This is a genomic window from Streptomyces sp. NPDC051180 (assembly GCF_040689545.1).
GTDB lineage: Bacteria > Actinomycetota > Actinomycetes > Streptomycetales > Streptomycetaceae > Streptomyces.
On sequence record NZ_JBFBBC010000015.1, the window covers coordinates 1 to 113,632 of the forward strand.

Below are 113,632 nucleotides of genomic sequence, written 5' to 3' on the forward strand. Positions count from 1 at the left end.
GAGGAGGTCGCGGCCCGCGAGCAGGTGGGAGACGGGGATCTCGCGGCTCCCGAGCGGCCCGAGGACGACGAGGTCGGTCGCGACCGGCTCGGGTCCGGGCACCGGCACCGGCCCCGTCCCCGGCGGGTCCGCCGCGGGGGCCGTCGCCGGGTCCGCTGCCGGATCTCCGGCGGGTGGCTCCGGGAGGCCCTCCGCGGCCCGGGCGCGGCCGCCCGCGCCCCTGGTGTCCGCCCCGGTGCGGATCGCCGACGCGGAGACCGTGCGGCTGCTGCGGCCCGGTGACCGGGTGGACGTGATCGCCGCCCCCGACACGGCGCTGGGCGAGGGCGGCGAGGCGCGCGTGGTCGCAACGGGCGTACGGGTGGCCGAAGTTCCGCTTCCGGGCGAGACTCGTGCGGACGGAGGGGCGCTCGTCGTCCTGTCCGTGCCGCGGCCGACGGCGACCGCGCTGGCAGGCGCCGGGGTCACCTCCCGACTGGCGGTGACCTTGTGCTGAATCGCACTGACTGCCTGTCAAGTCACCGTCCCGTGTGTACGGATTGGACGCCTCAGCGCCGTTCACGGCCTAATGACTGCGCACACAGCAGCACACGCGACGAAAGGCACCTCGGTGGCCCAGAAGAAGGAAAGCTTGCTGGGAGGCTTCAAGGCCTTCTTGATGCGGGGCAACGTGATCGACCTCGCGGTCGCCGTCGTCATCGGTGCCGCGTTCACCAACATCGTGAACTCGGTGGTCAAGGGGATCATCAACCCGGTCGTCGGCGCCTTCGGCACCAAGGACCTGGAGAGCTACTCGTCCTGCCTCAAGGACCCCTGCAAGCTCGTCGACGGCGAGATGCAGGGCATCCAGATCCAGTGGGGTCTGGTCCTGAGCGCGGTGCTCAGCTTCCTGATCACCGCGGCCGTCGTCTACTTCCTGATGGTCCTGCCGATGGCCAAGATCCTCGCCAAGCGCGCCGCGCACGAGAAGGCGAAGGAGGGCGTCGCGGAGACCATGGAGATCAGCGAGCTGGAGGTTCTCAAGGAGATCCGCGACCACCTCGTCGCCCAGCGCGGCCCCTCGGCGGGCACGGGGACCGGACCGGGCACGGGGACCGGACCGGGCACGGGGACCGGACCGGGCACGGGCGGCGGATCGGGCACGGGCGGCGGTCCGGGGACGCACCCCACCTCCTGACCCGCGTCGCGCGCGGGGCTCAGAGGTGGTGCGGCGGCTTCTCGTCCAGGAAGCGCGCGAGGTCGGCGGCGCTGTCGCCGCCGGCGGGAGGCCGCTCGCCCCACCCGCGGTCCGTGTCGTCCGCGGACTGCTGGTCCAGCGGATCGTCGAAGACGATCACCGGCTTGGGCCTGTCCGTGACGTCGGATGGGGTGCCGGGCCGCTTCGCGTCTCGCGGTCCGTGGGCGGGGGCGGTGCTCATGCCTTCAGGGTACGCCCGCTCCCCCGCCCCGATCCCGCCCGCTCCCGTCCGGTTCCGCCCTCTCCCTTCCGGTCCCGCCCGATCCGGGCCCTTCCGGCGTCAGCGGTCCTTCGGGTCGAGCGCCCACAGCCCCAGGACCACCAGGAACGACAGGACGAGGAAGCCCGCACCCCACCAGGCGGTGCCGGTGTCGCCGGTCATCCACTCGTCCACCACGATCGTCAGGCCCCAGAGCTGGCCGATGACGACCGTGAGCGCCAGCGCCAGACGCGCCGACAGCTTCGAGGAGCGCTCCGGCTCCTGCTCCGCGCCCGCGCCCGGCCCCGGCCCGGTGTGCCGGATCCGGGGATCGCCGTAGCCGCTGGTGGGACGGATCTGCGGATAGCGCTCGTGCACCGGACGGTTCAGCCGCGGCTGCGCGCTGCCCGGGGTGTACGCGGGAGGACGCGCGGGCTCGGGGTCCGGGCCCCCGGCGGGTGCGGCCGGCGGCCGCGGCGCCTCCGGGTCCTGGGGGAACGTGCCGTCGCTCATGTCCGCTCACTCCTCTCCGCCGCCTCGCGGCCCGGGGCGCCGGAGCCGAAGCCGGGGCAGCCCGGCCGGTCCTGGCCGTTCTGGCGGCAGAAGCCCTCGACGGCGCTCTCGCCCGAGCGGGCCGTCCCGACCGCCCAGACGCTGCCGTCGAGCTGCTCGACGAGCAGCACCTTGGGCAGGCCGCGCGGCGGCGGGCCCGCGGTGACCTCTCCCGTACGGGCGTCGAAGATCCCCTCGTGGCAGGGGCAGTAGAGCTCGCCCTCGCTCCCCCGGTCCTTGCGCCACAGGACGGCGCAGGCGAGATGGGTGCAGACGGCGGAGTAGCCGGCCAGGGTGCCGTCCTCCATGCGGACGGCGATCGCCCGGTCCTCGTCACCGGGGTAGCGGAAGGCGAGGGAGTCCCCCCGCTCGATCCGGTCGGCGATCCGCTTGGGCTCGGGGGCGTCCTCGCTGTCGCCGTGCCGGTGCAGGATGCCGGAGGCGACGGCGACGCCGCCGACGGCCAGGCCGCCGGAGACGGTGGCGACGATCCGCAGGTAGTCGCGGCGGGTGGTCAGCGAGTCGGCGGCGATCCGGTCGTGGAGCGCCTCCTGGGCCGCGTCGCGGGCGTCCGGTGCGGGCGGCTGCGGGTCGGTGACGCTCACCGGACGTCCTTTCCGTTGATCTCGACGACGGGAAGCCCGCCGGGCACCGGCCACTGGACCTTGTCCGCGGGAACGACCATCGCCACGCCGGTGGAGACGGTGGTGGAGCCGAAGGTGAAGGAGTCGGCCACCTGGACGCCGGGGCGTTCGGCCCGGAGCTCGTCGAGGGTGCCGTAGAAGAGGGCGCCGGTCGGGCAGACGGTGGCGCACATGGGGGCGAGGCCGTAGGCGGTGCGGTCGTAGCAGAGGTTGCACTTCATCTGGAGCTTCGCCTGGAGGTCGATCTTGGGGACGCCGAAGGGGCAGGCGTTGACGCAGTTGGCGCAGCCGATGCAGCGGGTGGTGTCGGCCTGCTGCACGACGCCGTCGGCGGTCACCAGGATCGCGTCGGCGGGGCAGACCTCGGCGCAGGGCGCGACGGGGTCCTCGCAGTGCATGCAGACGGTGGGGAGGGAGGCGACGGATCGCCCCTCGTCGGGATAGTCGAGGTGGATCATCGACTTGCCGCGGTGGGAGTCGCATTCGCGGCAGGCCGAGACGCATGCCTGGCAGCCGATGCAGCGGCCCGGGTCGATGAAGATCGTGCGGCCCATCATGTGCGGGTCAGCTCCTCTCCGCGGTGCCGCGGCCCTGGGGGGAGGTGGGGGGCAGCGGGTCGGTGCGGGAGACCTGGGTCTCCGGGTACGCCTGGTGTCCGGGGGCGGTGGGCGGCGCGGGGACCTCGTCGATCCGCTCGGCGGCCTCGATGCGGGCCGCGCAGACCTTGTACTCCGGGATCTTGGAGCGGGGGTCGAGGGCGTCGATGGTGAGGGCGTTCGCCGCGGTGGGGACGGGCCAGTGGTAGGGGACGAAGACGGTGTCGGGGCGGATGGCCTCGGTGACCAGGGCGGGGAAGACCTCGCTGCCGCGGCGGGTGACGACACGGACGGGGTCGCCGTTGCGGAAGCCGTGGGAGGGATGGACCTCGACCCAGGGCCGCGGGGTCTGTTCGACGAGGGCGCCGAGCCGGCGGGTCTGGTTGCCGGAGAGGAAGTGGGCGACGGTGCGGCCGGTGGTGAGCGAGAGGGGGTACTCCTCGCTGTACGGGTCCATCGGCGGGTGCCACTCGACGACCTGCAGGTGGATCCTGCCGTCGGGGTGGTAGGTGCGGCCGTCCTCGAAGAGGCGGGGGGTGCCGGGGTGCTCGGTGCTCGGGCAGGGCCAGGCGATGCCGCCGGTCTCCTCCAGGCGGTCGTAGGTGATGCCGTAGTAGTCGTTGACCGTTCCCGCGGAGGCGATCCTCAGCTCCTCGAAGACGGAGCGGGAGTCGGGGAAGTCGAACTTGTCCCCGGCGCCGAGCCGGCGGGCGAGTTCGCACATGACCCAGGTATCGGTGCGGACGCCGGCCGGGGGCTCCTGGGCCTTGTTGTGCTTGACGACCCGGGCCTCGGCGTTGGCCATGACGCCCTCGTCCTCGGCCCAGACGGTGACGGGGAAGACCACGTGCGCGTTGGCGGCGGTCTCGGAGAGGAAGAAGTCGAACTGGGCGTGGAACTCGAGGGTGTCGTAGCCGTCCTTGACGGTGGCGTAGTTCGGCAGGGAGACGAAGGGGTTGTTGCAGATGCCGACGAGGCCCCGGATCTCCTGGCGCTGCATCTGCCAGACCATCTCCATCATGGAGGTGCCGGCGAGCGGGAGTTCGGCCTCGTCGATGCCCCAGATCTCGCAGATCTGGCGGCGGTGCTCGGGGTTGGTGATGGAGCGGCCGCCGGGCAGGAGGTCGGACTTCTGGCCGTGCTCGCGGCCGCCCTGGCCGTTGCCCTGGCCGGTGATGGTGCCGTATCCGGCGCCGGGCCTGCCGATGTTCCCGGTGGCGACGCAGAGGTTGATGATGCTGAGGCAGTTCTCCACGCCCTGGGAGTGGTGCTCGACTCCGCGGGCGTGCCAGGCCATGGCCTTCCCCGCGCCGGCGAAGACGCGGGCGACCTGGCGGATCTGCTCCTCGGGCACGCCGCAGATCTCGGCGGAGCGGGCGGGCGGGTACGCGGCGACGGTCGTGCGCACCTCGTCCCAGCCGGTGGTGTGGGCGGCGAGGTAGGTCTCGTCGGCGAGGCCCTCGGCGACGACGACGTGCAGCACGGCGTTGAAGAAGGCCGAGTCGGTGCCGGGCTTGAGGGCGACGTGGATGTCGGCGGTGCGCGCGATGGCGGTCTCGCGCGGGTCGACGACGATGAGGCTCGCGCCCCGGTCGCGGGCGCCCCAGAGGTACTGGGTCATGACGGGGAAGCACTCGCCGACGTTGGAGCCCGCGATGAGGAGGCAGTCGGTGAGGAGGATGTCGGAGAAGGGGTTGCCGGCCCGGTCGATGCCGAAGGCGAGCTTGTTGGCGCCGGCGGCGGAGACCATGCAGAGGCGGCCGTTGTAGTCGACGTGCCGGGTCCTGAGGGCGACGCGGGCGAACTTGCCGACGAGGTAGGTCTTCTCGGAGAAGAGGCTGGCGCCGCCGAGGAGCCCGAAGGCGTCGTTGCCGTGTTCGCCCTGGATGCGGCGGATCTCGGCGACGGTGTGGTCGAGGGCCTCGTCCCAGGAGACCTCACGGAACTCCTCGTCGCGGTTGCGGCGCATGAGCGGGGCGGTGAGCCGGTCGGGGTGGTTGACCTGCTGGTAGGCGTTGATGCCCTTGGGGCAGAGCCGCATCCGGTTGATGTCGTGGTTGCGGGGTTCGACGCCGAAGACCTTGCCGCCGCGGTCGACGCGGAGGTACATGCCGCACTGGACGCCGCAGAAGCAGCAGTGGGTGGGGACGAGGGTCTCGCCGTTCTGGTCGGCGTGCCAGCGGTCGGCGGGGATGCCTCCGGCGTCGCGGAAGTTGCGGGTGCCGGGCGGGGCGAGGGAGGGGTCGAGCGGCACCGGCCGCCCGGGGGTGGTCGCGGGGTCGGACGCGGTCACTTGAAGCCCTTCTTCACGTGGTCGAGGTAGGCGTTGCCGCGAAGGACGCGCTTGCAGCGGGGGCAGTACTCGGCCCACTCGTCGAAGCCGAGGTCGAGGTCGCGCATGGTGCCCTTGAGGTTCTCCACGTACGGGGCGGTGTCGATGGGTTCGTGGCAGCGGCGGCAGGCGAGCACCTCCTCCTCGTCCTTGCGGCGGGAGGTGTACTTGAAGAGCTGCATGCCGACGGCGGCCGGCCGCTGGACGATGTGGAAGAACTTCCCGAACGGGATGTAGATGAGGGTGAAGACCACCGAGACCATGTGCAGGACGGCGAGGAACTCGTATCCGCCGCCGTGCAGGAAGATCGACGAGAAGGTCAGCAGGAGCCCGGTCACCGAGATGACGACGAGGCAGATCAGCGGCACCAGGTCGTAGGCGAAGCGCTGGCCGGTGATGGCGCCCCGGTCCTTCATGCGGCGCCAGAGGAAGTAGGCGGCGCCGGCGATGACGAGGACGGCGGCGATGTCGAGGCCGTGGAACATCAGCCAGCCGAGGACGCTGAGCGAGTCGAAGCCGATGACCTTGAAGCCCCAGATCCGCATCTCGTAGCCGGGACCCGAGCCGGTCGACGAGGTGAAGGTGAACCAGCCCCAGGTGAGGGGGAAGGTGATCGCGGCGGCGAGCAGGCAGCCCCAGAAGACGAGCTGGTGGGCGGCCCAGCGGGCGTGGGAGCGGGCGCCGAGGAACTTCTGGAAACCGAGGTAGGTGGCGATCATCCTCGGCAGGGCGGTGGGCGCCTTGCGGAAGTTCGCGGCGGAGAAGAAGGAGCGCCAGCCCTGCCGGAAGAGGCGCTTGGCGCCGGGGGCGGAGATCCAGACGGTGTAGCGGTAGGCGACGCCGAAGGCGAGGAAGACGGTGGCGACCGCGTAGGGCAGCAGGGCCGAGTCGAAGTCGCGGAGCAGCCGGCTGCCGAAGACGATCGCGATGATCAGGAGCACGGCGACGACGCCTCCCGCGAGGGAGGCGCGGCGGCGCACGGCGGCGGGGCTCTGCGGCGGAGCTCCGGCGGCCGGTGGCTCCCCCGGGGCGGCGGTGGGGGCCGGGTCGCCCGGTCCGGGGGTCGGCTCGACTGTCTGCGGTGGCTCGGTCACGCGGCCACGGTAAGACCGTATGGGCCCTTTTTCCTGTTTTGCGTGGTCGTCGGGTGAGTGCGTCGCTCAGACGGCGTGCAGGCCGTGGGCCTGGAAGACCTCGCGGGCCGCGGCGACCTGCCGGGGTGTCGGGGAAGGGGTGTCGTGCAGGGTGAACGGCATGTCGAGCGCCTGCCACTTCGCCTCGCCGAGCTTGTGGAAGGGGAGGACGTCCACCCGGGAGACGTTGCCGAGTCCGGCCGCGAAGGCGGCGACGCCCTCGACGTTCGCCGGGTCGTCGGTGAGTCCCGGGACGAGCACGAAGCGGACGTGGACCTCCTGGCCGAGGTCGGCGAGGCGCCGGGCGAAGTCCAGGGTCGGCCGCAGCGGGCGACCGGTCACCTTCCGGTAGGTGTCGGGGTCCCAGGACTTGATGTCGAGCAGGACGAGGTCGGTGTCGCGCAGCAGGGCGTCGGTGGCGCGGACCCCGAGGAAGCCCGAGGTGTCGAGGGCCGTGTGCAGGCCGAGCTCGTGCTTCATCCGGTGCAGCAGCTCGCCGGTGAAGACGGGCTGGAGCAGGGGCTCGCCGCCGGAGAGGGTGGCGCCGCCGCCGGAGGCGGCGATGAAGCGGACGTACTTGCGGGCCTCGGCGATCACGTCGTCGGCGGAGGTGCGCGTGCCGTTGCGCATCCGCCAGGTGTCGGGGTTGTGGCAGTAGAGGCAGGTGAGGGGGCAGCCGGACAGGAAGGTGACGAAGCGGGTGCCGGGCCCGTCCACACCGGTGGACAGGTCCCAGGAGTGCACCGAGCCCTCGGAGGGCCGGTGGGTCGCCGCGGCGGCCGGCGTGGCGGGGACGGCGGGCCCGAGGGCGAGGGCGGTCATGGCGGGGGCCTCCTTCGGAGGGTGTGGGGGCGCGGCCCGGGGCCGGGGGTGAGGGGCCACCGGCCCCGGGCGCTCGGGGGCTACAGCGAGCCGTGGAAGGTGCGGTTCAGGACGTCGAGCTGCTGCTCGCGGGTGAGCCGGACGAAGTTCACCGCGTACCCGGAGACCCGGATGGTCAGCTGCGGGTAGTCCTCCGGGTGCTCCATGGCGTCCAGGAGGACGTCTCGGCTGAGGACGTTGACGTTCATGTGGAAGCCGTCGCTCGCCATGTAGCCGTCGAGGACGCCCGCGAGGTTCGCGATCCGCTCCTCGGGGGTGCGGCCCAGGCCCTCGGGGGTGACGGTGTGGGTGAGCGAGATGCCGTCCTCGGCGTCCTCGTAGGGCAGCTTGGCGACCGAGAGGGCCGAGGCGACGTAGCCGTGGGTGTCGCGGCCGTTCATCGGGTTGGCGCCCGGGGAGAAGGGCTCGCCGGCCCGTCGCCCGTCGGGCGTGTTGCCGGTCTTCTTGCCGTAGACGACGTTGGAGGTGATGGTCAGGACGGACTGGGTGTGCTCGGCGTTCCGGTAGGTGGGGTGCCTGCGGATCTTCCGCATGAACTCCTCGACCAGGCCGACCGCGATCGCGTCGACGCGCTCGTCGTTGTTGCCGAAGGCGGGGTAGTCGCCCTCGATCACGTAGTCGACGGCGAGGCCGGTCTCGTCGCGGACCGGGGTGACCCGGGCGTACCTGACGGCGGCGAGGGAGTCGGCGGCGACGGAGAGGCCGGCGATGCCGCAGGCCATGGTGCGGCGCACGTCGCGGTCGTGGAGCGCCATCTCGATCCGCTCGTAGGCGTACCGGTCGTGCATGTAGTGGATGACGTTCAGGGCGTGCACGTAGACCTCGGCGAGCCACTCCATCTGCGTGTCGAACGCGGCCATGAGCTCGTCGTAGTCGAGGACCTCGGAGGTGAGGGCGCCGGTGGCCGGGCCGACCTGGGCGCCGGACTTCTCGTCGCGGCCGCCGTTGACGGCGTAGAGGAGGGTCTTGGCGAGGTTCACCCGGGCGCCGAAGAACTGCATCTGCTTGCCCACCGGCATCGCGGAGACGCAGCAGGCGATGGCGGTGTCGTCGCCGAAGCGGGGGCGCATCAGCTCGTCCGACTCGTACTGGACGGAGGAGGTGTCGATGGAGACCTTGGCGCAGAACTCCTTGAAGCCCTGCGGGAGCCGCGGCGACCAGAAGACGGTCATGTTCGGCTCGGGGGCCGGTCCGAGGTTGTAGAGGGTCTGGAGGTAGCGGAACGAGGTCCTCGTGACCAGCGGCCGGCCGTCTTCGCCGATGCCGGCGAGGGACTCGGTGACCCAGGTCGGGTCGCCGGAGAACAGCTCGTCGTAGTCGGGGGTGCGCAGGAAGCGGACGATGCGCAGTTTGACGATGAAGTCGTCGACGATCTCCTGGGCACGCTCCTCGGTGAGGACTCCGGAGTCGATGTCCCGCTGGAGGTAGACGTCGAGGAAGGTGGAGGTCCGGCCGAGGGACATCGCCGCGCCGTTCTGCTCCTTCACGGCGGCGAGGTAGGCGAAGTAGAGCCACTGGACGGCCTCGTGGCCGGTGGCGGCGGGGCCGGAGACGTCGTGGCCGTAGGAGGCGGCCATCGCCTTCAGTTCGCCGAGGGCGCGGATCTGCTCGGCGAGCTCCTCGCGGAGGCGGATGGTCTCCTCCAGCGAACGGCCGTCGGCGGGAAGGGAGTCGAGCTCCGCCTTCTCCTCCCTCTTCACCTCGACGAGGCGGTCGACGCCGTAGAGGGCGACGCGGCGGTAGTCGCCGATGATGCGGCCGCGGCCGTAGGCGTCGGGGAGGCCGGTGACGATGCCCGCCTTGCGGGCGGCGCGGATCTCGGGGGTGTACGCGTCGAAGACACCGGCGTTGTGGGTCTTGCGGTACTCGGTGAAGACCTTCTCCAGCTCGGCCGAGACCGGGTAGCCGTAGGTCTCCAGCGCGCCGGCGACCATGCGCCAGCCGCCGTACGGCATGATCGCGCGCTTGAGCGGGGCGTCGGTCTGGAGGCCGACGATCAGCTCCCGGTCGCGGTCGATGTAGCCGGGGGCGTGGGCGGTGATGGTGGAGGGCACGTCGTGGGAGACGTCGAGGACGCCCTTGGCGCGCTCCTCGGGGAAGCGGTCGGTGATCGCCTTCCACACGGCGGTGGTCCGCTCGGTGGGGCCGGCGAGGAAGGAGCCGTCGCCCTCGTACGGCGTGTAGTTCTGCTGGATGAAGTCGCGGACGTCGATGGCGTCGCGCCAGAGTCCGCCCTTGAAGCCCTTCCAGGCCGTCTCGTTCACCGTCGCCTCAGCAGGGGTAGCAGTCACTGCCCGCACCGCCTTCTTCGAGTCGTTCGATCGCGTCGTTGCTTGCCTCCATTCCACTCCTTCCGATCGATCGTTCCGGGCGGCGTTGGTCACCTCTCGGAGGTCCTAGGTCCCGCCCCGGACATGCGAAAGGGCCCCGCCGGAGCGGGGCCTTTCCGCGGGGCGCGGGATCAGCTGGGCGCCTCGGCGTTGCGGCGGGCGTAGAACCACCAGGTGACGACCGTGCAACTGGCGTAGAAGGCGACGAACCCCCACATGGCGCTGGTCACGGACACCGAGGCGAAGAGGGCGGGGATGAAGAAGAAGCCGTAGGCCGCGACGGCCGAGGTGAAGCCGGTGACGGCGCCGGACTCCATCTCCGCCTGCTTCAGCGCCCGGGCGTACTCCGGGGTGCCCTCCCGCAGGCCCTTGAGGTGGGTGCCGCGGAAGATGACCGGGATCTGGCGGAAGGTGGAGCCGTTGCCGATCCCGGAGAAGAAGAACGCGGCGAGGAAGCAGAGGAAGAAGCCCTGGAAGGAGCCGCCGGCGCCGCCCGAGGGAAGGAAGGCGATCACGCCGACGATCGAGGCGGCCATGCCCACGAAGGACAGGATGGTGACCCGGGCGCCGCCCCACCGGTCGGCGATCCAGCCGCCGCCCCAGCGGGCGAGCGCGCCCACGGCGGGGCCCATCCAGGCGTAGGTGGCGACGGAGTAGTCCGGGAACGTCGTCTTGATCAGCATCGGCAGGGCGGCGGCGAAGCCGATGAAGGAGCCGAAGGTGCCGACGTACAGCCAGGTCATCAGCCAGTTGTGCTTGCGCTTGAAGATGATCTTCTGCCGGCTGAACGGGGTGGCGGCGACCTTCAGGTCGTTCTGGCCGAACCAGGCGACGACGGCGAGCACGAGGATCACCGGGACCCAGAGGAAGGCGGCGTTCTGCAGGTGGACGGCCGTGCCGTCGGCCTTGTGCTGGGCGGAGCCGATCGCGAGGGCCGACCATGTGATGACGATCGGGGTGAGCAGCTGGACGACGGAGACGCCGAGGTTGCCGAGACCGCCGTTGATGCCGGTCGCACCGCCCTTCCTCGCCTTGGGGAAGAAGAAGCCGATGTTGGCGAGGGAGGAGGCGAAGTTCGCGCCGCCGATGCCGCAGAGGGCGGCGATGGCGACCATCACGCCGTACGGGGTCGTCGGGTCCTGGATCGCGATGCCCAGCCAGATCAGCGGCACGATCAGGACCACCGTCGACAGGGCGGTGAAGCGGCGCTGGCCGACCATCGGGCCGAGGAAGGTGTAGAGGATCCGGGCCGTGCCGCCGGTCAGACCGGGGATGGCCGTCAGCCAGAACAGCTGGGAGGTCGAGAAGCCGAAGCCGACGTCCTTCAGGTTGGTCGCGGTGACCGACCACACCTGCCAGACGACGAACGCCACGAGCAGCGCCGGTACCGCGATCCAGAGGTTGCGGCCGGCGACCTTCCTGCCGATGGACTTCCAGAACAGCTCGTTCTCGGGCTCCCAGTCGGTGATCGACCTGCCGGGGCGGTACTGCTCCGTGTCGTACGAGACGGCGGGGTCGCCGCCCGTCCTTCTGCTGTCCTGGACTACGGAACTCATGGCACTTCCCTGACTTCCCTGGCGCTCGGGGACTTCCTTGCCCTTCCAGGCTGCGCCGGGGCACGGGGGGCGGGTGAGTGCCGATGGTCTCCGGACGGGCGGGTGAAGGTCCTGTCAGCGGGGGGACGGAGGGACCGGGAGGACCGGCAGGGCGACCTCGGGGTCGTCGAGGCAGACGCCGGTCCGCAGGTCGAACTCCTGCTTGTGCAGGGGGACGCGACCACCGGCACCCCGTCCCGGCTGCCCATGATCCCGTCCGCGACGACGGCCGCGCCCGTGAAGGGGTCCCGGTTGCCCACCGCGAACTCGACGACGTGCGCGGCGAGTCCGAGGGTGCGCAGGGCTCCGGCCGCCTCCAGGCCGAGGAGCCCGCCGCCGACGACGACGCCGGTCCGGGCGTGCGCGGCGTACGCGGTGAGCGCGTCGACGTCGTGGAGCGTGCGGTACGTGAAGCAGCCGGGGGCGTCGGCGCCGGGGATCGGCGGCACGAACGGGTACGAGCCGGTGGCCAGGACCAGTGCGTCGTACCCGACGACCGCGCCGGAGGTGGTCGTGACCGTGCGGGCCGCCGTGTCGACGTGCTCCGCCGGGTCGCCGAGCCGCAGGTCGATCCCGTGCGCGGCGAGGAACCCGGGTGCCGACAGGCCGAGCCGGTCCGGATCGGTGCCGGTGAAGACGGACGAGAGGTGCACCCGGTCGTACGCGGGCACGTCCTCCTCGGCGAGGACCGTCACCCGCCAGCCGGGGCCCGCGGGGTCCGCCGGGTCCGCGAGCGCGCCGCGCTCGGCCAGCGCCTCCAGGAGCCGGTGGCCCACCATGCCGTGGCCGATGAGCACGAGGGTCTGTGTCCGTGGGGCGGCCATGGCGGTCTCCGTGGGGGTCGCGGGTCTCTTGCCTCCGACCGTAGGAGCGCGGGACGGGCGTGTCGGCGCCGTGAAGGTCCCCGAACCCCGGGACTTGCGGCCCGCCCTCCGGGGTCTTCCGGCGGCGCTCCGGGCCGCCGCCACGGGCCTAGCGTGGCCTCGTGGGGCCGCGCGGGCGTACGACACCGCCGGGCGCGGCCCCACGGACGACGCCGGCCGGCCCGCCGGCGGTGCGGCCGGCTGCGGAGGAGGCACGGATGCGGGACCTGGTGATGGCCGTCCACGGAAGCGCCCGGCCCGGGGCGGCGGTTCCGGTCGGGCGGCTCGCCGAGGCGGTGCGGCGCCTCGGCGGGGCGCCCGTCGCCGTCGGGTACCTCGACCACCGGGCCCCCTCGCTGGCCGACGTCCTCGCGGAGCGGCCCGGCGCGGTCGTGGTCCCGCTGCTGCTCGGCGACGGCTACCACCGCACGGTCGACCTCCCCGCCGTCGCCCGCCGCTTCGACTGCGCGGTCACCCGCGGGCTGAGCGGCGAACACGCGGTGGCGCTCGCGCTGTACGACCGGCTGCGCGCCGCCGAGCGGGCGGCCGGCGGCCCCGCGGACGCGGTCGTCGTCGCCGGCGCCGGCTCCTCCCGGCCGGGCGGCGACGACGGCACGCTCCGCGCGGTCGAGCAGCTCCGCCCGCTCCTTCCCGTGCCCGTGACCGCCGCGTACTGCTCCGCCGCCGCCCCCGACCCGGCCGCCGCGGTCGCCCGGCTCCGCGCGCGGGGCCTGCGGCGGGTCGTGCTCGCCGCCCACCTGCTGGCCCCCGGCCGCTTCACCCACGCCCTCGCCGCGGTCCCGGACACCTGGGCCGTCACGGAGCCGCTCGCCGACCATCCGCGCCTCGCGGGGCTGGTGGTGGCCCGGTACACCGAGGCGGCGGGCACCGGGCCACGGAGCCCGGCGGGAGGGGCGGCGGCCTCCCGGAACCGGGCGGGCCGGGCCGCGAACCGGGCCGCCTGACGCCCCCGGCCGCCGTCACACGGGGCCCAGGACCGGGCGCCCCCATGCCCCAGGTCGCCGTCGCACGGGGCACGCGAGCGGGCCGCCCGACGCCCCCCGACCGCCGTCGCACGTGGCCCGGGGCCGGGCCGCACGACGCCCCCCGACCGCCGTCGCACGTGGCCCGGGGCCGGGCCGCACGACGCCCCCCGACCGCCGTCCCGCGTGGCACTGGAGCGGGCCGGCCTCCGGCTCTGCTGTGCTGGGGCACATGACACAACCGTTTCTCCCCCTCACCGCACGCTCCCGCGAGGAGTCGCACCGGGCCGCGACCCCCCTGGAGCTCTTCTTCGACCTGTGCTTCGTCGTCGCCGTCGCCCAGGCGGGCGCCGAGCTCGTGCACGCCGTGGCCGAGGGCCACGCCGGCGAGGGGATCGCCGACTACGCGATGGTGTTCTTCGCGATCTGGTGGGCGTGGATGAACTTCACCTGGTTCGCCTCGGCCTACGACAACGACGACGTGCTGTACCGCGTCGTCACCCTCGTCCAGATCGCCGGCGTCCTCGTCCTCGCGGCCGGCGTCTCGCGCGCCGCCCAGGACCACGACTTCCTGGTCGTCTACCTCGGCTACCTCGTCATGCGGCTGGCGCTCGCCTCGCAGTGGCTGCGCGCGGCCCACCACGCCACCGACCCCGCCGAGCGGACGATGTGCCGGCGGTACGCGGGCGGGGTCCTCGCCTGCCAGGTCGGCTGGCTCGCGCTGGTCCTCGCGCCCGAGCCCGCCCGGCCCTGGGTCTTCCTCGTCATGGCGCTGGCCGAGATGACCGTGCCCGTGTACGCGGAGAAGGACGCCCCCAGCACCTGGCACCCGCACCACATCGCCGAGCGGTACGGCCTGTTCACCATCATCGTGCTCGGCGAGACCGTCGCCGCCGCCACCGTCGCCGTGAAGTCCGGCATCGTCGAGCACGACGCGCTCGGCGACCTGCTGCCGATCGCCGCCGGCGGTCTGCTGATCGTCTTCGCCGCCTGGTGGATCTACTTCGTCGTGCCCGCCCACGACCGGCTGACCTCCAGCCGCCAGGGCTTCCTGTGGGGCTACGGCCACTACGTCATCTTCACCTCGGCCGCCGCCGTCGGCGCGGGCCTGGAGATCGCCGTCGAGCAGGCCGTGGGCAAGGCGCACATCTCCACCCTCGCCGCCTCCGCGGCCGTGACGATCCCGACGGCCGTCTTCCTGCTCTCCGTATGGCTGCTGCACGCGCGCTACTTCAAGGTCGGCATCGCCCAGCAGCTCGTGCTGCCGGTGTCGGCGTTCGTCGTCCTGATGTGCTCCTTCGCGGGCCGCTGGGCGGTCCTCGCGGCCGGACTCGTCGCCGCCGCCACCGTCGCGGTCGGGGTCACGCTGACGGCACGGAACCCGGCCTCCCACCCCACCGCGGAGTGACGCCGGGCCGGCGGGGACCGGTCGGCCGGCAGGTCCCCGCCGGTATGGAAGAGGCGCCGGGCCTGCGCCACAATCCGGTCCATGATCTTCCGCCTCCTCGGACCGCTGGCGACGGCCGACGCCGCCGGGTCCCCGCAGCCCGTCGCCGGCGGACCGGGGGTCCGCGCCCTGCTCGCCCGGCTGCTGCTCGACGCGGGCCGGACCGTGCCGGTGGACCGGCTCGTCGACGGGCTGTACGGGGAGGAACCGCCGGCCGGCGCGCCGGGCGCGCTCCAGGCGCAGGTCTCGCGCCTGCGCAAGGCCCTCCCGCCGGGCGCGGCGGTGGAGTTCACGGGCGCCGGGTACCGGCTCGCCCTCGGGGACCCCACCGCGGCCGTCGACGCGCTGCGGTTCGAGGCACTCGCGCGGGAGGGTGCGCGGATCCGGGCCGCGGGCGACCCCGCCCGCGCTGCGGGACTCCTGCGGGAGGCCCTCGGACTGTGGCGGGGGCCGGCCCTCGCCGACGTGCGGGACGCGCCCTTCGCCGCCGCCCAGGCCGCCCGGCTGGACGCGCTCCGGCTCGACGCCGTGGAGGAGTGGGCGGCGGCCGCCCTCGCCGCCGGCGACGACCCCGCCCTCCTCGTACGGGAACTGGAGGCGGCGGCCGGGGAACAGCCGCTGCGGGAAAGGCTGCGCGCGCTCCAGATGCGCGCGCTGGGCGCCGCCGGGCGGCAGGCGGAGGCCCTCGCCGTCTACGAGGACGTGCGGACCGCCCTCGCCGGGGAACTGGGCGCCGACCCCTCCCCCGAGCTGTCCGCCGTCCATCTCGGCCTCCTCAGGGGCGCCCCCGACGCGCCCCGGCGGACGCCCCCGCCGCTGCCCGCGCCCCTGACCGACTTCGTCGGACGGGAGGCCGAACGCGCCTGCCTGGCCTCCCTGCTGACGGCCGCCCGGCTGGTCACCGTGGTCGGTCCGGGCGGCGCGGGAAAGACCCGGCTGGCCCTGGAGACGGCCTCGGGCCTGTCCGGCGAGGTGTGCTTCGTCGACCTGGCGGCGGTCACGGGCGCCGGGGAGGTCCCCGAGGCGTTCGCCCGGGCCCTGGGGGTGCGGGGGGAGGTCAGGCTGGAGACCGCGCTGGCCGGGCGGCCAATGGTGCTGGTCGTGGACAACTGCGAGCACGTCGTGGACGAGACGGCGGGGCTGGTACGGCGTCTGCTCGCCGCCGCTCCCGGGCTCCGGGTGCTGGCGACGGGCCGGGAGGCGCTCGGGATCACCGGGGAGTCGCTGCTGCCGCTCGGGGCGCTGGAACCGGGGACGGCCGAGGAGCTGTTCGTGCGGCGCGGCGCCGCCGTACGGCCCGGATTCGACGGCCACGCGCGCGTGGCGGAACTCTGCGCCGCGCTCGACGGGCTGCCCCTGGCCGTCGAGCTCGCGGCGGCCCGGCTGCGGACCCTGTCGGTGGACGAACTCGCGGACGGACTCGGCGAACGCTTCGAGCTGCTCTCGCGCGGGGACCGCACGGCCCCGCGGCGGCACCGCACCCTGCGGGCCGTCGTCGAGTGGAGCTGGTCCCTGCTCGCACCCGGCGAACGCCTCCTCGCCGCGCGCCTCTCGGTCTTCCGCGGCGGGGCGACGGCGGAAGCGGTCGCGGACGTCTGCGGCGCGGACACCGGCACGCTCGCCTCCCTCGTGGAGAAGTCCCTCGTGGAGCGACGGGACGGCAGGTACCGCATGCTGGAGACCATCCGCGCCTACGCCGCCGAACACCTCCCGGACGGCGACCCGGCGCCGGCCGCCCACCACGCGTACTACCGGCGGCTCGCCGAGACCGCCGACCCCGAACTGCGCGGCGCCGCCCAGCTGGAGTGGCTCGCCCGGCTCGACGCCGAGGACGCCGACCTGCGGGCCGCGCTGCGCCGCGGCACCCCGGACGAGGGTCTGCGGATGGTGGCCGCGCTCACCCCGTACTGGTGGCTGCGCGGCCTCCGGGGCCGGGTGGCCGCGCCCGTCGCCGACCTCCTGGCCCGCGTGACCCCGACCCCCGCACTCGCGGAGGAGTACGCGCTCTGCGTCCTGGCGGCCGGCCTCCGGGAAGGCGAACACATGGAACGGGCCCGGGAGTTCCTCGCCACCCGCACGACCCCGCTCCGCCAGCCCTACACGGCGTTCCTCTGGGCCACCGCCGTCGGGCGCGACGCCCGCACCGCCGAGGACCGCCCCCTCCCGGGACTGCTGCTCCCCGACGACCCCTGGTCCCGCTCCCTCGCCCTCGTGGGCCGCGCCCTGTCGGCGCTCTCCGCCCCCGCGGCGGACCCCGCGGCGGCCGGGGCGCTCCTGACGGAGGCCCTGACCGGGTTCCGGGCCGTGGGCGACCGCTGGGGGACGGCGACGGCACTGGAGGGGCTCGCCTCCCTGTCTCCCGAGCCCCTGCCGCTGCTCGCCGAGGCCCTGGCCCTCTTCGAGGAGCTGGGCGTCGCGGAGGACGTCGTCGACCTCCTCCGCCGCCGCGCCGGCGTGCACGAGGCGGCCGGCGCCCCCGCGGCGGCCGCCGCCGACCGCGCCCGCGCGGCGGCCACCGCCCGCCGGGCGGGCCTGCCCGACCTCTCCTAGGGGGTGTCCGGAAGGGCCCCGGCGAGGGGACGGGGGCAGGGGCGGCCGTCCACCGACGGCGGTGTCGGCGGCTGTCAGCCGGTGGTCAGCGGTCCGTCGGCGCCGGGCGCGAGGGTGTGCACGTGCCGGGGAGAAGCCCCGGCGGGAAGCACGCGAGGAGAGCGTCATGCAGCAGCACGTCACCGGTGGGAGCGTCCGTACGGCCCTGGTCACGGGGTCGTCGCGGGGGATCGGTCGGGCCGTCGCCCGCCGTCTGGCAGCCGACGGGATGGTCGTCGCGGTGCACTACGGCCGGGACGCGGCCGCGGCGCGGGAGACCGTCGACCTGATCGAGCGGGACGGCGGCCGGGCCTTCTCCGTGGGGGCGGACCTGGCGGAGCACGCGGGAGTGGTCGCGCTCGTGGAGGGCGTACGGGCGGGGCTCGCCGCCCACACGGGGGAGGCGGTGCTGGACGTCCTGGTGAACAACGCCGCGGCGACCGGCTCGGGCGGGCATCTGGCGGACGAGACCCCGGAGCTCTTCGACCGGCTCTTCGCGGTCAACGTCCGGGCGCCGTTCTTCCTCGTGCAGGGGCTGCTGCCGGTGCTCCGGGACGGCGGGAGGATCGTCAACATCGGCTCGGCCGTCACCCGGATCGCGCTCGCCGACGAGCTGGCGTACGCGATGTCGAAGGGGGCGATGGAGACCTTCACCCGCACCCTCGCCAACGTGGTCGGGGAGCGCCGGATCACCGTCAACACGGTCGCGCCCGGCCCGACGCAGACGGCCGGGCTGACCGCCGCGATGGCGGCGATGCCCGAGCTGGAGGGGATGCTGATCGGCGGCCAGGCGCTGCCGTGGGTCGGACAGCCGGAGGACATCGCGGACCCGGTGGCCTTCCTCGCCTCCGAGGACGGGCGGTGGGTCACGGGCACGGTGATCGACGCCTCCGGCGGCACCTACCTCGGCCCCCGGCGCTGAGCCGCCCCGTCCGTCGACGGCCCGTGGTAGTCAGGGGTCATGACAGACGCCGAGAGGAACCGTCAGGACGCCGTCACCGACGTGGCGGGTCTGCGGGTGGGCCACGCGCGCGTGGCCGGGCCCGGGGCACTGAGCGGCACGACGGTGGTCCTGGCCCCGGCGGGCGGGATGACGGCCGCGGTGGACGTGCGGGGCGGCGGTCCCGGGACGCGGGAGACGGACGCCCTGGACCCGCGGAACCTGGTCGAGCGGATCGACGCCGTGGTCCTGACCGGCGGCAGCGCGTACGGCCTGGACGCGGCGGCCGGCGTGATGGCCTGGCTGGAGGGGCGGCACCGGGGCGTGCGGGTGGGCCCCGACCCGTCCCACGTGGTGCCGGTGGTGCCCGCCGCGTGCGTCTTCGACCTGGGGCGCGGCGGTGACTTCACGGCGCGGCCGGACGCGTCGACGGGCCGGGCGGCGGTGGAGGCGGCGGACGCGAGCGGGGACCACGCGCGCGTGGAGACGGGCGCGGTCGGCGCGGGCACGGGCGCCGTGGTCGGCGGGATGCGCGGCGGGGTGGGGACGGCGAGCGCCGTCCTGGAGTCGGGGATCACGGTCGGCGCGCTGGTGGTGGTGAACGCGGTGGGTTCGGCGATCGACCCCGCGACAGGGGTGCCGTACGGCAGCCTGTTCGACGGTGGCCGGCCCGGGGTCCCGCCGCGGGAGGTGCACGAGGCGGCGCTGCGGCGGCTCGCACGCGCGCGGGAGGCGGCCGCCCCGCCGCCGCTGAACACCACGCTCGCGGTCGTCGCCACGGACGCGGCGCTGACCCGCGCGCAGGCCCGGAAGGTCGCGGGCACGGCGCACGACGGCATCGCGCGCGCGGTCCGGCCGGTGCACCTGATGAACGACGGGGACACCGTCTTCGCGCTCGCCACGGGGGCGCGGGAGCTGCCGGCGGCGCCGGGACCGCTCGCCCTGAACGAGATCCTGGCGGCGGGCGCCGACCTGGTGACGCGGGCGATCGTGCGGGCGGTCCTCGCGGCCCCGGGCGGGCTGCGGGGCCCGGGCGGGGACTTCCCCTCGTACCGCGAGCTGTACGGAGCGGACGCGGGCGCGTACTCCCGGTAAGACAAAGGGAGTTGAAAGAAACGGTCGGGAACTTCCCAGGCGGGCCCTTCGTTTTCCCGAACCCCGGACACGATGTCGGACCCAGGGACTACGTTAAGCAAGCACCAAGTGACATGCGGCGACGGCCTGGAGACCCTCTTGAACGATCCGCAGGATCCTCACGATCCCTTCGAGACGACCGAGACGCAGCTTGAGCGCCTCCTCGGCCGGGCGCTCAACTCCTTCGATCTGCCCGACTCGACCGTCGAGCGCCTCGGCACGGCGCTCGCCCACTCCAGCGCGCTGCACTCCTCGCACCACAGCGCGTCGCTGCACCGCACCACCCGCCGCCACACGTATCTGCTCGCCGACGGAAGCGCGATCAGCCTCTGGGAGCTCACGCACAACGCCGGCCGGGACGGCGCCCGCCAGCACGAGCTGTACGCCGAGGAGTCGGAGGCGCGGCTCGCCGCGTCGCGGCTGCCGTCCGGGCCGCGGCCGGGCCGGACCGCCGAGCCCTTCGACGGCCCGGGCTTCGGCGAGGACGACGACCTGGAGCTGCTGAGCTCCCTGCTCGCCCGCCCGATACCCGCCCAGCCCCGGATGTACGTGCCGGACGACTCCGCCGACCACGCGCGCCGCGTCCTGCGCCGCGCGGAGAACGCGGACCGGCCGGGCGAGCGGACGGCCCGCCGCCTCCGGCTGGCCTTCGCGCACCACATCACGCAGGCGTTCGGGCGCCACAGCGCGGTCGAGGGGGGCCGGGACGCCGGCTTCACCCTCTACGAGCACCAGTTCCTGCTGCTCGACGGCAGCGAGGCCAGCCTGTGGGAGGTCGAGCACACCGCGACCCCGGACGGCCGGCACATGTGCGAGGTGTACGAGACGGAGAGCGCCGCCCGCGACGCGATGGAGTCCCGCTCCCGGGTGCGCTGACGCCCACCGCGGCCCCCGCGCCCCTCAGACGGGCACGGGGGCCGCGGCCTCGTCGAGCCGCCGCACGGCGAACTCGCGGTTGACGCGCGTCTGCTCGCGGTACGCCTCGGGGAGGTCCGGCAGGGCGAGCAGCCGGTCGCAGGCGGCCAGCGAGGCGGCGTGGTCGCCGGTCCAGTACGCGGTGATCGAGTACTCGAAGAGCAGCCCCCAGCGGTACACCCAGGGCTGGATGAACAGCAGGTCGTCGGGGGGCTCCCGGTCCAGGACGGCGGAGACGACGGCGTGGGCGGCGTGGTGGCGGCGCATCTTCCGCAGCCGCGCGGCCAGTTCGTAGCAGGCTTCGAGCCGGTCGGGCCGCGCCTCCCAGGCCCGGGAGAGCGCGTCCATCGCGGCGGGCCACTCCCCCGCCTCCGCCCGCAGGACGCCGGACTGCAGCAGCGCGTAGTAGACCTCCTCGCCCCAGCCGCCCATCGCCGCCCGCCGCTCGTAGAGGGCGACGGCCTCCTCGGAGCGGCCCATGTCCCGCATGGTCTGCGCGAGGTAGAAGACCGTGCGGGGGTTGGCCGGGTCCCGTTCGAGCTCGGCGCCCAGCAGCCGGGCGTCGCGCTCGAACTTGTCGTGGCGCGAGCCGCCGTCGGCGTGGTCCTCGACGACGAGTGCGTCCAGATTGGCCTGGACGTGCTCGCGGTCGGCCGTCAGGTACTCGTGGGTGACCCCCTCGTACCGCCAGGGCAGGTCCCCCCTGACCAGGCGTTTGACGCGGTACTCCACCGTCCCCCCGTGACGGATCATGTACGCGTCGGCGGTCGGCGCCGGGAACGGCCCCTCCCGGCGCAGGACGTGGTCGGCGTCGAGCAGCAGGAGGTAGTCGGCCCGGCCGCGGGCGCGGGCGATGTTCAGGCTGCGGTTGTGCCCGAAGTCCACCCACGGGTCCTCCCGCAGCTCGCCCGGGATGCCCGCCAGCGCGGTACGGATCAGCTCCTGGGTGCCGTCGGTGGAACCGGTGTCGGAGATGACCCAGGTGTCCACGAGACCGCGGACGGAGGCGAGGCAGCGCTCGATCACGGCGGCCTCGTTCTTGACGATCATGCACAGGCAGATGGACGGCTGCACGGCAACACCACTTCCGGACGGGACGGGGGAGCGGTCGGGAGGCGCGACCCTACGGACGCCGGGCCCGGCCGTGCCGTCGGCACGCCGCCGAGCGGCCGTGGGTTCGCCGTCCTGCACGCATCCGTTCGGCTGTCGGCGCTGCGCCAAGGCGCTGACAGTGCCGCCACGGGGTCAAGCCCGCGGCCGAGCGATCCGATGATCCGACAAAGAAGGCATGGAGACGCCTTCCGGACATCGCTCGCGCCGGCCCGGAGGCCGGCGGAGGAAGGAGCATGCATGCGGCCTGATGCCAGGACCCGGACCCCCCTGGGCCCGCTGCCCCGACGTCGCGCCTGGCTCGGCGGCGGAGCGATCGCCTCGGTCGCCCTCGTGCTCACCGGCTTCGCGACCCCCTCGGCGGCCGCGTGGGGCAGAACGCCCGCGCCCGGGGCGCCCGGCGCGGCGAGCACCGCCCCCGCAGCCGCCGCATCCGGAGGCGGCGGCTGCGGGGTGCACGGCCACCCGCACGCCCGGCACGAGCACCCCGATGCCCTCCTGGAGCTCCTGGACCAGGACATCCGTCCCTTCGTCGCAAGCACCCGCCTCCACGCCCCCCGCACCCTCGCCGGCGGCGACGACGGCTGCGAGTCCGGCCCGCCGGGCCCTACCGGCCCCACGGGCCCCACCGGACCGAAGGGCAACACGGGTACGACGGGCGCCACCGGAGCCACAGGAGCCACCGGCGCCACGGGAGCCACAGGCGCGACGGGCACGACGGGTGCCACCGGTGCTACGGGAGCCACCGGTGCTACGGGAGCGACGGGCACGACAGGTGCCACCGGCGCCACGGGAGCCACGGGCGAGACCGGCCCGACTGGAGCGACAGGAGCCACAGGCGCCACCGGAACGACGGGCAACACCGGCGCCACGGGAGACACCGGACCCACGGGGCCGACCGGAGCCACGGGCACGACAGGTGCCACCGGAGCCACGGGCGAGACGGGCCCGACCGGAGCGACCGGAGCGACCGGGGCCACGGGAGCGACCGGGGCCACGGGAGCCACGGGCGAGACCGGTGCGACCGGAGCAACGGGGGCCACGGGAGCCACGGGAGCCACGGGAGCCACGGGCACCACCGGAACGACAGGCGCTACAGGCGGGACCGGACCCACCGGACCTACCGGAGCCACGGGAGCCACGGGCACCACGGGTGCGACAGGCACCACCGGCGCCACGGGAGCCACCGGTGCGACAGGAGCCACGGGAGCTACAGGAGCCACAGGCGCCACCGGACCCACAGGAGCCACCGGCACGACAGGCGCCACCGGACCCACAGGAGCCACCGGCGCCACCGGCGCTACAGGCGCCACCGGTGCCGCCGGGCCCTGTTCGGACATCGCCGTCTTCGCGCCGACCGGCTCCGAGGACGCACAGGCCGTGCTCACCGGGGGCAAGGTGTTCGTGGGGCGTGCGCCGTCGCTCGGCGGAACGATCGTGTGGCAGGACCTCACCAACCCGACCGCGGTCGGCACGGACCCCGGCAATCCGAACTACCCGGCCGGCGCCTGCGCCGTCGGCTACGAGGCACAGGGCAACCACGCTTACGTCAAGGTGCTGACCACGGGCGGCCAGGTGTGGCAGACGCACGGCGACACCGTGGGTGCCACGTTCGTCTGGGACGAGGCATGGGTCCAGCAGACGACGCCGACGCCCGTCACGCTGCGCGGCTTGCAGGAGGAGCGGAGGCCCGACGGCGAGGCCGACGGCGCCTGAGGCCACCGGCGGAGACGAGCCGAAGGGCCCTGCCCGGGGTGGTGTACCCGGGCAGGGCCCTTCGGTGAGCGGCGCCGCCGGTCAGTGGGAGAGCGCCGGCTCCTTGTCGATCTCGACGACGTCGTCGCCGCCGCCCTCCACGTGCTGCTTCGGCTTCGCCGGCAGCGCGAACATCACCAGGAAGATCACGGCGAGCACGCCCGCGACCCAGCCCATCGCGTTCTGGAAGGCGTCCGTGAACGCCTCCCCGGCCTCGGCCGGGGACTTCGGGGCGGGCCGGCCGTCGATCACGCCGAAGAAGACCACGGACACCAGGCCGAGCCCGAGGGCGTTGCCCATCTGGCCCGTCGTGTTGATCAGGCCCGAGGCGGAGCCCGCGTGCTCCTTCGGCACCTCCGAGAGGACCGCGTCGGTCAGCGGCGCCACGATCAGGCCCATGCCGAGGCCCATGACGACCAGCGGCGGGATCATCTGCCAGGAGGCGATGCCGTTGCCGTACCGTCCGGCCTCGAACAGGTAGAGCAGCACGCCCGCGATCATCGTCAGCGCGCCCGCCTGGAGGACCTTGCGGCCGAAGCGCGGGACCAGCTTCTGGACCGAGAGTCCGGCGGCCGTCGACACCGCGATCGAGAACGGCACCCCGGTGAGTCCCGCCCTCAGCGGGCTCCAGCCGAGCCCGATCTGCATGTACAGCGTCCAGATCAGGAAGAAGATGCCCATCACGACGCCGAAGGTCAGCTGCACCGCGATGCCGGCGGCGAAGCTCTTCACCTTGAACAGCGACAGCTCGACCAGCGGCGAACCGTCCTTCTTCGTCTTGTGCTTCTCGTAGGCGACGAGGGCTCCGAAGACGACGAGGCTGCCGGCCATCATCAGGTGGCCCCACAGCGGCCAGTCCAGCTCGCGGCCGCGGGTCAGCGGGTAGATCAGCATGAGCAGCGCGGCCGTCACCAGGAGCATGCCGACGATGTCCAGGCGGAGCGCCTTGGGGGCCTTGGACTCGGTGATGAACTTCCGGCCGAGGAGCAGACCGGCGATGCCGACCGGCAGGTTGATCAGGAAGATCGGGCGCCACTCCAGACCGGCGATGTTCCACTGGGTGAGCAGCGCGCCGAGCAGCGGGCCGGAGACCGCGCCGAGGCCGATGATGGCGCCGAACATCCCGAAGACCTTGCCGCGCTCGTGGGCGGGGAAGGTGACGTGGATGATCGACAGGACCTGCGGCACCATCATCGCGGCGGCCGCGCCCTGGAGGAGGCGGGAGCCGACCAGCATCTCCTGGTTGGCCGCGAAGCCGCAGAGGGCCGAGGCGAGGGTGAAGCCGGCCGTGCCGACGAGGAAGAGGCGCTTGCGGCCGTAGATGTCGCCGAGCCGGCCGCCGGTGATCAGCCCGGCCGCGAAGGCGAGCGCGTAACCGGCGGTGATCCACTGGATGGCCCCGAAGGAGGCGCCGAGGTCCCGCTCGATGCTGGGGATCGCGATGTTGACGATCGTGGCGTCGACCAGATCCATGAAGGCGGCGGTCATGACGATGGCGAGGGCGATCCAGCGCCGCTTGTCCGCCGTGTCCGTGGGGGCCGCATCCGTGACGGCGTCGTGTGAACTCATAAGAAGAAGATAGAACCGATCTAGGTCAAATGATGTCCTAGATAGGCCGCATCCTGGAGGACATGACGGACACCCCGGTACGACTCCTGAACCTGCTCTCGCTCCTCCAGACCCCGCGCGAGTGGCCCGGAAGCGAACTCGCCGAACGGCTCTCGGTCTCCCCGCGCACCATCCGCCGGGACATCGACCGCCTGCGGGACCTCGGCTACCCCGTCGAGGCCACGCTCGGCTCGGTGGGCGGCTACCGGCTCGTCGCCGGCACGGCCATGCCGCCGCTGCTCCTCGACGACGAGGAGGCCGTCGCGATCGCCGTCGGCCTGCGGGCCGGTGCCGGGCACGCCATCGAGGGCGTCGAGGAGGCGTCCGTACGCGCCCTGGCGAAGCTGGAACAGGTGCTGCCCGCGCGGCTCCGGCACCGGGTCTCCACCCTCCAGAACGCGACGATCCCGCTGACCCGGGGCGACGGCGCCACGGTCACGCCGGCCACGCTGACCACCCTCGCGGGCGCCGTCACCGGCCGCGAGAAGCTGCGCTTCGGCTACCGGGCGGGCGACGGCGCCGAGACGAAGCGGCTGGTCGAGCCCTACCGGCTGGTCTCCACGGGCCGCCGCTGGTACCTCGTCGCGTACGACCTCGGGCGGGAGGACTGGCGGACCTTCCGGGTCGACCGGGTGTCCGACCCGCTCGCCACCGGCGCCCGCTTCGCCCCGCGGGAGCTGCCGGCCGGGGACGCGGCGCAGCTCCTGGTCCGCTCGATGTCCCGGGCCCAGCCGGAGCTGGAGCTGGACGTCTCCTTCGAGGCGCCGGCGGAGTTCGTGACCGCCCGGCTCCCGTCGCATCTGGTGCCCGCCCCGACGGGCGGGGGCACCTGCCGGCTCCGCACCCGCTCCACCGACTCCGTGGAGTGGCTGGCGCTCCGCCTCGCCCTGGTCGACGCCCCCTTCACCGTCCACGGCCCGTCCGCGCTCCACGCGTACGTGGAGGACCTGGGGGCCCGTCTGACGGCGGCGGCCCGGGTCTGAGCCGCGGCGGCACGACGGAGGCCCCGGGGACGTCGTCCCCGGGGCCCGCGCCGTCGCCTTCCGGCCTACGCCACCGCGTCGAAGCCGGTGTCGCGGGCCATCTTCTTCAGTTCGAGGAGCGCGTGCTTCTCTATCTGGCGGATGCGCTCGCGGGTGAGGCCGTGCTGCTTGCCGACCTCGGTCAGCGTGCGCTCACGGCCGTCCTCGATGCCGTACCGCATGCGGATGATGGACGCCGTGCGGTGGTCGAGCTTGTCGATGAGGTCGTCGAGCTCCTCGCTGCGCAGCAGCGTGAGCACCGACTGCTCCGGGGAGATCGCCGACGTGTCCTCCAGGAGGTCGCCGAACTGGGTCTCCCCCGCGTCGTCCACCGACATGTTCAGCGAGACCGGGTCCCGCGCCCAGTCCAGGACGTCGGTGACCCGCTCCGGGGTCGAGCCGAGCTCGGCGGCCACTTCCGCGGGCTCGGGCTCGCGCCCGTTCTCGCGGTTGAACTCGCGCTGCACCCGCCGGATCCGGCCGAGCTCCTCGACGAGGTGGACGGGGAGCCGGATGGTCCGGGACTGGTCGGCTATGGACCGGGTGATGGCCTGGCGGATCCACCACGTGGCGTACGTGGAGAACTTGAAGCCCTTCGCGTAGTCGAACTTCTCGACCGCGCGCACCAGGCCGGCGTTCCCCTCCTGGATCAGGTCGAGCAGCGGCAGCCCGCTGCGCGGGTAGCGCCGCGCCACGGCCACCACGAGCCGCAGGTTCGACTTGATGAAGAGGTCCTTGGCACGCTCGCCCTCGGCGGCCAGCGCCTCGAGCTCCTCACGGGTCGCGCCGCCCGCCTCGCTCTCCGCGTTCCCGTCGAGGATCTCCTGGGCGTACACGCCCGCCTCGATCGTCTGGGAGAGCTCGACCTCCTTGGCAGCGTCGAGCAGGGGCGTGCGCGCGATCTCGTCGAGGTACATGCCGACCAGGTCGCGGTCGGCGATCTCCCCGCCCACGGCGCGAACGCTGCTTGCCCGTGCAGCCCCGCTCGTGGCGGAGGTCTGACGACGGGCGACGGCACGGGTTGCCATGCGTGCTCCCTTGCTGAGTAGGTCGCGACACCCTTCCGGGTGCCCTGCATCCGACGGAAACAACGACTGGAATCAGGACAGAATTCCCACCCGGCACATGGATTTTCGCGATCATGCAGTATCCTGCGCGGCCGCCGCCCGCCCGGGCATGCCTCGTCTACCCACGGAGGCGCAGGTCAGACCGGGCACGGAGGGTGATTCGGCGCCCCTCGCGGGGGTCCACGACCACTCCGTCGGTGAGACCGCGATCACATGCGGCGCCATCCCTTCAGACGCCTCGGCGCGGCCGGCGGTTGCCTCCGCCCTGCGGACTAGGTCCGCGGCCCGTTACGGACCGGGGGGCCGCGGTCCTAGCGTCGGCCGCATGACCGACAGCAGCGGCACCCTCGACGAGGCCCTCGAAAGGCTCCACACCACCGGACCCGAGCGCAACGGATGGCTCACCAACCACGCCCCGATGGCCGTCGAGGCCCTCGTCCGCCACGGCCGGGCGGAGGCCGTGCACCGCTGGCTCGACCACTACGCGCCGAAGCTGGAGGAGGCGCCGCCCGCCGTCCGGTCCGTCACGGCGGAGACCTGGCGGGAGGCGCTCGGCGACCCGGCCCGGATCACGGACTGGACCCGCTTCCTCGCCCGGGAGCTCGACGACCGCCCCTGGCGGGAGGTCCTCGCCGAGTGGTGGCCCCGGCTGCTCCCCGGCATCGCGGGCGGGGCGACCCATCCGGTGATCCGCACCGGCCACGCCGTACGGACGCTCCTGACGTCCCCCGGGACGGCCCCGCGCCGCGCGGAGCTGGCGCACGCCCTGGGGTACTGGGCGGCCCGCCACCGGCCGCTGCCGCCGATCGCCCCGCTGGCCGCGGCGCCGTCCGCGGCGGCCGCCCTGGACGCCGTACCGCGGGTTCCGGAGCAGGAGGGCGGGATACGGCCACGCCTCGCGCAGCTCACGGCGTTCCCCCGGTGGGGCGCCGCGCCGGACCCCGACACCGCGCGGGCGCTGCTGGCCGAGCTGGTGGCGGCGGCCACGCACCGGTACGCGACCCACGGTCACGGCGAGCCGGTGATGCTGGTGCACGCGGCGACCGCCCCGAACGCGGTCCTGCGGACCCTGCCCGCGCTCCCCCGGGAGCTGTGGGCGCCGAGCCTGGCGGCGGCCTGGGCGGCGGCGGCCGCGGTGACCGCCGCGTACGCGCCGGCGGAGGCCGCCCCGTACCGGGCGACCTCCCTGAACGCCGAGGAGGTCTTCGAGCGGGCGGCGGCGCACGGCGACGACCACACGATCAAGTTCACCGACACGGCGCTCGACGTGGGCGGCCCGCTCGCGCTGGCCGCCGCCGTCCGCTCGGTGGAGCTGAACCCGCCGGTGTTCTGAGCCGGCTCAGCCGAACTGCACGGACCGCTTCGCGAGCCCCATCCAGAAGCCGTCGATCACCGACCGCTCGGCGTCGAGGTCGCCCGCCTGGTCCGCCGCGCCCATGGTGACGAAGAGCGGGGCGAAGTGCTCGGTGCGCGGGTGGGCGAGGCGCCCCGCGGGGGACTTGCGCTCGAAGTCGAGGAGGGCGTCGACGTCCCGCGCCGCGAGGGCCTCGTGTCCCCAGGCGTCGAACTCGGCGGACCAGCCGGGGACTCCGCCGCCGGTGTGGCGCAGGGCGGCGAGGTTGTGGGTGAAGAAGCCGCTGCCGACGATGAGGACGCCCTCGTCGCGGAGCGGGGCGAGCCTGCGCCCGATGTCCATGAGCCGGCGCGGGTCGAGGGTCGGCATGGAGATCTGCAGGACGGGGATGTCGGCGCCGGGGAACATCTCGACGAGCGGCACGTAGGCGCCGTGGTCGAGGCCGCGGTCGGGGATGTCCTGGACGGGCGTGCCGGGTCCGCGGAGCAGCTTGCGGACGGCCTCGGCGAGCTGCGGGGCGCCGGGAGCCCCGTACCGGACGCGGTAGTAGTGCTCGGGGAAGCCCCAGAAGTCGTAGACCAGCGGCACGGTCTCGGTCGCGCCGAGGGCGAGCGGGGCCTCCTCCCAGTGGGCGGAGACCATGAGGATCGCCTGGGGGCGGGGCAGGGTGGCGGACCAGGCGGCGAGCTGGCCGGGCCAGACGGGGTCGTCGGCGAGGGGCGGGGCGCCGTGGGACAGGTAGAGCGCGGGCATCCGCGCGGGCCCGGCGTCCGTTTCCAGCGTGGCGTCCATGGCGACCACCGTCCTCATCCTTGAAGTTTCAAGCTATCTGCTCACACCGTAACGCCACATAGTTCAACTTTCAAGAACGAGTCGTACGATGGGAACCATGGGAGACATGACCGAACCCCGCTGGCTCAGCGACGAGGAGCAGCACGTCTGGCGCGCCTACCTGCACGCCACCACGCTCCTCGAGGACCACCTCGACCGCCAGTTGCAGCGCGACGCCGGGATGCCGCACATCTACTACGGACTGCTCGTCCAGCTCTCCCAGGCCCCGCGCCGGCGGCTGCGGATGACCGAACTGGCCAAGAGCGCCAAGATCACCCGCTCCCGGCTCTCCCACGCGATCGCCCGGCTGGAGAAGAACGGCTGGGTCCTGCGCGAGAACTGCCCCTCCGACAAGCGCGGCCAGTTCGCCCGGCTGACCGACGAGGGCACCGAGATCCTGCGGCGGAACGCCCCCGGCCACGTCGCCGCCGTCCGCCAGGCCCTCTTCGACCGCCTCTCGCCCGAGCAGGTGGACCAGCTCGGCGCGATCATGCGCGTCATGGCCGAGGGCCTCGAACCCGCGGACGCCGGCGCGGACCTGCCCTGGCTCCGCTGAACCGGGCCTGAGCACGGGTCTGCCCCGGCGCCGCCGCGGAGGCGGTGCCGGGGCAGACCCGTGCGGGTGGGGCGGGACCGTCAGTGGGCGATGACGGGGACCTTGATCTCGTCGTCCGCGCCCTCGGAGGAGCCGGCGACGGTGCCGCCGCCCGGCTTGCCGGTGTTGATGAGCACGAAGGCGATCGTGGCCGAGGCGGCCAGGATGCCGACCGCCCACCAGATGGCCGCGGCGTACCCCTCGACCATGCCCTGGAGCTGGACCAGCTTCTGCGCGGCCGGAGTGGTCGCGCCGGCCGCGTGGTCGACCAGGTAGGCGGTGGTCGCCGAGGCGGCGATGGTGTTCAGCAGGGCCGTGCCGATGGCGCCGCCGACCTGCTGCGAGGTGTTGACCATCGCGGAGGCCACACCGGCGTCCCGCGGGTCCACGCCGAGCGTCGCGAGCGACATGGCCGGCATGAAGGCCGTGCCCATGCCCAGACCCAGCAGCAGCTGCGCGGGCAGGATCAGACCGGCGTACGAGGTGCCGATCTCCAGCTGCGTCAGGAGCAGCATGCCGACGGCGGCGGTCAGGAAGCCGGGGGCCATCAGCAGCCGCGGCGGGACGCGGGTCATCAGCCGCGTGCCGATCTGGGTCGAGCCGATGATCATGCCCGCGATCATGGGCAGGAACGCGAAGCCCGTCTTGACCGGCGAGTACCCCTTCACGACCTGGAGGTAGTACGTCAGGAACAGGAACAGGCCGAACATCGCGATGACCGCGAGACCCAGCGAGAGGTAGACGCCACCGCGGTTGCGGTCGGTCACCACGCGCAGCGGCAGCAGCGGGGACTTCACCTTCGACTCGGTGAGCACGAAGGCGAGGAGCAGCACCGCGGAGCCGACGAACAGGCCGATCGTGCCGGCGTCGCTCCAGCCCTGGGACTCGGCGCGGGTGAAGCCGTAGACGAGCGAGACCAGACCCAGGGTCGACAGGATCACGCCGGGGATGTCGAGCGGCGAGCGGTTGCGGCCACCCGCGGGCTCGCGGACGACCAGGTAGGCGCCGACGGCGGCGACGACGGCGAACGGGATGTTGACGAAGAACGTCCAGCGCCAGTTCAGGTACTCGGTGAGGAAGCCGCCGAGGATCAGGCCCACGGCGCCGCCTCCACCGGCGATCGCGCCGTAGATGCCGAACGCCTTGGCCCGCTCCTTGGCGTCGGTGAAGGTCACGGCGAGCAGGGAGAGCGCGGCGGGCGCGAGGAGCGCGCCGAAGGCGCCCTGGAGCGCGCGGGCGCCGAGCATCATCGCCTCGCCGGTCGCGGCCCCGCCGAGGGCGGAGGCGGCGGCGAAGCCGATCAGGCCGGTGACGAAGGTCCGCTTGCGGCCCCACAGGTCGGCGATGCGGCCGCCGAAGAGGAGCAGACCGCCGAAGGCGAGGGCGTAGGCCGTGATGACCCACTGCCGGTTGCCGTCCGATATCCCGAGGTCCTGCTGGGCGGAGGGCAGCGCGATGTTCACGATGGTCGCGTCGAGCACGACCATCAGCTGGGCGAGGGCGATGAAGATCAGGGCTTTCCAGCGGCCGGGGTCGGCCTGGATCGCGGCGGTCTGGGGGATTTTCGGCATGGGTGTAGCCACCTCTTGGCGCGTACGGGTCGAAAAGGTCTCAGGAAGTGCGGGTGACGCGGGCGTGCGGGCCCGGCGCCGTCGCGCCCTCGCGGGCGGCGCCGGCGGTCACGGCGAGGTCGGTGCGGTCACGGGGTCGGCGGCGCGCAGGCGTCGCGTCTCAGGTCCTCCAGGGTCGCTGCCTTCCCGGGCAGCTCGGAGCGGGCGGGTGTCTCCAGGCCGTCGAGGAACAGCTGCAGGTGACGGTGGACGAACTGGTCGAAGGCCCCGCAGCCCGATCCGGGCAGCGGGCGGGTCAGCTGGGACAGGGCCACCATCAGGTCGCCGACACCGACGTCGGTGCGGAGCCGGCCGGCCCGCTGCGCCCGCTCGACGAGGCCCTGCACGGCCTCCTCCAGGCGGTCGCGCTCGGCGATCAGGTCGGGGTGGTCCTTGTCGAAGGCGCCGTCGAGCATCGGGCACAGGGCGCCGACGCGCTCGTCGGCGGCTCCGTGGGTGAAGCGGCGGAGCGCGGCGAAGGTGTCGCCCTCCTCCTCCGCGGCCCGCTCGGCGAGTTCGGTGACGCGTGCCATGAGCGAGAGGACGACCTCGTGGACGAGGTCGGCGCGCTCGGGGAAGTTCCGGTAGAGCGTGGCGTTCCCGACGCCGGCCCGGCGCGCGACCTCGTCGTAGGGCACCTGGGACCCGAACTCGACGAACATCTCGCGGGCCGCCGTCACGATCCGCTCGCGGTTGCGCAGCGCGTCGGCCCGCGGCCGGGGGACGCGGCGGGCGGGCGCGGTGTCGGCGGGACTGGTCACGCCACGGCCTCCTCACACTCGTTCGGGACTGTCGTCCGGGGTGCTCGTACGGAGCACTCGTCCGGACCATCCGGGGAAGGATTCCCCACTTCGTTGAACACAGGGTTAAACGGGGACCCAGTCCCCGGTTATTTCCCCGCCGCGCTGTGACCTGCGTCACATGATCGCGGCTCCGCGGAATACCCACGATCGGGCCACCCGGCGCGCGCGCCCCCACCACCCGTCACAGGCTGATCGCACAGCGCGGACCCGCCCACGGGCCCGTGCCGCAGACCTGCCCCCACCGGAGAGGCGCCCGTATGCAGCACCCCCGCCGACGGATACGCAGACCCGTCGCCCTGGCGGCGATCACGGCTCTCTCGCTCACCCTCCTCGCCTCGGCGAGCAGCACCCTGCCCGGCCCCGCCCCCGCGACGGCCGGACCGGTGGCCGCCGCGCCGGGCGGGGCCCAGCTCGGGCCGTGCCGCATCGCCACGACGATGGGCGTGCAGATGTCGGAGGGGCTGCCCACCGCCCCCGGGTACGTGCGGTCCACCGGCCAGGTGCGGGCCCTCAACCTGATGGTCGACTTCCCCGACGCCCCCGGGGAGGGCACCGCGATGAGCCGGTTCCGCGAGTTCTTCCCCCAGACCGCCGACTGGTTCCGCACCAGCTCCTACGGCCGCCTGCACTACCAGGCCGAGGCCCCGATACCCGACTGGCTGCGGATGCCCCGCGCGTTCTCCGCGTACGGGATCGAGCGCGGCTCGCCGTACGAGCCGGGCTACCGCTCCCTCGTCGAGGACATCGTCAAGGCCGCCGACCCCCGCGTGGACTTCAGCGCCTTCGACCTCGTCAACGTCCTCGTCACCCCGAACGCCGGCCCGTCCGCCCTCGACACCGTCCTGTCGGTGACCTTCTCCGGCAACGACGAGGCCCCCTACGCCGACGGCGTCCCGCTCGCCAACACGTCCTTCGTCTACAGCCGCCAGGACGACGGCTCCGGCAGCTTCTCCGAGACCGGCTACCGCGTCCTCCCCCACGAGAACGGCCACGTCTTCGGCCTGCCCGACCTCTACACCGCGGACGGCGGCGGCACCGTCGGGCACTGGGACATCATGTCCGAGGACTGGGGCGCCAACAACGACCTGCTCGGCTGGCACAAGTGGAAGCTGGGCTGGCTCGACAACGACCAGGTCAGCTGTGCGTCCGGCACCGGAACCGGCGACTACTCCCTCACCCCGCTCGCCGTCCCCGGCGGCCCCAAGCTCGCGTTCGTCCCGCTCTCCGCCACCTCCGGCTACGCCGTCGAGGTCCGCAGCAAGGACGGCAACGACGAGGCCGTCTGCGAGCAGGGCGTCCTCGTCTACCGCGTCGAGTCCGACGTCGACACCGGCCACGGCCCGGTCACCGTCTCCGACAGCGACCACGCCAGCGGCGGCTGCACCCGCCGCGCCAACGTCCACGCCGAGCTCTCCGACGCCCCCTACCGCCCCGGCGAGACCTTCACCGACCGCGCCAACGGCATCCGCATCACCGTCCTCGACGAGGACCCCGCCGGTACCTACCGCGTCCGCATCACCCGTCTCTGACGGGACGCGCGCGGGACGGCCGGGGCCCGCGGGGCAGGCCGGTCCCCGCGACGTCAGGCGCCCCCGACGTCCTCCCGCAGCTCCCGCTTGAGGATCTTCCCGGTCGGGTTCCGCGGCAGCTCCCCCTCCCGCACGTACACCCGGGCGGGCACCTTGAAGGCCGCGAGGCGCGACCCGACATGGGCGCGCAGCCGCTCCACGTCGTCGCGGTCCGCGCCGCTCCGCAGCCGCACGACGGCCACGACCTCCTCCCCGAGCAGCGGGTGCGGCACCCCGAGCACGGCGGCGTCGACGACGTCCGGGTGGTCGTGCAGCACGGCCTCCACCTCGACGCAGTACACGTTCTCCCCGCCGCGGACCACCATGTCGGTGAGCCGGTCGACGACGCTGACCCGCCCGTCCGCGTCCACGCGCGCGAGGTCCCCGGTCCTGAACCAGCCGCCGGGGGCGAACGCGGCGCGGGTGGCCTCGTCGTCCCCCCAGTACCCGCGGACCAGGCACTGCCCCCGCAGCCACAGTTCGCCCACGCCGTCGGCGTCCGGCGCCTCGATCCGCACCTCGGTCACGGGCGACGGCCGCCCGACGCTCCCCGGATGCGCGCGGTACTCCGCCCCCACGTTCGACAGGACGCCCCCGCAGGTCTCGGTCAGGCCGTACCCGTTGCGCGGCTCGATCCGCCGCCCGTACCCCTCGGTGACACCGGCGACGATCCCCGGCGGGGCGGCGGCGCCACCGGTGCTGAGGAGGGTGAGGGTCTCCAGCGGGTCGCCCGTCTCGCGGGCGAGGGCGAGCAGTTGGAGCGCGGTGGTGGGCACGCCCGCGTAGTGGGTGACGCCCTCCTTCCGGATCAGCTCCAGCGCTCCGGCGGCGTCCCACCGGTGCATCATCACCAGGGTCCCGCCCGCCGCCATCACCGCGTAGAAGGACGTGAAGGCGGCCACGTGGAAGAACGGGAACGTCGTCAGCGACACCGGCGCCGGCCCGGTGCCGGGCAGGTCCCCGCGCGCGAGGGCCGCGGCGGCGGCGAAGTACCGCGGGTTCATCGAGGCCCCGGCCTGCGCGAGGTGCGTGGCGACGGCCCCCTTGGGCCGCCCGGTGGTGCCGGACGTGTAGACGATCGTCGCGTCGTGCTCCGGGAGCACGTCGACCGGCGGGGGCCCGAGCAGCGGGTCGTCGTCGACGACGTACGCCTCGAACCCCGCCTCCGCCTCCCCCCGGAAGACGATCCCGGGCACCCCGTGCACGGCGGCCCAGGCCCGCACCCGCCCGACCCGCTCGCCGTCGACCAGCAGCACCCCCGGCGCGCAGTCGCCGAGCGCGTACGCGCACTCCTCCTCGGTCCACCAGGCGTTCAGCGGCACCGCGACCAGGCCCGCGAGCTGCGCGGCCCAGAACGCCACCTGCCACTCCGGCACGTTCCGCATCGCGATGACGGCCCGGTCGCCCGGCCGCAGCCCGTACTCCCCGGTCAGCCGCCGCGCCAGCCCACAGGCCGCGTCGAAGAACTCCCGGTACGTCATCCGCTCGCCCCCGGCCACGAGGAACACCCGGTCCCCGTACCCCCAGACGGCCTCCACGAACTCCCGCAGCGTCCGCGGCCCGTTCGCGTAGACCCCGTCCTCGACGGCGAAGGGGGCGCCGTCGGCGGTCAGCCGCTCCATTCCACCGGACACCACCGTGCGACCTCCTGAGCGCTTGCTTACCCCGGCGCGGCGACGCTATGCGCACCCCCGCAACGGGTCAACCCCGGACGCGCGCGACGCTCAGCCGGCGAGCCCCGCCCGGCTCTCCAGGACCGCGAGGAACCGGTCCACCGTGGCGACCGGCTCCTTCCAGCCGAGGGCCTGGCCGAGCCGGGTCATCTGGGGCTGCTCGAAGGCGTACTCCGCCATGTCCGCGGCGTCCTCCAGCCATCGTTCCACGGGTCCGTCCCACCGGACCCGGCCGTCGGCCAGCACGACGACCCGGTCGAAGTTCTCCGCGCAGAACTCCATGTCGTGCGTGACCGCGACGATCGTCCTGCCCTGCTCGGCGAGACCGCCGAGGATCCCCTCCAGGCGGCGCACCGCACGTCGGTCCTGGCCGGTCGTGGGCTCGTCGAGGACGAGCACGGGGGTGTCCATCGCGAGGACGGAGGCGAGCGCGACGCGCTTGCGCTCGTCGGGCGAGAGGTGGTGGGGATGGCTGCCCGCCCGTTCCGTCAGGCCGGTGACCTCCAGCGCCCACGTCACGAGCGCGGTGGCGCGCTCGGCCGGGAAGCGGAGGTTCCGCGGCCCGAACGCGACCTCCTTGGCGACCGTGGAGGCGTGCAGCTGGTCGTCCGGGTTCTGGAACACGAAGCCGACCACACGCGCCAGTTCGGCGATCGCGAGCCGGTCGGCGTTCTCGCCGTCCACCTCGATCGTCCCCGAGGTGGGCCGGAGCAGGCCGATGAGATGGCGCGCCAGCGTGGTCTTGCCGGCGCCGTTGGGGCCGACGATCGCCACCCGCTCGCCGGCCTCCACGGCGAGGGACACGCCGTCGAGCGCGGGCGTGCCGTTGGGGTAGCGGTGGATCAGAGAGTCGACGCGCAGCATCACAGGGCCTCCCCGGCACGGACGGTCGGACGCGGGGTGGCGGCGAAGCCCTCGACGGCCGCCTCCAGGGTGGTGGGCAGGGCGCGGCCCTCGGGCCACCGGCCGCTCTCCGCGGCGCGCCGCGCCGCCACGGTGTAGCGGAGCGGAGCCACCCCCCACTCCTCCAGCCGCGGATCGACGAGTACCTCCTCGGGCCTCCCGTCGGCGACGAGCCGGCCCTCCTCCAGGACCAGGACGCGCTCCGCGTGCCGGGCCAGCAGCTCCGTGCGGTGCTCGCACAGCACGATGGTGACGCCCTGCGCCCGCACCGTCTCCAGGGCGTCGAAGACCAGGCGGGAGCCGACCGCGTCCAGTTGGGAGGTGGGTTCGTCGAGGACCAGGACGGCGGGGCGCATCACCAGCACCGAGCCGATCGCGAGCAGCTGCTGCTGTCCCCCCGAGATCTCGTACGGGGAGCGCTCGGCGAGTCCGGTCAGCCGCAGGTCGGCCATGACCCGGTCGATCCTGCGGTGCATCTCGGCCCGTTCGACGCCGAGGTTCTCCAGGCCGAAGGCGAGTTCCTCCCGCACGGAGAACCGGGCACCGGAGATCTGGTGGAACGGATTCTGCATCACGAGGCCGACCTGGGCGGCGAGTTCGGCCATCCGACCATTCGTCAGCGATTTCCCGTCGACCCTCACCTCACCGTCGATCCGACCGCCCGTGAGATGGGGAACGGCTCCGCTGACGACCCCGGCCAGCGTCGTCTTTCCGGCCCCGCCGGCGCCCACGACGGCGCAGAACTGGCCGCGCGGCACCACCAGGTCGATTCCCCGGAGCGCCGGAGCGGAACCGGCGGGATAGGAGACGGAGAAGTCCCTGAACTCGATCACCGAATCACTCCGAGTACGTTCACGGCGACGGCGACGACCGCGCACAGCCCCATCGCCGTCCGGGCGACGCGCTGCGCGGTGCTGTCCGGCACCTCGGTCAGGCTGGTGGGGCGGCGTACGGCACCGAAGCCCCGGGTCTCCATGGCGGCGGCCCGCTCGCCGACGTCCGCCAGGGCCCCGAAGATGAGGGGTCCGGCCATCGGCAGCAGCGCGCGGACCCGGCCCCGCAGCCCCTTGACCGTCTGGCCGCGCGCCTGCTGGGCGTGGAGGATGACCTGCGCCCGCGCGCTGAGGGCGGGCACGATCTGCAGGGCCGCGGCGATCACGTACACGATGTTGGGCGAGGTCCCGCGCTGCGTCATCGCGCTCATCAGCGCGCTGGGCCTGGTCGTCAGGAGAAGGAGGAAGAACCCTCCCATCAGGACCATCACGCGGAACGCGGTCTGGGCCGCGAAGACGATTCCCTCGTACTTCAACTGGAGCGGCCCGAATTCCGCCACGACGCGTTCGGCGTCCGGATAGAAGAATCCCTGGACGACGAAGACGACGAGGGCGACCGGAACCCAGAGAGCGAACAGCATGACGAGGAATCTGCGCGTCACTCCGGAGACCATTACCGCGGGAAGCACCACGCCGAAGAAAAGCAGCAGGGGCCACCAGACCATGGTCAGCGAGAAAGCGCACACCGTCACCGTGACGGCGAAAGCGAGTTTCGTCAGCGGATTCAGCCGGTGGAGCGGGGAATCACCGGTGATCTGCAGCGCGAGGCTCATCTCTCACACCCTTCCCTGGGCGGCGCGGGGCGCCGGGACGACCCGGAACCTCCTGGCGAAGGGGAAGCGGTGCGTGAACCCGGGTGGCAGTCCGGCCAGGACCGCCAGGGCGAGCCCCACCGTGAGCGCCTTGTCCAGCGGATCCGCGATCAGCCCCTGGAGGCTGGCCGCCTTGAGCAGGCCGTTGCCGTACGCCTGGAACGTGGCGATGACGGCCGACTGGCCGACCGAACCGCCGGCGTTGCCGAAGACGAAGGCCGTGATGGGCGCCGAGATCACACCCGCCACGACGCCGATGACGCCGCCCGCCAGCAGTGCGGTCGGGACCCTGCGGAACCAGCCCATCCGGGCGAGCGCCCCGGCGGTGAAGCCGATCGCCGCCGCGGTCACCGCGTAGGGAAGGGCCCCCGGCGTGATGGTCATCCCCACGATGATGCTGGCCAGCGCTCCGGTCGCGGCTCCCGCGGCCGGGCCGGCGAGGACGCCGACGAGCACGGTGCCGATGGAGTCGAGCTGCAGCGGCAGGCCGCTGAAGTAGACGATCTTGCCCATGACGATGTTGATCGTGATGGCCACGGGCAGCAGCGCGACCGTCGCCGTCGGCAGTTCGGCCATGGCGCCGGAGACGATCAGCATCGCCCCGAGGGTGTAGCCGCACAGGGCGAGGAGGGCGACCGGGCCGCCGACTCCGCCGTGGACGGATTCGGGTCGCGCGGCGATGAGCCCGGCGTACGTGAGGGCCACGATCGCGGCCCCGGTACCCGTGCGCCACCGTGGTGAAAGGTGCCACGGATTCATTGGATTGAGCCCCGTCATGACGTGATTCGCCCCCCGGCCGTCAGCAACAGCAAATTTCGAGTGCCCACTATCCGAACGCCGAAGACCGCTGTCAACAACTTCGGAAAAATGTCCGTGACGCATACATTTATCGTCCGCAGACCTGACACACTCACCCACGGAGGTCCTGACACCGCCTCCTACCTGGTGTGGACTCCTTCACCTGCCGATCCGACCGCCGGCACCGCCTTGTCCGAATTGAGGCAAGTTGGCGGATCATCCCCGGATCCCTCCCAGGAAAGGGTGCAATGACCATTCATCAGTCATTCGCGGATGCGTACACGACCGGTTTGCGAGACGTCCTCGCCGAGGGCAGCGAGGTGCCCTCCGTCCGGGACCCGCTCTCCAAGGCGTCGGACTTCGGCCGCAACGACCGCCCGTACCGTGAGCTGATCGGTTACCAGAGCCGCATCGAGAGCCCCACCTCCTGTCTGGCGGTCAGCCCCCACCTGCCGATCAACCTCTCCTACTGCTTCGGCCTGCTCGCCTGGTCGCTCGACGGCCGCAACGACGTCGGCACGCCCGCGTACTACCGCCGCGGCGCCCACGAGTACTCGGACGACCAGCACACCCTGAGCGGCGCCTTCGGCCACCGCCTCATCACCGCCAACGGCAACCAGCTGGAGGAGGTCGTCGGCCGCATCGGCCGCGACCCCGCCCACCGCCGCGCCTTCGCCCTGGTCCTGGAGCCCGAGGACAACTTCCGCCAGTCGCGCGAGTACCCGTGCGCCGTCGGCGTCCACCTCTTCCTCCGGGACGGCGCCCTGACCTGGCTCACCGTGATGCGCGCCCAGCAGGCCCTCACCGTCCTGCCCTACGACGCCTTCCTGTTCATGGGCATGCAGCAGTACGCGGCCTCCCTCCTGAACGTCCCGAGCGGCCCGTACATCCACCAGTCCGGCACGTTCCACTTCTACGAGAACGAGGCCGGCGTCGCCCGGAAGATCGTCGACGAGCCCGCCGTGGCGGCCTCCCTGCCCGCCTTCCCCGGCAGCGCCGAAGGCGCCCGCGAGACCGCGCGCGAACTGATCGACTTCGAGCTCCGGCTGCGGCAGGCCGCGGAGTCGGGCGACGTCTCGGCCGTGGACCGCATCGCCGCGGACAAGGCGAACACCGACTTCGCCGACGTCGCCCGCGCCTGCCTGACCACCCACGCCTACCGCAAGCTGGGGGACCGGACCACGCTCGTCACGAGCCCCTCCTCCAGCGCCGGTGTCGCGGACCTGATCGCCGCGATCTGATCGCGCGGAAGAACGGATTCCACACGTGAGGACAACGGTTCACGCACCGCTGGAGCCGCACTGTCCGGACGCGGCGGACGCCCGACGGGAACGCGACGAGCGCGTCGCCCGACGCCGGCGGCTGTTCCGGTCGGCGCCCGGGCGACCCGCGTACCGGTACCCGGTCATGGCGGCACTGGTGCCCGTGGCGACCAGCCGCGGAGGGGAGATCGCCTACCCCGGCGACCCCATGTGCCTCTACGCGGCCCTGACCCTGACCATCCGGCGCTCGGTGACACGCCTCCACGCCGGCCTTCCCGACGCCCCCGGACTCGACGACGTCTGCCCGGACTGGGGCGACTACCCCACCGCCGAGTACCGCCGCGCGGCCGGCGCACCGCGGACCACCGCGATCGCCGACAACCCCACCACCGACGGCCACGTCTTCGACCCCCGCATCTGGGACGACCTGGCCCGTGACCGCTACGTCGCCGAACTGCGCGCCCTGCGGCCCAAGGTGGTCCTGCTCAGCGCCGTCTCCGCGGCCCACCGCTACGCGCTGGAGATGGCCGAGCTGGCCAAGACCCACGCGCCCGGCTGCGTCGTCGTCATCGGCGGCCGGCACGCCGACGAGACGGTCCGGTACCAGCAGGCCACCGGCACGGTGGACCTCTCCTGGTGCAGCACCGTCGAGGTGGTCCACGACGGCCGCGGCCCGCGGGCGGTCGACTTCGTCGTCGCGGGCGACGGAGCACCCCTGCTCGACCTGCTCCTCCAGGCGGTGTCGCTCGTCGCCGAACCCGGCTTCGGCCCCACCCCCGTCGAGGACGTCCTCGACGCGCTCACCCTCCTCGGCCGGGCCCACGAGGACCTCACCGGCTCGGGCAGCGTCGTCGGACTCACCCCCGACGAGGCGGTCGTGGTCCCCGTCCGGGGCAAGCGGCTCACCTCGACCGAACTCCCCTCGCCCTACGAGGCGTTCTCCATCCGCTCCCGCTTCGGCGTCTTCACCCTGGCCAACAGCTCGGCTCTCGGCAGCCGTACGGCGCACATGATGACGCTGGACGCCTGCCCCTTCAAATGCACGTTCTGCTCCGAGAGCATCCAGGTCTCCAACCGGCCCACCCGCTTCGCGGTGAGCGAGACCGAGCACGCGGCCCGCCGCATCCGGCAGCTGATCGACTGGGGCGCGGAGGCGTCCTTCTTCGACGACCCCGTCTTCTGGGGCGGCAACTGGAAGGCGATCACGGACTTCTGCCACGACCTGATGCGGCAGTGCGAGGACCTCCCCGGCGACGTCCCCTTCGAATGGGGCGCGCAGCTCACCGTCGACGTCGTCCTCAACCGCGCGAAGACCGACGAGGTCCACGCCGCCCTGGAGCTGATGCGCCGCAGCGGCTGCACCTACGTCTACATCGGCATCGAGAGCATGGCCCAGCAGGTCATGCGGCACGTGGGCAAGAACCTGCTGCGCCGCAACCCCGAGGCGTGGGTGAGCAAGGTGCGCGAGGCGCTCACCATGATCAGGGACCACGGCATCCGGGTCGGCAGCTCGGTCCTCTTCGGCCTCGACGGCGAGGACCGGGACACGATGGAGGAGACGATCGAGGAGATCGGCCTGCTCATCGACGACGAACTGCTCGTCATGGCGAGCCCGAACATCCTCACGTACCACCCCGGTACGGCGATCACGGCCGCCCACGGCCAGGACCGCCTCGACTACCACTCGCGGAAGGACAACCGGCCTCCCTTCACGTACTTCGAGGAGGCATACCCGGAGGTCGTCTCCAAGCTCCTCACGGAGGACGACATCTGGTTCATCCACGAGACCGCCGCCAAGCGGTGGGGCAGCGTCCGCAACAGCGCGGCCGAGTCCGTCGCCGAGGCGTCGGCGTGAACCACACCACCGAGAACCGTTCCACAGGGGGACACGTGCTGGACGTCGACCACAAGAGCTACTGGGGCAGGTACCACTCCCACTTCCCCGCCCTCTCGCGCTACATCCCGCTGGGCGAGTACGCCCACCGGGTCCGGCCGCGCGCCTGCGTACTCGGCGCGTCCGACGGGAAGTTCGCCCTGCCCCTGCTCCGCGCCGGCTGGGAGGTCGTCGGCGTCGAGACCGACGACCTCTTCCTCGACGGCGGGGAACTGGACCTGGCCGACGGCCACCACGACATCGTGGGGCTGCGCGACCGGCTCGCGGCGGAGGGCCTGGAGGATCGCTGCACCGTCGTGGAGCAGGACTACATGACCCTCCCGGCCGAGGGCGACTTCCAGCTCGTGATGGGCAGCGGCCTGTGGTCCATGGCCCCGAACCGCGCCCACTCGCTCAGGTCGCTCATCCACCACGCGATGGACATGGTCGCGCCCGGCGGCCTCTTCTTCGGCGAGTGGCTCATCGCGCTCAACGACGACGAGCGCCAGTGCGGCTACTACCCGGACACGGCCGGCATGGCGGAGATCATCGAGCGGCCCGGCTGGGAGGTCTTCGAAAACGCCGACCTGGGCATCTACGGAGAGAGCCACCTCGGGTACGAGCAGTGGCACTACCACCGGTACGCGGCCTCGATCGTCCACCGCATGCCGCCGCCGCGCGAGCCCGCCTCCCCGCACGAGGGCCCGTCCGCGAAGTGACCCGTACGCCCCACCCGCAGCCGAGCGGCCGTCCCCGCACCCCCGGGGACAGCCGCCCGGCTGTCGTCGTCACCGATCTCGACGGAACCCTGCTGCGCGCGGACGCCACGGTGGGCGAGCGCACCCTCGCCGCGCTGCGCGCGACCGCGGCGGCGGGGACCCGCATCGTCTTCGCGACCGCCCGGCCGGCCTGGTCCGCCCGCGCGGTCCTCGCCGGCGCGTCCGGTCTCGGCGCCCTGCTCGTGTCGTCCAACGGCGCGCTCGTCAGCGAGCTGGACAGCGGGCGGGTGCGGCGCGTCCGCGCGATGTCCCCGGCCACGGTCCGCGCCGCACTGGCGGAGGTCTCGGAACTCCCGGACCTCCCGGGACTCCCGCAACAGGCGGAACGCGCGGAACCTGCCGCGGCCGACGGGTCCGAGGAATCCGCCGGGTCCGACGGGTCCGACGGGTCCGAGGGATCCGCCCGGACCGACGGGTCCGACGGGTCCGCCGGGTCCGACGGGTCCGGCCTGCCCCGGCGGCCCGTCTGGGCCGTCGACCGGGAACACGACCGGCTGCTCGGCCCCGGCTGGCCCGACGTCCTGGCCAGTGGCCCCGCCGCGGCCGGGCGCGTCCACGCGGTCCCCGACGACCTTCCCGTCCTGTGCCTCATGGTCCACCTCGGCGCCGGCCGGCGGCTTCCCGCACTCGGCGTCCGCGGCGCCGTGCGGTGGACCTCGTCCGCACCCGGGCTGCTGGAGATCTCGGCACCGGAGGCGGACAAGGTGTCGGCGGTCGCGTGCCTTCTGGAGGAGACCGGCGTCGGCTGGGACCGGGTCCTCGCGTTCGGCGACGCGCCGAACGACGCGGGGCTGCTCACCGCGGCCGGAACCGGCGTGGCCGTCGCCAACGCGGCCCCCGAGGTGTCGGCGCTCGCCGACGCCGTGACCGGACACCACGACGAGGAAGGGGTGGCCCGATGGCTGGAGGCGATGTGCCCGGATCCCCGCTGAGGAGCCTCGCGAGCGCGCGCCGCGTCTGGATCGTCGGCGGCCCGGGGTGCGGCAAGTCGACGCTCGCCGCGGCCCTCGCCGACCGCGCGGGCCTCTCCCCCGTCACCCTCGACGCCCTCTACTGGGGCCCTGGTTGGGCCCCCGTGGAGACCGAGGAGTTCCGGGCGCGGATCGAGAAGGAGCTCGCCGCCGGACACTGGGTCGTGGACGGCCAATTTCCCGACGCCGTCGACGCCTTCGCCGACCGCGCGGACTGCGTCGTCTGGGTGGACCCCCCGCTCGCCGTGGCCTGGCCACGGCTGCTCCGGCGCACGCTGCGCCGCTGGATACGCCGGGAGGAACTGTGGGGCGGGGTCCGCGAGACCTTCTGGTCCGTCGTGGGCCCGCGCTCGATCCTCTGGTACGCCCTGAAGGTCCGCCGCGCCCAACAGGCCGCCAACCAGGAGCTGTTCGACCGGCTCGGGGACACCGACGTCCTGCTCGTCCGCGCGCGGGGCGGAAACGTGCGGTCCCTCCTGAAATGATCACCTGACAGGCTGGTCACGCATCGTCCACCGCCCTTGCCACCCCCTGGAGTTCACCCATGCACGTCTCCTCCTACGCCTCCCTCGGCGAGCTGCCGACCACCGACTGGGACGCCCTCACCGACGGCGCCACCATCTACTCCACCAGCGGGTTCCTCGGGGTCCGCGAGGAGGAGCTGCCCCCGGGCGCCGCGGGCCGGCACCTCATCGCGCGCGACGCCGCCGGGACGCCGGTCGCCGGAGCGGAGACGTACACCTTCCTGAGCCCGCCCCACGGCCTCTACACCCCCGCCGACCTCCTCACCGGTCTCGTCGCCGACGCCCGTCTCGCCCGCGTCGCGGAGTCGCCGCTGGCCATCGGCGCCGGCTGGTCGGAGTTCCGCGGCCAGCTGCCCGGGCGGGAAGGCGTCACCGCGCAGGAGCGGACGGACGCGGTGGACGCCCTGACCGCCCAGGCGCTGAAGGACGCCGAGGCCGCGGGCGCGAGCGTCCTCGCCTACTACTACCTGCCGCGCGAGGAGGCGCTGGAGGTGGCCCGCGCCCACGCCGGCGACGGCGCCGTGCTGCTCTACCACGACGTCGAGACCGTCCTGCCGGTCGGACTCTGGCAGGACGTCGACGCGTACCTGGCCTGGCTCCCCTCCGGCCGCCGCCCCCGGGCCCGGCGCGAGATGCGCGACTTCCGCAACAGCGGGCGGACCGTCCGCGAGGTGGCGCTCCCGGACGCCGTCGACGTGATCGCCCCGTTGAACAGCGCGCTGATGCGCAAGCACGGCCACGCCTTCGGCGAGGAACGCGCCCGGGCCGTCTACGACCGCCAGGGCCGCCACCTCGGCGCGTGCAGCACGCTGCTCCTGGTCGAGGACGAGGGCCGCCCGATCGGCTTCGCCCTGCGCTACCGCCAGCGCGACATGGTGTACGCGCGGGTCGCCGGCTTCGACTACTCGGTGCCGAACCTGGCCGACTACTTCAACCTCGTCTTCTACCACCCCATCGCCACCGGCACCGGACGCACCGCACGCGAGATCCATCTCGGACTGGGCACGTTCCAGGCCAAGTTGGCACGCGGCGCCCAGCCCCGCCCGGTGTACACGGTGCTCGTCGGCGTCGACCGGCCCCTGGACGCCGACGAGCAGGCCGTACGGGAGAGGAACCGCGCCGAGGCGACCGCCTTCGGCGAGGAGTACGGCCGGTTCGTCACCGGCGGCCTGGACACCGAAGCCTGGCTGGTCTGACCCCCGGCCCCACCGCCCCAGAACGAGGAAGGAACGGAACCGAGCATGGCAGATGTGACACACCTGGACTCGATCGCCGACATCGGCCGGGACGTCTGGGACGGCCTGGTACCGGGCAGCTGCTTCTACCAGAGCCACGCGTGGCTGCGCGGCCAGGAGCGGCCCGACTTCGCCACGGCCGGCTACGTCACCGTGGAGGACGGCGGCACCCTCGTCGCCGCCACCCCGTACTACGACTTCCCGGACCGGAACGCCCCCGCGCTGCCCGCCGTCGCCGAGGGCCACCGGGTGCTGCGGGTGGGCACCCGTACCGGCTACCACAACGAGTTCCTGCTGTCCCCGGACCCGGAGTCGGCGCGGGGCGCCCTCGCCGACCTGGTCGCGGGGGCCGGGGAGAAGGCGGCCGAACTGGGCTGCGACGCGCTGCTCTTCGACTGTCTCACCACCGACAGCCTCCGGCTCCTGGCCGGAATCCACCCGGTCCGGGCCCAGTTGCGCGCCGCCGAGGCCGTCCTCCGCAACGAGGGGGGCACCTTCGAGTCCTACCGCGGCAAGCTCGGCCGCGTCGTGGTCAAGCGCGACTACGAGATGCGCCGCTTCGAACGCTCCGGGCTCCGCCTGGAGACGGCACCCCTGTCGGCCTGCGTCGACGAGTTCGCGCCGCTGGTCGGCCAGACGATGGACCGGTACAACGCCTCGCTCGACCCGGCGGAGATCCACGCCTTCCTCAGCATCCAGGCCCGGTGCCTGGACGAGCTCAGCACCGTCTTCCGCTGCGTCGACGAGGAGGGGACGCTGGTCGGCGCCAACCTCTGCTTCGCCTGGCGTGACACCTTCTACGCACGGGTCGCCGGCTTCGACTACACCCGGACCCGCAACGCCTTCGAGTACTTCAACGCCGTGTACTACGAGCCGCTGCGGCACATGGAGCGCACCGGGATGACCTCCCTGCACCTGGGGCTCTCCGCGCTGGAGGCGAAGGTGCGCCGCGGCGCCTCCCTCTACCCGGTCTGGGCCGCCGTCGTACCGCTTCCGCTCGCCGCGGCGCCCGGCCTCCGGCGCGACGAGGCGGCCGACCGGAAGCTCGCGGACACCCTGCTGGCCGAGGGCGGCGGCGGTGCGGACGCGGCGGACTGGGACTTCGCCTCGCTCGGCCCGGAGTAGCCGGCCGGGGTCGGTCCGGCCGGTGCGGCCGGCCGGGGTCAGCCCGTCGCGGGGGTCGCCCCGCCGGGCACCGGCCAGAGCACCGGGCAGATCTCGGGGTCGGTGTAGTCGGGCAGGCCCGCGGCGGTGGTGCGCACCAGGGAGTCGTGCTTGTACGGCTGCTGCCGGCCGGTCGACAGCGTGTGGTGGCGGTACTCGTTCGTCTCGTCCTGGAGGTGGAGCGAGACGGCCCGCCGCGGGTGGGCGCTCCGGTTGAGGCCGCTGCCGTGGTACAGGTGGCAGTGGTGGAAGGTCATGTGGCCCCGGGGGATGTGGACCGGGACCTTCTCCACCACGGCGCCGTTCCGGTCCGCGTCACCGTTCAGCAGGTACTCGCGCGCCCGGTCCGCCGGGTCGCCGGCCGGCCTCTCCGCCCCGTGGCGCTTCGGCCAGAGGTGGCTTCCGTTCACCATCTCGATCGTGCCGGATTCCTCCGTGCACTCATGGAAGGGAATGAAGGCGGTCAACATCCGGTCCGAAGAACAGGTCGGCCAGAAGAATTTGTCGAAATGCCAGGAGACGATATTCGAAGCCTCCTCCACGATCGGCGGCTTGTAAATCAGCGTCGCCTGGAAAACCCGTATTTCCGAAGCCTTCGCAAGGCGGGCCGCGACGGCCCCGACAATGGGCTTGCGAAGAATTCTCGCGATGACCTCGTCCTGATAATGGATGTAGTCGCTATTACGCTGGACCTCGCCGTCCGCAGGGGTCCAGTCGGCCAGCCTGTCCGGCCGCACCGGCAACACCCGATCGCGCTGACCTGCATAAAAGCGCTCGCTGGCCTGCGTGAGCGCCTCGGTCTCCTCATCGGTCAGCAGCTTTTCCGAGAGGTACCAGCCGCGCTCGGCGTACAGCTTCACATCCTCTTCCGAGGGAAGCATCCCGACTTCTTCGGCCGTAAGTCCAGAATATTCAGTCACACGCTATCCCTATCATTCCGAGAGAGGTCACCGAGGGGCGCCCGGCACATGCTAGCGGGCATTCGTACGGCATGCTAGGGTCACATTTATTCCATCCACAAGAGATCACCGGGGGCGGGCGTGCCAGCATTCAACGGAGAAGTCCGGTCCCTACTGAAAGGCAACGCGAACTTTCGCACCGTCTGGATCGGGGAGACGTCGGCGCACTTCGGCGCCCAGCTGGCGAACTTCCTCCTGCCGCTGATCGCCGTCAGCCACCTCCACGCGGACGGCACCGCCGTGGGACTCCTCTCCGCCGTCCAGTTCGTCCCCGTCGTCCTCCTCTCCCTCGTCGCCGGCGTGATGGTCGACCGCCACCCGCCGCGCCGCACGCTGGTCGTCAGCAGCCTCGCCCGGGGCGGCGCGCTCGCCCTGCTGGGCGTCTTCCAGGCCACCGGCGGACTGGACTTCACCCAACTCCTGGTGGCGGCCGCCGTCATCGGCACCGCGACGGTCTTCTACGAGGTGGCCTACCAGTCCACCCTCCCGAAGATCGTCCCCATCGGCTCCATCACCACGGCGAACGGCCTGCACCAGGCGACGTACTCGATCAGCACCCTGGCCGGCCCCTCGGCCGCCGGCTTCCTCATCGGCAGCTTCGGCCTCTCGCCCGCCCTCGCGGTCACCGTCGCGTTCTTCGTCGGCGCCGTCGTCAGCGGAGCGCTGCTCCGCGGCGTCGAAGCGCCCCCGCAGCCCCGCGAGTCCACGCTGCGGACCATCGGCTCCGGGCTCCGCTACACCTGGTCCATCCGCCCGATCCGCGACCTCTGCGTCCAGGCCGGCCTGTCCAACCTGCACGAACAGGCTTTCCTCACCGTCTTCCTGGTGTTCGCGGTCCGCGAGCTGGACATGAGCGGCGCCACCATCGGCCTGATCATCGGCATCGGCAGCGTCGGCGCCCTCGTCGGCTCCCTCACCGCCACCCGGCTGGCCGCCCGGTCCACCGTCGGCTTCATGCTGACCCTGGGCGTCGTCCTCGCCGCCGTCGGCCTGCTCCTCGTCCCCGCCGTCGCCGAGCTCGGCGTGTACGTCGCCGTCCTCGCCTCCGTCGCCACCATGGTGAACGGCTTCGGCGTGGCGCTCTTCAACGTCTTCGCGGTGAGTCTGCGCCAGGCCATCCCCCAGGAGAACCAGCTCGGCGCGGTCACCGCCAGCTACCGCCTGATCGCCCTCGGGACCCTGCCGCTGGGCGCCTTCGTCGGCGGCGCGCTCTCCGACGCGCTGTCGCCGCGCGGCGCGATCTGGGCCGTCGGCCTGTCGTACCTCGTCGTCTCCTCCTGGCTCATGTTCTCCCCCCTCCGCACGGCGCGGACGCTGGAGGAGGCCCAGGAACTCGGCCGCCCGGACGGGACCGGCGCCGCGTCGCCCGAGACGACCTCCTCCCCCTCCTGACCACCCCGCCCCCCTCTCCGCCCCACCCTGAACGAAGGAACGACCGATGGCCCTGTCGACGGATGTGCTGATCTTCTCGAAACGGTTCGCGGGCGGGGTCCGTGTCGTGGCGCAGATGCTGGAGGAGTCCGGCCGGCGCCCCGTCCTGGTGTCGAGCGAGCCGGAGGACGTCAACCGCTCCGCCTGCGCCGCCCATGTCGTCGTGGACTGGGACCGGGACGGCCTCGACGACCTCGTGAAGGCGGTCGACGCGGCGGGCGTCGTCCCGACCGCGGTCGTCAACTTCGTCGAACCGCTGCTGTCCTGGCAGCTCCGGGTGGCCCGCCACTACGGACTGCCCGGCGACGAGCCCGGCAGGGAGATCCTCCTCAGCAAGGCCAGGGTGCGCGAGGAGATGCGCCGCCTCGGCCTCTCCGACGTGCGCTTCACCGCCGGTCCGGCCGGCGCCCTCGACCCGGCGGCCGTCACCGTCTTCCCCGTCATCGTCAAGCCGGCCGAGGACTCGGGCTCGTCCCGGCTCGTGCGCCGCGCGGACGACGCCGGCCGGCTCGCCGCCGCCCTGCGGGAGATCTCCGACGCCGCCGGCGAGGACCTCCGGGTGATCGTCGAGCAGTACGTGCCGGGGACGGAGTTCTCCGTCGACGGCCCGGTGGTCGACGGCCGCTTCCACGCCCTCTTCACCGTGGAGAAGACCCAGCACGACGAGGACCGCCACCACGACGCCGGCCTGCGGATCTCCCCGCCGCCCTCGGACCACGTCCGCCGCGGCGCCCTCGACCTGGCCGAGCGCGTCTCCACCCTGTGCGGGAAGTCGGGCATCACCACGGGCTGGCTCCACGTCGAGGGCCGCGCCGCCCTCGACGGCCGCGCCGAGCTCATCGAGATCAACCCCCGCCCGGGCGGCGGACTCCACCGCGCCGCCACCCTCCGCACCTGCGGCGTCGACCCCATCCACGCCTCGGTCCTGATGGCTCTCGGCACGGACGACGCGGCCGCCCTCGCCGACAGCACCCGCAACGACGAACTCCTCGCCCTCCTCCCCTTCGAGGCCGACCGCGTCGGCGTCCTCGTCGAAGCCACCCCCGTCGACGACCTCAAGCGCATCCCCGGCGTCGTCGACGGCTACCAGTTCGAGAACTTCCGCGTCACCTCCATGGACCAGGAGAACTTCTTCACCGAGGCCCTCATCACCGCCGACGACGTCGACGGCCTCGCCGAAGTCGCCCGCCGCGTCCAGGCCGCCTTCACCTTCACCTTCGAGTAGCCCCCCTCCCCCACCACCCCTCCCCCCGCACCTCCACCCGCTACACTGGCGGCGGCGAGCCCACCCTCACCGGTCCTCACCACCCACGCCTTCGTAGCTCAGGGGATAGAGCACCGCTCTCCTAAAGCGGGTGTCGCAGGTTCGAATCCTGCCGGGGGCACAGAAAGTCGAAGGGCACCCAGTGATGTCACTGGGTGCCCTTCGGCGTGTCCGGGGTCGGTGGGGGGCGCGGGGGATGGGGGTGTAAATCGGGACAAAGGGGTGGGGGTGGATTAGATTCCGGGGGGAGGGTGGGGGTGGTAGCGGGACTTGGCGGAGTACGAGGTGGCGTATGGCCGACGTGGACGCTGGTGTCGAGACGAGGGCGGGTGGGGCGCCGCCGGCGGCGAAGCTGACGCTGCTGACGCTGACCGCGATGGTGGTCGGGTCGATGGTGGGGGCGGGGGTGTTCTCGCTGCCGCGCAGGTTCGCGCAGGAGACGGGCGTCGCGGGGGCGCTGATCGCGTGGGCGGTCGCGGGGGTGGGCATGCTGATGCTCGCGTTCGTGTTCCAGACGCTGGCGGTGCGCAGGCCGGACCTGGACGCGGGGGTCTACGCGTACGCGAAGGCGGGGTTCGGGGAGTACCTGGGCTTCTTCTCGGCCTTCGGGTACTGGGCGAGCGCCTGTGTGGGGAACGTGACCTACTGGGTGCTGATCATGTCGACGATCGGGGCGATCGCCCCGGCGCTGGGGGACGGGGACACGGCGCTCGCCATCGTGCTGTCGTCGGTGGGGCTGTGGGCGTTCTTCCTGCTGATCCGGCGGGGGGTGAAGGAGGCCGCGGCGATCAACCGGATCGTGACGGTCGCCAAGCTCGTGCCCATCCTGGTCTTCGTCATCCTGACGCTGTTCTACTTCGAGCCGTCGGTGTTCGCGGACAACTTCGGCGGCGCCGACTACGCGGGCTCCCTCTTCGACCAGGTGCGCGGAACGATGCTGGCCACCGTGTTCGTCTTCCTGGGGGTGGAGGGCGCGAGCGTGTACTCGCGGCACGCGAAGCGGCGGGAGGACGTCGGGCGGGCGACGGTGCTGGGCTTCCTGAGCGTCTTCGCGATCTTCGCGTCGGTGACGATCGTGTCGTACGGGATCCTGCCGATGAGCGAGATCGCCGAGCTGCGGCAGCCGTCGATGGCGGGTGTCCTGGAGGCGGCCGTGGGCACCTGGGGCCAGGTGTTCGTCAGCGTCGGCCTGATCATCTCCGTCCTGGGCGCCTACCTGGCCTGGACGTTGATGGCGGCCGAGGTGCTGTTCGTCGCCGCCAAGGACAAGGACATGCCCCGGTTCCTGGGGCGGTCGAGCGGCGACGACGTGCCCGTACCGGCGCTGCTGATGACGACCTCGCTCAGCCAGGTCGTCCTGGTCGTCACGGCCTTCTCCGACGACGCGTTCAACTTCGCGCTCGACCTGACGAGCGCGCTGAGCCTCATCCCGTTCCTGCTGGCCGCCGGCTTCGCGCTGAAGATCGCGCTGCGGCCGCGGCAGGAGGGCGCGGTGGGGCGGAGCACCCGGCGCGAGCTGGTCGTCGCCGCCGTCGCCACCCTCTACACGGCGTTCCTGCTCTACGCGGCCGGACTGAAGTTCGTCCTCGTCTCCTTCATCCTCTACGCCCCCGCCACCTTCCTGTTCGTCAAGGCCAGGCGCGAGCAGGACCGGCGGCTCTTCTCGCCGGGCGAGGCCGTCCTCTGCGCGGTCTCCGTCGCCGGGGCGGCGGTCGGTGTCGTCGCGCTCGCGCTCGGCTGGATCGAGCTGTGACCGCGCCCCGCCGGCCCGGCCGGTGCCCGGCCGCCCGCCCACCCGTCCCCCGCCAGGAAAGGCAGCAGCACCATGACTTCTGACACCTCGACGGGCGCGTCCGTGCTCGGCGTCCACTCCGAGGTCGGACGCCTGCGGAAGGTCCTGGTCTGCGCACCCGGTCTCGCGCACCGGCGGCTGACCCCGACCAACTCCGACGACCTGCTGTTCGACGACGTGATGTGGGTGGAGAACGCGCAGCGGGACCACGCGGACTTCGTCGTCGAGCTGACGCGGCGCGGGGTCGAGGTGGTCGAGCTGCACCGGCTGCTCGCGGACACGATGGCGATCCCCGAGGCCCGGACGTGGCTCCTGGACCGGAAGATCGTCCCCAACGAGGTCGGCCTCGGACTCGTCGACGACACGCGGGCGTTCCTGGAGTCGCTGCCGCCGCGCGAGCTGGCGGAGTTCCTGATCGGGGGGCTGTCCACGGCGGACCTGCCGGACGCGTTCCGCTCCGGGTACGTGGCGCTGGCCCGCGAGGGCGTGGGCGCGCGCGAGTACCTCATGCCGCCGCTGCCGAACACGCTGTACACCCGTGACACGACCTGCTGGCTGTACGGCGGCGTGACCCTGAACCCGCTGTACTGGCCCGCCCGGCACGGCGAGACCCTCCTCATGAAGGCCGTCTACACCTTCCACCCCGACTTCAGGGACGCGACGGTCTGGTGGGGCGACCCGGAACAGGACTGGGGCCAGGCGACGTTCGAGGGCGGCGACATCATGCCCGTCGGCAACGGCGTCGTCCTGATGGGGATGAGCGAGCGGACGTCGCGCCAGGCCATCACGCAGGTCGCCGCCTCGCTGTTCCGCGGGGGCGCGGCCCGGCACGTGATCGTGGCCGGGATGCCGAAGCTGCGTTCGGCCATGCACCTCGACACCGTCTTCACCTTCGCCGACCGCGACATCGTCACGCTCTACCCGGCGATCATGGACGCCGTCCACACCTTCTCGCTGCGGCCCGCCGACAAGGCCCCGGGGGTCGAGATCACCGACGAGGGCACCACGCCGTTCGTCGACGTCGTCGCCAGGGGGCTCGGCCTGCCCGAGCTGCGGGTGATCGAGACCGGCGGGGACGTGTACGCCTCCGAGCGCCAGCAGTGGGACAGCGGCAACAACGCCGTCGCCGTCGAGCCCGGCGTGGTCTTCACGTACGACCGCAACACCCAGACCAACGCCCTGCTGCGCAAGGCGGGGGTGGAGGTCGTCACCATCGTCGGCGCGGAACTCGGCCGGGGGCGCGGCGGCGGCCACTGCATGACGTGCCCGCTGGTCCGGGACGCGGTCGACTTCTGAAGGCCCGGTCCCCCGGGTCGCGAACGGGCCGCTGCCCCTCCGCAGGGACGGAGGGGCAGCGGCCCGATCGCGGGGCGGGGGGAGTACGGCTCCGGTGTCAGGCGGCCGTCTCGGGGCCCGCGAGCTGCTCGGCGAGCTCGCGCTCGCCGGCCTCCGGGAGGGAGGTCTTGAGGACGGTGCCGCCGAAGGGCTCCATGGCCGCGGCGAACCGGGACTCGGTGATCTTGGAGGCCATGATCACGACGGCGGCGGAGCCGGGCTCCAGGAGGTCGCTGACCTTCTTGCGGAAGTCCTTGTCGACGCCCATCTGGTTGAGCTTGCCGATGAGGCCGCCGATGGCCGCGCCCACCACGCCCATGACCGGGGTGAGGATGACCATCCCGAAGACCAGGCCCCAGAGGGCGCCGGCCGTGGCAGAGAGGGCGATCTCCTCGCTCTTCGCGGGGGTGTCCACATGGGTCTCGCCGTCCTCGTCGACCCGGACGACGGCGAGACCGGTGAGGGTGACGACATGGTCGTCACGGAGCTTCTGGACCGTCTTGAACGCCTTGGTCGCGACGGCGTGGTCGTCGTAGCCGATGACGATGAGTTCGGACATGCGGGGGATCCCCTCTCGGTTCTCAGTACCTCTGGGCCTTGGTGAGCCGCGGCGTCAGCACCGGTTCGGCCGGCTCGCGGCTGATGACCAGGGGCTGGGCGCGGCCGCCGGGCGGGAGGTCCTCCGCGCCGGTGAACTGGGTCTCGACGACCTTGCCGGAGGAGTCGAGGAAGTCGACCTGGACGGCGTAGGAGGCTTTCTCGTCCGTCTTGTTGGTGATGGTGACGACGACGGCGAGCAGGCCGCCGGCGTCGGCCCGCGGCTTGCCGGTCATGGCGACCTCGCTCAGGGCGTTGCCCCTGCCCTCGACGCCCTTCAGCGCGTTCTGCGCGGCCTGGCGGGAGCGTTCGACCTCGGCGCCGATCGACGCCTTGCGCTCGGCCTCCCGCGCGGAGGCCGACGCCGCGGCGGAGGACGCGGACGCCTGGGCGGAGGCGATGCGCGACTCCGCCGCCGAGGCGGCGGCGGAGGGCGGTTCGCCGGAGAACGACGCGGTGTCCGGCGCCGAGGGCCGGTCGCTGAACGTCGGGGTGCCGGTGCTGTCGTCGCCGCCGCCGTCGCAGGCCGCGAGGCCGGCCGCGCCGAGCGTGGTGAGGACGACGGCCAGGGCGGCGCCCGCCGCCCTGGACCGGGCCGTCCTGACGCGGATCGGTCGTCGCCTGGGTTCCGAGGTGTGCACGCCGGGTTCCTCCGGTGCCGTGTGGGGATCGGTCATGGTCAGTAGCGCAGGACGGCCGCGATGCGGGCGGAGTCCGTGAGGGCGTCGTCGGGCACGAACCGCACCTCGGCGCCCGTCTCCAGGGCCTGTTCGACGATCTCGTCCACGATGTCGTCGCGGGAGTCGAGGTCGGAGCTCCGCGCGGGTTCCAGGTGGCCGCCGTGGTCGGTCACGGTGGTGCGGAAGTGCTCCTCGACGGCGAGCAGCCGGATCCTGCCGTCCCGCACCGCCTGATGGACCTCGTCGAGGCCGCCGGCGTACTCGTGCCGGCCGCGCGCCGCGTCCAGCTCGGCCAGCACGGTGGTGGTGAGGGCCTCCCGCTGCGCGGCGAGGAGCGGGGCGAGCGCCTTGCGCACGGCGTCCTCGGGTCCGGCGGCGAGGCCGCCGTGCGGGACGGAGGTCGTGCCCTGCGGCAGCGGGCCGGTCTCCTCCAGGAGGGCGACCGCGGGCGCCTCGCCGATCACGTACAGCAGGCGGGGCGAGGAGGCGAGGACGGTCCGCAGGGCCTCGTGCGCCGCGCGGAAGAAGGACCGCGCGTCCTCGTCGCGGAAGGTGCTCGGCAGGTCGCCGACCCGCTCCTTGCGCTCGGCGTCCGGGTCGGCGAGGCTCCGCGTCAGCGGGAAGCCGTCCTCCGTGTGCTCGACGGCCCGCTCCGGTCCGCCGCTCCACAGCGAGATCCGGTCGGCTGCCAGGGCCAGGGCCCAGTAGGGCCGTTCGGCGGCCTCGGCGGCGACGAGGTTGCGGGTGAGGAAGGTGTCGGCGACGACGACGCGTTCGGGAACGCTCCGGGCCAGCGACCACACGTGGTGCTCGCCGGGGGCCACATGGATGACGAGGCCCTCCTCGGCGTGGGCGAGGTCGACGTCGGCGGCGGCCCGCCGCAGCTCGCCCAGGACGTCCGCGCGCCGCTCCCGGGTGACGGCGGGGTCCTCCTGGAGGGCCTTCTCCGCCCGGGCCAGCAGGTTGCGCAGCCGGACGGGGTCCTGGGTGTTGTCCGGCTCGCGGCGGTGGGTCGGCATCACGAGCGACAGGGCGGGGTAGGGCCGGGGCCGTCGCAGGTCGGCGAGCACGTCGGTGCTGAGCGCGGGGTGCATGGGGGGCCTTTCGCGTGAGGGCTGCCGGGGGCCGGGGGGTCCGGGGGGCCGCCGGGTGGTCTGGGGGAGCCGCCGGATCCGGCACCGGAGGGCCCACGGGGCCGCCGGGACGCGGGTGCCGGGGCCGCCTGGACGTGTGCCGGGGGCTACGGGTGCCGGGGGCACGGCTACGGGGGTCCGGTGAGCTGTTCGGCGAGCTCCTTCTCGTCCTGGTCGCTGAGCGAGGTCTTGAGGAGCGTGCCGCCGTGCCGCTGCAGGGCGGCGGTGAACTTGTCCTCGGTGATCTTCGAGGCCATGAGGACGACGGCCGCGGAGCCCGGCCTGAGGAGTTCGCCGACCTGTTCGCGGAACCGGTCGTCGACCCCGGACTTGGCGAGCCTGCCGACCAGGCCGCCGAGGGCCGCGCCGGTGAGGAGGCCGACGCCCGGCAGCAGGAAGAGGATCCCGAAGATCGCTCCCCACAGGGCGCCGGTGGCGGCGGTGGCGCCGACGACGCGGCTGGACGTGTCGACGTGGGTGCGGCCCTCGGTGTCGACGGAGACGACCGCGAGTCCGTTCAGGCGCACGACCTGGTCGCGCTGGAGCTCCTGCACCGTGCCGAACGCCTGCTCGGCCCGGTCGAGGTCGTCGTAGCCGATGACGATGAGCTCGGACATCCCTGTCCACCTCCCGGGGGGCGCCGTGGGGGCACCGAGGTCCACGATTCGCCATCCTCGTCCGGAATGTCCGCGTTCGCGACTCGGTGGACCCGGCGGTGGCGCGGCCCGATCGGAGGGAGGGCCCCGGGCCCGGTCCGATCGTCAGGACACGCTCTAGCATCGGATCGTGATCACGTACGACCGGGGGGAACGGCGATGACGACAGGTGCGGCGGGTTCGCTGCCGTTCGTGGACGAGCACACCGTGACGGTGGAGGCCGGGGCCGAGGAGCTGTGGCACCGGCTCGTCACACGGCTGGACCGCTCGCTGTCCGGCGCCGGCGGGGCGCGGTACGTCCGGCTGGTGGGCGGCGATCCGCGGGAGGCGGCCGGTCCGCGGCCGCTCGCGGAGGGATCGGCGTATCCCGGCTTCCGGGTGGTCGCGGCCGTCCCGGGGCGGGAGCTGGCGCTCGCGGGCGCCCACCGCTTCTCGACGTACAGCCTGGTCTTCCGGCTGCGGCCCCTGGAGGACGGCCGTACGCGGCTGGCCGCCGAGACCCGGGCGGAGTTCCCCGGGGTGGCGGGGCGGATCTACCGGGCCCTCGTCATCGGCAGCGGCGGCCACGCCTTCGGCATGCGGCGGATGCTGGCCGGCTACCGCACGCCGTGACCCGCCCGCGCGGGCGGGCGGGCGCACCGGCTCAGCGCAGCTCCTCCGGGCAGGCCGTGCCGCGGGAGAGCTTGTACGGGGCGGCGAGGCGGTAGACGCCCGCCTCGGGGGCGACGAGCGTCGTCCATTCGTCGCCCTCGGTGTCCGCCTCCGCCTTGAAGAGGCAGCCCTTCTCGTTGGCGAAGACCTTGGGGATCTCGGTGTCGGACTCCTCGCGGGCCAGCTTGGACGCCTCGGTCTCCTGGGGCGCCTCGATCTTGCCGCCGTCCTCGTCGACGAGGGCGAGCCAGGGCGAGTACGGCACCCGGATGAGGACCCGGCCGGGGCTCTCGACGCGGATGACGACCTCGTTCTCCTCCGCGCTGAGGACCTGGGCGGGCGGGTCGGCCAGCGGCGTCGGGTCCTCGACCTCGAAGAGGCGCCAGTTCGCGTCGGACCAGACCTGCTTCAGGTAGGGCAGGCCGTCCTCGACGAGCTCCGCCTCGCGCTCGGCGCCCGAGTCGGGGGCGCCGGTGGGCAGGACGACGTAGTGGACGGCCCAGCGGTCGAGCCAGTCCTGGTAGTTCACGGCGTCGAGGGTGTCGTCGTAGAAGAGCGGGTTGCGCTCCATGTCGGCCTGGCGGTTCCAGCCGCGCGCCAGGTTGATGTACGGGCTGAGGGCGGAGGACTCGCGGTGGCTGGAGGCCGGCACGACCTCGACCCGCGCCTTGCGGGCGTCGCGCACCTGGAGCTGGTTGACCAGCGGGGCCAGCTCGCGCGCCCAGGAGGCGTCCGGGGCGGTGCGGATGACGTCGTCGACGCCCTTGAAGCCGATCCAGAAGTTCAGCCCGGCGAAGGCGAGCAGCAGGGCGTACCAGCGGCGCGAGCGCGGCGCCGTGTACGGCAGGGCGGCGAGCAGCGCGACCCCGGCGAACAGCATCGGCAGCCGGGAGATGTTCGAGCCGATCTGCGAGTCGATCAGCCAGGTGAGCAGCGTGCCGACGGTGTAGACGGCGGCGGCGGTGCGGACCGTGCGCCAGTCCGACGGGACGAGCAGGAAGACCAGGACGCCGAAGGCGAGCGGCAGGGCGGTCGACCCGAAGGCCATCGGCTGGGTGCCCGAGAAGGGGAAGAGCCAGGAGGAGAGCGCGACCACGGCGACCGGGGCCAGGCCGAGGGCGTACGCGCCGGGGCGCCGCTTGTTGAGGAAGAGCGCCGCCGCCGCGATGCCCAGGAAGAGTCCGGCGACCGGGCTGCACGCGGTGGCGAGTCCGGCGAGCGGGGCGGCGACCACGGCCTTGGCCCAGCGCTTGCGGCGCCAGCGGTGCGGCCAGCAGAAGACGGCGGCGACCGCGCCGAGCGCGAACATCATGCCGAGGCCGAAGGTGACCCGGCCCGACAGGGCGTTGCAGAGGAACGCGAAGACGGCCGCGATCGAGCAGGCCAGCGGGTTCCGGACGGCCGGGACCCGCACCAGGATGAGCGAGGTGAGCAGGGCCGACAGGGTGCCGGCGACCATCATGGTGCTGCGGACGCCGAGCAGCGACATCAGATAGGGCGAGACGACGCTGTACGAGACGGGGTGCATCCCGCCGTACCAGGCCAGGTTGTACGCGGAGTCCGGGTGCCGGCCGACGAACTCGGCCCAGGCGTCCTGCGCGGCGAGGTCCCCGCCGCTGTTCGCGAAGAAGAAGAACCACAGGACGTGGGTGAGGGCGGCGAGCCCGGTGGCCGCCATGACGGTGTAGCGGCGCTTGCGCCGCGGCGGAGGCGCGGGCGAGGCCGGTGCGGGCGCGGGGGCGGGACGCTGAGTCGGAAGCACTATTCGCGAGAGCGAAGAGAGCCCGGTATCAGGGCCCGGGCCGCCGACGGCGTCACGGGCGTCGCGGGTGTCACGCGTCCCACGGTAGGCGTCGGGGTCGGAGTCCGCGCGGTCGGCGCGTCTCGGCTCGGCGGTGGTCACTGCGGCCCTTTCCCGTGCTGCCCGTCTCGCTTCTCGCGTGGATCGCGCGTGCTTCTCGTCCCCCGGAAACGCTAACAGCCGGGCGCCCCGGGATTCCGGGGCGCCCGGCCGGCCGGGGTCGCCGCCCGGCCCGGCCGAGTGGGGTGCGACCACTCGGCCCGGGCCGGTCAGCCCACCCGGGTGAGCTTCTTGTCGAAGCCGGGCTCCACCAGGTCGCCCTGGAGGGCGACCGGGGAGCTGACCTTGCCGGCGCCTGTGCCGATGGACACCTGGCCGACGATGTCGCCCGCCTTGGCGGAGTGCGGGAGGGCCTTGCCGCCGTCGGTGAGCTCCAGCTTCACCTTGAGCCCCGGCCAGCCGATCGCCTTGAGCTCCTTGGTGGCCACGACCGGGGTGCGGCCGCCGAGGCCGTCGTCGACGTAGCCGAGGACCTGGCCCTTCTTGACGACGGCGGCGGAGGTGACGTCCTTCTGGGCCTGCTGGATCAGCTTGAGGCTGTTGTCGATGGCGAGCTGCAGCTTGTCGTTCAGCTGCTCGGCGTCCTTCGCCCCCATGACGATGCCGAGGATGCGGCGGTTCTGGCCGTCCACCACGGTGTTCGCCGACCAGAGCAGGTTGCCGCCGGCCGGGGTGGACGAACCGGTCTTGATGCCGCTGACGCCCGGCTCCAGCAGGATGTTGTTGTTGTTCTCGATGCGGCCGGGGATGCCGTCGACCGTCACGTTCGGCATGTTCACGATCTCGCGGAACACGTCGTACTGCATGACCGCCTTCGCCAGCTTCAGCTGGTCCTGCGGGGTCGAGACGGTGCTGTCGAGGAGACCGGACGGGTCGGTGTACGTGGACTGGGTCATGCCCAGCTCCTTGGCGGCGGCGTTCATCTTGACGACGAACGCGGCCTCCGAGCCGGCGTCCCAGCGGGCGAGCAGCCGGGCCACGTTGTTCGCGGAGGGGATCATGAGGAGCTCGAGGAGCTCCCTCTCCGTGTAGGTCTGGCCCTCCTGGACGTGCGCGGTCGACTCGTGCGCGGCCTTCGCCTGGTCGGCGGCCTTCTTGTCGACCGTGATCTCGGGACCGCCCGCCTTCCCCTTGATCGGGTGGTCGCGGAGGATCACGTACGCCGTCATCGTCTTGGTGACGCTCGCGATCGGGGCCGGCTTCTGCGGTCCGTACAGACCCATGGAGCCGACGCCCTCGACCTCGACGGCGCCCTGGCCCTCGTTCGGCCACGGCATGTTCAGCGGGCCGCCCGCGAAGGAGTAGGTGGGGGCGGCGGAGAGCGTCAGGACGGGCGCCGGCAGCGGGCGGACCATCTGCACGATCGCAAAGACGATCAGGAGGAGCAGGACCAGCGGGGTCCAGATCCGCAGCCGTCGCACCGTCGTCCGCAGCGCGTTCGGCGGCGGGGGCGGCGTGTTGGTCAGCTCGGCGAGCAGGTCCAGCGGGGGCAGCGGCGGCAGCGGCTGCTGCCGGGTCCGCTCCGGCTCGGCGACCGCGGCCGGCGGCGGCACGGGGGCCGCCTTCCGCTCGGGCTCCTTGGGGGCCGACGGCGTCGCGGGGGCCTTGGGGGCCGCGGGGGCCGACGGCGTCGCGGGGGCCTTGGGGGCCGCGGGCGCCGCAGTGGCCTCCTGCGACGTGCGCTCGGCGGGGATGTCGGGGCGCAGCGGCAGGAACGTGCTGGTGCGCTCGCTGTCGGGGTTCCCGGTCAGGGAGGCCGGCAGCTTCAGCGCGGTGGTCGGCTGGTCCACGACGGGCGGCCGGATCATCTTGAACATGGCCGTCGGCTGGTCGACGGGGGTGTCGTCACCGGACCCGTCGCCGGACTCGGCGTCGGATTCGGCATCGGGTTCGGCGTCGGCGGGCTCGTCCGCCGCCTTCGCGTCGGCGGCGGGCTTCGCGTCGGTCTCGACACCGGCGTCGGCGGACGGCTTGCGCGCGGCGAACCAGGACGCGGCGGCGGCCTTGCCGCCGGCGGGAGCCCCGTCCCCGGCCGGGGTCTCGGCGGCAGCCCTGTCCTCGACCGGCTCCTCGTCGCCCTCGTCGTCCGCTTCGGGCTCGGCCTCGTCGTCGGGCTCGCCCTCGTCGCCGGCCTCCTCGTCGGACTCGGGCTCGGTCTCGTCCTCGTCGTCCTCGGGCCCGGCGTCCGGTTCGTCGCCCTCGGGGGCGTCCACGGAGGCGGGCGCGTCCGCGGAGGGCCCGGTCGCGTCGAGGGACGCCTCGGCGGCTCCGGACGCGGCCACGGCGGCCTCAGGAGCGCCCTGGGGCGCCCCGGACGCGTCCTCGGCGCTCTCGGGGGCGTCCGCGGCGGCCTCAGCCGCCCCAGGAGCCTCGTCGGCCTCGTCGGCCTGCTCTCCCTCTCCGGTCCCGCCGTCGCCCCGCGGCGCGTCCGCGGTCGCGACCCAGGCCGCCACGGCGGCCTTGAGGCGCGCGCTCTCCGGCTCGGGGTCGGCGGCCGCGTCCGGGGAGTCCGACCCCTCCGAAGCGGGGGTGCCCGCCGCGTCCGCAACGTCCGCAGCGTCCTCGACGGCCGGCTCCGGCGCGTCGTCCGCCGCCGGCTTCGGGGCGTCGTCGTCCGGTGTGCGGGGGGCGAGGTTCTTGAAGACGGCGGTCGGCTGGTCGACCTCGACCCGCGGGGCGGGCGCCGACGACGGGGGCTCTGACTCGCGGAGGACCGAGAGCCGCGGATCCCGGCCGCCACCCGGGGCCACCGTCTCCTGCGACGACCCCTGCTGCTCCGCCCTGTCGGGGGACTCGCCCGCCACCGTGCCTCCTCCATGCGTCATACGTACGTCCGAACCGTCTACCAGTGTCCTGTGTGAACCCCTTGGCTCCCGTGCTAGACGAGAACGACATACCTACTGGTTCCCGGATGAACCACCCAGGCACTCTCGACAGATGAATGTGAGAGGGGTCACCCTGTCATTCATCCACGCGGGGAGGCATGGATGGGCAGGAGCCGCAGAACCATTCCGGAGGAGCTTCTGCTGCTCGCTCTGGACCCGACCACGGGTACCACAGCGCAGCCGCAGTCGCTCGACCTCGGTCTGGCCGGTGCACAGCTAGTGGAGCTGGCACTGGCAGGCCGGATAGCCCCTGACGGGGATCGTATCGCCGTGGTGATGCCACGGCCGACCGGAGATCCGACCTTGGACTCCGCACTGGAGCTGTTGCGCAGGCGCGGCAGCCCGGTTCGGGCCGTCCACTGGATCGGCGGACCCCGACTGGGGCTCCGTCAGACGTATCTCTCGCATCTGGAGCGATGCGGCATGGTGCATGCCGTGGAGGGCCAGATGTGCGGGGTGTTGCCGACGACTCGCTACCAGGCGACGGACACGGCGATCAGTCGGGAGATCCGTTCCCGGCTGGACAGTGCGATCCGCACCGGCGTACCGCCGGACCCGCGGACCGCGGCGCTTGCCGCGCTGGCCCACGCGGTCGGTCTCGGCAAGCACCTCTACCCCGGCAACGAAGGCAGGTCGTCGCGGTCCCGGCTGCGCGACCTGATCCGGCACGACCCGATGGGCGGCCTCGTGGCGCATGCCGTGATGGACGTCCAGAACGGTGCCGCGGCGCAACCGCGCCGCGCTCCGGCCGCGGGTGTGCCGGCGCAGCCGCGGGGCAGCATGGCCCGCGCGGCGGTGCACTGACACCACCGCACGAGAAGCACCAGGAACCCCACCGGGAGCCGCACAGCTGTGCGGGGCGGTCTGGACGACCGCCCCGCACATGTGCGTTGTCGGGTTTTACCGGCGCACACCCCGCCCAGGTGGCAGTCTGCCAAGCGTCAGATACGCACAGCTACGCAGCAGACCCCAGCCGGAGGTGCAGTTTCCGTGGCGTCCAACGTCAACCCCACCGTCAGGCGACGCCGATTGGGCCAGGAGCTGCGCAAGCTCCGCGAGGCGAAGAACATGACGGCCGAGCAGGTCGCCGAGCGCCTCCTCGTCTCCCAGTCCAAGATCAGTCGGCTGGAGAACGGCCGCCGCTCCATCAGCCAGCGCGACGTGCGCGACCTGTGCGGGGTGTACGAGGTCGAGGACGAGCGCATGGTCGACTCCCTCATGCAGATGGCCAAGGACTCCCGCCAGCAGGGCTGGTGGCACGCCTTCGGCGACATCCCGTACAGCGTCTACATCGGGCTGGAGACGGACGCGGAGAGCCTGCGGATGTACGAGCCGCAGATCATCCCCGGACTGCTCCAGACGCACGCGTACGCGGAGGCGGTGATCTCCGGCGCGCTGCCCGAGTCGGCCCCGGCGGACATCGAGAAGCGGGTCACGGTCCGCACCCGCCGCCAGGAGCGGATCCGGGACGAGGAGCGGCCGCTGCGGCTGTGGGCGGTGATCGACGAGGGCGCGCTGCACCGGATCGTCGGGAGCCGGCAGCTGATGGTGCAGCAGCTGGAGCACCTGATCGAGCAGTCGCACCTGCCCCACGTCACCGTGCAGGTGATCCCGTTCGAGATGGGCGCGCACCCGGGGATCAGCGGGCAGTACTCGATCCTGGAGTTCCCCGACACCTCGGACTCCAGCGTCGTCTACATCGAGGGCGTGACGAGCGACCTGTACCTGGAGAAGGCGCCCGACGTGAGCAAGTACAGCGTCATGTACGAGCACCTCAGGGCGCAGGCGCTGAACGTGGACCAGACGCGTGAGTTCATCGCGAAGATGGCCAAGAAGCACGCACAGGGCTGAGTTCGGAGCGACCGGGGCAGGCACCGTACACCCCGTGATCGCTCCCACGGAAGAGCAGCTGGAATATGCCACCCGGTCGTGTGAACGCCGGTCCCGTCGGACGGGACCGGCGAGTAGCGTCGATCACGTCGGCGAGAACGTCGGCGCGACACTCACTGGCAGAAACCGGAGTTGAGCATGGCGATCATCCAGGGTGCGACGGACACGTGGACCAAGTCCTCCTACTCGGGCGGGAACGGCGCCTGCGTCGAAGTGAAGTCCCCGGTCGTGGCCGCGATCGCGGTGCGGGACTCCAAGGCCCCGGAGGGCCCGTCCATCAACTTCGGTCCGGGATCGTGGAACGCGTTCGTCGGCGAGGTGAGCGCCGGGGCGCTCTGAGCCCCCGATGCGCGCGAGCCGTCATCGGCAGTGCATGAAGAGCCCTCTCGTCCGGTCCGCCGTCCTGGCCGAGGGGGCTCGGCCGTTTTTCCGGGCCCTTCGGGTTCAGCGGAGTTCGTCGACGTAGCGGTCGGTGCCGGGGACGGTGGGGATGAAGGGGGCGACGAGCTCGACGCGGGCGGTGTCGCCGCCGAGGGTGGCGAGGTCGGCGAAGTGGTCGGGCCAGCAGGTGCGGGGGTCCTGTTCGAGGAACCAGAGCAGGGTGAGGCGGGTGTCGACGCCTTCGACCTGCTTGACGTAGGTCATGCGGTCGCCGGGCAGGGGGGTCGGGCGGAAGAGGGTGACCATGGCCGCGGGTGAGCCGGCGAGCCGGCGGGGGAGTTCGCGGGTGCGGAGGCGGTCGAGGAGGGCGGCGCGGGCCTCGGGGCCGTCGGTGTCGAGGACCTGGAGGATCAGCCCCGCGTAGGGGTGGTCCAGGGCGTGGAAGTCGCGGGGGCCGGCGGCGCCGTCGCGGTAGACCGTCGCCGCGTGGTCCTGGAAGGACGTGAAGACGTGGGTGCGGGCCTGGTGGACGCGCCCGTCGTGGTTGAGCCGCTTGTTGATGCCGACGGTCCACTTCATGTGGTCGTCGTAGCGGCCGTCGGTGATCCAGTAGGTGGAGAGGTAGCAGCCGGCGGTGACGGGCTGGGCGACCGCGGACTTCTCGGGGCTGCGCAGTTCCTGGAGGTCGCGGGTGGCGACCCATCGGCGGCCTGCGTACATCCAGGGCATGGCCATGGCGCCGGCGTAGTAGTGGTCGTCCTCGTACCAGCGGTTGTAGGCGTACTCCTGGCCCGGATGCGGTTCGACCATGGTGATCAGCGCGTGGCCGGGCCGGACGCCGTACGGTCCGACGGACGCCAGTTCCGCGTACGTCTCGCTGCGGGTCTCCTCGCTCACTTCCGTACCCCTTCCCAAGTAGGTGGCGGGCACCTACTCTGACGGACCGTCAGATACTTGGCCAGGGTCGAGGAGGGTCCGGATGCTGCTCCAGGGGAAGACGGTCGTGGTGTCGGGGGTCGGCGCCGGGCTCGGCCACCGGGTCGCCGAGACGGTGGTGCGGGACGGCGGGAACGCGGTGCTGGGCGCGCGCACCGAGGCCAATCTGGCCAAGTCGGCCGCGGACATCGACCCGGACGGGCGCCGCACGGCGTACCGGGCGACGGACATCACCGACGAGGAGCAGTGCGGGGCACTGGCGGCGCTGGCCGTCGAGCGCTTCGGCGGGATCGACGCGGTCGTCCACGTCGCGGCCTGGGACTCCTACTTCGGGGGCCTGGAGGACGCGGACTTCGCCACCTGGCAGGGGGTGCTCGACGTCAATCTGCTCGGCACGCTGCGGATGACCCGGGCGTGCCTGCCCGCGCTGAAGGCGGGCGGCGGGTCGGTGGTCCTGATCGGGACGCAGTCGGCGGTGGCGGCGCCCACCCAGGTCCGGCAGGCGGCGTACGCGGCCTCCAAGGGGGCGCTGACCTCGGCGATGTACTCGCTGGCGCACGAGCTGGGGCCGCACCGGATCAGGGTCAACACCGTGCTGCCGGGGTGGATGTGGGGGCCGCCGGTGGAGGCGTACGTGCGGTTCGCGGCGCACACCGAGGGGGTCACGGAGGAGGAGGTCCTCGGCCGGCTCACCGAGCGGATGGCGCTGCCGGAGCTGGCGACGGACGGGGACGTGGCGGAGGCGGCGGCGTTCCTCGCCTCGGACCGGGCGCGCGCGATCACGGGCCAGTCGCTGCTGGTCAACGCGGGGGAGCTGATGCGCTGAGCCTCACAAGGGGATTCACATCCTTGAACAGGGATCAGTGAGCAGAACGATTTTACCTGCCCTTGACCTGCTCTCGGATTGTCCCTGCCTCACAACTCCCCACACGATGAACCGCGTTCACATGACGGACCGGATCTCATGGAGGGGGCGCAGTGAACAGTCTCGACTGGGCCGTGCTCATCGGCTACTTCGGCGTGATGGTCGCGATCGGCGTCTGGTCGCACCAGCGCGTGGACACGGTCGCCGACTTCTTCACCGCGGGCGGCCGGATGCCCTGGTGGCTCTCCGGCATCTCCCACCACATGTCGGGCTACAGCGCCGTGATGTTCACCGGGTACGCGGGCATCGCCTACACCTACGGCGTCACCTCCTACGTCACCTGGTCCTTCCCCATCGCGATCGGCATCGCGATCGGCGCCCATCTCTTCGCGCCCCGGCTCAACAGGCTGCGCTCCCGGCTGAGCGTCGCCTCCCCGCTGGAGTACCTCAAGGACCGCTACGACCTCCCGACCCAGCAGGCACTGGCCTGGTCCGGCGTCCTGCTGAAGATCGTCGACGTCGGCGCCAAGTGGGCCGCCATCGCCACCCTGCTCTCCGTCTTCACCGGCATCTCCCTCAACCAGGGCATCCTCATCACCGGCGTCGTCACCGGCGTGTACTGCACCGTCGGCGGGCTGTGGGCCGACGCCCTCACCGAACTCGGCCAGTTCGTCATCCAGCTCCTCGCCGGCGTCGCGATGCTCGTGGCCGTCCTGGGCAAGCTGGGCGGGGTCAGCGCGCTGTGGACGGTGTGGGACCGCCCGGAGCTCCAGGGGCACACCGCGCCGACGGCAGGCCCGTACACGCTGACGTTCCTCCTCGCCTACCTCTTCATCAAGACCTTCGAGTACAGCGGCGGCATGTGGAACCAGGCCCAGCGCTACATGGCCACCCCGTCCGCCCGCGAGGCCACCCGGTCCGGCCGACTCTCCGCGGTGCTCTGGTTCGTCTGGCCGCTCGTCCTCTTCTTCCCCATGTGGTGCGCGCCGCTGCTCGTCGACCCGAAGAAGCCCGACGGCTCCGACGCCTACGCCCTGATGACCGAGCAGCTGCTGCCGCACGGCCTCCTCGGCCTGGTCGTCGTCGGCTTCTTCTCGCACACCATGGCCATGTGCTCCTCCGACGCCAACGCGATCGCGGCCGTCTTCACCCGGGACATCGCCCCCGTCCTCAGCAAGGCGGCGCGCGGCTGGGGACAGCGGGCCGGGCTGCTGGCCGCGCGCTGGTCGACGATCGCGTTCCTCGGGCTGTCGATGGCGGTCGCCACCCAGGTCAACTCCCCCACCTTCAAGGACATCATCACCGTCGTCATCAAGTGGGTGGCCGGTCTGATGGGACCGATCGCCATCCCCTTCATGCTCGGTCTGCTGCGGACCTTCCGGAAGTCGGGCCCCACGGCGGCCCTCGTCTCCTGGGCGGCCGGGCTCTTCGTCTTCTGGCTCACCAACTACGGCCTGGACGGCGTCGAGCTCCAGATCCAGATCGTCTCCCCGCTGGCGACCTCGCTCGTGCTGTACGTCCTGATCGGCCTGGTGAAGCCGGAGGACACCCCAGAGCGGGACGCCCTGCTGGACCGGATCGGGTCGGACGGGGACGGCGCCGTGCCCGCACAGGCCGGCGCGCGGACCGATCAGCCCCTGGGGTAGCGCGCCAGCCAGCCCGGGGAGGCGTCGGCGGCGGAGTGGAGGGCGGCGCCCTGCGTCATCTCCATCGAGAAGTCGTCGGCCAGTTCCAGGACCGTCGCACGGCCCTCCAGCTCGGCCAGCCAGGCCGGCGGGAGGGCCGTCTCGCCGTGCAGGGTGCCGAGCAGCGCGCCGGTGAGCGCGCCGGTCGCCGCGGAGGGCCCGTCGTGGTTCACCGCGAGCCGCAGCCCGTGGCGTACGTCCTCGCCGACCAGAGCGCAGTAGACGGCCGCCGCCAGCTGCCCCTCGGCCCGGTCCTCGGCGGCCCCGAGCGCGGTGACCCGGTCCGCGTCCGGGGCGCCCTCCCGAACGGCCGCGAGGGCGCGGCCGAGGGCCTCGGTGACGGGCTCGTGGCCCGAGCGGGCGGCGAGCTGCTCCAGGGCGCGGGCGACCGCCGTCTCGACGGAGCCGCCGCGGGCGAGGCCGTGGACGACGACGGCGAAGGCGCCCGCCGCCAGGCCGGCCGCGGGGGCCCCGTGCGTCTGGGCGGCGCACTCGACGGCGAGCTGGCAGACGAGCTGCGGCTCCCAGCCGACGAGCAGGCCGAAGGGGGCCGAGCGGACGAGGGCGCCGGAGTCGGCGGCCTCGGGGTTCTTGGGGCTGCCGAGCGTGCCGAGGCGCTCGTCGCCGAAGCCGGTGAGGCAGGACCGGGGCGGGTTGCGTCGGGTGTAGAGCCATTCCTCGCACGCGAGCCAGCCGTTGTCCTTCCGGCGCTCGTCGGGGCCCCAGTCGCGCTGGGTGGCGGCCCACCGCAGATGGGCCCGGTGGACGTCGGTGGGCGGGTGCCAGGCGCCGGTGTCGCGGCGGACCTGGGCGCGGATGAGGCCGTCCACGGTGAAGAGGGTCATCTGGGTGGCGGCGGTGACGGCCCCCCGGCGGCCGAACGCGGGGACCGGTTCGCCGAGTCCGTCAGGTCCGTGGGCCGCGCGCAGCTCCTCCAGCGACCGTCCGTCCGCCCCGGCTCCCAGCGCGTCGCCGAGTGCCCCGCCCAGCAGACAGCCCCGCACCCGCGCCCGGAAGTCCTGCTGCTCGGCACGGCCCCACACGGCTGCGGCTGTCGTGGCCACGACGTGCCCTCCCCCGGTCGGCGGTTCGCTGACGGTTCCTTCGCCGCACTGTAATCGACCGGGTACGCCCGGCCAGGGGGCGGAACGTTATGTGATCCGACTCCCTTCAGACCGGTTTTGACCGCAGTTCACCCGAGGTTCGAGCGCGGCTCGAACCATCTGCCGCATGAACCCCGTGACACGAGTCAGGACCGTCTCGACCGCGGCCGTCGCCGCCGCGCTGCTCCTCGGACTCACCGCCCCCGCCGCCTCCGCGCACCCGCACACCCGGCACCGGATCCCCTTCACCGCCGCGACCGTCACCGAGAACGCCGGCGGCACGTTCACCGTCACCTGGTCGGCGCCCGGCACCCGCGGCGTCACGATCCGCACCGACGGCCGGACGGTCGCGCGCGGCGGCGCCACCGGCTCGGTCACGGTCTCCGGTCTGGCCGACGCCGACCGGCGCTGGTTCGACCTCGTCCCCGACCGGGGCACCCCGCTGCACCTCGCCGACCGGCTGGTGCGGCTCCAGGGCGCCGTCAACGTCCGCGACGCGGGCGGCTACCGCACCGGCGACGGCCGGTGGGTGCGGATGGGCGAGGTCTACCGCTCCGACTCCCTGGACCGGCTCACCGACGCGGACCTGGCCACGCTGCGGCGGCTCGGTGTCCGGACCGTCTTCGACCTGCGCACGGAGTCCGAGCGGAGCTCGGCCCCGGACCGCGTCCCGGCCGGCGCGACCCGCGTCGTCGCCGACGTCCTCGCCGGCTCCGGCACCTTCACGGCGATGCCGAGGACCCCCGCCGAGGCCGAGGCGATGATGGTCGCCGGCAACCGGTTCATGGTGAGCGGCGGCACCGCGAGGGCCGCGTACACCACGGTCCTCGACGGCATCGGCGACGACGGCCGGCGCGGTGTCCTCTTCCACTGCACCGCGGGCAAGGACCGCACCGGCTGGTCGAACGCGGCCCTGCTGACCGCCCTCGGCGTCCCCGAGGAGACGGTCATGGCCGACTACCTCGCCAGCAACACCTACCGGGCCGCCGCCAACGAGGCCGTCCTCTCCCACCTGCCGGCCGGGCAGGCCGCCGTCTACAAGCCGCTCCTCGACGTGCGGCCCGGGTACCTGAACGCGAGCTTCGACGAGGTCGAGGAGGAGTACGGCTCCTTCCCCGCCTACCTCCGCGAGGGTCTCGGCATCGACGGCCGGGAGCTGCGGGAGCTGAAGCGGGACCTGCTCGTCGGCTGAGTCCCGCTCCTCCCCGGGCTCACTCCTCCCCCGGCTCCGCTCCTCCCCGGGCTCACTCCTCCCCCGGCTCCGCTCCTCCCCGGGCTCGCTCCTCCCCCGGCTCGCTACTCCTGCACCAGCGGCAGGAGCTCGGGCAGGTGGCCGTCGGAGGCGATCGCCGTGCGCCGGCGCTCCTCGGGGACCTCGCCGTAGAGCGTCGTACGGGGCCGGGCCGGGCGGCCTGCCGCCTCCGCGATCGCCTCCAGATCGCGGATCGAGCGGTAGGAGCCGTAACTCGACCCGGCCATGCGGGAGATCGTCTCCTCCATGAGGGTGCCGCCGAGGTCGTTGGCGCCCGAGCGGAGCATCTCGGCGGCGCCCTCGGTGCCGAGCTTCACCCAGCTGGTCTGGATGTTCGGGATGTGCGGGTGGAGCAGGAGGCGGGCCATCGCGATGACCGCGCGGTTGTCGCGTGCGGTCGGGCCCGGGCGGGCGATGCCGGCCAGGTAGACCGGCGCGTTCGTGTGGATGAAGGGGAGCGTCACGAACTCGGTGAAGCCGCCCGTCTCCTGCTGGATGCGGGAGAGGGTGCGGAAGTGGCCGAGCCAGTGCCGGGGCTGGTCCACGTGCCCGTACATCATGGTCGAGGAGGACCGGATGCCCAGCTCGTGGGCGGTGGTGACGACCTCGATCCAGGTGGCCGTGGGCAGCTTGCCCTTGGTGAGGACCCAGCGGACCTCGTCGTCGAGGATCTCGGCGGCCGTGCCCGGGATCGAGTCGAGTCCGGCCTCCTTGGCGGCGGTGAGCCACTCGCGGATGGACAGACCGGTGCGGGTGGCGCCGTTGACGACCTCCATCGGGGAGAAGGCGTGCACGTGCATGTCGGGGACGCGCTTCTTCACCGCCCGGGCGATGTCGAAGTAGGCGGTGCCCGGCAGGTCGGGGTGGATGCCGCCCTGCATGCAGACCTCGACGGCGCCGACGTCCCACGCCTGCTCGGCGCGGTCGGCGACCTGGTCGAGGGAGAGGGTGTACGCGTCGGCGTCGGTGCGCCGCTGGGCGAAGGCGCAGAAGCGGCAGCCGGTGTAGCAGACGTTGGTGAAGTTGATGTTCCGGGTGACGATGTACGTCACCTCGTCGCCGACGGCCGCCCTGCGGACGTCGTCGGCGATCCGGGTGAGCGCGTCGAGCGCGGGCCCGTCCGCGTGCAGCAGGGCGAGCGCCTGCGCGTCGGTGAGCCGCGTCGGGTCGTCGGCGGCGACGGAGAGCGCCTCGCGGACGTCGGCGTCGACCCTCTCCGGGATCATGCCGGGCGCGGCGGCCTCGCGCAGCGACTCCCAGTCCCCGTAGACCTCGTCGAAGTCGTCGCGGCGGTCGTGCGTGCGGCCCGTGGTGTCGATGGTGCGGTGGAGATCGGTGCGGCCGGCGGCGGTGAACGCCTCGTCGGGCTCCTGCCAGGGCAGGCCGCGCACGGGCGCGTCGGGGTTGGCGAGGCCGGTCTCGGGGTCGGCGAGGGCCCGCACGTGCGGGAGGAGCCGGGGGTCGAGCCAGGGTTCGCCGCGGGTGACGAACTCGGGGTAGACGCAGAGCCGTTCGCGCAGCTCGAAGCCGGCGGCGGCGGAGCGGGCGGCCAGCTCCTCGATCCGGGGCCAGGGGCGCTCGGGGTTGACGTGGTCGATGGTGAGCGGCGAGACGCCGCCCCAGTCGTCGATGCCGGCGGCGATCAGCCGCTCGTACTCGGAGTCGACCAGGTTGGGCGGTGCCTGGAGGCAGGCGGAGGGGCCCATGATGAGCCGGGCGACGGCGACGGTGGCGACCAGGTCGTCGAGCTCGGCGTCCGGCATCCCGCGCATGGCCGTGTCCGGCTTGGCACGGAAGTTCTGGATGATCAGCTCCTGCACCGAGTGGTACGCCCGCGCCACCCTCCGGAGGGCGAACAGGGACTCGGCCCGCTCCTCCAGGGTCTCGCCGATGCCGAGCAGCAGCCCCGAGGTGAAGGGGACGGAGGAGCGGCCGGCGTCCTCCAGGACCCGCAGCCGCACCGCCGGCTCCTTGTCGGGGGACCCGTAGTGGGGGCCGCCGGGCTCCGACCACAGGCGGGTCGCGGTCGTCTCCAGCATCATCCCCATGGACGGCGCGACCGGCTTGAGGCGCTGGAAGTCGGTCCAGGAGAGCACGCCGGGGTTGAGGTGCGGCAGCAGCCCGGTCTCCTCCAGGATCCGGATCGCCATCGCCCGGACGTACGCGATGGTGTCGTCGTACCCGTGCGCGTCGAGCCACTCGCGGGCCTCGGGCCAGCGGTCCTCGGGCTTGTCGCCGAGGGTGATCAGCGCTTCCTTGCAGCCGAGTTCGGCGCCGCGCCGCGCGATGTCGAGGACCTCGTCCGGGGACATGAACATCCCGTGGCCGTCCCGGCGGAGCTTGCCGGGGACGGTCACGAAGGTGCAGTAGTGGCACTTGTCCCGGCAGAGCCGGGTGAGCGGTATGAACACGCTCTTCGAGTAGGTGATGACCCCCGGCCGTCCCGCGGCCTCCAGGCCCGCGTCACGGACCCGCCCCGCGGACGCCACCAGGTCCGTCAGGTCGTCGCCGCGCGCCCGCAGCAGCACGGCCGCCTCGGCGACGTCGAGCGCGACCCCGTCCCTGGCCCGCCGGAGGGCGCGTCGCATGGCGTTCTCGGTGGGCCGGGTCCCCTGGTGATCAGTCATGAACCGAGCATACGAGCGGGTGGGGCGGGGAGTGTTCGAGTCTCCGCAGGAAGGTCCCCCCGCCCGCGCTCAGAGGTACCGCGCGTAGGCGTCCAGGACGCCCAGCACCTCCGCCTCGTCGCCCGGCGGGAGCTGCAGGACGACCTCCTCGCAGCCGAGCTCCGCGTAGTGCGCGAGCTTGCCGGGGCTGGGGAGGACGGCGTACGGGACGAGCTGCAGGGACTTGGGGTCGCGTCCGGCCCGCTCCCAGACCTCGCGCAGGACGGGCAGGGACTCGCCGAGGCCGCGGCCGCCGATCGGCATCCAGCCGTCGGTCTGCGCGGCGATCCGGTCGAAGAGCCGGGGGCCGGCGGCGCCGCCGAGGAGGATCCGGGGGGCGCCGCCCACGGGCTTGGGCCAGGCGTGCGAGGCCCGCACCGAGTCGCCGGTCCCGCCCGTGTACGCCGTGGGTTCGGGGGCCCACAGGGCGCGCATCAGCTCCAGCCGGTCGCTGGTGAGGGTGCGGCGGGTGGACCACTCGACGCCGTGGTCGGCGGCCTCCTCCCGGTTCCAGCCGTAGCCGATGCCGAGGGTGAGGCGGCCGCCGGAGAGGTGGTCGAGGGTGGCGATCTGCTTGGCGAGCGCGATCGGGTCGTGCTGGGAGAGCAGGGTGACGCCGGTGCCGAGCCCGAGCCGTTCGGTGACGGCGGCGGCCTGGCCGAGGGCGACGAAGGGGTCGAGGGTGCGGCCGTACTCCCGGGGCAGCTCGCCGCCGACGGGCCACGGTGTGGTCCGTTCGACGGGGATGTGGGTGTGCTCGGGAAGGTAGAGCCCGGCGAAACCGCGCTCTTCGAGCTCGCGCGCCAGCCGCACCGGGGTGATGGTCTCGTCGGTCAGGAAGATCGTGGTCGAGATCCGCATACGGGCACGGTAGGGCGTGGAGCCGGGATTTCCGAGAGGCGGGACGGACGGACCGTCAGGAGCGGGCCGGGTCCACGGCGCGCTGCTCGGCGGCCAGGTCGCCGTAGCCGCCGTGCTCCCAGACCTTCTCGCGGAAGCGCTGGAGGGTGAGCGGGGTGCGGTCCTCGCCGGGGGCGTCCTCGAAGTGGACGGTGCCGCAGCGGTGGCAGTACCAGCCGTGCGACCAGAGCTCCTCGGCCCGGTGGCGGCGGCGGGTGACGCGGGTGAAGGCGGCCCGGCGGCGCGCCGCCACGGCGAACGCGACGACGGCGGCGGCGAACGCGAGGGCGGAGATCCAGCCGAGGAACGCGTAGGCGGGTGGATCGGCGGGTACGTCCTGCGGCGGCAGTTGCCAGCCGCCGAGCCCCGGCGGCTCGTGCGCGGGGTCGTCGCGGAACCACTTGCCGGCGAGGACCCCGCCCAGGAAGGTCCCGACGGAGACGGCGCCCGCGAGGACGCCGAGGCAGCCGATCCCGTACGTCGGCGGCGCGGGCACCGGCGCGAGGGCGTCGGAGAGGCCGGTGGTCACGGTCCGCGTGACGGTGCGCAGGTCGCCGTCGCGGTTCCGCTCCCGGCGGGTGACGGCGTCGCGGCCCGCGAGGTACACGGCGGGCACGGCCTGCACCAGGTCGTCGCGGTCGCAGCCCGGACAGGCGTTTCTCGTACGGCTCACGGCTCCCCCTCGTCATCCGGTCGCGCTTGATGACGTGGTCATGCCCGAGCGTGGTTCCGGTGCGCCGAAAACCGCCTGCGCCGCCCCTCGCCTCCCCCTACCGTGGCCGGGTGCTGAAGCGAATCGAGACGTACTACGACGCCGTTCCCCGTTCCTCCGCGCGCGCCGAGGAGTTCGGGCCGCTGACCCTGTTCGTCCAGGAGGGGCAGGGCTGGCCGTACTACGCGCGCCCGGCCCTGGGCCACGAGGGCGAGGTGGGCGTCGGGGCGGTGGAGGCCGTACGGGCGCGGCAGCGCGAGCTGGGGGTGCCCGAGGCGTTCGAGTGGGTGGCGGAGACGACGCCGGGGCTGCGGGCGGCCGTGGAGGCGAGCGGGCTCACCGTCCACGAGCACCCGCTGATGGTCCTGGAGGGCGACGGGGTCGCGGTGCCGGAGCCGGACGGGGTGGCCGTGCGGATGGTCGGCGCGGACGATCCCGCGCTGGCGACGGCCGTCGCCGCCCCGTTCGCGGCCTTCGGCGCGGCCCCGCAGCCGGGCACCGCGGAGCGGATCGCGGAGCGCATCGACGCGGGCCTGACCCGGCTCGCGGCGGCCCTCGAAGGCGGCCGGGCCCTCTCGGCCGGCCAGCACCAGCCCGTCGGGGCGGTGTCCGAGGTCGTGGGCGTCGGCACCGTGCCCGCGGCGCGGCGGCGGGGCCTCGGCCTCGCGGTGACGGCCGCCCTGGTCGCGGACGCCCGGGCCGGGGGCGTGGAGCTGGTGTTCCTGACGGCGTCGGACGCGGACGTGGCCCGGCTGTACGGCCGGCTGGGCTTCCGGACCGTCGCGACGGCCCTGATCGCCGAACCGGAGGAGGCGTAGACGCAGGTCAGGGCCGGTCTCGAAATTTCCTCGGAAAAAGTTCGCGCGAGCTGTCACATCGTCCTCGTCCGCTCCGTCAGTGCTGTGAAAGCGAAGACGAGAGACGCTGAGGAGCGATCACCATGGCGCTGCACGAGCCCAAGGCCCGCATGACGAACCCCGCCTACGTCCTTCCCGACGCCGCGCCGGCGATCATGAACCTGGTGAAGGCCGCGCGTCAGGGGGGCGTCGAGGAGTCGACGCTGGAGCTCGTGCACCTGCGGGCCAGCCAGATCAACAACTGCGGCTTCTGCGTCGACTTCGGCGCGAAGAGCGCCAGGAAGGCCGGCGTGAGCGACGAGAAGCTGTTCGCCGTCGCCGCCTGGCGCGAGGCCCCGTTCTTCTCCGACGAGGAGCGCGCGGCCCTCGCGCTCGCCGAGGCCGCGACCCGGCTCGCGGACGCCACGGACGCGGTGCCGGACGACGTCTGGGACGCGGCCGCCGACCACTACGACGAGAAGCAGCTCGCCTCGATCGTGCTGATGGTCGGGATCACCAACCTCTTCAACCGTCTCAACGTCACCGTCCGGCAGCCCGCGGGCGCGGCGGTGTAGCCGGCGCACCGCCGCGCGGCCGCCGCACCATCAGCACGTCGACCGGGTCCTCGGACACGAGGGTGAAGCCCTCCCGTTCGTAGAGCCGGCGGGCGGCGCTGCCCTGCAGGACCACGAGGCCGACGGGCTCCTCCGTGCGGTCGGCGCGGTCCAGCAGGGTGCGCAGCACCGCCGTCCCGAGGCCGCGCCCCTGGACCCCGGGGGCCAGGTAGAAGTGCTCCAGGCACAGCCCCTCGCCGCTCTCGTCCGGGCGCACGGTCACGCATCCGGCGAAGGCGCCGTCCACCTCGACGACCGAGGTGTGCTCGGGCGAGAAGCCGTCCCGGAACCGCTGCCGCACCCGGTGCTCGTCGTAGCGGCCGAGCCGCTCCAGGTCCTCCCGCATCACCTCCGCCCGCAGCTCGGCGATGACCTCCACGTCAGCCGTCCGGACCGGGCGGAGCGACCAGTTCGTTTCCCCGTACATGCACGCATCCTAAGGAGCTCCCCATGACCGCTCGCATCCCGAACCCCGCCGTCGTCCTGTCCGACGTCGGCCCCGCGATCTTCCAGCTGATCAAGGCCGTGCAGGCCGGCAGCGACGTGCCCTCCAGCACGCTGGACCTGATCCACCTGCGGGCCAGCCAGATCAACAACTGCGGGTTCTGCGTGGTCGGCGGGGCGCAGAAGGCGCAGAAGGACGGCGAGACCGCCGAGCGGCTGCACGCCGTGGCGGCCTGGCGGGAGGCGCCGTACTTCACCGACGCGGAGCGGGCGGCGCTCGACCTCGCCGAGCACGCGACGCGGCTGGCGGACCGTCCGGACGCCGTGCCGGACGCGGTGTGGGAGGAGGCCGCGCGCCACTACAACGAGCAGCAGCTCGCCCAGATCGTGGCGTGGCTCGGGGTCACGAACCTCTTCAACCGGCTCAACGCGACGACCCGCCAGCCGGCCGGCCAGTCCTGGTAGCCGGCGGCGGAGGCGGAGGCCGCGGCCGGAGGCAGTAACCGGACCGGGGGCGTCCGCGTTGGTGCGGGCATGAAGAGGATCCTCACCGCAGCAGCCCTGACCTGTCTCGCCGCGACCGGCGCAATCGGTGCCGCCGGCACCGCCACGGCCGACACCGGCGGCATGAACCTGCCGTCCGTCGTGCCGCTGAGCGGCGTCCTGACCCCCAAGGCGAAGCCGGCCGGCGGCCCGGACCTGCCGCCGGCCAACGCGGCGGTGGAGCGGCTGCTGCCCGGCCGGCACTGAGCGGCACCGCGGGAGCACGAAGGTGGCGGGACCCCCCACGGGCCCGCCACCTTCGCGTTTCTGGGGACGCGGACGCGTCCGCGCCGTCAGTCGGCGACGACCAGCGAGGGGGTCTCCTTCGTCAGGACCTCGCCCCGGAAGAACGCCGGGCTCCTGCGCTGCATGACCAGCATGACCACCACGCCGAGGAGCAGCAGGCCGACGCCGATCACGAAGACCGAGCCGACGCCGAGGACGGCGGAGCCGGAGCCGTAGGCCGGGTCCCACATGTCGTAGAGCGTCTTGCCGAAGACGGCGGTCAGCATGAGGCCGCCGAGCGCCGGCAGGACGCCCTTGAAGGCGAGGTCGCGGGCGGAGCGGAAGAGCTCGCCGCGGAAGTACCAGACGCAGGCGAAGGCCGTCAGCGCGTAGTAGAAGCAGATCATCAGGCCGAGGGCGTAGATGGTGTCGACCAGGACGTGCTCGCTGACGAGGGTCATCACCGTGTAGAAGGCGCCGGTGGCGACGCCGGCGACGATGGTGGCCTTGCCAGGGGTCTTGAAGACCGGGTGGACCTTGGTGAAGGACTTCGGCAGCGCCTCGTACGTGGACATCGCGAGGACCGTGCGGGCGACCGGGATGAAGGTCGTCTGGAGGCTCGCGGCGGCCGAGGCGAGGACGGCGACGAAGAGCAGGATGCCGAGACCGGGGCCCATGACGGGGCCGGCGAGGGCGGCGAAGACGTTGTCGGAGGTCTCCGGGTTCGCCAGGCCGAGGCCCTGGTCGCCGGAGCCGACGACCATCTGGGCGGCGACGCCGGTGGCGAGGTAGGAGCCGACCAGGACGACCATCGCGATGAGCGCGGCCCGGCCGGGGGTCTTCGCGCTGCCGGTGGTCTCCTCGTTGGACGCCATGCAGGCGTCCCAGCCCCAGTACATGAAGATCGAGAGCGAGAGTCCGGCGGTGAAGGCCGCGAAGGACTGCACCGCGAAGGGGTTCATCCAGGACCAGGAGAAGTCGACCGAGGTCTCGAAGGAGCCGGCCTTCGACAGGGCCATCCCGATGAAGACGGCGAGGACGACGAGCTGGAGGCCGACGAGGGTGTACTGGAGGCCCTTGGTGGCCGTCATGCCGCGGTAGCTGATCGCGGTGGCGACGGCGATGAGCGCGAGGCAGGTGAGGATGTGGACGGCCTTGTTGTCGTCCAGGGCCGCGAGGGAGTCGCTGCCGCTGATCTCGCCCGCGAGGAGCCAGAAGTAGGAGGTCGCGACGCCCGCGAGGTTCGACAGCACGATGATCGTCGCGATCACCAGGCCCCAGCCGCACATCCAGCCGATCTTCGGCCCGAACGCCTTCACGGTCCAGGTGAACGAGGTGCCGCAGTCGGGCATGACCTTGTTGAGCTCCCGGTACGCGAAGGCGACCAGGAGCATCGGGAGGAAGCCGGCCAGGAAGACGGCGGGCATCTGCAGGCCGACCTCGCCGGCGGTGGAGCCGAGCGTGGAGGTCAGGCAGTAGACGGGCGCGACGGTCGAGATGCCGATGACGGCGCTGCCGAGGAGTCCGACGGAGTTTCCGCCGAGGCCCTTGGTGCGCACACCAGGGGCGCCGCTCGGGGCGTCGGAGCCCCTTACCGTGTCTCCGGCCTGCGGCCGCACGTCCACCTGAGTCATGAACAGGACGTTAAATGCTGCGGTTTCCATATCCGGAAGATCAGAGTCCGCTCACTTGATCGATCATCGCCTTGCATTGGACGGGTCGAAAGGTGCACTCGCCAATGATTGAAAGATCGACCACCCGCATGAGCCGACCAACCGGTAGGTCGGCCCACGCGTGTCCGATATGCGGGAACCGCAGCACTGTCCCGAATGTCCGTTTACAAATTTTCCCGAGGAATTTTCCGGGCGGCTCTCACCCCGGCCAGACCACCGCCTGCAGCTCGCTGTACGCGTGCAGCGCGTACGAGCCCACGTCCCGCCCCACACCGCTCTTCTTGAAGCCGCCGAACGGCGCCTCCATGTTCCGGCCGATGGTGTTCACGCCCACCCCGCCGGCCCGCAGCCGGGCGGCCACGCGGAAGGCCCGGGCCACGTCCCCGGACCAGACGTAGTCGATCAGGCCGTAGTCGCTGTCGTTGGCCAGCGCGACGCCCTCCTCCTCGTCGTCGAAGGGGACGACCACGACGACCGGGCCGAAGATCTCCTCCCGCACCACCCGCATCTCGTTGGTGCAGTCGGCGAGGAGCGTCGGGGCCACGTAGAAGCCCTTCGCGAAGTCGGGACGCTCGCCGCCCGCGACGACCCGGGCCCCCTCCTTGCGCCCCAGCTCCACGTACGCCTCCACCCGGTCGCGGTGGGCCGCCGAGATCACCGGTCCGACCACCGTCCCCTTCTCCGCCGGGTCCCCCACCTTCATGAAGGCCAGATAGCCGGTCAGCTTCTCGACCAGCCGCTCGTACACCCCGCGCTGGGCCAGCACCCGGGTCGGGGCGGTGCAGATCTGGCCGCTGTAGAAGGCGAAGGTCGTCCCGATCCCCGTCACCGCCGCGTCCAGGTCCGCGTCGTCGAAGACCAGCGCGGCGCCCTTCCCGCCCAGCTCCATCAGCTGCCGCTTGAGCGCACGGCCGCAGACCTCGCCGATCGCCTGCCCGACGGCCGTGGAACCGGTGAACGAGACCATGTCGACGTCCGGGGAGTCCACCGCCGCCTCGCCGACCTCCCGTGCCGATCCCGTCACGACGTTCACCACGCCCGCCGGGACCCCCGCCTCCTCCAGCGCCCGGGTCATCGCGTACACCGAGAGCGGATCCTGCGGGGCGGGCTTCACCAGGACCGTGTTCCCCATGGCGAGCGCCGGGGCGATCTTGCCCGCCGGGTTGGCCCAGGGGTTGTTGTACGAGGTGATGCAGGTGACCACGCCGACCGGGCGGCGGACGGCCACCGCGCCGAACACACCGGCCCGCCCCATCGGCCCCGCCTCGTTGATCTGCGGCGGCAGCGCCTGCTCGACCGGCTCCATCGCCCCCCGCGCGTACCGCCGGAAGCGGGAGGCGCCGACCGCGACCTGCATGCCGCGGGCCGTGCCGGTGGTGGCACCGGTCTCGGCGCGGGCCAGCAGCGTGTTCGCCTCTGCGTCGCGGGCCATCAGGTCCGCGGCCCGGTCCAGGATCGCCGCCCGCTCCTCCGGCCGGGTGCGCGACCAGGTCCCGAACGCCTCACGGGCCGCCGCGGCCGCCTCGTGCACCTGGGCGCGGGACGCCTCCGGGGCGAGGCCGACGACCTCCTCCGTGGCCGGGTCGATCACCTCGTAGTGCCCGCCGGCGGGCTCGACCCACTCGCCGCCGATGAAGAGCCTCTCCGTACGCGTCATCGCGTCGCCACCGTCCTCGTGTCCCGTCCGGAGCGCAGCACCTTCCCCGGGACCGCGCCGGTCACCTCGTCGTCCCGTACCGTCTCCACGCCGTTGACCCGGACCGACACGATGCCCACCGCGCGCGAGTCGAGCCGCGGGCTGTCCCCCGGCAGGTCGTGCACGAGGGTCGCCGGGCCCGCGTCGATCCGCTCCGGATCGAAGAGGACGAGGTCGGCGTGGAAGCCCTCCTCCACCCGGCCGCGCTCGCGCAGCCCGAACAGACGGGCCGGATCGTCGCTGAGCATCTTCACCGCGCGCTCCAGCGGCACCAGCCTCCGGCCGCGCAGGCAGTCGCCGAGGAACCGGGTCGTGTACGGGGCTCCGCACATCCGGTCCAGGTGCGCGCCCGCGTCCGAGCCGCCCAGCAGGACGTCCTCGTGGTCCCAGGTCTCCCTGCGCAGCTCCCAGGAGGCCGGGTCGTTGTCGCGGGGCATCGGCCACAGCACGGTCCGGAGGTCGTCGTTGGCGCAGATCTCGACGAGGCACTGGAAGGCGTCCTGGCCGCGCTCGGCGGCGATGTCCCGCACCACCCGGCCGGTCAGGCCCCGGTTCTCCCGGCTGTACGTGTCGCCGACGACGTACCGGCCGAAGTCCGCCAGCCGCCGGAAGACCCCCGCCTCCCTGGAGTCGGCGCGCCGCAGCATCTCCGCCCGCACCCCGGGGTCCCGCAGCCTCGCGATCCGCTCCGGGACCGGCAGGGCGAGGACCTCGCCCCAGCCGGGGATGAGGTTGAGCGCGCAGAAGGTGCCGAGGGACATGTTCATCGGGGTGAGGATCGGCATGGTGAGGGCCACGATCCGGCCGCCGGACTTGCGGGCCCGCTCGGAGGCGGTCAGCTGGCGCGGCACCCGCTCGGGGACGGCCGCGTCGATGGTGAGGACGTTCCAGTTGAGGGGCCGGCCGGCGGCGGCGGTCATCTCCACGAAGAGGTCGATCTCGGCGTCGGAGAACTGGTCGAGGCAGCCCGCCAGGATGGCCTCCAGCTGGGTGCCCTCGTGCTCGCCGACCGCCCGAGACAGCGCGATCAGCTCCTCGGGCCCCGCGTGCCGGGACGCCACCGGGGCGCCGTCGCCGTCCGAGTGCGTGGAGGACTGCGTGGTGGACAGCCCCCAGGCCCCCGCCTCCATCGCCTCCTTCAGGAGCGCGACCATCCGGTCGAGCTGCCCGGGCGACGGCTGCCCGCCCACCGCGTCCGGCCCCATCACGTACCGGCGCAGGGCGCAGTGACCGACCATGAAACCCGCGTTGACCGCGATCCGGCCCTCCAGGGCGTCCAGGTACTCCGCGAAGGACGACCAGCTCCAGTCGACGCCGTCCTCCAGGGCCGCCAGCGCCATGCCCTCCACCTTCGACATCATGCGGCGGGTGTAGTCGGCGTCCTCCGGCCGGTCCGGATGCAGCGGCGCGAGCGTGAAGCCGCAGTTGCCGCCGGCGACCGTGGTCACGCCGTGGTTCATCGACGGCGTCGCGTACGGGTCCCAGAACAGCTGGGCGTCGTAGTGCGTGTGCGGGTCGACGAAACCGGGGGCCAGCACGAGGCCCGTCGCGTCCTCGAACGTCCGCGCCTCCTCCCCCACCGTGCCCGGCTCCGCGACGACGGCGATCCGTCCGTCCCGGATCCCCACGTCGGCCGTGAAGGCGGGGGCGCCCGTGCCGTCCACGACGGTGGCGCCCTTGATCAGATGGTCGAGCATGGCGGTCCCTCTCTCTCCGTGCTGTCCGTGGACGCGGGTGTGCCCCGGACCGGGGGCCGCCGCGGAACGGCCTCCGGCCGGGGCCGATACGGGGCGGTGGTCCGGGAAGACACCCCCCGCGCTCATCTGTTGCGGTCCCGCCGCCCGCGACCGGGCCGGGCCCCGCCCGCTGCGGGCATTCGCTCCGCCGGGCGGTCCGGTGCCCCCCCCGTTGTGGGCAATCGTTCCGCTGGGGCGGAACGGGTGGGCACAACGGACGGCGCCCCCTGCCGGGCCTAGGCTTCCGCGCCCTGGGCCCGCACCCCATGCGCGGCGCACCGCCGGTGCGGGTCCAGGCACAAGGGGCGCAGGCGCGGCCGAGCGCGCCGTCCCGTGTGCCCACCCGTCCCGCCCCAGCGGGACGATTGCCCACACGGCGGGGGGCGGGCCCGGGGCCCTGGCCCGGTGCGGGCCCACCCGGGCGGAGGCACCGGGTAGGGGCAGGGGTCAGTTGCCGGCGGACTGGCGGAAGCGGGTGGTGCGGTGGACGGGATCGGTGTCGATCTTGGGGATGACGTGCTCGCCGATGAGACGGATCGAGTTCATCGTGTCCTCGTAGGAGATCCCGATGGGGAGGCCGAAGGAGAGCTGGTCGGCACCGGCCTGCTCCCAGCGCTTGCACTGGGCGAGGACCTCGGAGGGGTCGCCGCAGATCATGAGCTCCTCCTGGATGAGGAGTTCGATGATCTCGGCGGAGTACTCGGGGAGGAGCTCGGGCCACTCGGGGACGCCCTCGGGCCGGGGGAAGGTGTCGTGGTAGCGGAAGAGCAGGGACTGGAGGTAGTTGAGGCCGCCGCCGACGGCGATCTCGACGGCCTTGTCGTGGGTCTCGGCGCAGATGGCGGTCGAGGTGACCATGACGTTGTCGTTGACGAAGTCGCCGACGGCCTTGGCCTCCTTGATGGCCGTCTTGTACGAGTCGAGGACCCACTCCATGTCGGAGACCTTCTGCACGCTGAAGCCGAGGACGCCGAGCCCCTTCTTGCCGGCCATGGCGTACGAGGGCGGGGAGCCGGCCGCGTACCACATGGCGGGGTGGGACTTGCCGTACGGCTTGGGCAGCACCTTGCGGGGCGGAAGCGACCAGTGCTTGCCCTGGAAGCCCACGTACTCGTCCTGGAGCCACATCTTGGGGAACTCGGCGATGGTCTCCTCCCACAGCTCCTTCGTGTGGTTCATGTCGGTGATGCCCGGCATGAACCCGAGGATCTCGTGGGAGCCCGCGCCGCGGCCGGAGCCGAACTCGAAGCGTCCGCCGGAGAGGTGGTCGAGCATGGCGACCTTCTCGGCGACCTTCACCGGGTGGTTGACCGGCGCGAGGGGGTTGAAGATGCCGGAGCCGAGGTGGATGCGCTCGGTGGCGTGGGCGAGGTAGCCGAGGTAGACGTCGTTGGCGGAGAGGTGCGAGTACTCCTCCAGGAAGTGGTGCTCGGAGGCCCAGGCGTACTTGAACCCGGACTTGTCCGCCTGGATGACGTACTCGGTCTCTTCCATGAGGGCCTTGTGCTCGGCTTCGGGATCGGTCTCGGCGCGCTTGCCGACGTATCCCTGTACGAAGATCCCGAATTCCAAGGGGGTTCACCGTCCTCATCGTTTCTGACGATCCGTCAGATCTGTGATGTGCCCGACTGTCGCACCACGGGGTGGGTGCGTCAATACCTGACGGCTCGTCAGGTCAGTGCTTTCAGAACAGGCTCACGCCCGCGAGCCAGCCTCCGTCGATCACGAACGGCTGCCCGGTGATGTACGCGGACTCCTCGCCGGTCAGGAAGAGCGCGAGGGCCGCCACCTCCTCCGGGCGCCCGATCCGCCCCAGCGGCACGAGCGTGCGGTACAGCTCCGCCGTGGCCGCCGGGTCCACGCCCTCCGGGTTGCTCATCGCGGTGTCGATCGCCCCCGGGCAGACCGCGTTCACCCGGATGTTCCGCGCGGCCAGCTCCAGGGCGGCGACCCGGGTGAGCCCGAGGACGGCGTGCTTGGAGGCCGCGTACGCCCCGACCCCGGCCATGCCGGTCAGTCCGGTGTACGAGGCGGTGTTGACGATGGTCCCGCCGCCGGCCGCCGCGATCTCGGGTGCGACCGTGCGGATGCCGAGGAAGCAGCCGGTCTGGTTGACCGACACGATCGCCTGGAACTCCTCCAGCGGGGTGGAGAGGAGCTCGTTGAAGCGGAGGATGCCGGCGTTGTTCACCAGCCCGTCGATCTTCCCGAACCGCTCCTTGGCGGCGGTCACCGCCGCCGCCCACTCCTCCTCCCGGGTCACGTCCAGGTGGACGTAGGCCGCCCGGTCCTCGCCCAGCTCCTTGGCCAGCGCCTCGCCGGCGTCGTCGAGGACGTCCCCGAGGACGACCCTCGCCCCCTCGGCGGCGAAGAGCCGGGCCTCCTGCTCGCCCTGCCCGCGCGCCGCGCCGGTGACGAGGACGACCCGCCCGTCGAGCTTGCCCATGCCTGCCACGCTCCTCAGTTCAGATGGGGGGCGACCTCCGTGCCGAAGGCCGCCATCTGGTCGGTCAGTTCGCCGCGGCTCCGGGACCGGAACCGCACCTGGATCTGGTGGACGCCCATCTCCCCGTACGCCCGCAGGGAGGCGGCGAGCTCCTCCGGGGGCCCGGTCAGCGTGCGCCGGCCGACGGACCAGCCGGGCGTGCCGACGTAGAGCGGCTCGGCGATCGCGCCGACGGTGAAGGGCGCGGTGACGCCGGCCTCGGCCCGCAGCCGCAGCAGCGACCGGATCTGCTCGGCGAGCCGGTCGCGCGGGTCGCCCTGCGGAAGCCAGCCGTCGCCCCTGAGCGCGGCACGGCGCACGGCGGCCGGCGAGGAGCCGCCCACCCAGAGCGGGACGCGCTCCTGCGCGGGCCGGGGCAGCTGCCCCAGGTCCTTGAAGGCGAACCGCTCCCCCAAGTGCTCGGGGTACTCCTCCGGGCCGAGCGCCGCCCGCAGCGCGTCGAGGGTCTCGTCGAGCACGGCGCCCCGCCGGGCGAAGTCGATCCCGAGCGCCTCGAACTCCTCCTGGACGTGCCCGGCGCCGACCCCCAGGACCAGCCGGCCGCCGGAGAGGTGGTCGAGGGTGGCGTACGCCTTGGCCGTGACGAGCGGGTGGCGCAGCCCGACGACCGCGACGTGCGAGAGCAGCCGGACCCGCTCGGTGGCGGCGGCGAGATAGGAGAGCGTGGCGACCGGGTCGTACCAGACGGTGCTCATGGCCCCGGCGAGCCGCCGGGGGATGGCGACGTGGTCGCAGCTCGCGAGGTAGTCGAATCCGTGGTCCTCGGCGGCGCGGGCGACGGCGAGGAGGTCGGCGGGCCCGGCGCCCGCCTCCCAGGGCTCGGCGTAGATCGCGCTCTGCGACTGGACCGGCAGCTGCATCCCGTAGACGACCACGAAGAACCCTCCTCGACCCCGGGCACACGGCCCTGATCTGACGCACCGTCACTTATGCGAGCAGGGCCCATGCTCGTACCTGACGCTCCATCAGGCAAGGGGTGGGGAGGAGCCGGCGGCACGACGACGCCCCCGCCCGGGCAGCGGGGAGCTGCCCGGGCGGGGGCGGATCTTCGTCCTCGCCCTCCGGTGCGCCGGGAGGGCCGGACGCCGTCAGGCGCCGTCCGTCGCGCCGGACGCCTTCGCGTGGCGCACCAGGGCCGAGGCGGCCAGGCAGACGATGCCCACGGCACTCAGGAGCGCCAGTGCCTTCGCCCAGGCGAACGTGGTGCCGAGACTGTCGCTCAGCAGCTCGACGGTGCGCGCGCCCGCGACTCCGTGCACCGCGATGACGAAGACGGCGGTACCCGCGGCCGCGGCCCAGGCGATCAGGGTGTCCCTGGCCGCGAGCCACACCGCGCACGCCAGGCAGAGCACCGTGACGACCACGGAGAGCGCCTGGGCGTCGCCGCCCGAGCGCAGGCCCGCGAGATCGGTCGGCAGATGGATCAGGCCGCAGGCGAACAGCGCGAGCGCGGCGGGCCAGCGCAGCACGGACCGCAGTGCGGGAGTGGCGACATGGCTGGGGCTCGCCGCCAGCCCGCCGTCCAGGGCGGACCTCCCGCCCCTGGCGGCGCCCCGGCCGGGCTTCTTCGCGACGGTCGCGGCGGCCGCGGCCGGGGCGGCCGCCCCGCCGACGCGCGCGCGGCCAGGCTTCCCGGGTGCGGCGTTCGGCTTCGCCCCGGCGTCCGCACCCCCGGTGGACCGCCGGTCGCCGCCGTCGGCGCCGAGGATGCCGACGAGCCGGACCACGTCCTCGATGGGCCTGCCCACCGCCGCGGCGCGCAGGGTGGTCTCGGCCTCGTGGAGGTCGTAGCCGGACGCGTTCAGCAGCACGAGCAGGCGGCGCACCTCGTCCAGCGGGCGGGTGACGGCCGCCGCGCGGAGCGCCACGTCGGCGGGGCTGGCGAGCTCGCCGGACTCCTGGAGGCGGGCCACCAGGGCGGCGACCTCCTCCACCGGCCGCTCGGTCGCCGCGGTCCGCAGGAGCGTGTGGACCGCCTCGTCGCCGGCCTCCTCGCGGGCCGGCGCCTCACCGTCGGGTCGGGGCGGCGTGGCGCCCGATGCCTCCGCCGGCTTCGGGACCTCGGCGGCCTTCGGGACCTCCGCCGCCTTCGGGGACTGCGGGGCCTGCGAGGTCTGCGGGGCCTGCGGGTTCTGCGGGGCCTGCGACGCTTCCGGGGCCTGCGGGGCGGTGACCCCGGGAGCCTCGGGACCGTGTCCGGCGGCCTGCGGCCTCGGGGCGGAGGGCGGCCCGGTCACGAGGGGAACCGCCGCCGCGACGGGGGACTTCGGTGCGGCGGGGGGCGCCGTCGCGGCCGGGGACCCCAGCTCCACCGGCGACGCCGGCGGCCGGTCGGGGAGGGGAGGTTCGTCGAGCGTCGGGGACGGGGGGACCACCGGCTCGCGGGACGGCCCCGGGCGGGGCTCTGCGGTCGGTTCTATGCCGTCGGGTTCCGTGTCGTCGTCCGCGGAGTGAAGGTGCGGGAGGGGGTGGGGGGTCATGTCACAGGCTCCGTTCGTGGGCACCCCGAAGGGCGTCCACTGGCTTTCTCGTGATGTGCAAGAAGCGCACACTTGATTACCATTTGCGCGCACTCGATCACCCTCCGCCATCAGGGGAGCCGCCCACTGGGCCATCCGGGCGACGGAACGGCCGGGCTCCCCCGCCGAAGGAGGGAAGCCCGGCCGCGGGACGCGCGACTAGGGCCGCCACAGCCCTTCCGGCGTCAGTCCCAGCAGGCCGATCGCGTTGCCGCGGACGATCCGCTCGACGACCTCCGGGGGGAGGTGGCCCATCTGGGCCTCGCCGACCTCGCGGGACTTGGGCCAGGTGGAGTCGGAGTGGGGGTAGTCGGTCTCGTAGAGGACGTTGCCGGCGCCGATGGCGTCGAGGTTGCGCAGGCCGAAGGCGTCGTCGAAGAAGCAGCCGAAGACGTGGTCCGCGAAGAGCTCGGACGGCGGGCGCAGCACCTTCTCGGCGACCCCGCCCCAGCCGCGGTTCTCCTCCCAGACGACGTCGGCGCGCTCCAGGATGTACGGGATCCAGCCGATCTGCCCCTCCGCGTACATGATCCGCAGGTTCGGGAAGCGCTCGAACTTCCCGCTCATCAGCCAGTCGACCATCGAGAAGCAGCAGTTCGCGAAGGTGATGGTGGAGCCGACCGCCGGCGGGGCGTCCGCCGAGGTGGACGGCATGCGACTGGAGGAGCCGATGTGCATGGCGATGACCGTCCCGGTCTCGTCGCACGCCCGGAGGAACGGGTCCCAGTGGTCGGTGTGGACCGAGGGCAGCCCGAGGTGGGGCGGGATCTCCGAGAAGGCGACGGCCCGGACGCCGCGCGCCGCGTTGCGCCGCACCTCGGCGGCGGCGAGCTCGGGGTCCCAGAGCGGGATGAGGGTGAGCGGGATCAGCCGGCCGTGCGCCTCGGGCCCGCACCACTCCTCGACCGTCCAGTCGTTGTAGGCGCGGACGCAGAGCAGGCCGAGCTCGCGGTCGGACGCCTCGGTGAAGGTCTGCCCGCAGAAGCGGGGGAAGGTCGGGAAGCAGAGCGCGGACTGGACGTGGTTGACGTCCATGTCGGCGAGCCGGTCGGGCACGGAGTGGGAGCCGGGCCGCATCTGCTCGTAGGTGATGACTTCGAGCCGTATCTCGTCGCGGTCGTAGCCGACGGCGGTGTCGAGCCGGGTGAGGGGCCGGTGCAGGTCCTCGTACACCCACCAGTCGCCGACGGGCCCGTCGTCGCCCTTCGCCCCCATGACCGGGGCGAACCTGCCGCCGAGGAACGTCATCTCCTTCAGCGGGGCGCGGACGATCCGGGGTCCGGTGTCGTGGTACCGGGACGGGAGCCGGTCCCGCCAGACGTGCGGGGGCTCCACGGTGTGGTCGTCCACCGAGATGATCTTCGGGAAGGTCTCCATGTCCTTCACGGTAGCGTTGATCTGACGGTCCGTCAGCTGTCAGGGCGGTGCCGGCTCGCCCGGCGGCGGTACTGCGGCCCACCCGATGCTGACGGGCCCCTCCGGACAAGGCAGACTGTCCTGGGCGAAACCAGCGGTACGGGCAGGGGGAGCGATGGACCGTGAGAACGGGCCGCGAGTTCCGGTGCAGCGGGCTCCGAAGACGGGCCCGGCGGCCACGGACGCGGCGACCGCGGACGCGGACGCGTCCCCGGGTGCGACCACACCGGCCGGCGGGACGACGGCCGCGGACACCACGACGGCCGGGGAACCGGCCCCCGGCCGGCTCCGGTTCGCCGTGCTCGGACCCGTGCGGGCCTGGCGGGACGGCGAGCCCGTGCCCACCGGATCACCCCAGCAGCGCGCCCTGCTCGCCGCCCTCCTCCTGCGCGGCGGCCGGACCGCCACCGCCCACGAACTGATCGACGCGCTCTGGGGAGAGGAGTCCCCCTCCCAGGCGCTCGCGGCCGTGCGGACCTACGCCTCGCGCCTGCGCAAGGCCCTCGACCCCGACGTCCTGGTCAGCGAGTCCGGCGGCTACGCCCTGCGCACCCCAGCCGCCGCCCTCGACGTCACCACCGCCCGGCAACTCGCCGCCGAGGCCGAGAAGCTGAGGGCCGGCGGCGACCGGGCCGGCGCCCGGGCCCGGCTCGCCGAGGCCCTGGACCTGTGGGACGGCGAGGTGCTCGCCTCCGTGCCCGGCCCGTACGCCGACACCCAGCGCACCCGCCTGGAGGAGTGGCGGCTCACCCTCCTGGAGACCCGGCTGGACATCGACCTGGAGGTCGGCGCCCACGCCGAGGCCGTCGCCGAACTGACCGCGCTCACCGCCGCGCACCCGCTGCGCGAGCGGCTCCGCGAGCTGCTCATGCTCGCCCTCTACCGCAGCGGACGACAGGCCGAGGCGCTCGCCGTCTACGCCGACACGCGCCGGCTCCTCGCCGACGAACTCGGCGTCGACCCCACCCCCGAACTCGCCCGGCTCCAGCAGCGCATCCTCCAGGCCGACGCCGAACTCGCCCGCCCCGTCGAGGAGGCCGCCCCGGCCGCCGCGCCCGTCGCCCGCCCCGCCCAGCTGCCCGCGACCGTCCCCGACTTCACCGGCCGCGCCTCCTTCGTCCGCGAGCTCGGCAGCAGGCTCGCCACCGCCGAGGGCCACGTCATGGCGGTCTCGGCCCTCGCCGGCATCGGCGGCGTCGGCAAGACCACGCTCGCCGTGCACGTCGCCCACGAGGCCCGGCCGCACTTCCCGGACGGCCAGCTCTACGTCGACCTCCAGGGCGCCGGAAACCGCGCCGCCGCGCCCGAGACGGTCCTCGGCTCCTTCCTCCGCGCCCTCGGCACCCCGGACGGGGCCATCCCCGCCTCCCTCGACGAACGGGCCGCGCTCTACCGCTCCACCCTCGACGGACGCCGCGTCCTCGTCCTCCTGGACAACGCCCGCGACGCCGCCCAGATCCGGCCCCTGCTCCCCGGCACGGCGGGCTGCGCCGCGCTGGTCACCAGCCGGATCCGGATGGTCGACCTGGCGGGCGCCCACCTCGTCGACCTCGACGTGATGTCCCCGGAGGAGGCGCTCCAGCTCTTCACCCGGATCGTCGGCGAGGAGCGGGTCCACTCCGAGCGGGAGGCCGCGCTCGACGTCGTCGCCGCCTGCGGCTTCCTGCCCCTCGCCATCCGCATCGCCGCGTCCCGCCTGGCGGCCCGCCGCACCTGGACGGTCTCCGTCCTCGCCGCCAAGCTCGCCGACGAGCGCCGGCGCCTCGACGAGCTCCAGGCGGGCGACCTGGCCGTCAAGGCCACCTTCGAGCTCGGCTACGGCCAGCTCGAACCGGCCCAGGCCCGCGCCTTCCGCCTGCTCGGCCTCGCCGACGGCCCGGACATCTCCCTCGCCGCCGCGGCCGCCGTCCTCGACCTTCCCCTCCGGGACACCGAGGACCTCCTGGAGGCACTCGTCGACACCTCCCTCGTCGAGTCCGCCGCCCCCGGCCGCTACCGCTACCACGACCTCGTCCGCCTCTACGCGCGTGCGTGCGCGGACCGCGACGAGCAGCCGCCCTCGGAGAAGGAGGCCGCGCTCTCCCGCCTCCTCGACTTCTACCTCTCGACGGCCGCCCGGGTGTACGCCATCGAGCGCCCCGGCGACCGCCTCGTCGACCACCTCGCCCCCACCGCCTACCAGGGCCTCGCCTTCACCGACCGCCACACGGCCGAGGACTGGCTGTACGCCGAGGCGAACTGCCTCCTGGCCGCCGTCCGCCAGTCCGCGTCCTCCCCGGCCACCCTGCGCCGCGGGGTGGACCTGCTGTGGGCCTCGCTCGACCTGGCGGAGTCGGGCGCCAACTCCCGGGAGTACGAGGCGGTCGCGCGGGCGCTGCGGAAGGCGGCGGACGCGGCCGGCGACGTCCGCGCGGAGGGCCGCGCGGCGCTGACCCTGGCCTACGTCCACCACCACCAGGGCCGCTTCGACCAGGCGGAGCAGGAGGCCGAGGACGTCGTCCGGATGGCCCGGTCCGTCGACGACCCGCTGCCCACCTGCTGGGCCTCGAACGCCCGGGGGGCCATCGCGCTCTACCAGACGCGCTACGAGGACGGGGACCGACATCTCACCCTGGCCATAGACGAGTTCCGCCGGGCCGGCGACCGGGCCGGCGAGGCCGCGGCCCTCTGCAACCTCTCCCGCATCCGGCTGGCCACCGGCCGGCAGGAGGACGCCGCGCGGATGGCGCAGCAGGGCGTCGACATGTACGACGAGATGGGGCACGCCCTGCGGGGAGCGAACGGGCGGTACGCCCTGGGTCTCGCGCTCACCCAGAGCGGACAGCTCGCGGCGGCCGGGGAGCGGCTGCGCGAGGCGCTCGCCGTCTTCATGGACTGCCGCCAGCGGCTGTGGGAGGGCATGAGCCTCTTCCGCATCGCCGAGGTGGACATCGCGGCCCGGCGCTACGGGGCGGCGGCGGCGTGCGCCGAGAAGGCGCTGACGGTGCTCCGGGGCATCGGCGGCGACTGGCGCAGGGGCCAGGTCCTCACCGTGCTCGGCCGGGCGCTCGCGGGCATCGGGCAGTCGGGCCGCGCCCAGGTGTGCTGGCAGGAGGCGCTGGACATCTACGAGGAGCTGGCGGTGCCGGAGGCGTCCGAGGTCAGGGCGCTGCTGGCGGCGCGGGCGGCGGCCTGAACCCGGGTGCCTCCGGGGGCCGTTCATCATTCGTTTATCGCGGCCCGGCAGAGTTCTCCTCATCGATCCGTCGCGTCGGGGGGCAGGCGGGTCGCCGGTGAGGTCATCACCCAGGGGCACTAGGGTGAGCGGCCCAGCGGAGCCCGCCCGACCGTCCACGGGGGAACAGCCGGGCGGGCTCCACCCACCAGCACGCGAAGCCACGATTCAGGAGGGGACCGCCATGGGCGACTTCGACGCCAAGGACCCGATCATCAAGCCGCAGGACCTGCACGCCACGGGCGGCGGCGAGCAGATCGTCACCAAGGACCTGCACGCCACGTCCGAGCCCGCGAACGCGATCGCGGACAAGATCCTCACCCGCGAGCAGAAGCCGCCGGTGGCCACCACGGACGACCTGCACGCCACGTCCGAGCCGGCCAACTAAGCCATTCCCGACGGGGAGAGGCCGCGGCGGCGCCATCGGGGGAGCCGCCGGGGCCGACCGGGGAGGTCCGGCCGACGGGGGAGCACACGGGCTCGGGGGACGCCCGGCGGAACCAGGGGGGATCCGTCCGGGCAGGGCCCGTGCGCGACGCGGTCGGACCACCGCACGAGGAGGGGCCGGGCATCTGCCCGGCCCCTCCTCCCCGTGTGCCCGCCGGGCGCCTCAGCGGGCCGCGCGGGCCCGCAGTTCGCCCTTGACGACCTTGCCGCCGGCGTTCCTGGGGAGTTCGGTGACGAACTCGACCTGGCGGGGGACCTTGTAGTTGGCCATCTCGCGCCGTGACCAGGCGATGAGGTCGTCGGCGGTGACCCGGGCGCCGGGGCGGCGGACGGCGAACGCCTTGCCGACCTCGCCGAGGCGCGGGTCGGGGACGCCGATGACGGCGACGTCGGCGATGTCCGGGTGGAGGCCGAGGAGCTGCTCTATCTCTGCCGGGTAGGCGTTGAAGCCGCCGACGATGAACATGTCCTTGAGGCGGTCGGTGATGCGCAGGTTCCCGGCCTCGTCGAGGACGCCGACGTCGCCGGTGCGGAGCCAGCCGTCGGCGTCGATCGCCGCGGCGGTCGCCTCGTCGTCCTCGAAGTAGCCGCGCGTCACGTGGTGGCCGCGGACGAGGACCTCGCCGCTCGGGGAGAGCCGGACCTCGGTGTCGGGGATGGGGCGGCCCGAGGTGGTGGCGACGGTCGCGTCCGGGTCGTCGCGGCGGCACATGGTGACGATGCCGCTGGCCTCGGAGAGGCCGTACGCGGTGAGGACCGTGCCGACGCCGAGGTCGGTGCGGAGGCGTTCGACGAGCCGGAGGGGGACGACGGCCGCTCCCGTGACGACGAGCCGGAGCGAGGTGAGGTCGTGGGCGGACCGGGCGGGGTGGTCGAGGAGCGACTGGTGGAGGGTGGGCGGTCCGGGCAGGACGGTGATGCGCTCGGCGGCGATGTGGGCGAGGACGGTGTCGACGGTGAAGACGGGCTGGGGGACGATCACGGCGCCGCGCATGAGGCAGGCGAGGATGCCGGCCTTGTAGCCGAAGGTGTGGAAGAAGGGGTTGACCACGAGGTAGCGGTCGCCTTCGCGGAGGCCGGCGAGGTCGGACCAGACCTCGTAGCAGCGCAGGCTCTGGGCGTGGCTGATGACGGCGCCCTTGGGGAGGCCGGTGGTGCCCGAGGTGTAGACGATGTCGGAGGGGGCGTCGGGGTCGAGGGCGTCGGCGCGGGCGCGGACCCGGGCGGCCGGGATCCGGTCGCCTTCGGCGAGGAACGCCTTCCAGGTGGTCCACTCCGGGGCGTCGGGGGCGGTGTCGCCGAGGACGACGGCCTTCTCCAGGTGGGGCAGGTCGACGCCGGAGCGGCGCAGCGAGGCCACGTAGGAGGTGCCGAGGAAGGTGCCGGTGACGAAGAGCAGTCGGGCCCGGGAGCGCTGGAGGACGTAGGCCGCCTCGGTGCCCTTGAAGCGGGTGTTGAGGGGGACGAGGACGGCGCCGGCGGTGACGGCGCCGAGGGCGGCGACGATCCAGTCGAGGGTGTTGGGGGCCCAGATCGCGACCCGGTCGCCGACGCGGAGGCCGGTGGCGAGACAGGCCGCGGCGGCGCGTTCGACGCGCGCGCCGAGTTCGGCGTAGGTGACGCGGACACGGCCGTCGACGACGGCCTCCCGAGCTCCGTGGCGCTCGGCCGCCGCCCGTACGAGACCGGGGATCGTGCCCCACTCCAGGTCGCCGCGCATACCCACCCTCCCTTTAGCTGACTATCCGTCAGATTAGAGGTAACCTGACGCGCTGTCAGCAGTACCGCCCCTGCCTGTCGTTGCTGTCGTACGCGGAGGTCGACGTGCTCAAGGACGCCACAGCGATCGTCGGAATAGGACAGACGGCCTTCGCCAGACACCTGCCCGAGACCGAGAAGGCCCTCGCCTGCCGGGCGATCCTCGCCGCGCTCGACGACGCCGGGATCGACCCCGGCGAGGTCGACGGCTTCGCCTCTTACACGATGGAGGAGACCGACGAGGTCGAGGTCGCCAAGTCCATCGGCGCCGGCGACGTCACCTTCTTCTCCAAGGTCGGCTACGGCGGAGGCGGCTCCTGCGCCACCGTCGGCCACCTCGCCGCCGCCGTCGCCACCGGGCAGGCGAGCGTCGGCGTCGCGTGGCGGTCCCGGAAGCGGGGCTCGGGCCCCCGCCCCTGGAAGAACACCGCCGTGCAGCTCCCCACCCCCGGCCAGTGGACCCGCCCCTACGGGCTGCTCCGCCCCGCCGACGAGATCGGCATGCTCGCCCGCCGCTACATGCACGAGTACGGCGCCACCCGCGACCACCTCTTCAACGTCGCCCTCGCCTGCCGCAACCGGGCCAACCAGAACCCCGCCGCGATCATGTACGAGCGCCCGCTGACCCGCGAGATGTACATGACCGCCCGCTGGATCAGCGAGCCCCTCTGCCTCTTCGACAACTGCCTGGAGACCGACGGGGCGCTGGCCTGCGTCATCGTCTCCGCCGAACGGGCCCGGGACTGCCGGCAGAAGCCCGTGTACGTCCACTCCGCCGCCCAGGGCCTGCCCGCCCAGCACCACGGCATGGTCAACTACTGGAACGACGACCCGCTCTCCGGACCCGCCTGGACCGCCGCCCGGCACCTGTGGAAGCAGGCCGACTTCGGCCCCCAGGACGTCGACGTCGCCCAGATCTACGACGCCTTCACCGCGCTCGTGCCGCTCTCCCTGGAGGGCTACGGCTTCTGCGGTCGCGGCGAGGGGGGCGCCTTCACCGAGGGAGGGGCCCTGGAGATCGGCGGGCGACTCCCCCTCAACACCGGCGGCGGCGGCCTCTCGGAGGCGTACGTCCACGGCTTCAACCTCATCAACGAGGGCGTGAAGCAGCTCCGCGGCACCTCCACCGCCCAGGTCCCCGACGCCGCCACCTGCCTGGTCACGGCGGGCGAGGGCGTCCCCACATCGGCCATCCTGCTGAGGAGCTGATCCCAGATGCTGACACCGGTCACCGACGAGGACGGCGCTCCCTTCTGGGAGTACACCGCCCGGGGCGAGCTCCGCGTCCAGGGCTGCGCGGCCCCCGACTGCGGCGCCCTCCGCTTCCCGCCCCGCCCCTGCTGCCCGCACTGCCGCTCCTTCGACAGCGAGTGGCGGCTGATGTCCGGCCGGGGCCGGATCTGGTCGTACGTGCTCCCCCACCCGCCCCTGCTGCCCGACTACGCCGCCCAGGCCCCGTACAACGCGGTGCTCGTGGAGCTCGCCGAGGCCCCGCACATCCGCCTCGTCGGCAACGTCGTCGCCGCCCCGGACGCACCGCTGAACTCGGTCGACCCGACCCGGCTGCGGATCGGCGCCGCGGTGCGGGTGGCCTTCACGGAGATCGACGGCGTCGCCGTCCCGCGCTGGCTCCTGGAGCGCGGGTGAGCATCCGGGTCGAGCGCGACAAGGAGTCCGGGGTCGCGGTGGTCACCCTCGACCGGCCCGCCCGGCACAACGCCCTCACCCTGGAGATGGCCCGCGAGCTCGGCGCCGTCTGGCGCGGCTTCCGCTACGAGGACGACGTCCGCGCGATCGTCGTCACCGGCGCCGGCGGGCGGGCCTTCTGCACCGGGATCGACCGGGCGGACGCCGGAAACGTGCCGCAGCCCTCCTCGCCGTACACGATCGACGACCCGCTCCTCACGATCGGCCCCAAGGCGAACGACCTGTGGAAACCGGTGGTCGCCGCCGTCGAGGGCATGGCCTGCGGCGGGGCCTTCTACCTGCTCGGCGAGGCCGAGTTCCTGGTCGCCGGGGAGGGCGCGGAGTTCTTCGACCCGCACACCACCTACGGGATGGTCAGCGCCTTCGAGACCGTCCACATGGCCCAGCGGATGCCGTTCGGGGAGGTCGCCCGGATGGTCCTGATGGGCGGCGCGGAGCGGATCTCGGCCCGGCGGGCGTACGAGACGGGGCTCGTCAGCGAGGTCACCCCGGACGGCGCGGCGCTGGCCGCGGCGTGCGGGGCGGCCGCCGTCATCGCCGGCCAGCCGACGGAGGCCGTGCAGGGGACGGTCCGCGCGCTCTGGTCCACCCGTGAGGCGACCCGCGCGCAGGCCCTCGCGCAGGCGCCGCATCTGGTGAGCCTCGGGAACCTGCCGGCGGACCGGCAGGCCGGCCTGTTCACGACGAGGGCGAAGGGGCACCGGACGCGGTAGGGGTCGCGGTGGCGTCCTGGCGCACGTCGTAGACCCAGCAGTTCTTCACCCGGTCGACGGCCTTCGGGTTCCTCATCGCGATCTCGAAGGTCTTCGTGTCCCCGCCCCCGACGGTGACGACGGTCTCGGCGGAGTCCACCGCCGAGCCCGAGGCGCCCTTGAACTCCAGGGTGACCCGGAACGTCGTCGTGTCGTAGGCCCTCGACGTGATGCGCAGGGTCGCCGTGGTGTCCGCCGAGCGGGCCGGCTTGCCCTTGCGCTTCTTCCGCGCCGGCTCCACGCAGTCGAGGACCTCGACCTTGGCCTCGGCCCGGGACGGCGAGGGGCTCGCCGTCGCCGTGGAGCCGCTGCCGGAGCCGCCGTAGTCGTCGTTGCTCTTCTCGTCGCTGGAGCAGCCGCCGCCCGAGTCGTCGTCGGACCCCGAATGGCTGCGGCTCTTGCCGCTCTTGCTCTTGCCGCTGCCGCCGCCGCTCCCGTGGCCGCTCTTGCCGGTGTGGAAGCCGGTCAGCGCGAGCACCACCACCGTCAGCGTCGCCGCGAGCTTCAGACGCGTCCGTACCATCGCCGCCCACCGTCCTTCTGTCGTGTCCGCGCCACCCTAGGGGATGGCCCGGTGCCACATGGCGGGCCCCCCACACCCGGCGTAGCGTCGGGAGCGAGAGCCGGAGCGACAGGAGGCCGCAGCGATGATCCGCAACGTCGTCGGCTCCGTCCTGGCTCTCGCCGGAGCGACGGCCGCCGTCTGGAGCCCCTTCCGTGCCTGGTACGACGGCCGTCACGGGCGGGACTACGCCCTCGACGAGCTGTTCACCGGCATCACCGGCACCACGTCCGACCTGCTCGGCTCGATCCTGCTGCCGTTCGCCTTCGCGGCCCTCCTCGCCCTCGTCGGCGTGGTGCTCCGCTCCCGGCTGCTCGTCGCCCTCGCCGGCGTCGTCGTGCTCGGCTTCACCGTCCTCTGGATGGTCCGGGTCGGGCAGGCCGAGGGCAGCCTCGTGGTCTCCGGCGACGGCCGCGGGCTCGGCGACGGCGTCGCGAACGCCTTCGGCGGCGGGATCCTGCTGCTCCTCGGCGCGCTCGTCATGTCGGGCAGAGGCCACCGCGAGCACCGGATCGACCCGGCGTACCGGCCCACCCACCCGACCCTCGACGGCCCGCCGCCCGTGACCGACGCGGCCCCGGACGCGCCGGGCCCGCACCCGCACCCCTCCGCCCCGTACGCGGCGACGCAGACCTTCGACGTGCCGCCCCCGGACCCGGAACGGGAGAACCCGCCGCCGGGGGCCTGGCCCCCGGGCGGCGGGTCCTCCGGTCGTTCCTAGCGTCCGGAGCCGCGGCCGGTGGCCGTGCCCTTCACCGCGTCGAGCGCGTACACGCAGCGGTCCTTGCTGCAGGCGTACACGACCCCGCCCTTCGCCACCGGCGAGCCGGTGATCTCGCCGCCGGTGGCGAGCTTCCAGCGGAGCTGGCCGCCGTTCGCGTCCAGCGTGTAGAGGACGTGGTCGGCCGAACCGAAGTGGACCCGGCCGTCGGCGACGACCGGCGAGCCGACGAGCTCCCCGCCCGCCGCGAACCGCCACCGGGGGGTGCCGGTGACCGCGTCGAGCGTGTAGAGCGCGCTGCCGCTGCCGACGTGGACGTTGCCGTCCGCGACGAGCACCGGCTCCGCCGACTGGCGCGGCTCCGTCGCGATCCGCCAGCGGTCCTGGCCGGTGGTGGCGTCCAGCGCGTACACCGTGCCGAGGTGGTCGGAGAGGTACACCCCGCCGCCCGTGACCGCCGGTCCCGGCGCGAACGCCGGGGGCGAGAGGAAGACCGCGGGCGCCTCGAAGTGCCAGCGCACGTGCCCGGCCGCGATGTCGATCGACAGGACCCGGGTGCCGGCGGAGACGTACACGCAGCCGTCCTCGGCCGGGGCGACCCGGACCGGCACGTTGGCGCAGGAGGCCGCGTCGCCGATCGGGTACGACCAGCGCTCCACACCGGTCCGGGCGTCGAGCGCCTGGAGCCGGGCCTCCCGCCACACGTACACGGTGTCGCCGTGCACGGCGGGCCCCGCCTCCGGGGTCTCGAAGTCCGTCTGCGCCCCGGTGATCTCCCACAGCTTGGCGCCGTTGGACGCCTCCCAGCCCTGGACGCCGCCGCCGCGCGTGCCGGTGACGACCGTGCCCCGGTCGACCTGGAGCGAGTACACCCAGGCGTCCGTGTGCAGGCGCCACCGCTCGCCGCCGTCGGTGGCGTCCAGCGCGTACAGCGTGGGGCCGTCGGAGGCGTGGATGCGGCCGGCGGCCACCGCCATCGACCAGGCCACGTCCCGCGTCTTGAACTGGCGCCGGCCGCTGCCCGTGTCCAGGGCGTGGACCTCGAAGGAGGTCACGTACAGCAGGTCGCCGTCGACGACCGGCGTCCCCCACACGTCGTTCGACATGCGGAAGCGCCACGGACGCCAGGGGCCGGGCTCCGGCGGGTGCGCGGCGGTGCTCTGGTCGGTGCCCTGCGCGGGCACGTTCAGCGGACGGGAGCCGGGCGGCGGTCCGGGCTCGGCGCCGTGCGGGCCGCCGCCGGGCGGACGGATCCAGCCGGTGGCCGGGCCCGCGTCGGCGCCCCGGCCGACGGCGAGCGCGGCACGGGTGTCGGCGACCCGGGGGCCGGGGCCGATCGGCACCGTCGCCCCGCCGAGCCGCACGGGGCCGCCCGCGCTCTCGGCGGGACCCGCGTGCCGGCCGGCGACGGGCTCGGGGTGACGGCCGCCGCCGACGGGGGCCGGCGGGCGGGAGCCGCCCGGGGACCGGTCGGGGAACCGCGGGTCGGGGAACCGCTCCGGCGGGTCCGCCGGAACCGGCGGGACCGGTGTACGGCCGCCGCCGCGGCGGCGCTCGATCATCGCCGTGGCACTGTGCGGGAGCCACGCCGACGCCGTACCGCTGTCGTCGCTGCCGGGGCCGAAGAGGTGCGGGGCCAGCTGCGCCTGGAGGTCCGCCGGGGTGGGCCGGCGGGTGACGTCCATCTGCATGCAGGACTCGATGAGGGGCCGCAGCTCGTCCGGCAGGCCCTCCAGGTCCGGGCCCTCGCGGAGCAGCATGAACACGGTCTCGACCGGGTTGGCCCCGTGGTACGGGGCGTGGCCGGTGGCGGCGAAGACCAGCATCGAGCCCAGCGAGAAGACGTCGCTGGCGCCGGTGACGCTCCGCGAGTCCCTGGCCTGCTCGGGCGACATGTAGGCCGGGGTGCCGACGGCGACGTTGGTCATGGTCAGGCGCGTGTTGGAGACGCCAGACGCGATGCCGAAGTCGATCACCCGGGGGCCGTCCTCGACGACCAGGACGTTGGAGGGCTTCAGGTCGCGGTGGACCAGGCCCGCGCCGTGGATGGACTGCAGGGCCTCGGCCACGCCGGCGGCGAGCCAGCGCACGGCCTGGGCCGGCAGCGGCCCGCACTCGTTCACTATCTCTTCGAGGGAGGGCGCCGGCACGTACGCGGTGGCCAGCCAGGGCACCGCCGCACGCGGGTCGGCGTCGACGACGGCCGCCGTGTAGAAGCCGGAGACCGCCCGGGCGGCCTCCACCTCACGGGTGAAGCGGACCCGGAACAGCTGGTCCTCAGCGAGCTCCGTGCGCACGGTCTTGATCGCCACGCGCCGACCCGAGGCCGACCGCGCCAGATAGACCAGGCCCATTCCGCCCGCGCCGAGCCGGCCCAGCACCTCGAAGGGCCCGATACGTCTCGGGTCGTGCTGCGTCAGCTGTTCCACTTGCCTGCCACCTCCCCGTACGGGCCATGAGGGTACGGCCCCGTGGCCCTGATTCTTCCTGTCCGGGGCCCCGGTTGCGAACCCGGGGGCGGATCGGGGTGTCACAGGTCATTTCGGCAGCGGGGGGTCAGCTCCCGTGGGCGGGTTCCGCGGGGGTCCTGGGCTCGGCGAGTACGGCGAAACGGGCGCCCTGGTTGTCGTGGAGGACGGCGATGCGGCCGTGCGGCGTGTCGAAGGGCGGGGTGGCGACCCGGCCGCCGAGGCGCTCGGTGACGGCGCACGCCTCGTCGCAGTCGTGGACGGCGAAGTACACGAGGACGTGGCCGGGCATCTCGGCGGGGAAGTCGTCGGTGATGACGGCGCGGCCGCCGAAGGCGCTGTCGTCGCCCGGGCGGGAGCCGGGGGGTGACCAGACGCGGTAGTCGAAGGAGGCGTCCCTGCCCTCCTCGGCGGCGTCGGCCTGGCGGCCGAGGTAGCCGAAGACGGTGGCGTAGAAGGTGTCCACGGCGTCCGGCCTGCGGGTGTACACCTCCATCCAGCAGAAGGCACCCGGTTCATTGGTGACGGCGAAGCCGTCGTCGTCGCCGGCCTGGCGGAGGCCGAAGACGGCGCCGCCGGGGTCGGCGGCGAGCGCCAGGACGCCGAAGGGGCCGACGGGGTAGGGCTCCATGACCATCTGCCCGCCGGCCGTCTTGATCCGGGCGGACAGGGTGCCGGCGTCCTCGGTGGCGAGGTACAGGGTCCAGGTGGTGGGCATGCGGCCGTCCCGCTTGGGGACGAGTCCGGCGGCGCGGCGCCCGTCGAGGAGGGCCTCGTCGCGGTCGGCGTCGAAGGTCCAGCCGAAGAGCTCGCCGTAGAAGCGCTTGCCCGCTTCCAGGTCGGGGAGCTGTGCGTCCACCCAGCACGGGGTGCCCTCAATGCGTACGGCCATGACTCCACGCTAGGACGGAGGGGGCACCCCCGCACGGTCCGCACCTCGCGAAATGCGAACAAAGTGGCGATTTATCGGGCCTTTATGCCCGCCCGACCCTTGGGATACCTGGGTTGTCCACCGAAGTTGTCCACAGGCTGTTCATAAGCCTATTCGGGTGCGGGGCCGCCTCGACCTGCTCGCGAACGACGACAAAGTGGCTTGAACCCGCCCCTCCACCCCGGCCCGCGGACCCGCGCCGACCTCGTAGAACGCCCCGGGAACGGGCCCGCACCCCATTTGCACTCGGCCGAATCGCGCGCCGATCGCCCCTCGGTAAGCTGACGGCATGACAGGACAAGTACGCACCGTCGACGGCCGCGTGGCCGGACGACGCGGCCAGGCGACGCGGCAGAAGCTGCTCGACTGCCTCGGTGAGATGCTCAGCTCCTCGCCCTACCGGGACGTCAAGGTCATCGATGTGGCCCGGAAGGCGGGTACTTCACCCGCGACGTTCTATCAGTACTTCCCGGACGTCGAGGGAGCGGTCCTCGAGATCGCGGAGGAAATGGCGAAGGAGGGCGCCGCGTTGACCGAACTGGTCTCCGGCCGCTCCTGGGTCGGCAAGGCCGGCTGGCAGACCTCCGAGGAACTCGTCGAAGGCTTCCTGGACTTCTGGCGGAAGCACGACGCGATCCTGCGGGTCGTGGACCTCGGCGCCGCCGAGGGGGACAAGCGGTTCTACAAGATCCGCATGAAGATCCTGAACTCGGTCACCAACTCCCTCACGGACGCGGTGAAGGAGCTCCAGGCCAAGGGCAAGGTCGACAAGGACGTCAGCCCCGCCGCCATGGCCGGCTCCCTGGTGGCGATGCTGGCCTCGGTCGCCGGCCACCAGAAGGGCTTCCAGACCTGGGGCGTCAAGCAGGCCGAACTCAAGCCCAACCTGGCCCTGTTGGTGCATCTGGGCATCACCGGCAAGAAGCCGACCAGATAGCACCGCCCACCCCTTCACCCGTCCTGTCGTCGACGCCGGCGGCGGCCCGTCCCCACGGACCGCCGTCGGCGTCGCCGTGTCCGGAGCCGGCGGCCCCGCGGGGCCTCACCTCCGGGTCAGCCGGAAGAGCCGGATCTCGCGCTCCACCCGCGCCTGGTACGTGGCGTACGGCGGCCAGAACTCCAGCGCCGACCGCCAGGCGGCCGCCCGCGTCTCCCCGGTGAGCAGTTCCGCCCGGACCGGCACGTCCTCGCCGTGCCAGTTGACCTCCGCCTCCGGATGGGCCAGGAGGTTCGCCGTCCAGGCGGGATGGCCGGGCCGGCCGAAGTTGGAGCCGATCAGCAGCCAGCCGCCGTCCGGCTCGGGCATGCAGGCCAGCGGGGTCACCCGGGGCAGCCCCGACCGCGCGCCGCGGGCGGTGAGGATCACCCCGGGCAGCATCCGCGCGCTGAGCAGCACCTTTCCCCGGGTGAGCCGGTGCACGGTCCGGTCCATGGCCGGGATGACGTGCGGGGCGACCCTGGCGAAGGCCCGGGTCGAGGACACCTTCTGCATCAGTTTCACTCCGACGGGCATCTACGCCGCCACCTCTCCGAAGAGTCCGGTCCGTTCCGCGGCCCGGGCGCGCAGCCGCCGGACCGGCCCGAAGAGCAGTTCGTCGGAGGCGGCCCGCTTGAAGTACAGGTGCGCGTCGTGCTCCCAGGTGAAGCCGATGCCGCCGTGGAGCTGGATGCCCTCCCCCGCGGTGGCGCGCAGCGCCTCCAGGGCGTGGGCGAGGGCGAGGGGCCCGCTCTCCGGCCCCGGGCCCGGTTCGCGCGCCGCGCAGTGGGTCAGCGAGCGGGCCGCCTCGACCTGGACGTAGAGGTCGGCGAGGCGGTGTTTGACCGCCTGGAAGGAGCCGACGGGGCGGCCGAACTGCTCGCGGGAGCCGACGTGGGCGACCGTCCGGTCCAGGGCCTCCCGGGCCGAGCCCACGGCCTCGGCGGCCAGCATGACGGCGGCGCCGCGGCCGGCGGTGGCGAGGGCGCCGAGGACGTCGGCCGGTTCCGTGCCGAGGAGTTCGGCGGCGGTGTCGCGGAACTGGACGGTGGCCTGGGTGCGGGTTCCGTCCAGGGTGGGCTGCCGGGTGCGGACGAGTCCGGGGGTGCCGGGCTCGGCCCGGACGAGGAAGAGCAGGGTGCGGCTGCGGGCGAAGCCGCCGGTGTGGGCGGCGACGAGGAGGAGTCCGGCGCTGTGGCCGTCGACGACCTGGGCGGCCTCGCCGTACAGCCGCCAGCCGTCGTCGGCGGGGCGGGCCTGGATGCCGCCGGCCCGGCCGCCGCCCGACCAGCCGTCCGCCGCGTTGTCGCCGGTCAGGCCGAGGGCGAGGGCGAGGGAGCCGCCGGGGACCGCGAGGGCGCAGGTCAGGCCGCCGTCGGCGAGGGACGGGAGGAGTTCGGCGCGCTGGTCGGGGGTGCCGAGGGCGGCCAGGAGCGGGGCGACGAGGACGGCGGTGGCGAGGAGCGGGGAGGGGGCGAGGGCGCGGCCGGTCTCCTCGCAGGCGAGGGCGAGTTCGGCGGGGCCGCAGCCGACGCCGCCGTACTCCTCGGGGAGGGCGAGGCCGGGGAGGCCGAGGGTGCCGGACATCCGGTCCCACAGGGCGGTGTCGTACCCCTCGGGGGTGGCGGCGGCCGCGCGGTTCTCGTGCGGTCCGGCCCGGTCGGCGAGGAGGTCGCGCAGGGTGCGGCGGATCTCCTGCTGCTCCTCGGTGAGCGGGGCCGCGAGCGGGGCGGCGGGCGGCGCGAAGAGCGGGCCGCCGGTGGGCGGTCCGGCCTCGTGCGGGCCGCTGTCGGACGGGGTGTTGCCGGGCGCGTCCATGGGGGCTCCCTCCGTATCTGACGGTGCGTCATGCTAGGGGCGTGCGGGGCGGGTTGCCCAGAGCGACGCCGGTCCGGATTCCCCGGATCTGATGTACCGTCAGATTCATGACCACCGCCTCCAGCACCCCCCGCGGCCCGCGCCGCGTCGCCGTCGCCGGGGTCTCCCTCTCCGACTGCGGCCGCGTCGACGAGGCCACTCCCTACGCCCTGCACGCCCAGGCCGCCCGCCGCGCCCTCGCGGACAGCGGCCTGGACCGCTCGCTGATCGACGGCCTGGCCTCGGCGGGGCTCGGCACCCTCGCCCCGGTGGAGGTCGCCGAGTACCTGGGACTGCGCCCCCGCTGGGTGGACTCGACCGCCGTCGGCGGCGCCACCTGGGAGGTGATGGCGGCGCACGCGGCCGACGCGATCGCCGCGGGCCGCGCCAACGCCGTCCTGCTCGTGTACGGCTCCACCGCCCGCGCCGACATCCGGGCCCGGCGCCGCACGGCGAACCTCTCCTTCGGCGCGCGCGGCCCCCTCCAGTTCGAGGCCCCGTACGGACACACGCTGATCTCCAAGTACGCGATGGCGGCCCGCCGCCACATGCACGAGTACGGGACCACCCTGGAGCAGCTCGCCGAGGTCGCCGTCCAGGCGCGGGCGAACGCGGCGCTCAACCCGGAGGCGATGTTCCGGGACCCGGTCACCGTGGACGAGGTGCTCGGCGGCCCCATGATCGCGGACCCCTTCACCAAGCTGCACTGCTGCCTGCGCAGCGACGGCGGCTGCGCGGTGCTGCTGGTCGCCGAGGAGTACGTCCAGGACTGCCGCACGGCCCCGGTCTGGGTGCTGGGCGCGGGCGAGCACGTCTCGCACACCACGATGTCGGAGTGGGAGGACTTCACGGTCTCCCCGGCGGCGGTCAGCGGCCGGCTGGCGTTCGAGCGGGCCGGGGTCACGCCGGCGGACATCGACGTCGCCGAGGTCTACGACGCCTTCACCTACATGACCCTGGTGACCCTGGAGGACCTGGGGTTCTGCGCGAAGGGCGAGGGCGGGGCGTTCTTCGCACAGAAGGACCGGCTGCCGGTGAACACGGACGGCGGCGGCCTGTCGGCCTGCCATCCGGGGATGCGCGGACTGTTCCTGCTGGTGGAGGCGGTCCGGCAGTTGCGGGGCGAGGCCCCGGGGCTCCAGGTGAGGCGGCCGGACGGCTCGCTGCCGGAGCTGGCGGTGGCGTCGGGGACGGGCGGCTGGTTCTGCTCCTCGGGGACGGTGGTGCTGGGGCGCGGCTGAGCCCTCGCCGAAGATCTATACAACCGTCATAGACAAGCGTGTAGGACATCCGTATAGTCATGTCCGCGGGCAGGGGAACGGCCCGCAGACACCCGACAAGGAGTCCTGCCGTGAACACCACCACCTCCGCCAAGACCGTCCTGATCTCCGGCGCCTCGATCGCCGGCCCCGCCCTCGCCCTCTGGCTCCACCGCCACGGCTTCGTCCCCACCGTCGTCGAGCGCGCCCCCGAGCTCCGCACCGGCGGCTACAAGGTCGACATCCGCGGCACCGCCATCGAGGTCTGCCGCCGGATGGGCATCCTCGACGAGGTCCGGGCCCACTCCACCGACATGCGCGGCGGCTCCTACGTCGACTCCGCCGGCCGCACCGTCGGCGAACTGCCCGCCGACATCTTCGGCGGACGCGTCGAGGAGGACGACGAGATCATGCGCGGCGAACTCGCCCGCATCCTCCACGAGCGGACCCGCGACGACGTCGAGTACGTCTTCGGCGACTCGATCGCCGCCCTCGCCGAGGACACCGACGGCGTCACCGTCACCTTCGACAGCGGCACCGTCCGCCGCTTCGACCTGGTCGTCGGCGCCGACGGCCTCCACTCGAACACCCGCAGGCTCGCCTTCGGCCCCGAGGAGCGCTACAAGCGCCACCTCGGCGCGTACATCTCCATCTTCACCGCCCCCAACCACCTCGGCCTCGACCGCTGGGAGACCTACCACGCGCTCCCCGGCAAGCTGGTCTGCGTCTACAGCTCCGCCGGCGAGAGCGACGCCAAGAACCTCTTCGTCTTCTCCTCGCCCGAACTCCCCCACGACCCCCGCGACGCCACCGCCCAGAAGCGCGCCCTCGCCCGCGCCTTCGCCGGCGACGCCTGGGAGATCCCCCGCCTCCTCGGCCACGCGGCCGACGCCGACGACTTCTACCTGGACTCCATCTCCCTCGTCGAGATGGACCGCTGGTCCAAGGGGCGCGTCGTCCTCCTCGGCGACGCCGCCCACTGCGCCTCCCCCGCCTCCGGCCAGGGCACCGGCCTCGCCCTCACCGGCGCGTACGTCCTCGCCGGCGAACTGGCCCGGGCCCACGGCGACCACACCGTCGCCTTCGCCCGCTACGAGGAGCGCATGCGGCCCGGCGTCGAGCAGAACCAGCGGATGGCCGAGGGCTTCGTCAAGGAGATGACCGTCGGCTCCCGGTGGAAGATCGCCCTGCGCATGTTCATGGTGCGGACCCTGCCGAAGACCCCCTGGAAGAACCTCATCGCCAGGAAGATCCGCGACGGCATCCAGTCGGCCGCGAACGCCGTCCCGATCGAGGACTACGCCCTGCCGGCCACCGGCGCCGCCGCTCTGCGCCCTACCGTGGCGGCATGACCGACTTCCACGCCGCCCTCCGCTCCCTGCGGGTCTGGGACACCGAACTGCCCTCCTTCGACCCGGCGGACGCCCCGGCCGCGCCCCTCGCCCTCTTCCACGACTGGTTCACCGAGGCGGTCGCGGCCGGCCAGACCGAGCCGCACACCCTCTCCCTGGCCACCGTGGACGAGGACGGCAGGCCCGACGTCCGCACGGTGATGCTGCACGACGCCGACGCGCGCGGCTGGCACTTCGCCTCGCACGCCACCAGCGCCAAGGGCCGCCAGCTCGCCGCCCGCCCCGAGGCCGCGATCGGCTTCTACTGGCCGGACCGCGGCCGCCAGGTCCGCGTCCGCGGCCACGTCACCACCGGCACCCCCGAGGAGGCGTACGAAGACCTCCACGCCCGCACCACCGGAGCCCTGGCCGCCGCTCTCGTCGGCCGCCAGAGCGAGGTCCTGGACTCCCCCGGGACGCTCGCCGCCGCGAGCGAGGCCGCCTGGCACCGGGCCGAGACCGAACCGGACGCCGCCGCCCCCACCTGGACGCTGTACGTCCTCGACCCCGTCGAGGTGGAGTTCTTCCAGGGCGACGCCCGCCGGCGCCACCTCCGGCTCCGCTACCGCCGCACACCCGACGGCTGGACCCGCGAACTCCTCTGGCCCTGACGGTCATTCGGCCCCGGCGGCGTACATCTCCTCGATCTCGCGGGCGAAGTCCCGCAGCACCGCGCGCCGTTTGAGCTTCAGCGAGGGGGTCAGATGGCCGGAGGTCTCGGAGAACTCGGTGGTCAGGACCCGGAAGGCGCGGATCGACTCGGCCCGTGACACCAGCCGGTTGGCGTCGTCGACCGCCCGCTGGAGCGCGGCCAGCAGCTCCTCGTCCCGGGTCAGCTCCCAGAGCGCCAGATGGTCCTTGCGGCGCATCCGCCGCCAGTGCGTCAGCCCCTCGTGGTCCAGCGTGACGAGGGCCGAGACGTAGGGCCGGTTGTCGCCGAGGACGATGCACTGGGCGACCAGCGGGTGGGCCCGCAGCCAGTCCTCCAGCGGGGCCGGGGCCACGTTCTTCCCCGCCGAGGTGATGACGATGTCCTTCTTGCGGCCGGTGATCCGCAGATAGCCGTCGTCGTCCAGCGAGCCGAGGTCGCCGGTGGGGAACCAGCCGTCGTCGGTGTACGGCAGGGCCGCCCCGCGCTGCGCGTCCCAGTACCCGGCGAAGACGTGGCCGCCCTTCAGCCACACCTCGCCGTCGTCGGCGATCCGGACGGAGGTCCCCGGCAGCGGCCAGCCGACGGTGCCGGTCCGCGGCCGCTGCGGCGGGGTGACCGTGGAGGCGGCCGTGGTCTCCGTCAGGCCGTACCCCTCGAAGACCTCGACGCCGGCCCCCGCGAAGAACTCCGCGAGCGGGGCGCCGAGCGGGGAACCGCCGCAGATCACGTACTTCACCCGGCCGCCGAGCGCGTTCCGTATCCGCCGGTAGACCAGCGGGTCGTACAGCGCCCGGGCGGCCCGCACGCCGAGCGAGGGCGAGGCGGCCCGCCCGTACCGGCGGGCGATCCGGGCGGCCCGGTCGAAGGCGGCGGCCTTCCCGCCACGCTCGGCGGTGGCGCGGGCGGTGTTGAAGACCTTCTCCAGGACGTACGGGATGGCGAGGAGGAACGTCGGCCGGAAGCCCGCCAGGTCGGTGAGGAGCTCCTCGCCCTCGACCGAGGGCGCGTGCCCGACCCTGACCCTGGCGCGGACGCAGCCGACCGACACCATCCGCCCGAAGACGTGGGAGAGCGGCAGGAAGAGCAGGGTGGCGGCGGGCTCCTTGCTCTCGGAGACGAAGACGGGGTGGAGGAGCCGGACGGCGTTGTCGACCTCGGCGAAGAAGTTGGCATGGGTGAGGGCGCACCCCTTGGGCCGGCCGGTGGTGCCGGAGGTGTAGATGAGGGTGGCCAGGGTCTGCGGGGTGAGCAGGCCCCGGCGGGCGGTGACGGCCTCGTCGGCGACCCGCGCACCGGCCCTGCGGAGCTGGTCGACGGCGCCCGTGTCCAGCACCCAGAGGTGGGCGAGGCCGGGCAGCTGGCGCCGTTCGGCGGAGACGAGCCGGGCCTGCCCGGGGTCCTCCACCACACAGGCGGCGGCGCCGGAGTCCTGAAGGATCCAGCGGGCCTGGAAGGCGGAGGAGGTCGGGTAGACGGGGACGGTGACCAGCCCGGCGGCCCAGGCGGCGAAGTCCAGGAGGGTCCACTCGTAGGTGGTCCTGGCCATGAGGGCGAGCCGGTCACCGGGCCGCAGGCCGTGGGCGATCAGCCCCTTGGCGACGGAGTGGACCTCGGCGGCGAACGCGGAGGCGGTCACGTCGTGCCACTCCCCGTCGGGGCCCTTGCGGGAGAAGAGCGGGGTGTCCGGGTCCTGGCGGGCGTTGTCGTACGGCAGGTCGGCGAGGGAGCCGCGCCGCACCGGGGGCACGAGCGGGGCGGCGGACACCTCCCGCACCCGCCCGTCCACCCGTGTCTTGCGCGGTTCGACCGGCTCGGTCCCGGATGCGGCGGTGGCGACGGACACGTGCGGCTCCTCGGTTAGCGCGATGAACTGAGGTCGTGCGTCGGTGCGTTGCGCCCTGCGGGGCCATGACTAGCCGGTAACCTTACTGCGCGGTAAGCCTCAACGGGGAGACCAGCGCTCGCTTTTCATGAGGTTTCCCAGACCTGACCATGCGAAGTTCATGAGCGTCGCGGCCGCCTCCCGGGCCGTCACCCCCGGCGTCTCGTTCGCCCAGCTCGCCAGCGACTCGGCCGACCCGACCAGCGCCTGCGCCAGCGCGGCCACGTCCCGTCCCGTGATCTCCGCGCCCCCCTCGGCGTCCCGGGCGGCCTCCCCGATCAGCCCGGCGACGAAGTCCGCGATCTCGTCCCGCATCCGCGCCGCCTCGGTGGCGAACGGCTCGCCCTGCGTCCGCGCCTGCCGGCTGAGCACCGCCCACGAGTCCGGGTTCTCGGCCGCGTACGTGAAGAACGCCAGCAGCCCCGCCCACAGCCGCTCGTCCACCGGCACGCTCCGGTCCTCGACGCCCGCCGCGACCGCCGCGAGCAGCACCCCCGCCTCCCGCCGGATACAGGCGGTGAACAACTCCTCCTTGGAGTTCAGATAGAGGTACACCAGCGGCTTCGACACCCCCGCCAGCTCCGCGATCTCGTCCATCGACGCCGCCTGGTAGCCGTGCCGCGCGAAGCACCGCACCGCCGCGTCCATCATCTGCCGCTCCCGCACGGCCCGCGGCAACCGCCGCGCCCTCGCCCCACCGGCCATGGCGCCCACCCGTCCCCAAGATCCTCTGGAAGCCCCGCGAAAGCGTACGCCTCGACGGACACCCCGCCGGAGACGGTCGTAACCGTAGGGCTCATATGCCTGTTTATCAGCACACAGATACATCGTCGTCCGTGACCAGGGGTGGGACATGGCCAAGCCGAGGCGCGTGGGGATCTACGTGCGGATCAGCAAGGACCGCAAGGGCCGGGAGCTCGGCATCCAGCGGCAGGAGGAGGCGTGCCGCGCGTTGTGCGGACGACTGGGGTGGGACGTCCTCAAGGTCTACGCGGACAACGACGTCTCGGCGTCGACCACCAGCCGGCGGCGACGGCCGGCGTACTCCGCACTGCTCCACGACGCCCGCGACGGGTTCGTCGACGGCATCGTCGTCCACTCCATCGACCGCCTGACGCGACGGATCAGTGAGCTGAGCAGCTTTCTGGAGGATCAGAGGCGGCACGGCTTCGCGTTCGCCACGACGGAGGGCGAGGACACCTCCACCGCCGCCGGGCGCCTGATCCTCACGATCAAGGGAGCGGTGGCCCAAGAGGAGACCGAGCGCATGTCGGAACGGATCGGTGCCTCTCTGCTGCAGCGCAGGGAACAGGGGAAGCCGCACGCGGGCGGAAAGAGGCAGTTCGGCTTCAAGGCGGGATCCCACTTCCAGGAGCTCGACGAGGCCGAGGCCGAGCTCATCCACCTGGGCTGGACGATGCTCACCGCCCTCCACCCGAAGACCCCCGGCGACGTCGCGCGTCACTGGAACGCCGAAGGGTCCACGACCCCGCAGGGTGGCGCCTGGACCATCCAGTCGGTGAAGCGCGTCTACCGGTCCGAACGGACCGGCGGCATCATCACCTACAAGGGCGAGGACATCGGGGACAGCGTCCACGGCGCTCCCCTGACCCGGGAGCAGTGGGATCGCGTCCAGAAGGTCCTCGACAGCCGTGCCACTCCGGCCGCCCAGGGTTCGGGCAAGCGCAAGCACCTCTACTCCGGCTTCCTGCGCTGCGGGAGTTGCGGCGCCGTGATGCGGGTCCAGTGGGCGACGATCCAGGGCCGGACCTTCCGCCGGACGTACTGCCACTCCGGCCAGCGCGGCAAGGACGGCCGGCTCGCCTGCGGGAAGGTCAGCCGCTCGTACGACTGGATCGCGGAGCAGCTCGACGCGACGGTCGAGGAGACCCTCCTGTCCCGGCCGCCCCGTCGGGCGGCCGCCCCCGCCGAGGATCTGGCCGGCGAGATCGGCGTTCTGAAGCGCCGGGTCCAGGCCCTTCGGATCCGCTGGAAGGAGGGCCGGATGGAGGACGACGACTTCTTCGACGCCCTGGGTCACCTGCGCGCCGAACTCGGCACCCTGCAGGCGAGGGAGGAGGAGGCGGTCGTCCGCAGGTCACATGCCGAGACCGACACGCTCGCGACCTGGAGGAACGACGACCCCGAGAACCTGGAAGGGCGCCGCGCCATCGTCGCGACCGCCATCGGTCATGTCGATGTGTTCAGCGTCGGCCGGGGCAGGCGCAAGCCGCCTGAGGCGACGTCGATCGCGATCACCCGGGCGTGACCGACCGCCCCGCCGAACGGCACGTGCCCCCGTCCGGGGCGCGGAGGGGGGCACGTGGTGGAACGAGCGACCGTCAGGCGGCCAGCACGGGCTCGGGCTCGGGCTCGTCCACCGGGGACGTCGTCACCGCGTTGTACTTGTCGACGTCGAGGATCTTCTCCCGCGAGGCCACGATGACCGGTGCGACGACTTGGCCGGCCACATTGGTCGCCGTCCTCATCATGTCGAGGATCGGGTCGATCGCCATGAGGAGGCCGACGCCCTCCAGCGGGAGGCCGAGGGTGGAGAGGGTCAGGGTGAGCATGACCGTGGCGCCGGTGAGACCGGCGGTGGCGGCGGAGCCGATCACCGAGACGAAGGCGATGAGGAGGTAGTCGCCGATGCCGAGCTGCACGTCGAAGATCTGCGCGATGAAGATCGCGGCGAGCGCCGGGTAGATCGCGGCGCAGCCGTCCATCTTGGTGGTGGCGCCGAACGGGACGGCGAAGGAGGCGTACTCCTTCGGGACGCCGAGGCGCTCGGTGACCTTCTGGGTGACCGGCATGGTGCCGACCGAGGAGCGGGAGACGAAGGCCAGCTGGATGGCGGGCCAGGCGCCCTTGAAGAAGTGGAGCGGGTTGACCTTGGCGACCGTGGCGAGCAGCAGCGGGTAGACGCCGAAGAGGACCAGGGCGCAGCCGACGTAGATGTCGGCGGTGAAGGTCGCGTACTTGCCGATCAGGTCCCAGCCGTAGTCGGCGATGGCGAAGCCGATGAGGCCGACGGTGCCGAGCGGGGCGAGGCGGATGACCCACCACAGGGCCTTCTGGAGCAGCTCCAGGATCGACTCGGAGAGGGTGAGGATCGGCTTGGCGCGGTCGCCGAGCTTGAGGGCGGCGATGCCGGCGACGGCGGCCATGAAGACGATCTGCAGGACGTTCAGCTCGGTGAAGGGCGTGATGACGTCCGTCGGGATGATGCCGGTGAGGAAGTCGATCCAGGAGCCCTCGCGCTTCGGCAGCTTGCCGTCCTGCGGGGTGAGGCCGGTGCCCGAGCCCGGGTTGGTGATCAGGCCGATCGCGAGGCCGATGCCGACCGCGATCAGGGAGGTGATCATGAACCAGAGCAGGGTGCGGGTGGCGAGCCGGGCGGCGTTGTTCACCTTCCGCAGGTTGGTGATCGAGACCAGGATCGCGAAGAAGACGAGCGGGGCGACGGCCAGCTTGAGCAGCTGGACGAAGATGTCGCCGACCTGGCCGAGGGTCTCCTTCAGCCAGGAGACGTCCTGGCTGCGGGCGATCCAGCCGAGCAGGGCGCCGAGGACCAGACCGGCGATGATCTGGACCCAGAAGGGGACCTTCGGTATGCGGGAGGAGGCCGGGGACTTCGCCTCGGGCGTCGCGGACGCGGACACAGACACACTCCACAGGTGCGTATCGGGGCACTACGGGGACGGGGGTGCGGCGCGCACGCGCTCGGGCGCGGGCCGCTGCATGATGCCGGGGAGGTCAGAGCTCGCGGCAACAGACCGCGGACATACAGCGGCAGAGATCGACGTGCAGGCGCGCCACGAGCGGGGTGCTCGCGGCATGAGAGGGGCGCACTGCTGTCGTCATGTCGAACACGTTAACACTTGAACTTTGAGAACCTCAAAGCCATTCTTTGGGGCGCGAGATCCGCTCTCCGCCTCCGAAACGCAGAACACCCCAGGCGGGAGCCTTGGAAGCTCCGGCTGGGGTGTCCGGGGTGGTGCGGTCCGCGGTGTGGTCTGTGAGGAAGCTTACGCAGCCTTTACACAGCTCCCGCACGGGTCGCCCACGGGTCGTGCGGGGTCAGGGCGCGGTCAGAGCGCGTCCTCCTGGGAGCGGTTCGCGGCGAGCCGGTCCTTGGCGCGGTCGACCCTCGCCACGACCTCCTCGCTCGCCCGGTCACGCGCGCCGCGCAGGAGGACGAAGCTGAGCGGGGCGGAGATGACGAGGGAGAGGACGAGGACCCAGAGCAGGTTCGAGTCGCCGAGGCCGCGCGGCAGCACGCCGGCGTAGACGAGGCCCCACAGGGCGAGGAAGCACCCGGCGAAGATCCCGAGCCGCAGCAGGGTGTAGCGCAGCATGTCAGTCCACTCTTCCGTTCCGAAAGATCCCATACAGGACGAGTCCCTCCAGTGAAGCACGGGCGGGGGTGCCCGCCGGGAGCGGGGTTGCCGCCCGCCCCCGCGGACCGCGCGGCCAGGGTCCCGGAACCCTTGAGGAGCCTGGCGAGTAATAGATAATATTCAGCCATGACCCTTACCTTCGAGGTGGACCCCGCCGTCGACACCGCCCTGCGCGACGGCGTGCTCGCCCTGTGGGCCGACGTCTCCGACGCCGGCGGCGCCGTCGGCTTCGTCCCTCCCGTGACGCCGGACGAGATCCGCCCCGCACTGCTCAGGCACCTCGTCGCGATGG

The 113,632-nt window shown here is 73.2% G+C and carries 98 protein-coding genes, 1 tRNA gene and 2 pseudogenes (1 of these 101 cut by a window edge); 48 read left to right on the forward strand and 53 right to left on the reverse strand.

What is annotated here, in order from left to right; translation table 11 throughout:
• Positions 1-37 precede the first annotated feature (37 nt).
• Together AB0424_RS24445 and mscL are read left to right on the forward strand one after the other, a co-directional pair.
• Positions 38-496, forward strand: coding sequence for a hypothetical protein (locus AB0424_RS24445; protein ID WP_366308810.1), 459 nt, complete (start codon positions 38-40; stop codon positions 494-496).
• Positions 497-610: 114 nt separating this feature from the next.
• A complete protein-coding gene (gene mscL, locus AB0424_RS24450; protein ID WP_366308657.1) occupies positions 611-1,177 on the forward strand; it encodes a large conductance mechanosensitive channel protein MscL in 567 nt (188 codons plus the stop codon).
• Between the two features lie 19 nt (positions 1,178-1,196).
• Here the strand turns inward: mscL and AB0424_RS24455 are convergent, their stop codons facing one another.
• The 11 genes and pseudogenes from AB0424_RS24455 to AB0424_RS24505 form a co-directional block, all read right to left on the reverse strand.
• Positions 1,197-1,418, reverse strand: coding sequence for a hypothetical protein (locus AB0424_RS24455; RefSeq protein ID WP_366308658.1), 222 nt, complete (start codon positions 1,416-1,418; stop codon positions 1,197-1,199).
• Between the two features lie 99 nt (positions 1,419-1,517).
• Positions 1,518-1,949, reverse strand: a complete 432-nt coding sequence (locus AB0424_RS24460; protein ID WP_366308659.1) for a hypothetical protein — start codon at positions 1,947-1,949, stop codon at positions 1,518-1,520.
• Complete coding sequence (locus AB0424_RS24465) at positions 1,946-2,593, reverse strand: Rieske (2Fe-2S) protein (RefSeq protein WP_366308660.1); 648 nt, start codon at positions 2,591-2,593, stop codon at positions 1,946-1,948. Before AB0424_RS24465 ends, AB0424_RS24460 begins: the two co-directional genes overlap by 4 nt.
• Entirely contained in the window at positions 2,590-3,189 is a 600-nt protein-coding gene (locus AB0424_RS24470; RefSeq protein ID WP_366308661.1) for a 4Fe-4S dicluster domain-containing protein, read from the reverse strand. The genes AB0424_RS24465 and AB0424_RS24470 overlap by 4 nt, the downstream gene beginning before the upstream one ends.
• Before the next feature lie 7 nt (positions 3,190-3,196).
• Entirely contained in the window at positions 3,197-5,521 is a 2,325-nt protein-coding gene (locus AB0424_RS24475) for a molybdopterin oxidoreductase family protein (RefSeq protein WP_366308662.1), read from the reverse strand.
• Positions 5,518-6,540 carry an MFS transporter gene (locus tag AB0424_RS24480; protein WP_366308811.1) on the reverse strand — a complete coding sequence of 341 codons (1,023 nt, stop codon included), beginning with the start codon at positions 6,538-6,540 and terminating at the stop codon, positions 5,518-5,520. The genes AB0424_RS24475 and AB0424_RS24480 overlap by 4 nt, the downstream gene beginning before the upstream one ends.
• 180 nt (positions 6,541-6,720) lie before the next feature.
• Positions 6,721-7,515: a pyruvate formate-lyase-activating protein gene (gene pflA, locus AB0424_RS24485; RefSeq protein WP_366308663.1), complete on the reverse strand. Its 795-nt coding sequence runs from the start codon at positions 7,513-7,515 to the stop codon at positions 6,721-6,723.
• Between the two features lie 80 nt (positions 7,516-7,595).
• Positions 7,596-9,875 (reverse strand): formate C-acetyltransferase, encoded by a 2,280-nt coding sequence (pflB, locus tag AB0424_RS24490; RefSeq protein WP_366308664.1) that lies wholly within the window; start codon positions 9,873-9,875, stop codon positions 7,596-7,598.
• 161 nt (positions 9,876-10,036) lie between these two features.
• A complete protein-coding gene (locus tag AB0424_RS24495) occupies positions 10,037-11,461 on the reverse strand; it encodes an MFS transporter (RefSeq protein ID WP_366308665.1) in 1,425 nt (474 codons plus the stop codon).
• A 114-nt stretch (positions 11,462-11,575) separates the two neighbouring features.
• Positions 11,576-11,766: pseudogene (locus tag AB0424_RS24500) on the reverse strand (nitrite reductase (NAD(P)H) small subunit); the annotation flags it as partial.
• Positions 11,761-12,324: pseudogene (locus AB0424_RS24505) on the reverse strand (FAD-dependent oxidoreductase); the annotation flags it as partial. The pseudogenes AB0424_RS24500 and AB0424_RS24505, both read right to left, overlap by 6 nt.
• A 257-nt stretch (positions 12,325-12,581) precedes the next feature.
• On the opposite strand from AB0424_RS24505, the gene AB0424_RS24510 reads away from it, so the two are divergent.
• The 6 genes from AB0424_RS24510 (at position 12,582) to AB0424_RS24535 (ending at position 20,332) form a co-directional block, all read left to right on the forward strand.
• The gene (locus AB0424_RS24510; RefSeq protein ID WP_366308666.1) at positions 12,582-13,328 is read left to right on the forward strand and encodes a CbiX/SirB N-terminal domain-containing protein; all 747 of its coding nucleotides are present in this window, start codon (positions 12,582-12,584) and stop codon (positions 13,326-13,328) included.
• A 250-nt stretch (positions 13,329-13,578) separates the two neighbouring features.
• Positions 13,579-14,754 (forward strand): low temperature requirement protein A, encoded by a 1,176-nt coding sequence (locus tag AB0424_RS24515; RefSeq protein ID WP_366308667.1) that lies wholly within the window; start codon positions 13,579-13,581, stop codon positions 14,752-14,754.
• Positions 14,755-14,835: 81 nt separating this feature from the next.
• Positions 14,836-17,343 (forward strand): BTAD domain-containing putative transcriptional regulator, encoded by a 2,508-nt coding sequence (locus AB0424_RS24520; protein ID WP_366308668.1) that lies wholly within the window; start codon positions 14,836-14,838, stop codon positions 17,341-17,343.
• Between the two features lie 166 nt (positions 17,344-17,509).
• Complete coding sequence (locus tag AB0424_RS24525) at positions 17,510-18,304, forward strand: SDR family oxidoreductase (RefSeq protein ID WP_366308669.1); 795 nt, start codon at positions 17,510-17,512, stop codon at positions 18,302-18,304.
• A 39-nt stretch (positions 18,305-18,343) separates the two neighbouring features.
• Entirely contained in the window at positions 18,344-19,417 is a 1,074-nt protein-coding gene (locus AB0424_RS24530) for a P1 family peptidase (RefSeq protein WP_366308670.1), read from the forward strand.
• Positions 19,418-19,489: 72 nt separating this feature from the next.
• Positions 19,490-20,332, forward strand: coding sequence for a DUF6227 family protein (locus AB0424_RS24535; protein WP_366308671.1), 843 nt, complete (start codon positions 19,490-19,492; stop codon positions 20,330-20,332).
• A gap of 24 nt (positions 20,333-20,356) precedes the next feature.
• Here the strand turns inward: AB0424_RS24535 and AB0424_RS24540 are convergent, their stop codons facing one another.
• Positions 20,357-21,445, reverse strand: coding sequence for a glycosyltransferase (locus tag AB0424_RS24540; RefSeq protein WP_366308672.1), 1,089 nt, complete (start codon positions 21,443-21,445; stop codon positions 20,357-20,359).
• A 1,416-nt stretch (positions 21,446-22,861) separates the two neighbouring features.
• Here AB0424_RS24540 and AB0424_RS24545 point away from each other — a divergent pair.
• Positions 22,862-23,197 carry a hypothetical protein gene (locus AB0424_RS24545; protein ID WP_366308673.1) on the forward strand — a complete coding sequence of 112 codons (336 nt, stop codon included), beginning with the start codon at positions 22,862-22,864 and terminating at the stop codon, positions 23,195-23,197.
• A gap of 81 nt (positions 23,198-23,278) precedes the next feature.
• Here AB0424_RS24545 and AB0424_RS24550 read toward each other — a convergent pair whose 3' ends face one another.
• On the reverse strand, positions 23,279-24,805 hold the full coding sequence (locus AB0424_RS24550; RefSeq protein ID WP_366308674.1) for an MFS transporter: 1,527 nt from the start codon (positions 24,803-24,805) through the stop codon (positions 23,279-23,281).
• A 62-nt stretch (positions 24,806-24,867) separates the two neighbouring features.
• On the opposite strand from AB0424_RS24550, the gene AB0424_RS24555 reads away from it, so the two are divergent.
• Positions 24,868-25,827, forward strand: a complete 960-nt coding sequence (locus AB0424_RS24555; RefSeq protein ID WP_366308675.1) for a transcriptional regulator — start codon at positions 24,868-24,870, stop codon at positions 25,825-25,827.
• Between the two features lie 65 nt (positions 25,828-25,892).
• Here the strand turns inward: AB0424_RS24555 and AB0424_RS24560 are convergent, their stop codons facing one another.
• Entirely contained in the window at positions 25,893-26,894 is a 1,002-nt protein-coding gene (locus tag AB0424_RS24560) for a sigma-70 family RNA polymerase sigma factor (protein WP_366308676.1), read from the reverse strand.
• 364 nt (positions 26,895-27,258) lie between these two features.
• Here AB0424_RS24560 and AB0424_RS24565 point away from each other — a divergent pair, with 364 nt between their 5' ends.
• The gene (locus AB0424_RS24565) at positions 27,259-28,266 is read left to right on the forward strand and encodes a questin oxidase family protein (protein ID WP_366308677.1); all 1,008 of its coding nucleotides are present in this window, start codon (positions 27,259-27,261) and stop codon (positions 28,264-28,266) included.
• 6 nt (positions 28,267-28,272) lie between these two features.
• On the opposite strand, the gene AB0424_RS24570 is transcribed toward AB0424_RS24565, so the two are convergent.
• Positions 28,273-29,079 (reverse strand): class III extradiol ring-cleavage dioxygenase, encoded by an 807-nt coding sequence (locus AB0424_RS24570; protein ID WP_366308812.1) that lies wholly within the window; start codon positions 29,077-29,079, stop codon positions 28,273-28,275.
• 88 nt (positions 29,080-29,167) lie between these two features.
• Here AB0424_RS24570 and AB0424_RS24575 point away from each other — a divergent pair, with 88 nt between their 5' ends.
• Positions 29,168-29,674, forward strand: a complete 507-nt coding sequence (locus AB0424_RS24575; RefSeq protein WP_366308678.1) for a MarR family transcriptional regulator — start codon at positions 29,168-29,170, stop codon at positions 29,672-29,674.
• A gap of 80 nt (positions 29,675-29,754) precedes the next feature.
• On the opposite strand, the gene AB0424_RS24580 is transcribed toward AB0424_RS24575, so the two are convergent.
• Together AB0424_RS24580 and AB0424_RS24585 are read right to left on the reverse strand one after the other, a co-directional pair.
• Positions 29,755-31,284, reverse strand: a complete 1,530-nt coding sequence (locus AB0424_RS24580) for an MFS transporter (protein WP_366308679.1) — start codon at positions 31,282-31,284, stop codon at positions 29,755-29,757.
• A gap of 128 nt (positions 31,285-31,412) precedes the next feature.
• Entirely contained in the window at positions 31,413-32,084 is a 672-nt protein-coding gene (locus AB0424_RS24585) for a TetR/AcrR family transcriptional regulator (protein ID WP_366308680.1), read from the reverse strand.
• 299 nt (positions 32,085-32,383) lie between these two features.
• Here AB0424_RS24585 and AB0424_RS24590 point away from each other — a divergent pair, with 299 nt between their 5' ends.
• The gene (locus AB0424_RS24590) at positions 32,384-33,655 is read left to right on the forward strand and encodes a M6 family metalloprotease domain-containing protein (protein ID WP_366308681.1); all 1,272 of its coding nucleotides are present in this window, start codon (positions 32,384-32,386) and stop codon (positions 33,653-33,655) included.
• 53 nt (positions 33,656-33,708) lie between these two features.
• Here the strand turns inward: AB0424_RS24590 and AB0424_RS24595 are convergent, their stop codons facing one another.
• The 5 genes from AB0424_RS24595 to AB0424_RS24615 form a co-directional block, all read right to left on the reverse strand.
• A complete protein-coding gene (locus AB0424_RS24595; protein WP_366308813.1) occupies positions 33,709-35,316 on the reverse strand; it encodes a class I adenylate-forming enzyme family protein in 1,608 nt (535 codons plus the stop codon).
• Between the two features lie 102 nt (positions 35,317-35,418).
• On the reverse strand, positions 35,419-36,231 hold the full coding sequence (locus AB0424_RS24600) for an ABC transporter ATP-binding protein (protein ID WP_366308682.1): 813 nt from the start codon (positions 36,229-36,231) through the stop codon (positions 35,419-35,421).
• The gene (locus AB0424_RS24605) at positions 36,231-37,103 is read right to left on the reverse strand and encodes an ABC transporter ATP-binding protein (protein WP_366308683.1); all 873 of its coding nucleotides are present in this window, start codon (positions 37,101-37,103) and stop codon (positions 36,231-36,233) included. The genes AB0424_RS24600 and AB0424_RS24605 overlap by 1 nt, the downstream gene beginning before the upstream one ends.
• The gene (locus AB0424_RS24610) at positions 37,100-37,876 is read right to left on the reverse strand and encodes an energy-coupling factor transporter transmembrane component T (RefSeq protein WP_366308684.1); all 777 of its coding nucleotides are present in this window, start codon (positions 37,874-37,876) and stop codon (positions 37,100-37,102) included. Before AB0424_RS24610 ends, AB0424_RS24605 begins: the two co-directional genes overlap by 4 nt.
• Before the next feature lie 3 nt (positions 37,877-37,879).
• Positions 37,880-38,620, reverse strand: coding sequence for a hypothetical protein (locus tag AB0424_RS24615; protein WP_366308685.1), 741 nt, complete (start codon positions 38,618-38,620; stop codon positions 37,880-37,882).
• Positions 38,621-38,961: 341 nt separating this feature from the next.
• Between AB0424_RS24615 and AB0424_RS24620 the strand changes: the two genes are divergently transcribed.
• The 7 genes from AB0424_RS24620 (at position 38,962) to AB0424_RS24650 (ending at position 46,482) form a co-directional block, all read left to right on the forward strand.
• Complete coding sequence (locus AB0424_RS24620; protein ID WP_366308686.1) at positions 38,962-39,954, forward strand: thymidylate synthase; 993 nt, start codon at positions 38,962-38,964, stop codon at positions 39,952-39,954.
• Positions 39,955-40,120: 166 nt separating this feature from the next.
• A complete protein-coding gene (locus AB0424_RS24625) occupies positions 40,121-41,830 on the forward strand; it encodes a radical SAM protein (protein WP_366308687.1) in 1,710 nt (569 codons plus the stop codon).
• On the forward strand, positions 41,827-42,567 hold the full coding sequence (locus tag AB0424_RS24630) for a hypothetical protein (RefSeq protein WP_366308688.1): 741 nt from the start codon (positions 41,827-41,829) through the stop codon (positions 42,565-42,567). Before AB0424_RS24625 ends, AB0424_RS24630 begins: the two co-directional genes overlap by 4 nt.
• Positions 42,564-43,559 (forward strand): HAD family hydrolase, encoded by a 996-nt coding sequence (locus AB0424_RS24635; protein WP_366308689.1) that lies wholly within the window; start codon positions 42,564-42,566, stop codon positions 43,557-43,559. Before AB0424_RS24630 ends, AB0424_RS24635 begins: the two co-directional genes overlap by 4 nt.
• Positions 43,526-44,083 carry a hypothetical protein gene (locus AB0424_RS24640; RefSeq protein WP_366308690.1) on the forward strand — a complete coding sequence of 186 codons (558 nt, stop codon included), beginning with the start codon at positions 43,526-43,528 and terminating at the stop codon, positions 44,081-44,083. The genes AB0424_RS24635 and AB0424_RS24640 overlap by 34 nt, the downstream gene beginning before the upstream one ends.
• A 59-nt stretch (positions 44,084-44,142) precedes the next feature.
• On the forward strand, positions 44,143-45,318 hold the full coding sequence (locus AB0424_RS24645; RefSeq protein ID WP_366308691.1) for a GNAT family N-acetyltransferase: 1,176 nt from the start codon (positions 44,143-44,145) through the stop codon (positions 45,316-45,318).
• Positions 45,319-45,363: 45 nt separating this feature from the next.
• The gene (locus tag AB0424_RS24650; protein ID WP_366308692.1) at positions 45,364-46,482 is read left to right on the forward strand and encodes a GNAT family N-acetyltransferase; all 1,119 of its coding nucleotides are present in this window, start codon (positions 45,364-45,366) and stop codon (positions 46,480-46,482) included.
• A gap of 38 nt (positions 46,483-46,520) precedes the next feature.
• Here AB0424_RS24650 and AB0424_RS24655 read toward each other — a convergent pair whose 3' ends face one another.
• Entirely contained in the window at positions 46,521-47,402 is an 882-nt protein-coding gene (locus AB0424_RS24655) for a phytanoyl-CoA dioxygenase family protein (RefSeq protein ID WP_366308693.1), read from the reverse strand.
• Positions 47,403-47,561: 159 nt separating this feature from the next.
• On the opposite strand from AB0424_RS24655, the gene AB0424_RS24660 reads away from it, so the two are divergent.
• The 5 genes from AB0424_RS24660 (at position 47,562) to AB0424_RS24680 (ending at position 53,263) form a co-directional block, all read left to right on the forward strand.
• Positions 47,562-48,872 (forward strand): MFS transporter, encoded by a 1,311-nt coding sequence (locus tag AB0424_RS24660; RefSeq protein ID WP_366308694.1) that lies wholly within the window; start codon positions 47,562-47,564, stop codon positions 48,870-48,872.
• Between the two features lie 46 nt (positions 48,873-48,918).
• A complete protein-coding gene (locus AB0424_RS24665) occupies positions 48,919-50,136 on the forward strand; it encodes an ATP-grasp domain-containing protein (protein WP_366308695.1) in 1,218 nt (405 codons plus the stop codon).
• A gap of 87 nt (positions 50,137-50,223) precedes the next feature.
• A tRNA-Arg gene (locus AB0424_RS24670) sits at positions 50,224-50,296 on the forward strand.
• A gap of 171 nt (positions 50,297-50,467) precedes the next feature.
• Entirely contained in the window at positions 50,468-51,928 is a 1,461-nt protein-coding gene (locus AB0424_RS24675; protein ID WP_366308696.1) for a basic amino acid/polyamine antiporter, read from the forward strand.
• 72 nt (positions 51,929-52,000) lie between these two features.
• Entirely contained in the window at positions 52,001-53,263 is a 1,263-nt protein-coding gene (locus AB0424_RS24680) for an arginine deiminase (RefSeq protein ID WP_366308697.1), read from the forward strand.
• 97 nt (positions 53,264-53,360) lie between these two features.
• Here AB0424_RS24680 and AB0424_RS24685 read toward each other — a convergent pair whose 3' ends face one another.
• From AB0424_RS24685 to AB0424_RS24700, 4 genes are all read right to left on the reverse strand, one after another.
• A complete protein-coding gene (locus tag AB0424_RS24685) occupies positions 53,361-53,861 on the reverse strand; it encodes a DUF1269 domain-containing protein (RefSeq protein ID WP_366308698.1) in 501 nt (166 codons plus the stop codon).
• Positions 53,862-53,883: 22 nt separating this feature from the next.
• Entirely contained in the window at positions 53,884-54,576 is a 693-nt protein-coding gene (locus tag AB0424_RS24690) for an FxLYD domain-containing protein (RefSeq protein ID WP_366308699.1), read from the reverse strand.
• A 2-nt stretch (positions 54,577-54,578) separates the two neighbouring features.
• Complete coding sequence (locus AB0424_RS24695) at positions 54,579-55,673, reverse strand: chemotaxis protein (RefSeq protein ID WP_366308700.1); 1,095 nt, start codon at positions 55,671-55,673, stop codon at positions 54,579-54,581.
• A gap of 167 nt (positions 55,674-55,840) precedes the next feature.
• A complete protein-coding gene (locus AB0424_RS24700) occupies positions 55,841-56,329 on the reverse strand; it encodes a DUF1269 domain-containing protein (RefSeq protein ID WP_366308701.1) in 489 nt (162 codons plus the stop codon).
• A 198-nt stretch (positions 56,330-56,527) separates the two neighbouring features.
• Between AB0424_RS24700 and AB0424_RS24705 the strand changes: the two genes are divergently transcribed.
• Positions 56,528-56,980: a hypothetical protein gene (locus AB0424_RS24705; RefSeq protein WP_366308702.1), complete on the forward strand. Its 453-nt coding sequence runs from the start codon at positions 56,528-56,530 to the stop codon at positions 56,978-56,980.
• 31 nt (positions 56,981-57,011) lie between these two features.
• Here the strand turns inward: AB0424_RS24705 and AB0424_RS24710 are convergent, their stop codons facing one another.
• Positions 57,012-58,784 (reverse strand): MFS transporter, encoded by a 1,773-nt coding sequence (locus AB0424_RS24710; protein WP_366308814.1) that lies wholly within the window; start codon positions 58,782-58,784, stop codon positions 57,012-57,014.
• A gap of 305 nt (positions 58,785-59,089) precedes the next feature.
• Positions 59,090-61,705, reverse strand: coding sequence for a D-alanyl-D-alanine carboxypeptidase (locus AB0424_RS24715; RefSeq protein ID WP_366308703.1), 2,616 nt, complete (start codon positions 61,703-61,705; stop codon positions 59,090-59,092).
• Positions 61,706-61,867: 162 nt separating this feature from the next.
• On the opposite strand from AB0424_RS24715, the gene AB0424_RS24720 reads away from it, so the two are divergent.
• From AB0424_RS24720 to AB0424_RS24730, 3 genes are all read left to right on the forward strand, one after another.
• On the forward strand, positions 61,868-62,569 hold the full coding sequence (locus AB0424_RS24720; protein ID WP_366308704.1) for a GPP34 family phosphoprotein: 702 nt from the start codon (positions 61,868-61,870) through the stop codon (positions 62,567-62,569).
• Between the two features lie 186 nt (positions 62,570-62,755).
• Positions 62,756-63,616: a helix-turn-helix transcriptional regulator gene (locus tag AB0424_RS24725; RefSeq protein WP_366308705.1), complete on the forward strand. Its 861-nt coding sequence runs from the start codon at positions 62,756-62,758 to the stop codon at positions 63,614-63,616.
• A gap of 177 nt (positions 63,617-63,793) precedes the next feature.
• Entirely contained in the window at positions 63,794-63,994 is a 201-nt protein-coding gene (locus AB0424_RS24730) for a DUF397 domain-containing protein (RefSeq protein ID WP_366308706.1), read from the forward strand.
• Between the two features lie 105 nt (positions 63,995-64,099).
• On the opposite strand, the gene AB0424_RS24735 is transcribed toward AB0424_RS24730, so the two are convergent.
• The gene (locus tag AB0424_RS24735; protein WP_366308707.1) at positions 64,100-64,933 is read right to left on the reverse strand and encodes a hypothetical protein; all 834 of its coding nucleotides are present in this window, start codon (positions 64,931-64,933) and stop codon (positions 64,100-64,102) included.
• Between the two features lie 82 nt (positions 64,934-65,015).
• Here AB0424_RS24735 and AB0424_RS24740 point away from each other — a divergent pair, with 82 nt between their 5' ends.
• Together AB0424_RS24740 and AB0424_RS24745 are read left to right on the forward strand one after the other, a co-directional pair.
• Positions 65,016-65,798 (forward strand): SDR family oxidoreductase, encoded by a 783-nt coding sequence (locus tag AB0424_RS24740; protein WP_366308708.1) that lies wholly within the window; start codon positions 65,016-65,018, stop codon positions 65,796-65,798.
• 152 nt (positions 65,799-65,950) lie between these two features.
• Positions 65,951-67,483 carry a sodium:solute symporter family protein gene (locus AB0424_RS24745; RefSeq protein ID WP_366308709.1) on the forward strand — a complete coding sequence of 511 codons (1,533 nt, stop codon included), beginning with the start codon at positions 65,951-65,953 and terminating at the stop codon, positions 67,481-67,483.
• On the opposite strand, the gene AB0424_RS24750 is transcribed toward AB0424_RS24745, so the two are convergent.
• Positions 67,468-68,586 (reverse strand): ADP-ribosylglycohydrolase family protein, encoded by a 1,119-nt coding sequence (locus AB0424_RS24750; protein ID WP_366308710.1) that lies wholly within the window; start codon positions 68,584-68,586, stop codon positions 67,468-67,470. The two genes, AB0424_RS24745 and AB0424_RS24750, sit on opposite strands and share 16 nt — an antisense overlap.
• 166 nt (positions 68,587-68,752) lie before the next feature.
• Between AB0424_RS24750 and AB0424_RS24755 the strand changes: the two genes are divergently transcribed.
• Positions 68,753-69,817 (forward strand): tyrosine-protein phosphatase, encoded by a 1,065-nt coding sequence (locus tag AB0424_RS24755; RefSeq protein WP_366308711.1) that lies wholly within the window; start codon positions 68,753-68,755, stop codon positions 69,815-69,817.
• A gap of 104 nt (positions 69,818-69,921) precedes the next feature.
• Here the strand turns inward: AB0424_RS24755 and AB0424_RS24760 are convergent, their stop codons facing one another.
• From AB0424_RS24760 to AB0424_RS24770, 3 genes are all read right to left on the reverse strand, one after another.
• Complete coding sequence (locus tag AB0424_RS24760) at positions 69,922-72,504, reverse strand: bifunctional FO biosynthesis protein CofGH (RefSeq protein ID WP_366308712.1); 2,583 nt, start codon at positions 72,502-72,504, stop codon at positions 69,922-69,924.
• Positions 72,505-72,573: 69 nt separating this feature from the next.
• Positions 72,574-73,404: an LLM class F420-dependent oxidoreductase gene (locus tag AB0424_RS24765; RefSeq protein WP_366308713.1), complete on the reverse strand. Its 831-nt coding sequence runs from the start codon at positions 73,402-73,404 to the stop codon at positions 72,574-72,576.
• Positions 73,405-73,459: 55 nt separating this feature from the next.
• The gene (locus AB0424_RS24770; RefSeq protein ID WP_366308714.1) at positions 73,460-74,116 is read right to left on the reverse strand and encodes a hypothetical protein; all 657 of its coding nucleotides are present in this window, start codon (positions 74,114-74,116) and stop codon (positions 73,460-73,462) included.
• Between the two features lie 110 nt (positions 74,117-74,226).
• On the opposite strand from AB0424_RS24770, the gene AB0424_RS24775 reads away from it, so the two are divergent.
• Entirely contained in the window at positions 74,227-74,973 is a 747-nt protein-coding gene (locus tag AB0424_RS24775; RefSeq protein ID WP_366308715.1) for a GNAT family N-acetyltransferase, read from the forward strand.
• A gap of 122 nt (positions 74,974-75,095) precedes the next feature.
• Complete coding sequence (locus AB0424_RS24780; RefSeq protein ID WP_366308716.1) at positions 75,096-75,566, forward strand: carboxymuconolactone decarboxylase family protein; 471 nt, start codon at positions 75,096-75,098, stop codon at positions 75,564-75,566.
• Here the strand turns inward: AB0424_RS24780 and AB0424_RS24785 are convergent.
• Entirely contained in the window at positions 75,532-76,032 is a 501-nt protein-coding gene (locus AB0424_RS24785) for a GNAT family N-acetyltransferase (RefSeq protein ID WP_366308717.1), read from the reverse strand. The two genes, AB0424_RS24780 and AB0424_RS24785, sit on opposite strands and share 35 nt — an antisense overlap.
• A gap of 23 nt (positions 76,033-76,055) precedes the next feature.
• On the opposite strand from AB0424_RS24785, the gene AB0424_RS24790 reads away from it, so the two are divergent.
• Both AB0424_RS24790 and AB0424_RS24795 read left to right on the forward strand, forming a co-directional pair.
• Positions 76,056-76,514, forward strand: a complete 459-nt coding sequence (locus AB0424_RS24790; RefSeq protein WP_366308718.1) for a carboxymuconolactone decarboxylase family protein — start codon at positions 76,056-76,058, stop codon at positions 76,512-76,514.
• A 69-nt stretch (positions 76,515-76,583) separates the two neighbouring features.
• A complete protein-coding gene (locus tag AB0424_RS24795) occupies positions 76,584-76,799 on the forward strand; it encodes a hypothetical protein (RefSeq protein ID WP_366308719.1) in 216 nt (71 codons plus the stop codon).
• A gap of 86 nt (positions 76,800-76,885) precedes the next feature.
• On the opposite strand, the gene AB0424_RS24800 is transcribed toward AB0424_RS24795, so the two are convergent.
• The 8 genes from AB0424_RS24800 to AB0424_RS24835 all read right to left on the reverse strand — a co-directional run bounded on the left by AB0424_RS24800 (position 76,886) and on the right by AB0424_RS24835 (position 88,324).
• Positions 76,886-78,451: an APC family permease gene (locus tag AB0424_RS24800; RefSeq protein WP_366308720.1), complete on the reverse strand. Its 1,566-nt coding sequence runs from the start codon at positions 78,449-78,451 to the stop codon at positions 76,886-76,888.
• A 238-nt stretch (positions 78,452-78,689) separates the two neighbouring features.
• Entirely contained in the window at positions 78,690-80,147 is a 1,458-nt protein-coding gene (locus AB0424_RS24805) for an aldehyde dehydrogenase family protein (protein ID WP_366308721.1), read from the reverse strand.
• The gene (locus AB0424_RS24810; protein ID WP_366308722.1) at positions 80,144-81,883 is read right to left on the reverse strand and encodes a D-aminoacylase; all 1,740 of its coding nucleotides are present in this window, start codon (positions 81,881-81,883) and stop codon (positions 80,144-80,146) included. The genes AB0424_RS24805 and AB0424_RS24810 overlap by 4 nt, the downstream gene beginning before the upstream one ends.
• A gap of 486 nt (positions 81,884-82,369) precedes the next feature.
• Positions 82,370-83,494 carry an LLM class flavin-dependent oxidoreductase gene (locus tag AB0424_RS24815; protein WP_366308723.1) on the reverse strand — a complete coding sequence of 375 codons (1,125 nt, stop codon included), beginning with the start codon at positions 83,492-83,494 and terminating at the stop codon, positions 82,370-82,372.
• A gap of 112 nt (positions 83,495-83,606) precedes the next feature.
• Positions 83,607-84,368, reverse strand: a complete 762-nt coding sequence (locus tag AB0424_RS24820; protein WP_366308724.1) for an SDR family NAD(P)-dependent oxidoreductase — start codon at positions 84,366-84,368, stop codon at positions 83,607-83,609.
• A gap of 14 nt (positions 84,369-84,382) precedes the next feature.
• A complete protein-coding gene (locus AB0424_RS24825; RefSeq protein WP_366308725.1) occupies positions 84,383-85,303 on the reverse strand; it encodes an LLM class F420-dependent oxidoreductase in 921 nt (306 codons plus the stop codon).
• Positions 85,304-85,516: 213 nt separating this feature from the next.
• Positions 85,517-86,665, reverse strand: a complete 1,149-nt coding sequence (locus AB0424_RS24830; protein ID WP_366308726.1) for a hypothetical protein — start codon at positions 86,663-86,665, stop codon at positions 85,517-85,519.
• A gap of 441 nt (positions 86,666-87,106) precedes the next feature.
• Positions 87,107-88,324, reverse strand: a complete 1,218-nt coding sequence (locus AB0424_RS24835; RefSeq protein ID WP_366308727.1) for an amidohydrolase family protein — start codon at positions 88,322-88,324, stop codon at positions 87,107-87,109.
• 154 nt (positions 88,325-88,478) lie between these two features.
• Here AB0424_RS24835 and AB0424_RS24840 point away from each other — a divergent pair, with 154 nt between their 5' ends.
• Positions 88,479-91,538, forward strand: a complete 3,060-nt coding sequence (locus AB0424_RS24840) for a BTAD domain-containing putative transcriptional regulator (protein ID WP_366308728.1) — start codon at positions 88,479-88,481, stop codon at positions 91,536-91,538.
• A gap of 223 nt (positions 91,539-91,761) precedes the next feature.
• Positions 91,762-91,965 carry a hypothetical protein gene (locus AB0424_RS24845; protein ID WP_366308729.1) on the forward strand — a complete coding sequence of 68 codons (204 nt, stop codon included), beginning with the start codon at positions 91,762-91,764 and terminating at the stop codon, positions 91,963-91,965.
• A gap of 222 nt (positions 91,966-92,187) precedes the next feature.
• On the opposite strand, the gene AB0424_RS24850 is transcribed toward AB0424_RS24845, so the two are convergent.
• The gene (locus AB0424_RS24850; protein ID WP_366308730.1) at positions 92,188-93,744 is read right to left on the reverse strand and encodes a FadD3 family acyl-CoA ligase; all 1,557 of its coding nucleotides are present in this window, start codon (positions 93,742-93,744) and stop codon (positions 92,188-92,190) included.
• Between the two features lie 104 nt (positions 93,745-93,848).
• Here AB0424_RS24850 and AB0424_RS24855 point away from each other — a divergent pair, with 104 nt between their 5' ends.
• Genes AB0424_RS24855 through AB0424_RS24865 form a run of 3 tightly spaced genes read left to right on the forward strand, consistent with a single transcriptional unit; the run spans position 93,849 to position 96,202 of the window.
• On the forward strand, positions 93,849-94,991 hold the full coding sequence (locus AB0424_RS24855; RefSeq protein ID WP_366308731.1) for a lipid-transfer protein: 1,143 nt from the start codon (positions 93,849-93,851) through the stop codon (positions 94,989-94,991).
• A gap of 6 nt (positions 94,992-94,997) precedes the next feature.
• Entirely contained in the window at positions 94,998-95,429 is a 432-nt protein-coding gene (locus AB0424_RS24860; RefSeq protein WP_366308732.1) for an OB-fold domain-containing protein, read from the forward strand.
• On the forward strand, positions 95,426-96,202 hold the full coding sequence (locus AB0424_RS24865; RefSeq protein WP_366308733.1) for an enoyl-CoA hydratase/isomerase family protein: 777 nt from the start codon (positions 95,426-95,428) through the stop codon (positions 96,200-96,202). Before AB0424_RS24860 ends, AB0424_RS24865 begins: the two co-directional genes overlap by 4 nt.
• On the opposite strand, the gene AB0424_RS24870 is transcribed toward AB0424_RS24865, so the two are convergent.
• The gene (locus AB0424_RS24870; protein WP_366308734.1) at positions 96,168-96,764 is read right to left on the reverse strand and encodes a hypothetical protein; all 597 of its coding nucleotides are present in this window, start codon (positions 96,762-96,764) and stop codon (positions 96,168-96,170) included. The two genes, AB0424_RS24865 and AB0424_RS24870, sit on opposite strands and share 35 nt — an antisense overlap.
• Before the next feature lie 124 nt (positions 96,765-96,888).
• On the opposite strand from AB0424_RS24870, the gene AB0424_RS24875 reads away from it, so the two are divergent.
• Entirely contained in the window at positions 96,889-97,524 is a 636-nt protein-coding gene (locus AB0424_RS24875) for a hypothetical protein (protein ID WP_366308735.1), read from the forward strand.
• Here the strand turns inward: AB0424_RS24875 and AB0424_RS24880 are convergent.
• Entirely contained in the window at positions 97,521-99,953 is a 2,433-nt protein-coding gene (locus AB0424_RS24880) for a PQQ-binding-like beta-propeller repeat protein (protein ID WP_366308736.1), read from the reverse strand. The genes AB0424_RS24875 and AB0424_RS24880 overlap by 4 nt on opposite strands.
• A gap of 127 nt (positions 99,954-100,080) precedes the next feature.
• Complete coding sequence (locus AB0424_RS24885; protein ID WP_366308737.1) at positions 100,081-100,884, reverse strand: VOC family protein; 804 nt, start codon at positions 100,882-100,884, stop codon at positions 100,081-100,083.
• Positions 100,885-101,212: 328 nt separating this feature from the next.
• Here AB0424_RS24885 and AB0424_RS24890 point away from each other — a divergent pair, with 328 nt between their 5' ends.
• The gene (locus AB0424_RS24890) at positions 101,213-101,860 is read left to right on the forward strand and encodes a TetR family transcriptional regulator (RefSeq protein WP_041129739.1); all 648 of its coding nucleotides are present in this window, start codon (positions 101,213-101,215) and stop codon (positions 101,858-101,860) included.
• 105 nt (positions 101,861-101,965) lie between these two features.
• On the opposite strand, the gene AB0424_RS24895 is transcribed toward AB0424_RS24890, so the two are convergent.
• Together AB0424_RS24895 and AB0424_RS24900 are read right to left on the reverse strand one after the other, a co-directional pair.
• Positions 101,966-102,436, reverse strand: coding sequence for a nitroreductase family deazaflavin-dependent oxidoreductase (locus AB0424_RS24895; RefSeq protein ID WP_366308739.1), 471 nt, complete (start codon positions 102,434-102,436; stop codon positions 101,966-101,968).
• Positions 102,437-103,717, reverse strand: a complete 1,281-nt coding sequence (locus AB0424_RS24900) for an acyl-CoA dehydrogenase family protein (protein ID WP_366308740.1) — start codon at positions 103,715-103,717, stop codon at positions 102,437-102,439.
• A gap of 107 nt (positions 103,718-103,824) precedes the next feature.
• On the opposite strand from AB0424_RS24900, the gene AB0424_RS24905 reads away from it, so the two are divergent.
• The 3 genes from AB0424_RS24905 to AB0424_RS24915 all read left to right on the forward strand — a co-directional run bounded on the left by AB0424_RS24905 (position 103,825) and on the right by AB0424_RS24915 (position 107,017).
• Complete coding sequence (locus AB0424_RS24905; RefSeq protein ID WP_366308741.1) at positions 103,825-104,997, forward strand: acetyl-CoA acetyltransferase; 1,173 nt, start codon at positions 103,825-103,827, stop codon at positions 104,995-104,997.
• 110 nt (positions 104,998-105,107) lie between these two features.
• Positions 105,108-106,367: an FAD-dependent monooxygenase gene (locus tag AB0424_RS24910; RefSeq protein ID WP_366308742.1), complete on the forward strand. Its 1,260-nt coding sequence runs from the start codon at positions 105,108-105,110 to the stop codon at positions 106,365-106,367.
• Positions 106,364-107,017 (forward strand): pyridoxal 5'-phosphate synthase, encoded by a 654-nt coding sequence (locus tag AB0424_RS24915; RefSeq protein ID WP_366308744.1) that lies wholly within the window; start codon positions 106,364-106,366, stop codon positions 107,015-107,017. Before AB0424_RS24910 ends, AB0424_RS24915 begins: the two co-directional genes overlap by 4 nt.
• A gap of 3 nt (positions 107,018-107,020) precedes the next feature.
• Here AB0424_RS24915 and AB0424_RS24920 read toward each other — a convergent pair whose 3' ends face one another.
• Both AB0424_RS24920 and AB0424_RS24925 read right to left on the reverse strand, forming a co-directional pair.
• Positions 107,021-108,901, reverse strand: a complete 1,881-nt coding sequence (locus AB0424_RS24920) for an AMP-dependent synthetase/ligase (protein ID WP_366308745.1) — start codon at positions 108,899-108,901, stop codon at positions 107,021-107,023.
• A 99-nt stretch (positions 108,902-109,000) separates the two neighbouring features.
• A complete protein-coding gene (locus tag AB0424_RS24925; RefSeq protein ID WP_366308746.1) occupies positions 109,001-109,645 on the reverse strand; it encodes a TetR/AcrR family transcriptional regulator in 645 nt (214 codons plus the stop codon).
• Between the two features lie 148 nt (positions 109,646-109,793).
• Here AB0424_RS24925 and AB0424_RS24930 point away from each other — a divergent pair, with 148 nt between their 5' ends.
• Positions 109,794-111,209: a recombinase family protein gene (locus tag AB0424_RS24930; RefSeq protein WP_366308747.1), complete on the forward strand. Its 1,416-nt coding sequence runs from the start codon at positions 109,794-109,796 to the stop codon at positions 111,207-111,209.
• 73 nt (positions 111,210-111,282) lie between these two features.
• Here the strand turns inward: AB0424_RS24930 and AB0424_RS24935 are convergent, their stop codons facing one another.
• Both AB0424_RS24935 and AB0424_RS24940 read right to left on the reverse strand, forming a co-directional pair.
• Entirely contained in the window at positions 111,283-112,602 is a 1,320-nt protein-coding gene (locus AB0424_RS24935; RefSeq protein ID WP_366308748.1) for a dicarboxylate/amino acid:cation symporter, read from the reverse strand.
• Positions 112,603-113,031: 429 nt separating this feature from the next.
• Positions 113,032-113,298 carry a DUF4229 domain-containing protein gene (locus AB0424_RS24940; protein ID WP_366308749.1) on the reverse strand — a complete coding sequence of 89 codons (267 nt, stop codon included), beginning with the start codon at positions 113,296-113,298 and terminating at the stop codon, positions 113,032-113,034.
• Between the two features lie 168 nt (positions 113,299-113,466).
• Between AB0424_RS24940 and AB0424_RS24945 the strand changes: the two genes are divergently transcribed.
• Positions 113,467-113,632: the start of a GNAT family N-acetyltransferase gene (locus tag AB0424_RS24945; RefSeq protein ID WP_366308750.1), read on the forward strand. Its footprint extends 368 nt past the window's final position; only the first 166 of its 534 coding nucleotides appear in the window; it begins with the start codon at positions 113,467-113,469; its stop codon lies off the right edge, out of view.

Excerpts from the sequence above, each read along its gene's own strand:
- AB0424_RS24455 (WP_366308658.1), bottom strand. The coding sequence starts at position 1,418 with ATGAGCACCGCCCCCGCCCACGGACCGCGAGACGCGAAGCGGCCCGGC.
- AB0424_RS24460 (WP_366308659.1), bottom strand. The coding sequence starts at position 1,949 with ATGAGCGACGGCACGTTCCCCCAGGACCCGGAGGCGCCGCGGCCGCCG.
- AB0424_RS24470 (WP_366308661.1), bottom strand. The coding sequence starts at position 3,189 with ATGATGGGCCGCACGATCTTCATCGACCCGGGCCGCTGCATCGGCTGC.
- pflA (WP_366308663.1), bottom strand. The coding sequence starts at position 7,515 with ATGACCGCCCTCGCCCTCGGGCCCGCCGTCCCCGCCACGCCGGCCGCC.
- AB0424_RS24495 (WP_366308665.1), bottom strand. The coding sequence starts at position 11,461 with ATGAGTTCCGTAGTCCAGGACAGCAGAAGGACGGGCGGCGACCCCGCC.
- AB0424_RS24510 (WP_366308666.1), top strand. The coding sequence starts at position 12,582 with ATGCGGGACCTGGTGATGGCCGTCCACGGAAGCGCCCGGCCCGGGGCG.
- AB0424_RS24515 (WP_366308667.1), top strand. The coding sequence starts at position 13,579 with ATGACACAACCGTTTCTCCCCCTCACCGCACGCTCCCGCGAGGAGTCG.
- AB0424_RS24520 (WP_366308668.1), top strand. The coding sequence starts at position 14,836 with ATGATCTTCCGCCTCCTCGGACCGCTGGCGACGGCCGACGCCGCCGGG.
- AB0424_RS24525 (WP_366308669.1), top strand. The coding sequence starts at position 17,510 with ATGCAGCAGCACGTCACCGGTGGGAGCGTCCGTACGGCCCTGGTCACG.
- AB0424_RS24530 (WP_366308670.1), top strand. The coding sequence starts at position 18,344 with ATGACAGACGCCGAGAGGAACCGTCAGGACGCCGTCACCGACGTGGCG.
- AB0424_RS24535 (WP_366308671.1), top strand. The coding sequence starts at position 19,490 with ATGTCGGACCCAGGGACTACGTTAAGCAAGCACCAAGTGACATGCGGC.
- AB0424_RS24550 (WP_366308674.1), bottom strand. The coding sequence starts at position 24,805 with ATGAGTTCACACGACGCCGTCACGGATGCGGCCCCCACGGACACGGCG.
- AB0424_RS24555 (WP_366308675.1), top strand. The coding sequence starts at position 24,868 with ATGACGGACACCCCGGTACGACTCCTGAACCTGCTCTCGCTCCTCCAG.
- AB0424_RS24560 (WP_366308676.1), bottom strand. The coding sequence starts at position 26,894 with ATGGCAACCCGTGCCGTCGCCCGTCGTCAGACCTCCGCCACGAGCGGG.
- AB0424_RS24565 (WP_366308677.1), top strand. The coding sequence starts at position 27,259 with ATGACCGACAGCAGCGGCACCCTCGACGAGGCCCTCGAAAGGCTCCAC.
- AB0424_RS24570 (WP_366308812.1), bottom strand. The coding sequence starts at position 29,079 with ATGGACGCCACGCTGGAAACGGACGCCGGGCCCGCGCGGATGCCCGCG.
- AB0424_RS24575 (WP_366308678.1), top strand. The coding sequence starts at position 29,168 with ATGGGAACCATGGGAGACATGACCGAACCCCGCTGGCTCAGCGACGAG.
- AB0424_RS24580 (WP_366308679.1), bottom strand. The coding sequence starts at position 31,284 with ATGCCGAAAATCCCCCAGACCGCCGCGATCCAGGCCGACCCCGGCCGC.
- AB0424_RS24590 (WP_366308681.1), top strand. The coding sequence starts at position 32,384 with ATGCAGCACCCCCGCCGACGGATACGCAGACCCGTCGCCCTGGCGGCG.
- AB0424_RS24595 (WP_366308813.1), bottom strand. The coding sequence starts at position 35,316 with ATGGAGCGGCTGACCGCCGACGGCGCCCCCTTCGCCGTCGAGGACGGG.
- AB0424_RS24600 (WP_366308682.1), bottom strand. The coding sequence starts at position 36,231 with ATGCTGCGCGTCGACTCTCTGATCCACCGCTACCCCAACGGCACGCCC.
- AB0424_RS24610 (WP_366308684.1), bottom strand. The coding sequence starts at position 37,876 with ATGAGCCTCGCGCTGCAGATCACCGGTGATTCCCCGCTCCACCGGCTG.
- AB0424_RS24620 (WP_366308686.1), top strand. The coding sequence starts at position 38,962 with ATGACCATTCATCAGTCATTCGCGGATGCGTACACGACCGGTTTGCGA.
- AB0424_RS24625 (WP_366308687.1), top strand. The coding sequence starts at position 40,121 with ATGGCGGCACTGGTGCCCGTGGCGACCAGCCGCGGAGGGGAGATCGCC.
- AB0424_RS24640 (WP_366308690.1), top strand. The coding sequence starts at position 43,526 with ATGGCTGGAGGCGATGTGCCCGGATCCCCGCTGAGGAGCCTCGCGAGC.
- AB0424_RS24645 (WP_366308691.1), top strand. The coding sequence starts at position 44,143 with ATGCACGTCTCCTCCTACGCCTCCCTCGGCGAGCTGCCGACCACCGAC.
- AB0424_RS24650 (WP_366308692.1), top strand. The coding sequence starts at position 45,364 with ATGGCAGATGTGACACACCTGGACTCGATCGCCGACATCGGCCGGGAC.
- AB0424_RS24655 (WP_366308693.1), bottom strand. The coding sequence starts at position 47,402 with ATGCTTCCCTCGGAAGAGGATGTGAAGCTGTACGCCGAGCGCGGCTGG.
- AB0424_RS24665 (WP_366308695.1), top strand. The coding sequence starts at position 48,919 with ATGGCCCTGTCGACGGATGTGCTGATCTTCTCGAAACGGTTCGCGGGC.
- AB0424_RS24675 (WP_366308696.1), top strand. The coding sequence starts at position 50,468 with ATGGCCGACGTGGACGCTGGTGTCGAGACGAGGGCGGGTGGGGCGCCG.
- AB0424_RS24680 (WP_366308697.1), top strand. The coding sequence starts at position 52,001 with ATGACTTCTGACACCTCGACGGGCGCGTCCGTGCTCGGCGTCCACTCC.
- AB0424_RS24685 (WP_366308698.1), bottom strand. The coding sequence starts at position 53,861 with ATGTCCGAACTCATCGTCATCGGCTACGACGACCACGCCGTCGCGACC.
- AB0424_RS24690 (WP_366308699.1), bottom strand. The coding sequence starts at position 54,576 with ATGACCGATCCCCACACGGCACCGGAGGAACCCGGCGTGCACACCTCG.
- AB0424_RS24695 (WP_366308700.1), bottom strand. The coding sequence starts at position 55,673 with ATGCACCCCGCGCTCAGCACCGACGTGCTCGCCGACCTGCGACGGCCC.
- AB0424_RS24700 (WP_366308701.1), bottom strand. The coding sequence starts at position 56,329 with ATGTCCGAGCTCATCGTCATCGGCTACGACGACCTCGACCGGGCCGAG.
- AB0424_RS24705 (WP_366308702.1), top strand. The coding sequence starts at position 56,528 with ATGACGACAGGTGCGGCGGGTTCGCTGCCGTTCGTGGACGAGCACACC.
- AB0424_RS24715 (WP_366308703.1), bottom strand. The coding sequence starts at position 61,705 with ATGACGCATGGAGGAGGCACGGTGGCGGGCGAGTCCCCCGACAGGGCG.
- AB0424_RS24720 (WP_366308704.1), top strand. The coding sequence starts at position 61,868 with ATGGGCAGGAGCCGCAGAACCATTCCGGAGGAGCTTCTGCTGCTCGCT.
- AB0424_RS24730 (WP_366308706.1), top strand. The coding sequence starts at position 63,794 with ATGGCGATCATCCAGGGTGCGACGGACACGTGGACCAAGTCCTCCTAC.
- AB0424_RS24740 (WP_366308708.1), top strand. The coding sequence starts at position 65,016 with ATGCTGCTCCAGGGGAAGACGGTCGTGGTGTCGGGGGTCGGCGCCGGG.
- AB0424_RS24755 (WP_366308711.1), top strand. The coding sequence starts at position 68,753 with ATGAACCCCGTGACACGAGTCAGGACCGTCTCGACCGCGGCCGTCGCC.
- AB0424_RS24760 (WP_366308712.1), bottom strand. The coding sequence starts at position 72,504 with ATGACTGATCACCAGGGGACCCGGCCCACCGAGAACGCCATGCGACGC.
- AB0424_RS24765 (WP_366308713.1), bottom strand. The coding sequence starts at position 73,404 with ATGCGGATCTCGACCACGATCTTCCTGACCGACGAGACCATCACCCCG.
- AB0424_RS24780 (WP_366308716.1), top strand. The coding sequence starts at position 75,096 with ATGGCGCTGCACGAGCCCAAGGCCCGCATGACGAACCCCGCCTACGTC.
- AB0424_RS24785 (WP_366308717.1), bottom strand. The coding sequence starts at position 76,032 with ATGTACGGGGAAACGAACTGGTCGCTCCGCCCGGTCCGGACGGCTGAC.
- AB0424_RS24790 (WP_366308718.1), top strand. The coding sequence starts at position 76,056 with ATGACCGCTCGCATCCCGAACCCCGCCGTCGTCCTGTCCGACGTCGGC.
- AB0424_RS24795 (WP_366308719.1), top strand. The coding sequence starts at position 76,584 with ATGAAGAGGATCCTCACCGCAGCAGCCCTGACCTGTCTCGCCGCGACC.
- AB0424_RS24800 (WP_366308720.1), bottom strand. The coding sequence starts at position 78,451 with ATGACTCAGGTGGACGTGCGGCCGCAGGCCGGAGACACGGTAAGGGGC.
- AB0424_RS24805 (WP_366308721.1), bottom strand. The coding sequence starts at position 80,147 with ATGACGCGTACGGAGAGGCTCTTCATCGGCGGCGAGTGGGTCGAGCCC.
- AB0424_RS24810 (WP_366308722.1), bottom strand. The coding sequence starts at position 81,883 with ATGCTCGACCATCTGATCAAGGGCGCCACCGTCGTGGACGGCACGGGC.
- AB0424_RS24820 (WP_366308724.1), bottom strand. The coding sequence starts at position 84,368 with ATGGGCAAGCTCGACGGGCGGGTCGTCCTCGTCACCGGCGCGGCGCGC.
- AB0424_RS24835 (WP_366308727.1), bottom strand. The coding sequence starts at position 88,324 with ATGGAGACCTTCCCGAAGATCATCTCGGTGGACGACCACACCGTGGAG.
- AB0424_RS24840 (WP_366308728.1), top strand. The coding sequence starts at position 88,479 with ATGGACCGTGAGAACGGGCCGCGAGTTCCGGTGCAGCGGGCTCCGAAG.
- AB0424_RS24845 (WP_366308729.1), top strand. The coding sequence starts at position 91,762 with ATGGGCGACTTCGACGCCAAGGACCCGATCATCAAGCCGCAGGACCTG.
- AB0424_RS24850 (WP_366308730.1), bottom strand. The coding sequence starts at position 93,744 with ATGCGCGGCGACCTGGAGTGGGGCACGATCCCCGGTCTCGTACGGGCG.
- AB0424_RS24860 (WP_366308732.1), top strand. The coding sequence starts at position 94,998 with ATGCTGACACCGGTCACCGACGAGGACGGCGCTCCCTTCTGGGAGTAC.
- AB0424_RS24870 (WP_366308734.1), bottom strand. The coding sequence starts at position 96,764 with ATGGTACGGACGCGTCTGAAGCTCGCGGCGACGCTGACGGTGGTGGTG.
- AB0424_RS24875 (WP_366308735.1), top strand. The coding sequence starts at position 96,889 with ATGATCCGCAACGTCGTCGGCTCCGTCCTGGCTCTCGCCGGAGCGACG.
- AB0424_RS24885 (WP_366308737.1), bottom strand. The coding sequence starts at position 100,884 with ATGGCCGTACGCATTGAGGGCACCCCGTGCTGGGTGGACGCACAGCTC.
- AB0424_RS24890 (WP_041129739.1), top strand. The coding sequence starts at position 101,213 with ATGACAGGACAAGTACGCACCGTCGACGGCCGCGTGGCCGGACGACGC.
- AB0424_RS24895 (WP_366308739.1), bottom strand. The coding sequence starts at position 102,436 with ATGCCCGTCGGAGTGAAACTGATGCAGAAGGTGTCCTCGACCCGGGCC.
- AB0424_RS24900 (WP_366308740.1), bottom strand. The coding sequence starts at position 103,717 with ATGGACGCGCCCGGCAACACCCCGTCCGACAGCGGCCCGCACGAGGCC.
- AB0424_RS24905 (WP_366308741.1), top strand. The coding sequence starts at position 103,825 with ATGACCACCGCCTCCAGCACCCCCCGCGGCCCGCGCCGCGTCGCCGTC.
- AB0424_RS24915 (WP_366308744.1), top strand. The coding sequence starts at position 106,364 with ATGACCGACTTCCACGCCGCCCTCCGCTCCCTGCGGGTCTGGGACACC.
- AB0424_RS24925 (WP_366308746.1), bottom strand. The coding sequence starts at position 109,645 with ATGGCCGGTGGGGCGAGGGCGCGGCGGTTGCCGCGGGCCGTGCGGGAG.
- AB0424_RS24930 (WP_366308747.1), top strand. The coding sequence starts at position 109,794 with ATGGCCAAGCCGAGGCGCGTGGGGATCTACGTGCGGATCAGCAAGGAC.
- AB0424_RS24940 (WP_366308749.1), bottom strand. The coding sequence starts at position 113,298 with ATGCTGCGCTACACCCTGCTGCGGCTCGGGATCTTCGCCGGGTGCTTC.